This is a genomic window from Enterococcus pallens ATCC BAA-351 (assembly GCF_000407485.1).
GTDB classification, from domain to species: Bacteria; Bacillota; Bacilli; order Lactobacillales; family Enterococcaceae; genus Enterococcus_A; species Enterococcus_A pallens.
Genome location: NZ_ASWD01000006.1, coordinates 115,343 through 224,528, shown reverse-complemented (window position 1 = coordinate 224,528; position 109,186 = coordinate 115,343). Strand labels below are relative to the sequence as shown.

138 protein-coding genes, 1 other RNA gene and 2 pseudogenes (2 of these 141 cut by a window edge) are annotated in these 109,186 nt (G+C 40.5%); 106 read left to right on the top strand and 35 right to left on the bottom strand.

Annotation, left to right across the window (positions count from 1 at the left end; translation table 11 throughout):
- Positions 1 to 105, top strand: partial view of an L-ribulose-5-phosphate 4-epimerase gene (locus I588_RS22810; RefSeq protein ID WP_010756665.1) — the end only. 609 nt of this gene lie to the left of the window's left edge; the window shows 105 of its 714 coding nt (coding positions 610-714); its start codon lies off the left edge, out of view; the stop codon is at positions 103 to 105.
- An 88-nt stretch (positions 106 to 193) separates the two neighbouring features.
- Here I588_RS22810 and I588_RS22805 read toward each other — a convergent pair whose 3' ends face one another.
- Complete coding sequence (locus I588_RS22805; RefSeq protein ID WP_010756666.1) at positions 194 to 943, bottom strand: LytR/AlgR family response regulator transcription factor; 750 nt, start codon at positions 941 to 943, stop codon at positions 194 to 196.
- A 13-nt stretch (positions 944 to 956) separates the two neighbouring features.
- Positions 957 to 1,736: a sensor histidine kinase gene (locus I588_RS22800; RefSeq protein ID WP_211219415.1), complete on the bottom strand. Its 780-nt coding sequence runs from the start codon at positions 1,734 to 1,736 to the stop codon at positions 957 to 959.
- 602 nt (positions 1,737 to 2,338) lie between these two features.
- Between I588_RS22800 and I588_RS22795 the strand changes: the two genes are divergently transcribed.
- Complete coding sequence (locus I588_RS22795) at positions 2,339 to 2,581, top strand: hypothetical protein (protein ID WP_010756668.1); 243 nt, start codon at positions 2,339 to 2,341, stop codon at positions 2,579 to 2,581.
- A gap of 123 nt (positions 2,582 to 2,704) precedes the next feature.
- Here the strand turns inward: I588_RS22795 and I588_RS22790 are convergent, their stop codons facing one another.
- The 3 genes from I588_RS22790 to I588_RS22780 are packed head-to-tail and all read right to left on the bottom strand — an operon-like array spanning position 2,705 to position 4,037.
- A complete protein-coding gene (locus tag I588_RS22790; protein ID WP_034693064.1) occupies positions 2,705 to 2,917 on the bottom strand; it encodes a helix-turn-helix domain-containing protein in 213 nt (70 codons plus the stop codon).
- Positions 2,918 to 2,931: 14 nt separating this feature from the next.
- On the bottom strand, positions 2,932 to 3,465 hold the full coding sequence (locus I588_RS22785; RefSeq protein WP_010756670.1) for a DUF2975 domain-containing protein: 534 nt from the start codon (positions 3,463 to 3,465) through the stop codon (positions 2,932 to 2,934).
- A 26-nt stretch (positions 3,466 to 3,491) separates the two neighbouring features.
- A complete protein-coding gene (locus tag I588_RS22780) occupies positions 3,492 to 4,037 on the bottom strand; it encodes a DUF2975 domain-containing protein (RefSeq protein ID WP_010756671.1) in 546 nt (181 codons plus the stop codon).
- Between the two features lie 655 nt (positions 4,038 to 4,692).
- On the opposite strand from I588_RS22780, the gene I588_RS22775 reads away from it, so the two are divergent.
- From I588_RS22775 to I588_RS22745, 7 genes are all read left to right on the top strand, one after another.
- On the top strand, positions 4,693 to 7,113 hold the full coding sequence (locus I588_RS22775; protein WP_010756672.1) for an HAD-IC family P-type ATPase: 2,421 nt from the start codon (positions 4,693 to 4,695) through the stop codon (positions 7,111 to 7,113).
- Between the two features lie 16 nt (positions 7,114 to 7,129).
- Positions 7,130 to 7,807: an N-acetylmannosamine-6-phosphate 2-epimerase gene (locus I588_RS22770; protein ID WP_051130073.1), complete on the top strand. Its 678-nt coding sequence runs from the start codon at positions 7,130 to 7,132 to the stop codon at positions 7,805 to 7,807.
- Positions 7,808 to 7,884: 77 nt separating this feature from the next.
- Entirely contained in the window at positions 7,885 to 9,381 is a 1,497-nt protein-coding gene (locus I588_RS22765; RefSeq protein ID WP_010756674.1) for a phosphohexomutase domain-containing protein, read from the top strand.
- Between the two features lie 62 nt (positions 9,382 to 9,443).
- The gene (locus I588_RS22760) at positions 9,444 to 9,803 is read left to right on the top strand and encodes an iron-sulfur cluster biosynthesis family protein (protein WP_010756675.1); all 360 of its coding nucleotides are present in this window, start codon (positions 9,444 to 9,446) and stop codon (positions 9,801 to 9,803) included.
- Between the two features lie 66 nt (positions 9,804 to 9,869).
- Positions 9,870 to 10,541 (top strand): two-component system response regulator SapR, encoded by a 672-nt coding sequence (gene sapR, locus I588_RS22755; RefSeq protein ID WP_010756676.1) that lies wholly within the window; start codon positions 9,870 to 9,872, stop codon positions 10,539 to 10,541.
- An 11-nt stretch (positions 10,542 to 10,552) separates the two neighbouring features.
- Positions 10,553 to 11,572, top strand: a complete 1,020-nt coding sequence (gene sapS, locus I588_RS22750) for a two-component system sensor histidine kinase SapS (RefSeq protein WP_010756677.1) — start codon at positions 10,553 to 10,555, stop codon at positions 11,570 to 11,572.
- A gap of 154 nt (positions 11,573 to 11,726) precedes the next feature.
- Entirely contained in the window at positions 11,727 to 12,590 is an 864-nt protein-coding gene (locus I588_RS22745; protein ID WP_010756678.1) for a GRP family sugar transporter, read from the top strand.
- A 48-nt stretch (positions 12,591 to 12,638) separates the two neighbouring features.
- Here I588_RS22745 and I588_RS22740 read toward each other — a convergent pair whose 3' ends face one another.
- The 7 genes from I588_RS22740 to I588_RS22710 form a co-directional block, all read right to left on the bottom strand.
- Positions 12,639 to 13,463 carry a MerR family transcriptional regulator gene (locus I588_RS22740; protein WP_010756679.1) on the bottom strand — a complete coding sequence of 275 codons (825 nt, stop codon included), beginning with the start codon at positions 13,461 to 13,463 and terminating at the stop codon, positions 12,639 to 12,641.
- Between the two features lie 4 nt (positions 13,464 to 13,467).
- Positions 13,468 to 14,208, bottom strand: a complete 741-nt coding sequence (locus I588_RS22735) for an ABC transporter permease (protein WP_010756680.1) — start codon at positions 14,206 to 14,208, stop codon at positions 13,468 to 13,470.
- On the bottom strand, positions 14,205 to 14,918 hold the full coding sequence (locus tag I588_RS22730) for an ABC transporter ATP-binding protein (RefSeq protein ID WP_010756681.1): 714 nt from the start codon (positions 14,916 to 14,918) through the stop codon (positions 14,205 to 14,207). Before I588_RS22730 ends, I588_RS22735 begins: the two co-directional genes overlap by 4 nt.
- 166 nt (positions 14,919 to 15,084) lie before the next feature.
- The gene (locus I588_RS22725) at positions 15,085 to 15,447 is read right to left on the bottom strand and encodes a hypothetical protein (protein WP_010756682.1); all 363 of its coding nucleotides are present in this window, start codon (positions 15,445 to 15,447) and stop codon (positions 15,085 to 15,087) included.
- Complete coding sequence (locus I588_RS22720; RefSeq protein WP_010756683.1) at positions 15,440 to 15,694, bottom strand: hypothetical protein; 255 nt, start codon at positions 15,692 to 15,694, stop codon at positions 15,440 to 15,442. Before I588_RS22720 ends, I588_RS22725 begins: the two co-directional genes overlap by 8 nt.
- Positions 15,695 to 16,496: 802 nt before the next feature.
- Positions 16,497 to 17,684, bottom strand: coding sequence for a toxic anion resistance protein (locus I588_RS22715; protein WP_010756684.1), 1,188 nt, complete (start codon positions 17,682 to 17,684; stop codon positions 16,497 to 16,499).
- A 44-nt stretch (positions 17,685 to 17,728) separates the two neighbouring features.
- Positions 17,729 to 18,388 (bottom strand): 5-bromo-4-chloroindolyl phosphate hydrolysis family protein, encoded by a 660-nt coding sequence (locus I588_RS22710; protein ID WP_010756685.1) that lies wholly within the window; start codon positions 18,386 to 18,388, stop codon positions 17,729 to 17,731.
- A 226-nt stretch (positions 18,389 to 18,614) separates the two neighbouring features.
- On the opposite strand from I588_RS22710, the gene I588_RS22705 reads away from it, so the two are divergent.
- The 4 genes from I588_RS22705 (at position 18,615) to I588_RS22690 (ending at position 20,803) form a co-directional block, all read left to right on the top strand.
- Positions 18,615 to 19,187: an NUDIX hydrolase gene (locus I588_RS22705; RefSeq protein ID WP_010756686.1), complete on the top strand. Its 573-nt coding sequence runs from the start codon at positions 18,615 to 18,617 to the stop codon at positions 19,185 to 19,187.
- Positions 19,188 to 19,189: 2 nt separating this feature from the next.
- Entirely contained in the window at positions 19,190 to 19,474 is a 285-nt protein-coding gene (gene macP / locus I588_RS22700) for a cell wall synthase accessory phosphoprotein MacP (protein ID WP_010756687.1), read from the top strand.
- Positions 19,475 to 19,549: 75 nt separating this feature from the next.
- Entirely contained in the window at positions 19,550 to 20,245 is a 696-nt protein-coding gene (locus I588_RS22695) for a 5'-methylthioadenosine/adenosylhomocysteine nucleosidase (RefSeq protein ID WP_010756688.1), read from the top strand.
- Between the two features lie 12 nt (positions 20,246 to 20,257).
- Entirely contained in the window at positions 20,258 to 20,803 is a 546-nt protein-coding gene (locus I588_RS22690) for a cysteine hydrolase family protein (protein ID WP_010756689.1), read from the top strand.
- A 107-nt stretch (positions 20,804 to 20,910) separates the two neighbouring features.
- Here the strand turns inward: I588_RS22690 and I588_RS27060 are convergent, their stop codons facing one another.
- Together I588_RS27060 and I588_RS22680 are read right to left on the bottom strand one after the other, a co-directional pair.
- On the bottom strand, positions 20,911 to 21,426 hold the full coding sequence (locus I588_RS27060) for a DUF2922 domain-containing protein (protein WP_010756690.1): 516 nt from the start codon (positions 21,424 to 21,426) through the stop codon (positions 20,911 to 20,913).
- 50 nt (positions 21,427 to 21,476) lie between these two features.
- Positions 21,477 to 21,860, bottom strand: coding sequence for a hypothetical protein (locus tag I588_RS22680; RefSeq protein ID WP_010756691.1), 384 nt, complete (start codon positions 21,858 to 21,860; stop codon positions 21,477 to 21,479).
- A gap of 849 nt (positions 21,861 to 22,709) precedes the next feature.
- Here I588_RS22680 and crcB point away from each other — a divergent pair.
- Genes crcB through I588_RS22665 form a run of 3 tightly spaced genes read left to right on the top strand, consistent with a single transcriptional unit; the run spans position 22,710 to position 23,964 of the window.
- Positions 22,710 to 23,093 (top strand): fluoride efflux transporter CrcB, encoded by a 384-nt coding sequence (gene crcB / locus I588_RS22675; RefSeq protein WP_010756692.1) that lies wholly within the window; start codon positions 22,710 to 22,712, stop codon positions 23,091 to 23,093.
- Positions 23,090 to 23,443, top strand: a complete 354-nt coding sequence (locus I588_RS22670; protein ID WP_010756693.1) for a fluoride efflux transporter FluC — start codon at positions 23,090 to 23,092, stop codon at positions 23,441 to 23,443. The genes crcB and I588_RS22670 overlap by 4 nt, the downstream gene beginning before the upstream one ends.
- Positions 23,444 to 23,454: 11 nt before the next feature.
- Positions 23,455 to 23,964, top strand: a complete 510-nt coding sequence (locus tag I588_RS22665; protein WP_010756694.1) for a P-loop NTPase family protein — start codon at positions 23,455 to 23,457, stop codon at positions 23,962 to 23,964.
- 72 nt (positions 23,965 to 24,036) lie between these two features.
- On the opposite strand, the gene srlE is transcribed toward I588_RS22665, so the two are convergent.
- The 3 genes from srlE to I588_RS22650 are packed head-to-tail and all read right to left on the bottom strand — an operon-like array spanning position 24,037 to position 25,955.
- Positions 24,037 to 25,038, bottom strand: coding sequence for a PTS glucitol/sorbitol transporter subunit IIB (gene srlE, locus I588_RS22660; protein WP_010756695.1), 1,002 nt, complete (start codon positions 25,036 to 25,038; stop codon positions 24,037 to 24,039).
- A complete protein-coding gene (gene srlA, locus I588_RS22655; RefSeq protein ID WP_010756696.1) occupies positions 25,039 to 25,575 on the bottom strand; it encodes a PTS glucitol/sorbitol transporter subunit IIC in 537 nt (178 codons plus the stop codon).
- Positions 25,566 to 25,955: a transcriptional regulator GutM gene (locus tag I588_RS22650; protein WP_010756697.1), complete on the bottom strand. Its 390-nt coding sequence runs from the start codon at positions 25,953 to 25,955 to the stop codon at positions 25,566 to 25,568. Before I588_RS22650 ends, srlA begins: the two co-directional genes overlap by 10 nt.
- A gap of 247 nt (positions 25,956 to 26,202) precedes the next feature.
- Here I588_RS22650 and I588_RS22645 point away from each other — a divergent pair, with 247 nt between their 5' ends.
- From I588_RS22645 to I588_RS22630, 4 genes are read left to right on the top strand one after another with little or no spacing between them, the layout of a single operon-like run.
- Positions 26,203 to 27,501, top strand: a complete 1,299-nt coding sequence (locus I588_RS22645; RefSeq protein ID WP_010756698.1) for a zinc-binding dehydrogenase — start codon at positions 26,203 to 26,205, stop codon at positions 27,499 to 27,501.
- Entirely contained in the window at positions 27,494 to 28,378 is an 885-nt protein-coding gene (locus I588_RS22640; protein WP_010756699.1) for a class II fructose-bisphosphate aldolase, read from the top strand. The genes I588_RS22645 and I588_RS22640 overlap by 8 nt, the downstream gene beginning before the upstream one ends.
- Complete coding sequence (locus I588_RS22635; protein WP_010756700.1) at positions 28,375 to 28,743, top strand: PTS glucitol/sorbitol transporter subunit IIA; 369 nt, start codon at positions 28,375 to 28,377, stop codon at positions 28,741 to 28,743. Before I588_RS22640 ends, I588_RS22635 begins: the two co-directional genes overlap by 4 nt.
- Positions 28,744 to 28,761: 18 nt before the next feature.
- Positions 28,762 to 29,700: a sugar-binding transcriptional regulator gene (locus I588_RS22630; RefSeq protein ID WP_010756701.1), complete on the top strand. Its 939-nt coding sequence runs from the start codon at positions 28,762 to 28,764 to the stop codon at positions 29,698 to 29,700.
- Between the two features lie 41 nt (positions 29,701 to 29,741).
- On the opposite strand, the gene I588_RS22625 is transcribed toward I588_RS22630, so the two are convergent.
- From I588_RS22625 to I588_RS22615, 4 genes are all read right to left on the bottom strand, one after another.
- On the bottom strand, positions 29,742 to 30,215 hold the full coding sequence (locus I588_RS22625; RefSeq protein WP_010756702.1) for a universal stress protein: 474 nt from the start codon (positions 30,213 to 30,215) through the stop codon (positions 29,742 to 29,744).
- Between the two features lie 57 nt (positions 30,216 to 30,272).
- Complete coding sequence (locus tag I588_RS22620) at positions 30,273 to 30,554, bottom strand: hypothetical protein (RefSeq protein ID WP_010756703.1); 282 nt, start codon at positions 30,552 to 30,554, stop codon at positions 30,273 to 30,275.
- A 64-nt stretch (positions 30,555 to 30,618) separates the two neighbouring features.
- A non-coding RNA gene (gene ssrS / locus I588_RS27055) (6S RNA) lies at positions 30,619 to 30,812 on the bottom strand.
- 136 nt (positions 30,813 to 30,948) lie between these two features.
- Positions 30,949 to 32,226, bottom strand: coding sequence for a replication-associated recombination protein A (locus tag I588_RS22615; RefSeq protein ID WP_010756704.1), 1,278 nt, complete (start codon positions 32,224 to 32,226; stop codon positions 30,949 to 30,951).
- Between the two features lie 155 nt (positions 32,227 to 32,381).
- Here I588_RS22615 and I588_RS22610 point away from each other — a divergent pair, with 155 nt between their 5' ends.
- The 7 genes from I588_RS22610 to I588_RS22580 all read left to right on the top strand — a co-directional run bounded on the left by I588_RS22610 (position 32,382) and on the right by I588_RS22580 (position 39,194).
- Positions 32,382 to 33,005 (top strand): DNA-3-methyladenine glycosylase, encoded by a 624-nt coding sequence (locus tag I588_RS22610; RefSeq protein WP_010756705.1) that lies wholly within the window; start codon positions 32,382 to 32,384, stop codon positions 33,003 to 33,005.
- Positions 33,006 to 33,041: 36 nt separating this feature from the next.
- On the top strand, positions 33,042 to 33,518 hold the full coding sequence (locus tag I588_RS22605) for a DUF3013 family protein (protein WP_010756706.1): 477 nt from the start codon (positions 33,042 to 33,044) through the stop codon (positions 33,516 to 33,518).
- A gap of 18 nt (positions 33,519 to 33,536) precedes the next feature.
- Positions 33,537 to 34,484: a 50S ribosomal protein L11 methyltransferase gene (gene prmA / locus I588_RS22600; RefSeq protein ID WP_010756707.1), complete on the top strand. Its 948-nt coding sequence runs from the start codon at positions 33,537 to 33,539 to the stop codon at positions 34,482 to 34,484.
- A gap of 1 nt (position 34,485) precedes the next feature.
- Entirely contained in the window at positions 34,486 to 35,235 is a 750-nt protein-coding gene (locus tag I588_RS22595; RefSeq protein WP_010756708.1) for a 16S rRNA (uracil(1498)-N(3))-methyltransferase, read from the top strand.
- A gap of 249 nt (positions 35,236 to 35,484) precedes the next feature.
- The gene (locus I588_RS22590; protein ID WP_425387106.1) at positions 35,485 to 37,641 is read left to right on the top strand and encodes a RelA/SpoT family protein; all 2,157 of its coding nucleotides are present in this window, start codon (positions 35,485 to 35,487) and stop codon (positions 37,639 to 37,641) included.
- An 11-nt stretch (positions 37,642 to 37,652) separates the two neighbouring features.
- On the top strand, positions 37,653 to 38,099 hold the full coding sequence (gene dtd, locus I588_RS22585; protein ID WP_010756710.1) for a D-aminoacyl-tRNA deacylase: 447 nt from the start codon (positions 37,653 to 37,655) through the stop codon (positions 38,097 to 38,099).
- 345 nt (positions 38,100 to 38,444) lie between these two features.
- Positions 38,445 to 39,194 (top strand): metallophosphoesterase, encoded by a 750-nt coding sequence (locus I588_RS22580; RefSeq protein ID WP_010756711.1) that lies wholly within the window; start codon positions 38,445 to 38,447, stop codon positions 39,192 to 39,194.
- Positions 39,195 to 39,208: 14 nt separating this feature from the next.
- On the opposite strand, the gene I588_RS22575 is transcribed toward I588_RS22580, so the two are convergent.
- Together I588_RS22575 and I588_RS22570 are read right to left on the bottom strand one after the other, a co-directional pair.
- On the bottom strand, positions 39,209 to 40,660 hold the full coding sequence (locus I588_RS22575) for a recombinase family protein (protein WP_010756712.1): 1,452 nt from the start codon (positions 40,658 to 40,660) through the stop codon (positions 39,209 to 39,211).
- Positions 40,661 to 40,779: 119 nt separating this feature from the next.
- Positions 40,780 to 41,463, bottom strand: a complete 684-nt coding sequence (locus I588_RS22570) for a helix-turn-helix domain-containing protein (protein ID WP_010756713.1) — start codon at positions 41,461 to 41,463, stop codon at positions 40,780 to 40,782.
- A gap of 180 nt (positions 41,464 to 41,643) precedes the next feature.
- Between I588_RS22570 and I588_RS22565 the strand changes: the two genes are divergently transcribed.
- The 23 genes from I588_RS22565 (at position 41,644) to I588_RS22460 (ending at position 54,092) form a co-directional block, all read left to right on the top strand.
- Entirely contained in the window at positions 41,644 to 41,904 is a 261-nt protein-coding gene (locus I588_RS22565) for a helix-turn-helix transcriptional regulator (protein ID WP_010756714.1), read from the top strand.
- Complete coding sequence (locus tag I588_RS27420) at positions 41,904 to 42,056, top strand: hypothetical protein (RefSeq protein WP_010756715.1); 153 nt, start codon at positions 41,904 to 41,906, stop codon at positions 42,054 to 42,056. The genes I588_RS22565 and I588_RS27420 overlap by 1 nt, the downstream gene beginning before the upstream one ends.
- Entirely contained in the window at positions 42,053 to 42,235 is a 183-nt protein-coding gene (locus tag I588_RS22560; RefSeq protein WP_010756716.1) for a hypothetical protein, read from the top strand. The genes I588_RS27420 and I588_RS22560 overlap by 4 nt, the downstream gene beginning before the upstream one ends.
- A gap of 309 nt (positions 42,236 to 42,544) precedes the next feature.
- Positions 42,545 to 42,673 (top strand): hypothetical protein, encoded by a 129-nt coding sequence (locus I588_RS28110; RefSeq protein WP_010756718.1) that lies wholly within the window; start codon positions 42,545 to 42,547, stop codon positions 42,671 to 42,673.
- A gap of 405 nt (positions 42,674 to 43,078) precedes the next feature.
- Entirely contained in the window at positions 43,079 to 43,396 is a 318-nt protein-coding gene (locus I588_RS22550) for a hypothetical protein (protein WP_010756720.1), read from the top strand.
- On the top strand, positions 43,389 to 45,335 hold the full coding sequence (locus I588_RS22545) for an AAA family ATPase (RefSeq protein WP_010756721.1): 1,947 nt from the start codon (positions 43,389 to 43,391) through the stop codon (positions 45,333 to 45,335). The genes I588_RS22550 and I588_RS22545 overlap by 8 nt, the downstream gene beginning before the upstream one ends.
- A 2-nt stretch (positions 45,336 to 45,337) precedes the next feature.
- Entirely contained in the window at positions 45,338 to 45,646 is a 309-nt protein-coding gene (locus tag I588_RS22540) for a hypothetical protein (RefSeq protein ID WP_010756722.1), read from the top strand.
- Positions 45,646 to 45,843 (top strand): hypothetical protein, encoded by a 198-nt coding sequence (locus I588_RS22535; protein WP_010756723.1) that lies wholly within the window; start codon positions 45,646 to 45,648, stop codon positions 45,841 to 45,843. Before I588_RS22540 ends, I588_RS22535 begins: the two co-directional genes overlap by 1 nt.
- The gene (locus I588_RS22530; RefSeq protein ID WP_010756724.1) at positions 45,843 to 46,712 is read left to right on the top strand and encodes a recombinase RecT; all 870 of its coding nucleotides are present in this window, start codon (positions 45,843 to 45,845) and stop codon (positions 46,710 to 46,712) included. Before I588_RS22535 ends, I588_RS22530 begins: the two co-directional genes overlap by 1 nt.
- The gene (locus I588_RS22525; protein ID WP_010756725.1) at positions 46,705 to 47,433 is read left to right on the top strand and encodes an MBL fold metallo-hydrolase; all 729 of its coding nucleotides are present in this window, start codon (positions 46,705 to 46,707) and stop codon (positions 47,431 to 47,433) included. Before I588_RS22530 ends, I588_RS22525 begins: the two co-directional genes overlap by 8 nt.
- A gap of 12 nt (positions 47,434 to 47,445) precedes the next feature.
- On the top strand, positions 47,446 to 48,312 hold the full coding sequence (locus I588_RS27940) for a Lin1244/Lin1753 domain-containing protein (RefSeq protein WP_010756726.1): 867 nt from the start codon (positions 47,446 to 47,448) through the stop codon (positions 48,310 to 48,312).
- A 68-nt stretch (positions 48,313 to 48,380) separates the two neighbouring features.
- Positions 48,381 to 49,157 (top strand): ATP-binding protein, encoded by a 777-nt coding sequence (locus I588_RS22515; RefSeq protein ID WP_010756727.1) that lies wholly within the window; start codon positions 48,381 to 48,383, stop codon positions 49,155 to 49,157.
- Positions 49,154 to 49,390, top strand: a complete 237-nt coding sequence (locus I588_RS22510) for a DUF3800 domain-containing protein (protein ID WP_010756728.1) — start codon at positions 49,154 to 49,156, stop codon at positions 49,388 to 49,390. The genes I588_RS22515 and I588_RS22510 overlap by 4 nt, the downstream gene beginning before the upstream one ends.
- A gap of 4 nt (positions 49,391 to 49,394) precedes the next feature.
- Positions 49,395 to 49,865, top strand: coding sequence for a DUF1064 domain-containing protein (locus I588_RS22505; RefSeq protein ID WP_010756729.1), 471 nt, complete (start codon positions 49,395 to 49,397; stop codon positions 49,863 to 49,865).
- A gap of 9 nt (positions 49,866 to 49,874) precedes the next feature.
- The gene (locus I588_RS28105; protein ID WP_281169969.1) at positions 49,875 to 49,997 is read left to right on the top strand and encodes a hypothetical protein; all 123 of its coding nucleotides are present in this window, start codon (positions 49,875 to 49,877) and stop codon (positions 49,995 to 49,997) included.
- Between the two features lie 15 nt (positions 49,998 to 50,012).
- Positions 50,013 to 50,216, top strand: a complete 204-nt coding sequence (locus tag I588_RS22500; RefSeq protein WP_034693076.1) for a hypothetical protein — start codon at positions 50,013 to 50,015, stop codon at positions 50,214 to 50,216.
- A gap of 88 nt (positions 50,217 to 50,304) precedes the next feature.
- Positions 50,305 to 51,042: a hypothetical protein gene (locus I588_RS22495; protein ID WP_010756731.1), complete on the top strand. Its 738-nt coding sequence runs from the start codon at positions 50,305 to 50,307 to the stop codon at positions 51,040 to 51,042.
- 194 nt (positions 51,043 to 51,236) lie between these two features.
- Complete coding sequence (locus tag I588_RS22485; protein WP_010756732.1) at positions 51,237 to 51,581, top strand: hypothetical protein; 345 nt, start codon at positions 51,237 to 51,239, stop codon at positions 51,579 to 51,581.
- Between the two features lie 92 nt (positions 51,582 to 51,673).
- Positions 51,674 to 51,940, top strand: coding sequence for a hypothetical protein (locus I588_RS22480; protein WP_010756733.1), 267 nt, complete (start codon positions 51,674 to 51,676; stop codon positions 51,938 to 51,940).
- An 86-nt stretch (positions 51,941 to 52,026) separates the two neighbouring features.
- Entirely contained in the window at positions 52,027 to 52,938 is a 912-nt protein-coding gene (locus I588_RS22475) for a tyrosine-type recombinase/integrase (protein WP_010756734.1), read from the top strand.
- Between the two features lie 76 nt (positions 52,939 to 53,014).
- Positions 53,015 to 53,494, top strand: coding sequence for a hypothetical protein (locus I588_RS22470; RefSeq protein WP_010756066.1), 480 nt, complete (start codon positions 53,015 to 53,017; stop codon positions 53,492 to 53,494).
- Between the two features lie 33 nt (positions 53,495 to 53,527).
- Complete coding sequence (locus I588_RS22465; protein WP_010756067.1) at positions 53,528 to 53,752, top strand: hypothetical protein; 225 nt, start codon at positions 53,528 to 53,530, stop codon at positions 53,750 to 53,752.
- Positions 53,753 to 53,777: 25 nt separating this feature from the next.
- The gene (locus tag I588_RS22460; RefSeq protein ID WP_010756735.1) at positions 53,778 to 54,092 is read left to right on the top strand and encodes a hypothetical protein; all 315 of its coding nucleotides are present in this window, start codon (positions 53,778 to 53,780) and stop codon (positions 54,090 to 54,092) included.
- A gap of 63 nt (positions 54,093 to 54,155) precedes the next feature.
- On the opposite strand, the gene I588_RS22455 is transcribed toward I588_RS22460, so the two are convergent.
- Complete coding sequence (locus I588_RS22455) at positions 54,156 to 54,377, bottom strand: hypothetical protein (protein WP_010756736.1); 222 nt, start codon at positions 54,375 to 54,377, stop codon at positions 54,156 to 54,158.
- Between the two features lie 128 nt (positions 54,378 to 54,505).
- On the opposite strand from I588_RS22455, the gene I588_RS26580 reads away from it, so the two are divergent.
- Positions 54,506 to 55,036 (top strand): hypothetical protein, encoded by a 531-nt coding sequence (locus tag I588_RS26580; RefSeq protein WP_010756071.1) that lies wholly within the window; start codon positions 54,506 to 54,508, stop codon positions 55,034 to 55,036.
- A gap of 104 nt (positions 55,037 to 55,140) precedes the next feature.
- Positions 55,141 to 55,344 carry a hypothetical protein gene (locus tag I588_RS22445; RefSeq protein WP_010756073.1) on the top strand — a complete coding sequence of 68 codons (204 nt, stop codon included), beginning with the start codon at positions 55,141 to 55,143 and terminating at the stop codon, positions 55,342 to 55,344.
- 154 nt (positions 55,345 to 55,498) lie between these two features.
- On the opposite strand, the gene I588_RS22440 is transcribed toward I588_RS22445, so the two are convergent.
- On the bottom strand, positions 55,499 to 55,912 hold the full coding sequence (locus I588_RS22440; RefSeq protein ID WP_010756074.1) for a hypothetical protein: 414 nt from the start codon (positions 55,910 to 55,912) through the stop codon (positions 55,499 to 55,501).
- Positions 55,913 to 55,916: 4 nt separating this feature from the next.
- Positions 55,917 to 56,309, bottom strand: a complete 393-nt coding sequence (locus I588_RS22435) for a hypothetical protein (protein WP_010756075.1) — start codon at positions 56,307 to 56,309, stop codon at positions 55,917 to 55,919.
- Positions 56,310 to 56,501: 192 nt separating this feature from the next.
- Between I588_RS22435 and I588_RS22430 the strand changes: the two genes are divergently transcribed.
- The 13 genes from I588_RS22430 (at position 56,502) to I588_RS22370 (ending at position 64,617) form a co-directional block, all read left to right on the top strand.
- Positions 56,502 to 56,834 (top strand): hypothetical protein, encoded by a 333-nt coding sequence (locus I588_RS22430; RefSeq protein ID WP_010756076.1) that lies wholly within the window; start codon positions 56,502 to 56,504, stop codon positions 56,832 to 56,834.
- A 14-nt stretch (positions 56,835 to 56,848) separates the two neighbouring features.
- Positions 56,849 to 57,112 carry a hypothetical protein gene (locus tag I588_RS22425; protein ID WP_034706231.1) on the top strand — a complete coding sequence of 88 codons (264 nt, stop codon included), beginning with the start codon at positions 56,849 to 56,851 and terminating at the stop codon, positions 57,110 to 57,112.
- A 24-nt stretch (positions 57,113 to 57,136) separates the two neighbouring features.
- Positions 57,137 to 57,334, top strand: coding sequence for a hypothetical protein (locus tag I588_RS22420; protein ID WP_010756737.1), 198 nt, complete (start codon positions 57,137 to 57,139; stop codon positions 57,332 to 57,334).
- Positions 57,335 to 57,494: 160 nt separating this feature from the next.
- Positions 57,495 to 57,998, top strand: a complete 504-nt coding sequence (locus tag I588_RS22415; protein ID WP_010756738.1) for an ArpU family phage packaging/lysis transcriptional regulator — start codon at positions 57,495 to 57,497, stop codon at positions 57,996 to 57,998.
- Between the two features lie 308 nt (positions 57,999 to 58,306).
- The gene (locus I588_RS22410) at positions 58,307 to 58,501 is read left to right on the top strand and encodes a hypothetical protein (RefSeq protein WP_010756739.1); all 195 of its coding nucleotides are present in this window, start codon (positions 58,307 to 58,309) and stop codon (positions 58,499 to 58,501) included.
- A gap of 38 nt (positions 58,502 to 58,539) precedes the next feature.
- Positions 58,540 to 58,788, top strand: a complete 249-nt coding sequence (locus tag I588_RS22405; RefSeq protein ID WP_010756740.1) for a hypothetical protein — start codon at positions 58,540 to 58,542, stop codon at positions 58,786 to 58,788.
- Positions 58,778 to 60,055, top strand: a complete 1,278-nt coding sequence (locus tag I588_RS22400) for a site-specific DNA-methyltransferase (RefSeq protein WP_010756741.1) — start codon at positions 58,778 to 58,780, stop codon at positions 60,053 to 60,055. The genes I588_RS22405 and I588_RS22400 overlap by 11 nt, the downstream gene beginning before the upstream one ends.
- Positions 60,056 to 60,187: 132 nt before the next feature.
- Complete coding sequence (locus tag I588_RS22395) at positions 60,188 to 60,394, top strand: hypothetical protein (protein WP_010756742.1); 207 nt, start codon at positions 60,188 to 60,190, stop codon at positions 60,392 to 60,394.
- Between the two features lie 45 nt (positions 60,395 to 60,439).
- A complete protein-coding gene (gene terS / locus I588_RS22390; RefSeq protein ID WP_010756743.1) occupies positions 60,440 to 61,279 on the top strand; it encodes a phage terminase small subunit in 840 nt (279 codons plus the stop codon).
- 5 nt (positions 61,280 to 61,284) lie between these two features.
- Entirely contained in the window at positions 61,285 to 62,580 is a 1,296-nt protein-coding gene (locus tag I588_RS22385) for a PBSX family phage terminase large subunit (RefSeq protein ID WP_010756744.1), read from the top strand.
- Positions 62,581 to 62,590: 10 nt separating this feature from the next.
- The gene (locus I588_RS22380) at positions 62,591 to 64,012 is read left to right on the top strand and encodes a phage portal protein (protein ID WP_010756745.1); all 1,422 of its coding nucleotides are present in this window, start codon (positions 62,591 to 62,593) and stop codon (positions 64,010 to 64,012) included.
- Positions 64,013 to 64,132: 120 nt separating this feature from the next.
- Complete coding sequence (locus I588_RS22375) at positions 64,133 to 64,435, top strand: ribosomal-processing cysteine protease Prp (protein ID WP_010756747.1); 303 nt, start codon at positions 64,133 to 64,135, stop codon at positions 64,433 to 64,435.
- Complete coding sequence (locus I588_RS22370) at positions 64,432 to 64,617, top strand: hypothetical protein (protein WP_010756748.1); 186 nt, start codon at positions 64,432 to 64,434, stop codon at positions 64,615 to 64,617. The genes I588_RS22375 and I588_RS22370 overlap by 4 nt, the downstream gene beginning before the upstream one ends.
- A 179-nt stretch (positions 64,618 to 64,796) precedes the next feature.
- Here I588_RS22370 and I588_RS22365 read toward each other — a convergent pair whose 3' ends face one another.
- A complete protein-coding gene (locus tag I588_RS22365) occupies positions 64,797 to 65,414 on the bottom strand; it encodes a hypothetical protein (RefSeq protein ID WP_010756750.1) in 618 nt (205 codons plus the stop codon).
- Between the two features lie 67 nt (positions 65,415 to 65,481).
- Here I588_RS22365 and I588_RS22360 point away from each other — a divergent pair.
- The 27 genes and pseudogenes from I588_RS22360 to I588_RS22235 all read left to right on the top strand — a co-directional run.
- Positions 65,482 to 66,714: pseudogene (locus tag I588_RS22360) on the top strand (minor capsid protein); the annotation flags it as partial.
- Between the two features lie 562 nt (positions 66,715 to 67,276).
- Positions 67,277 to 67,549 (top strand): hypothetical protein, encoded by a 273-nt coding sequence (locus I588_RS22355; protein ID WP_010756752.1) that lies wholly within the window; start codon positions 67,277 to 67,279, stop codon positions 67,547 to 67,549.
- A gap of 70 nt (positions 67,550 to 67,619) precedes the next feature.
- On the top strand, positions 67,620 to 67,859 hold the full coding sequence (locus I588_RS22350) for a hypothetical protein (protein WP_010756753.1): 240 nt from the start codon (positions 67,620 to 67,622) through the stop codon (positions 67,857 to 67,859).
- Between the two features lie 54 nt (positions 67,860 to 67,913).
- A complete protein-coding gene (locus tag I588_RS22345) occupies positions 67,914 to 68,114 on the top strand; it encodes a hypothetical protein (protein ID WP_010756754.1) in 201 nt (66 codons plus the stop codon).
- A gap of 163 nt (positions 68,115 to 68,277) precedes the next feature.
- Positions 68,278 to 68,943: a DUF4355 domain-containing protein gene (locus I588_RS22340; RefSeq protein ID WP_010756755.1), complete on the top strand. Its 666-nt coding sequence runs from the start codon at positions 68,278 to 68,280 to the stop codon at positions 68,941 to 68,943.
- Positions 68,944 to 68,955: 12 nt separating this feature from the next.
- A complete protein-coding gene (locus tag I588_RS22335) occupies positions 68,956 to 69,357 on the top strand; it encodes a hypothetical protein (protein WP_010756756.1) in 402 nt (133 codons plus the stop codon).
- Positions 69,358 to 69,369: 12 nt separating this feature from the next.
- Entirely contained in the window at positions 69,370 to 70,455 is a 1,086-nt protein-coding gene (locus tag I588_RS22330) for a major capsid protein (RefSeq protein ID WP_010756757.1), read from the top strand.
- 12 nt (positions 70,456 to 70,467) lie between these two features.
- The gene (locus tag I588_RS22325; protein ID WP_010756758.1) at positions 70,468 to 70,827 is read left to right on the top strand and encodes a hypothetical protein; all 360 of its coding nucleotides are present in this window, start codon (positions 70,468 to 70,470) and stop codon (positions 70,825 to 70,827) included.
- A gap of 10 nt (positions 70,828 to 70,837) precedes the next feature.
- Positions 70,838 to 71,173, top strand: a complete 336-nt coding sequence (locus I588_RS22320) for a phage head-tail connector protein (RefSeq protein ID WP_010756759.1) — start codon at positions 70,838 to 70,840, stop codon at positions 71,171 to 71,173.
- A 12-nt stretch (positions 71,174 to 71,185) separates the two neighbouring features.
- A complete protein-coding gene (locus I588_RS22315; RefSeq protein WP_010756760.1) occupies positions 71,186 to 71,407 on the top strand; it encodes a hypothetical protein in 222 nt (73 codons plus the stop codon).
- A gap of 15 nt (positions 71,408 to 71,422) precedes the next feature.
- Positions 71,423 to 71,761: a hypothetical protein gene (locus I588_RS22310; protein WP_010756761.1), complete on the top strand. Its 339-nt coding sequence runs from the start codon at positions 71,423 to 71,425 to the stop codon at positions 71,759 to 71,761.
- 2 nt (positions 71,762 to 71,763) lie between these two features.
- Entirely contained in the window at positions 71,764 to 72,309 is a 546-nt protein-coding gene (locus I588_RS22305; RefSeq protein ID WP_010756762.1) for a hypothetical protein, read from the top strand.
- Positions 72,299 to 72,667: a hypothetical protein gene (locus tag I588_RS22300; RefSeq protein WP_034693088.1), complete on the top strand. Its 369-nt coding sequence runs from the start codon at positions 72,299 to 72,301 to the stop codon at positions 72,665 to 72,667. The genes I588_RS22305 and I588_RS22300 overlap by 11 nt, the downstream gene beginning before the upstream one ends.
- A gap of 18 nt (positions 72,668 to 72,685) precedes the next feature.
- Entirely contained in the window at positions 72,686 to 73,141 is a 456-nt protein-coding gene (locus tag I588_RS22295) for a phage tail tube protein (protein WP_010756764.1), read from the top strand.
- A gap of 75 nt (positions 73,142 to 73,216) precedes the next feature.
- Positions 73,217 to 73,633 carry a DUF6096 family protein gene (locus I588_RS22290; protein ID WP_010756765.1) on the top strand — a complete coding sequence of 139 codons (417 nt, stop codon included), beginning with the start codon at positions 73,217 to 73,219 and terminating at the stop codon, positions 73,631 to 73,633.
- A 35-nt stretch (positions 73,634 to 73,668) separates the two neighbouring features.
- Positions 73,669 to 74,037 carry a hypothetical protein gene (locus tag I588_RS22285; RefSeq protein ID WP_010756766.1) on the top strand — a complete coding sequence of 123 codons (369 nt, stop codon included), beginning with the start codon at positions 73,669 to 73,671 and terminating at the stop codon, positions 74,035 to 74,037.
- Between the two features lie 3 nt (positions 74,038 to 74,040).
- The gene (locus I588_RS22280) at positions 74,041 to 78,654 is read left to right on the top strand and encodes a hypothetical protein (RefSeq protein WP_010756767.1); all 4,614 of its coding nucleotides are present in this window, start codon (positions 74,041 to 74,043) and stop codon (positions 78,652 to 78,654) included.
- A 12-nt stretch (positions 78,655 to 78,666) separates the two neighbouring features.
- Positions 78,667 to 79,026 carry a DUF6711 family protein gene (locus tag I588_RS22275; protein ID WP_010756768.1) on the top strand — a complete coding sequence of 120 codons (360 nt, stop codon included), beginning with the start codon at positions 78,667 to 78,669 and terminating at the stop codon, positions 79,024 to 79,026.
- An 8-nt stretch (positions 79,027 to 79,034) separates the two neighbouring features.
- Entirely contained in the window at positions 79,035 to 81,878 is a 2,844-nt protein-coding gene (locus tag I588_RS26575; RefSeq protein ID WP_010756769.1) for a hypothetical protein, read from the top strand.
- 19 nt (positions 81,879 to 81,897) lie between these two features.
- Positions 81,898 to 82,320 (top strand): DUF1617 family protein, encoded by a 423-nt coding sequence (locus I588_RS22265; protein ID WP_010756770.1) that lies wholly within the window; start codon positions 81,898 to 81,900, stop codon positions 82,318 to 82,320.
- Positions 82,321 to 82,352: 32 nt separating this feature from the next.
- Positions 82,353 to 82,574: a hypothetical protein gene (locus I588_RS22260; protein WP_010756771.1), complete on the top strand. Its 222-nt coding sequence runs from the start codon at positions 82,353 to 82,355 to the stop codon at positions 82,572 to 82,574.
- Between the two features lie 14 nt (positions 82,575 to 82,588).
- Positions 82,589 to 86,269 (top strand): BppU family phage baseplate upper protein, encoded by a 3,681-nt coding sequence (locus I588_RS22255; RefSeq protein WP_010756772.1) that lies wholly within the window; start codon positions 82,589 to 82,591, stop codon positions 86,267 to 86,269.
- Complete coding sequence (locus tag I588_RS22250; protein WP_010756773.1) at positions 86,269 to 86,622, top strand: hypothetical protein; 354 nt, start codon at positions 86,269 to 86,271, stop codon at positions 86,620 to 86,622. Before I588_RS22255 ends, I588_RS22250 begins: the two co-directional genes overlap by 1 nt.
- A complete protein-coding gene (locus I588_RS28100) occupies positions 86,622 to 86,750 on the top strand; it encodes a hypothetical protein (RefSeq protein WP_010756774.1) in 129 nt (42 codons plus the stop codon). The genes I588_RS22250 and I588_RS28100 overlap by 1 nt, the downstream gene beginning before the upstream one ends.
- Positions 86,751 to 86,819: 69 nt before the next feature.
- A complete protein-coding gene (locus I588_RS22245) occupies positions 86,820 to 87,158 on the top strand; it encodes a hypothetical protein (RefSeq protein WP_010756775.1) in 339 nt (112 codons plus the stop codon).
- Positions 87,159 to 87,160: 2 nt separating this feature from the next.
- Positions 87,161 to 87,436, top strand: coding sequence for a phage holin (locus I588_RS22240; RefSeq protein WP_010756776.1), 276 nt, complete (start codon positions 87,161 to 87,163; stop codon positions 87,434 to 87,436).
- Between the two features lie 11 nt (positions 87,437 to 87,447).
- The gene (locus tag I588_RS22235) at positions 87,448 to 88,239 is read left to right on the top strand and encodes a C40 family peptidase (protein ID WP_010756777.1); all 792 of its coding nucleotides are present in this window, start codon (positions 87,448 to 87,450) and stop codon (positions 88,237 to 88,239) included.
- Between the two features lie 32 nt (positions 88,240 to 88,271).
- Here the strand turns inward: I588_RS22235 and I588_RS27410 are convergent, their stop codons facing one another.
- Genes I588_RS27410 through I588_RS26570 form a run of 4 tightly spaced genes read right to left on the bottom strand, consistent with a single transcriptional unit; the run spans position 88,272 to position 89,512 of the window.
- Complete coding sequence (locus I588_RS27410; protein ID WP_010756778.1) at positions 88,272 to 88,427, bottom strand: hypothetical protein; 156 nt, start codon at positions 88,425 to 88,427, stop codon at positions 88,272 to 88,274.
- A gap of 44 nt (positions 88,428 to 88,471) precedes the next feature.
- The gene (locus tag I588_RS22230) at positions 88,472 to 88,729 is read right to left on the bottom strand and encodes a DUF5960 family protein (protein ID WP_010756779.1); all 258 of its coding nucleotides are present in this window, start codon (positions 88,727 to 88,729) and stop codon (positions 88,472 to 88,474) included.
- A 16-nt stretch (positions 88,730 to 88,745) separates the two neighbouring features.
- Positions 88,746 to 89,021 carry a hypothetical protein gene (locus I588_RS22225; protein WP_010756780.1) on the bottom strand — a complete coding sequence of 92 codons (276 nt, stop codon included), beginning with the start codon at positions 89,019 to 89,021 and terminating at the stop codon, positions 88,746 to 88,748.
- 20 nt (positions 89,022 to 89,041) lie between these two features.
- Entirely contained in the window at positions 89,042 to 89,512 is a 471-nt protein-coding gene (locus I588_RS26570; protein WP_010756781.1) for a hypothetical protein, read from the bottom strand.
- 106 nt (positions 89,513 to 89,618) lie between these two features.
- On the opposite strand from I588_RS26570, the gene I588_RS22215 reads away from it, so the two are divergent.
- Positions 89,619 to 89,804, top strand: a complete 186-nt coding sequence (locus I588_RS22215; protein WP_010756782.1) for a hypothetical protein — start codon at positions 89,619 to 89,621, stop codon at positions 89,802 to 89,804.
- A 142-nt stretch (positions 89,805 to 89,946) separates the two neighbouring features.
- On the opposite strand, the gene I588_RS22210 is transcribed toward I588_RS22215, so the two are convergent.
- Entirely contained in the window at positions 89,947 to 90,426 is a 480-nt protein-coding gene (locus tag I588_RS22210; protein WP_010756783.1) for a helix-turn-helix domain-containing protein, read from the bottom strand.
- A gap of 114 nt (positions 90,427 to 90,540) precedes the next feature.
- On the opposite strand from I588_RS22210, the pseudogene I588_RS22205 reads away from it, so the two are divergent.
- The 9 genes and pseudogenes from I588_RS22205 to I588_RS22170 form a co-directional block, all read left to right on the top strand.
- Positions 90,541 to 93,348 (top strand): annotated as a pseudogene (locus I588_RS22205) (5'-nucleotidase C-terminal domain-containing protein); the annotation flags it as partial.
- Positions 93,349 to 93,378: 30 nt separating this feature from the next.
- Complete coding sequence (locus I588_RS28255; protein WP_428829818.1) at positions 93,379 to 93,720, top strand: LPXTG cell wall anchor domain-containing protein; 342 nt, start codon at positions 93,379 to 93,381, stop codon at positions 93,718 to 93,720.
- Between the two features lie 187 nt (positions 93,721 to 93,907).
- Positions 93,908 to 95,278 (top strand): class II fumarate hydratase, encoded by a 1,371-nt coding sequence (gene fumC, locus I588_RS22200; RefSeq protein WP_010756785.1) that lies wholly within the window; start codon positions 93,908 to 93,910, stop codon positions 95,276 to 95,278.
- The gene (locus I588_RS22195; protein WP_010756786.1) at positions 95,275 to 96,444 is read left to right on the top strand and encodes an NAD(P)-dependent malic enzyme; all 1,170 of its coding nucleotides are present in this window, start codon (positions 95,275 to 95,277) and stop codon (positions 96,442 to 96,444) included. The genes fumC and I588_RS22195 overlap by 4 nt, the downstream gene beginning before the upstream one ends.
- A 109-nt stretch (positions 96,445 to 96,553) precedes the next feature.
- Positions 96,554 to 96,820, top strand: a complete 267-nt coding sequence (locus tag I588_RS22190; RefSeq protein ID WP_034693092.1) for a type II toxin-antitoxin system RelB/DinJ family antitoxin — start codon at positions 96,554 to 96,556, stop codon at positions 96,818 to 96,820.
- Positions 96,807 to 97,145 (top strand): type II toxin-antitoxin system PemK/MazF family toxin, encoded by a 339-nt coding sequence (locus I588_RS22185; protein WP_010756787.1) that lies wholly within the window; start codon positions 96,807 to 96,809, stop codon positions 97,143 to 97,145. The genes I588_RS22190 and I588_RS22185 overlap by 14 nt, the downstream gene beginning before the upstream one ends.
- Before the next feature lie 323 nt (positions 97,146 to 97,468).
- Positions 97,469 to 99,478, top strand: a complete 2,010-nt coding sequence (gene metG, locus I588_RS22180) for a methionine--tRNA ligase (protein ID WP_010756788.1) — start codon at positions 97,469 to 97,471, stop codon at positions 99,476 to 99,478.
- Between the two features lie 407 nt (positions 99,479 to 99,885).
- Positions 99,886 to 100,731, top strand: coding sequence for a BglG family transcription antiterminator LicT (gene licT, locus I588_RS22175; protein ID WP_010756789.1), 846 nt, complete (start codon positions 99,886 to 99,888; stop codon positions 100,729 to 100,731).
- A gap of 14 nt (positions 100,732 to 100,745) precedes the next feature.
- Positions 100,746 to 102,650, top strand: a complete 1,905-nt coding sequence (locus I588_RS22170; RefSeq protein WP_010756790.1) for a beta-glucoside-specific PTS transporter subunit IIABC — start codon at positions 100,746 to 100,748, stop codon at positions 102,648 to 102,650.
- A 25-nt stretch (positions 102,651 to 102,675) separates the two neighbouring features.
- Here the strand turns inward: I588_RS22170 and I588_RS22165 are convergent, their stop codons facing one another.
- Entirely contained in the window at positions 102,676 to 103,593 is a 918-nt protein-coding gene (locus I588_RS22165) for a MurR/RpiR family transcriptional regulator (RefSeq protein WP_010756791.1), read from the bottom strand.
- Positions 103,594 to 103,819: 226 nt separating this feature from the next.
- Between I588_RS22165 and I588_RS22160 the strand changes: the two genes are divergently transcribed.
- Both I588_RS22160 and I588_RS22155 read left to right on the top strand, forming a co-directional pair.
- The gene (locus tag I588_RS22160; RefSeq protein WP_010756792.1) at positions 103,820 to 105,211 is read left to right on the top strand and encodes a 6-phospho-beta-glucosidase; all 1,392 of its coding nucleotides are present in this window, start codon (positions 103,820 to 103,822) and stop codon (positions 105,209 to 105,211) included.
- A gap of 17 nt (positions 105,212 to 105,228) precedes the next feature.
- Positions 105,229 to 106,659 carry a 6-phospho-beta-glucosidase gene (locus I588_RS22155; RefSeq protein WP_010756793.1) on the top strand — a complete coding sequence of 477 codons (1,431 nt, stop codon included), beginning with the start codon at positions 105,229 to 105,231 and terminating at the stop codon, positions 106,657 to 106,659.
- Between the two features lie 47 nt (positions 106,660 to 106,706).
- Here the strand turns inward: I588_RS22155 and I588_RS22150 are convergent, their stop codons facing one another.
- Positions 106,707 to 107,228 (bottom strand): putative immunity protein, encoded by a 522-nt coding sequence (locus I588_RS22150; protein ID WP_010756794.1) that lies wholly within the window; start codon positions 107,226 to 107,228, stop codon positions 106,707 to 106,709.
- Positions 107,229 to 107,491: 263 nt separating this feature from the next.
- Positions 107,492 to 107,779: a hypothetical protein gene (locus I588_RS22145; protein WP_010756795.1), complete on the bottom strand. Its 288-nt coding sequence runs from the start codon at positions 107,777 to 107,779 to the stop codon at positions 107,492 to 107,494.
- A 153-nt stretch (positions 107,780 to 107,932) separates the two neighbouring features.
- Between I588_RS22145 and I588_RS22140 the strand changes: the two genes are divergently transcribed.
- Both I588_RS22140 and I588_RS22135 read left to right on the top strand, forming a co-directional pair.
- Positions 107,933 to 108,379, top strand: a complete 447-nt coding sequence (locus tag I588_RS22140) for a MarR family winged helix-turn-helix transcriptional regulator (protein WP_245569581.1) — start codon at positions 107,933 to 107,935, stop codon at positions 108,377 to 108,379.
- Positions 108,366 to 109,186, top strand: the 5' portion of a protein-coding gene (locus tag I588_RS22135) for an MATE family efflux transporter (protein ID WP_010756797.1). 556 nt of this gene lie beyond the right edge of the window; only the first 821 of its 1,377 coding nucleotides appear in the window; it begins with the start codon at positions 108,366 to 108,368; the stop codon falls past the right edge of the window. The genes I588_RS22140 and I588_RS22135 overlap by 14 nt, the downstream gene beginning before the upstream one ends.

Genomic DNA, 109,186 nt, shown 5'->3' with positions numbered 1-109,186 from the left:
GAAAATGAGCAGATCAATCCTAGAATCCAAGCAATTCCACAATACTTGCTGGATAAGCATTATTTTAGAAAACACGGGGAAAAGGCCTATTATGGTCAAGGTTAAGCGATAGGAAAACCACTTAAGCGAAGCGGCTTAGGTGGTTTTTTTGACGAAAAAACTGCCTGCCGAAACCGGCAGACAGTTGAGTGAATTAACTAAATTGCTTTTTATCCAAAAAATCACGGACGATCCGCATCTTTTTTCGCGAAACCGCACAGCGCTGACCATTGTTCATGGTGACCTCCAGCATTTCTTTATCCAGGGAGCGGACATTATCCAAATTAACGACATAAGACTTGTGAATACGTTCGAAATTTTTGCCTAGATCGACCATATCTTTGATTGCACCATAGAAATGAATTCGACCATTCTTTGTATGAATATAAAGAACATGTGGTTTATGTGTAGTTTCGAAAAACAATACATCTTTATAATTAACGTACCGTTCACTTTTGCCGTTTCGAATCAAAATTTGTTCCCGTTTCTCCGGCTGGACTTGCTGCTTAAGGAAAATAGAATCCAAGCAATCAGTGATGGATTTCATTAGCTGCTCAGGATCGTCTTTAATAATGAAATCCAGGGCTTCAACCTTGTACTTAAAGATTAAGGGAACCGTTTCATCATGCGTGGTAATGAAAACAATTTTTCCTAACGTGTCGTATTCTCGAATTTTCTTAGCTAAGGTAATACCATCCATTTCATTTTTACCAAAATCGATGTCCAGAAAATAAATCCCAGTAGTATCGGGATTTTCCTTCAGATAAGCTAAAACATCAGTTGGTTTGTCTGTCGTAAGGGCAATGTGTGCATCCAACTCTTTAATCATGATCTGCTTATCGATATATTCGTGATAAAATTCTCTTAATGGTGCTTCGTCTTCGCAAATGAAAACCTTCATCATAGTAACGCCCCCCTTAAAAAACAATTTTTTGAATAAAGTAATGATCAACAATTTCAGTTTCCAACAAGAAGTCGGATTCCTCCATGATCTCCTGCAAGTTGCTTAACCCGATCCCCCGATTTGGCCCCTTCGTTGAGTAGCCTTTTTCCTCAAGCTGGTACAACGGCGGCAAATCTTCAGGGCAGCTATTCTTAACGATAACCACATTACTGCCATCATTCTCAAATACTGCAATTTGTAATTCACCATGGTCAAGCTCGCCAAGTGCATCAACGGCATTATCTAAAATGATTCCCAAAGCACGAACCAACGGAATCTCATCCTTTTCTTCTACATAGAAATTCTTGTCGACCTCTAGGATCAGATTTACTTTTTCACTTTCAATTATACTCAATTTTACATAAAAAATACTACGCAATGCCATATTCTGAATTTTTGTCAGCTTGCTAAGCTGTGTATTGGTGCTATTAAGACTTTCCGAACTATTCTTAATTTGAGTATAATAATAGTTTTTCAGCTCATCAAACTTATCCTCTTGGAAATAGGTATCCATACTCAACAGAATGTTTTGATAATCGTGCTTGAACTTACGAACCTCTTCCGCATTCTTTTCAATGGTCTTCAGATAAGCAAGCTGATTTTCAAAGATCGCTTTTTTACTTTCCGCTTCCAGCCGCATCGATTCGCTGCGTTGGGCCATTATTACAACAACAGCTAAGAAGAGGAACAGGGCCAATATAACATCTGAGAGCAATTCAAATACAATACTTTGATTATTATCTGGTATAGACATTTCTACTAAGTACTTATCTTTAATTACATGAAAAAAAGAGAAAAGACTGATCAATAATGCAACAATACTAAAAATAAAAGACTTTTGTTGTACAATTTGTAGTAGCTTCTTTTCAGCTACAGATAATCCACCCGCAATTATGATGGAAATAATGAAATTCATAGACATTGTAAATATTAATGAGGTTGGATCAATAGGATAAAATTGATTCAAGAGAAATACAGTTACTGTCTCATTTACAAATAGTAAAGAACTATATATTCCGGAAAGTAATGGTTTTCGTTCAGAATAATAAAATGAAAAAAATAGTATAAAGAACAACAAAACAACTTTTAGAGTCTCACTAGAAAAGGGTGGAAAGATTCGTATAAGAACAATTAGAACTAATGTAACTAAAAGGTCAATACTTATCCGTGATTCTTTTGATTTAAAAATATACGTAGAAATTATTAGGGGTAAAGATCCTAACAGTAGTATTAAATGTCCAATCAACGAAAAACATCCTTTCTTGAGGTCGATTATGATTGATTTTTGGTCGATTATGATGAATCGGTGTGTTATAGTTGCATTATTCAATAAAATAGTATCTAGGAGGCGATAGAATGAAAAAAATGGTATTCGTATTAATAGGTTTAATCACCTTAACAGTTTTTCCAGCAATGAGTGAAGCTGCTAGTCAAAGTTCTTATGATGATATTCCAGTTGTCCAAAATAACCAGATATCTCCAAGAGCTGTATACACTTATAGATTTTCCTATGTACCACCTCAAAAATTTAATGGTATGACTAGAGTATACTATGAGTACATTGCAAAAGATAAAGTATATATTGGTTACTATATGTGATAATTGCTAATCTGTAAATACGGATATAGCTTTTAGCTGAGTATTTATCTAGTAATTGAATGAACTTAAAAAAGACTAGAGATTGTTTTTCTCTAGTCTTTTTTGTATTACTCAGATTTTCTTTCACTCCTCCTCCACAAACTCCAAAATATCCCCAGGCTGGCACTCAAGTACCGTACAGATTTTCTCCAATGTATTAAAACGAATTCCTTTGGCTTTGCCGGTTTTCAGAATAGACAGGTTTGCTGGGGCGATGCCGATTTTTTTGGCTAATTCATTGGAAGACATTTTTCGATCGAGCATCACTCGGTCTAAATTTATTTTTATCACTGGCAATCTCCCCCTTTCGTTTATACAAAAGCATCGCTTTCTTTTTTTAGACGGATCCCCTGTTTGAATACCATATAAATTACATAAATTCCTAGCACCATTAAGGCACCTTTAGGTAGATAAAAGATATTGTTTGACGGCCCTTGGTTAAGCAGATTTATATGGTAGAGATTGTTGATTATGGATCCCGAGATATCTAACAAGGTTGCTGCGCCATAGTAAATGAAGGTCTTTTTGATGAGGTTAAGATTGCGTTCTTCAAAATAGATATCTTCGTTGATGTTTTGCAGCAGGTTGCGAATGCAATTTAGGTAACTAATCATTAGAATGACACTAACAACACTAAAGACTACTACGTAGAAAATGATGAAGGTAGAAGACAACGGGCTATGAGTGATTTCCATAGAGGATAGTAAGACTTGAGATAACTCTTGACGGGAACCGGAGAACAAGGCGTTAATAAACATAATTGCCAAACTGATTCCAAAAGTAACCTGCAGGATTAAGCAGACAAAGGCCAATAAGCCTAAAATGAATCGTTCATATTTTTTCATGTTCCATTCCTCCTCGCCATGCCGACTTAAATTATCGATTGATTCTCTCTTTTCAGCAGGATGCCTTGCTTGAACACAGTATAGATGACATAGATTCCCATAATAGTTATTAAGCTATCGACTATTTGCAACCAGTTAAGAGACTCTAAATAATAAGCGCGGGGGATCTGAACAACCTGAAATAATTGATCGACAAAGACTCCACTGGAATTCGTTAGAGTATACAGGGTGAAAAAGATCAATGTATGTTTAACCAGCTTAAGATTCTTCTCTTCAAAATAGAACTTTTCGTTGATGTTTTGCAGTAGGTGACGAATGCAGTTAAGGTAAAGGAACATGAATAGGCCGCTTATTGATCCCAAAATGATTACGGCAGCAGTATAAGTACTCCCGTTTAATGAGCTATGGCTGAGGTCAACGGATTTTAAAACAATCTGAATAAATTCTTGACGGTTATCTGCAAAAGAAACTAGTGCCAAAAGAAGGATCAAGAAACATAAAATGAGAGTTGCTTGAACCATCAACGTAAAAAGACTTAACAAACCAACAACAGCTGTAGAATTCTTGTTCATTTTTAAACATCCCCTTTACCATATTATAAAACATAAAACTTTTTATGTAAAACGATATTTCTATAATGCAAAACGATAAATTGTTAAACTTTTCTATAGAATAAACTTTCCGTTAACATTCCAGTTTAAAAACGAAAGATATATCCCGCTTTTGTAGGTTAATAACTTTGAAAACTATAGAAAAGCGATGATTCTGATTAAAAACGGGTCAATTCTGACAAAATTGTTAATTTTCTATAAAAATAGTATAAAATAAATTGTACTTAGGAGACAAGAGAAGTGGCGTCTATTAATGGGTATAGTCAGTGTTTGGCGCTCTCATTATAAAGAACAACTTCCCCAGATTCGTATAATGACATTCAAACTATTCAAACGAACAAAATTATCCCCAGGAGTGTTTGACGTGTAGCTTTCTCCTCTGTCTCCTAAATATTTTTAAACCAAGAATTAGACTACAAATCTTTCTAACCAAGAGTGTTCAAGCTGAAAATGCTTGAACGCTTTTTTATTAGCCCAGCTTTTTGCAGTTCATTCAGTTATGAAAATGAGTCCTTCGATATAGGTTCATGTATTTTAGCTAGCGGCTGCAGGTACAAATGTTCATGCTATGCTGAAAAATTCACCTCGTGGTAAGATAGAAACAGAGGTGAGTCGCATGAAAAAAACAAAGCAAACAGCACCTGACCAAGTAAAAGTTGTTGAATCAGTGAATATTCCGGAGGGACTTCATGGACTGGACGAAAACGAAGTCCGGGAGCGGATCGAAAAGGGTCAGGTGAATCAAAGTGAAGAAAATTTGTTAAAAACGGATGGCCAGATTATCAAGGAAAATACGGTCAATGTTTTTAACCTGTTGAATTTAGGGTTGGCACTTTTTGTTTTGTTGGTTGGTTCACCGAAAAATACGTTGTTCTTTGGTGTTGTCATAATTAATACGTTAATCGGAGTGTTCCAAGAGCTGCGGGCGAAGCATACCATCGATAAGCTTTCAGTTTTGGCAAAGGGTCAGGTAACCGTTCTGCGCAATGGGAAGCTGGAGCGGATTGATCAGGAGGCTGTAGTCTTAGGAGATACACTTTTTTTGAAAAATGGGGACCAAGTACCTGTGGATGGTCAAATTCTCACTGGTGAAGGCATGGAAGTGGATGAATCGCTGCTTACAGGTGAGGCAGATCGGATTTTGAAGCAGCCGGAGGATCGCTTATATAGTGGCAGCTTTGTGACGGCTGGACAGGGATTTTATCAGGCAACCGCAGTGGGGGATGACAATTTCGCTCAGCGTTTATCTAGTGAGGCCAAGAGTGAAACGGGAAATAGTTCTCAGCTGACCAAGGTGTTAAGCCGGATGATTACTGTATTGACAGTGATCATTGTGCCAGTGGGTTTGGCGATGCTTTATTCTCAGTATCAGGCTTCTTCTTCGATTCGTCAGGCCGTTTTGGGGACTGTGGCGGCGTTGGTGAGCATGATTCCGGAAGGGTTAATGCTTTTAACAAGTGTGGCTTTTGCGGTGGGTGCTGCTAATTTGGCACGGAAAAAAGTGCTGGTACAGGCTTTGCCTTCAATAGAAACCTTGGCTCGGGTGGATGTCATTTGTTTAGACAAAACAGGCACAATCACTGATGGAACGTTGCGTTTTGAAGAAAGCTTATTAGGGCAAGTAACGGAAGAACGATTCAAGGTCATCATGGCAGCTTTAATGAAGAATTTGACGGATGATAATGCGACGGCTCAAGCATTGCGGCGAGCATTTCAAGCCGAGAATGACTGGCAGGTTGAGAAGCTGATCCCGTTTTCTTCAGCTCGCAAATGGAGCGGGGTAACCTTTAAGCAGGAAGGTAGTTATGTGGTGGGAGCACCGGAATTTATTTTCTCAACGGTTCCAGAGGAATATCAGCGGGAAATGGAACCCTACATGGCACAAGGTCATCGGGTCTTGGTCTTGGCTTCATACCCAGATGTTTTGGAGGAAACCTTTGCAAGAGAACCCCAGTGGCTGGCAACCTTGATTATTTCTGACAACCTGCGGGAAAATGCCCAAGCAACCTTTGGCTATTTCGAAAAGCAAGATGTCCAGTTAAAAGTAATTTCTGGCGATCATCCCTTAACGGTGTCGAAAATTGCTCAAAAGGCTGGGATTCAGCATGCTGAACACTATGTAGATATGTCTGAAATAGATGATTGGACCAATTACCGAGTACTGGTGAAGTCTAATACTGTTTTTGGCCGAGTCTCGCCTTATCAGAAGCAGCGTTTGATTCAGGCGTTACAAGATGAGGAGCATACGGTTTGTATGACAGGGGATGGTGTGAATGATGTATTAGCGCTGCGCCAGGCAGATATTGGAGTTGCGATGGCTAATGGAAGCAGCGCTGCACGGGCGGCAGCGGATGTGATCCTGTTGGAATCGGATTTTAAACGGATGCAGGATGTATTGAATGAAGGGCGACGCGTGATCAACAATATTGAGCGGGTAGCCTCTATGTATTTAGTGAAGACAATTTATTCGCTGATCTTGGCGATAATCTTTATGTTCTTAGCTAGTCCGTATCCTTTTGCGCCGATTCAGCTGACACCGATTAATGCATTAACAGTGGGAATTCCTTCCTTCTTCCTAGCATTGAAGCCTAGCTATGAACGAATCAAAGGCGACTTTTTGAATAATATTTTGCGGGTGTCCGTTCCAGGTGCAGTAACCGTGGTTTCGGCTGTGATGCTGATTCAACTAGCCGGATATTTGTTCCAGCTACCCTTTAGTGCCACCTCCACGATGTCGGTATTTTTAACCGGCTGTGTGGGATTGCTGGTCCTGTATTTGGTTTCGTTCCCATTAGATAAGAAAAAAATTGCGCTGATTGTGGTTTTAGCGGCCGCTTATTTCAGCTGCTTTATCGTTTTCCGTCCGTTCTTTGATTTTGATGTCTTGTATAATCGCAACTTATTCTTTGTGCTGCCATTGACATTCGGTATTTATTGGCTGTTTAGAGGCTTAGCTGCGGCAATGAACAAGCTAGTGGAGCTGCGAATTCGTTGGCAGGCCTATCGTCGAAAGAAAAAACGGTCACGAGTAATATAAGGAGGAATCGGATGTGTTGGAGAAATTAAAAGGTCAGGTGATTGTTTCCTGTCAGGCGCTGGAGCAGGAACCGCTGCATAGCTCATTTATCATGAGTAAAATGGCGCTGGCTGCAAAAGAAGGTGGGGCAGCTGGTATTCGTGCCAATTCGGTGGCGGACATCCAGGCCATTAAGCAGGAAGTGGATCTGCCGGTGATTGGCATAATCAAACGGGATTATCCAGGCTCGGCGGTGTATATCACACCCACCATGCAGGAGGTAGAAGAATTGTTGACTACCTCAGCCGAAATTATTGCATTGGATGCCACTAAGCAAGAACGGCCTCATCAGGAGCGGCTATCAGATTTAGTGGCCCGAATTCATCAGACTGGACGTTTGGCGATGGCGGATATTTCAACCTTGGAAGAAGCTGTTGCTGCCGAACAAATGGGCTTTGACTTGATTTCAACTACTTTAGCCGGCTATACAGAATATTCTCGCAAGACTGATACACCGGATTTTGAGCTGCTGCAGGAAATCCTTCAACAGGTAAAAACACCGGTAATCATGGAGGGACACACAGATCGTCCTGAGCAGGTAACGCAGGCGCTGGAGCTGGGAAGCTTCGCGGTAGTAGTGGGTTCTATCATTACCCGCCCTCAGATTATTACCCAGAAATATGTAGCGGCAGCCAAGAAATTTCAAACAGAATAAAGAAAAAACACAGAAAAGGCTTTCTTTTCTGTGTTTTTTGGTATAATAGACTAAAAGTAATTGAAGGAGGCTTTTCTATGGCATTAACAGCATTACAAAATGGTTCAGATATTCGCGGTATCGCTATCTCCGCAGAAGGTAAAACAAAAAATCTAGGCACAGAAGAAGTTGTACAGATTGCAAACGGTATCATGAATTGGTTGGAAAACAAAGGGGTCGAAAAACCATTTACTATTGGTTTAGGCTATGACAGCCGTTTGACTGGTCCAGAATTGAAGCAAGCGATGATGGAAACGTTCCAGGCTGCTGGAGTTCATGTATTGGATTTTGAATTGGCAACAACACCGGCTTTATTTATGGCGACGCAATTTGATGAGTTTGATTGTGATGCCGGAATTATGCTGACGGCGAGCCATTTGCCTTATTACTTCAACGGAATTAAAATCTTCAGCAAATCTGGCGGTGCTGAAAAAGCGGACATTGCTTACATCTTGGAGCATACAGAAGCACAACCAGCCGCAGAAGGCAGCCTTAAAAAGGCCGATTTGATTTCAGCTTATGCAGCAGACATGGTAGCTAAGATTCGCAAAGGGATCGGTTCTGACGATGAAAAGCCATTAGCTGGAATGAAGATTGTCGTGGATGCTGGTAACGGTGCAGGAGGTTATTTTGCTAGTAAAGTCCTGGATGTATTAGGGGCTGACACAACAGGCTCGCAGTTTTTAGAGCCAGACGGCAGCTTCCCGAACCATATCCCGAATCCAGATAATAAAGAAGCTATGGCTAGTATCAAAAAAGCGGTACTGGATAATCAGGCTGACTTAGGGGTAATTTTTGATACGGATGTGGACCGTTCAGCGATTGTTTCTAAAGATGGCCAAATCATCAACCGCAACAATTTAATTGCGGTCTTGGCAGCGATTGTTCTTGCCGAGCAGCCAGGCAGTACCATTGTAACTAATTCACCAACCTCAGATCATCTGAAGCGGTTCATTGAAGAAAAAGGCGGGAAACAATACCGCTACATTTCTGGTTACCGGAATGTCATTAATAAAGCCATTGAGTTGAATGAAGAGGGGATTGATTGCCCATTAGCAATTGAAACCAGCAGTCATGCAGCCTTTAAAGAAAACTATTTCTTGGATGATGGCGCTTATGTGATTGCCAAAGTTTTGATGCTGCTGCCGAAGCTGCAGCAGGAAGGCCGCAAGTTAACCGACTTAATGGCTGAATTAGAGCAGCCGGTGGAAACCTTGGAAATTCGCTATGAAATTGCTGGCGACGACTACAAAGAAACCGGCCGCAAGATGATCGAAACCTTCCGCCAACAGCTACCGGAAAAAGACGGCTTTGCGGAAAACCCAGAAAATGATGAAGGGGTTCGTTTCTCTATTACTGACCCTCATGGTAAAGGCTGGATGCTGCTGCGTCTAAGCCTGCATGAGCCATTATTAGTAATGCAGATTGAAAATGATCTGCCAGATCAAATTCAAAAACAATTGCCAATTTATCGTGAGCTGCTGGCTCAAAGCGAGCAAATCAACTTAACCAAATTGGATCAACAAATGCAATAAGCGTTTTGGCTTGCATTTTTCCCTCCTTCGGCCGATGATGGTGCCAGAAGGAGGTTTTTTTGATGAAAATTACCTTGAGTGAAGAAGCAAAAGAACGAATTGCCCAGCATTTGGATGAACACAAATTGGTGCTGTTAACCTTTGAAGATGGCGTAGGACCCTATTCGCAGCATGCGATGATTCATATGCAGACGCAATTCTCGCTTAATATTATCAGCGACACGATGCCTAAAGAGGATTACGATGAAACCATCCCCACCAACTTAGTTGATTTTTGGATTAAGGGCTATTCAAAGGAAGATTTGCAGGAAAATATGCGGATTACGCTAAATCCTCGGTTAAGCACCTTTGCTTTGACTGGTGATGGCGGTACAATTGATGATAATTTAGGCTTTATTGATTTTACGAAAAAGATGTCTTAGCCGACGTCTTTTTTCTTTTTTTAAGATTTGTTTGTTAGTATAAGAGAAAGAAAGGTGGCGGTAGGAATGGCGAAAATCATGATTGTGGAGGATGAAGCAGTCATTCGTCAGCTAATTGGCGAAGAATTAACCAAATGGAAGTTTGACGTGTTTGCATCAACCGACTTTAATGAGGTGTTTGCGGATTTTGAACGGGAGGTACCTCAGCTGGTGCTGCTAGATATTAATCTGCCGGTTTTTGACGGCTATTATTGGTGTCAAAAAATTCGTGAGGTTTCCAAGGTGCCGATTATCTTTATTTCTTCTCGCAATACCAATATGGATCAGATTATGGCGATGAATATGGGGGCCGATGATTATATTACCAAGCCCTTTGAAGTGGATGTGTTAGTGGCGAAAATTAATGCGTTGCTGCGCCGTTCCTACAACTACGCAGAAGGCGGCGAAACCATGACCCATAACGGGATCACGCTAAATCTGGATAACAGCAGTATGGAAATTGGCGATGAAGTGATTGATTTAAGTAAAAACGAATACCGTCTGCTGTATATCTTGATGAAGCAGCATGGCAAAATTCTAAGCCGAGAGAAGCTGCTGCGTGCATTGTGGGATGACGAACGTTTTGTGGATGACAATACCCTAACGGTGAATATTAATCGCCTGCGCCGCAAAATTGAACAGGCGGGCATTCATGAGTACATTCAAACAAAAGTTGGCCAAGGCTATATTGTGCCGTAAAGGAGCAGCAAATGACATTTTTACGTTTTTTAAAAGATAAACTACCGATTTTTTTAGTCTGGGTAGTTTTAAGTGCCTTGATGGTATTTATGGTTTGGCTGACACCGGATTTGCATGGGTTTATGGACAATGTCGGGTATTTGCTGCTGCTTCAGCTGTTTTTTCTGCTGCTGTTTTTTGTGGTTGATTACTATCGCAAGAAGGATTGGTTTCAGCAGTTGGATAAAAAAGAGGCCGCTTTACAGCAGTTTCTTGATGAAGCCGATACCGAAGAGGAAAAGCTGGTGCAGGAATACATCAACCAGCAAGTTCGAGATCATCATCAATTAATGCAGCAGGTTATCAGCAATCAAAAGGACCAAAAGGATTATGTGGATTCTTGGATTCATGAGATCAAGGTGCCGCTGGCGGCGGTGGGATTGATTTTACAATCAATTGAGTATGATATCGCTGACGACAAATACACCCTGCTGCAAAATGAAGTGCAGAAAATTGATGAATACGTGGAGCAGGTATTGTATTATTCACGCTTGGATGAGTTTATCAATGATTATTTAATTCAGGAATATTCCTTGAAGAAAATCATTCAGCCAGTCATTCGCAGCCAAGCCAATTATTTTATTCAGAAAAATTTGCAGCTGGTTATGCCGGAAGAGGATGTTCAGGTACTGACTGATGGGAAATGGATTGCTTTTATTTTCCGCCAATTGTTGAGTAACGCCATCAAATATACGCCAGAAAATGGGAAGATCGAAGTGCTGATTTCTCAGAAAAATGAAGGGACCTATTTGCAGCTGAGGGATACAGGGATCGGCATTCAGTCGGAGGATTTGGGCCGGATTTTCGATAAAGGCTTTACCGGAGAAAATGGCCGCAGTGCCGAGCAGCATTCGACTGGCTTAGGTCTTTATTTGGCTAAGAAATTGGCTGAGAAATTAGGGGTGGAACTAACGGCAGAATCGGAATGGGGCAAAGGCACGACTATGACCCTGTTTTTCCCGCGATTGAATTACTATCAGGAAAGTCGCTAATAGACTTGTCAAACCTTGGTGATTTCTGATAAGCTGTCACAGGAATAGCGGATGCTAGGGCCGTTTTGGATCTATCAGAAAATGAGATAGAAGGGGAACGTGTACTTAGAAAGCAGCCGTGGTGACGACTATTTACAATGAACTAGGAGAAGATATGACAATTTTATTTGCGCTTGTTCCGATGTTTGCTTGGGGAAGTATTGCCCTGGTTAGCGGAAAATTAGGCGGCGATGCCAATCAGCAAACGTTAGGAATGACCATGGGAGCATTTGTATTTGCCTTGGTAACATTTCTGATTGTACGGCCAGCCTTTGAGTTGGAAATCTTGTTGGTCGGCTTTTTATCAGGCGTGTTCTGGTCGGTAGGCCAAAACAAACAATTTCATGGCATGAAATCATTAGGTGTTTCTGTGGGTCTGCCGCTTTCGACGGGATTTCAGCTGATTTTAAACACGATTGCAGGAGCGGTCTTTTTCCATGAATGGACGAAATCAAGAGATTTTATTTTAGGCTTTATTGCTTTAGTTTTATTGGTTTTCGGTGCATATCTAACTGCTCGACAGGATACTGAGGAAGGCGTTAAGACTGACCACATGGTGTTGGATTTTGGCAAGGGGCTGCGGGCGTTGCTGCTGTCAGCTATCGGTTATGGAGCTTATACCATCATCATTACTTGGGCGGGGTTAGACCCGTTGGCGATAATTTTCCCGCAAAGCGTCGGCATGCTTCTAGGTGCCAGCCTCTTCGCATTTAAGCAAACAAGCTTCGACAAATATGTTTGGCGCAATATGCTGTCAGGATTATTGTGGGGGCTAGGGAATGTCTGTATGCTGCTGACGGTACAGTCGGTTGGTTTGGCAATCGGCTTCTCCCTCTCACAAATGGGAATTATCATTTCTACATTAGGGGGAATTTTCCTTTTAGGTGAGTATAAGACCAAAAAGGAAATGGTTTATGTAGTCATCGGCTGTTTGCTGATTATTACTGGTGGCTTGGTACTAGGTTATATGAAAGCATAAGTAAAACCTGCTGCAAGGTTCCAAAATGGAAGGCTTGCAGCAGGTTTTTTATTTTCTACGAACCGGAATTTGAATTTCTGTTAACCATTCCTCCGGCGATTCCTTGTTCCACATACCGTCGATATAAGATTCTCGAGGAAGATCAGCAAGCTCGTAATCATTTTGATCAATGAAGGAAAGAATTGCTTGATAACTCAAAGGAAGTTGTTCATAGGAGCCCTTGTGCAATGTACAGACAGCATTCTCAACTTTAGGAATGATAGAAAACTCAAGAAAGGTTTCCCCCGATTTCATTGCAGTTACCGCCTCACAAATTTCTACTCGGACATCCTCTTCTTTGTACTCGCCATCCAAATAGCGGTTAAAGCAGTATTGAGGATTCGTATAGCTGCAGCCTAAGCGTTCCAGCTCTTGATCCATTTGCGGCATGTAACGAATCAACTCGCCATAGTTATCAATCGTTAAGGTCATGGAGGCGATGGTAATTTCCGGCAAAGCTTTTTCAATAATGTCGTATTCTACCAGCTCCTCTTCATCTGACAGGTAGCTTTCAATCACCGACAGCTCCCGAGTACGTTCGGCTATCTCTTCCAGGATGCGCTTCTTTTTCATTCGCAGCAGCTTGTTTTTGCCCACACCCTGCTGGACTTTACGAATTTCCTCCAGCGAAAAACCGATTTTTCGCAGAGCCATAATTTGATGCAGGTCCGGCAGCTGACTAGCGCTGTAATAGCGATAGCCATTTTCAGGATCAACATAACGCGGCACCAGCAGTCCTTTTTCGTCATAGTGGCGCAGCGCCTTGATGGTCACTTGATTCATTTGGGAAAAAATTCCGACACGATACAGATTTTCTTTCGATTCATCTATCATTTCTTTACTCCCATCTGAAGGTTTTCACTGATACTAGTATACCAAGGATTCCGAAGATTAGCAGATAAAGCAGGGCAAACAGCGGCAGGCTGGAAATTCCTTCCAAGGAAACCAGCTTCAACAATCGAATCCCCTGCGTCAGCGGCAGAACACTAGCGATTTTTTGCATACCTTCTGGAAAAATTTCAAAAGGAATCACGGCACCTGACAAAAAGAGCATCGGAAAATACACCAGATTGCAAACTAAATTCGCTTGCTTAATTGTTTGGCATAAACTAGCCATCATCATCCCAATACTGTACATCGCCAGCATCACTAAAAAGTAGCTGCCAATGAAGCCCAGCCATGAACCTGGCATGCGGTAATCCAACACTAGCATAGCGACCAAGGTGACACCCAAAGCAGAAGCAAGAGCCGTCAGCACGCAAACAGTCACATGTACACCCAAAAGCAGGAATGGACTAGTTGGAGTAGTGAAAAAGTGCTTGAGAATCTTTTTATCACGGTAATCGGAGATGGTTAGCGGCAGACCCATAAAAGCTGTGGCACAAATCCCAACTGTAGCCAATGCTGGATAACTGCTCTGCATAAAAGTATAGCCGCCGTCGCCTGCCGGCTGGTTGCCAGCCAGCATACTGATAAGCAGCAGGACCGCCATTGGCATGCCGATACCAAAGAAGAGCCCATCTGGTGTTCGCAGCGATAATTTTCCTTCTATTCGTAAAACGGTCAAGTATTTGCTCATGCACTTTCCTCCATCTTCTGTAAGTAGTAATCTTCCAACGTCAGGTAGTTTTTCTGCTGCTGCAGCTGTGACAAATTCTGTTGTTCAATGATTTGTCCCTTCTTCAAAAAGACCAGCTCATCGCAGAGCTGTTCCGCTTCTTCTAAATAGTGGGTAGTCAGGAAGATCGTTAAGCCCTGCTTCTTCAAGCTCCGCAGAATGCGCCAAACCTCCCGACGCGCTTCAGTGTCTAATCCAGTGGTCAATTCATCCAAGAAAACCAGCTCAGGCTTCGGCAACAGAGCTAACACTAAGGAGAGTCGCTGTTTTTGTCCCCCAGATAAACTACCAGCTGGCTGCTTCTGAAATTCTTCCAAATCAAACTGTTTCAATAAGTCCAAATAATCCTGCGGCTCATGATAGAGGGCAGACATTTCCTGACAAAGCTCCTCTACCTTGATATTGTTTTGAAAATTTGATGCCTGCAGCTGAACACCGACCTTTTCAAAAACTGTTTTTCGATGCTGTCTGGCCGATTGTCCTAAGATCAACGCTTCACCGTTTTCTGGTTGCTTCAAACCTAATATGCATTCGATCAAGGTCGTTTTACCGGCACCGTTTGGACCAAGCAGACCAAGGACCGTTCCTTTCTTAACCTCCAGACTAACGTCCTTTAGTATTTGTTTGTTTCCAAAGTATTTGGATAAGTGAGTTACTGTGATAATACTCATTTCTTCGCCTCGTTGAAACAAGCATAATGTCTGCTCCAAGGGGAGAGTCAAGAGGTGGATAGTAAGGAGGGAGGGTTAGATGGAAAATTAGGGGATATTTTCTGCAGGTAAATAAACTAAGAAAAACAAAAAAACTCCCATTTTTAGGTGGGAGTGGTGAAACAGGCTAAGTTTTGTATTGGTTATACTTCTCAATTAACCCAAGAATATCTTTTTCAGCAAGACGTCCTAGAGGGATTGGTTCGGCTAAATTCTTTATTTTAGCGAGTGAAAGAATAATCTCAGATGAGACATCAATGTAAGAATCGAACTTAGTATCTAACTGAGCCGATTTTTTATCTTGAATTTTGTACATTCGCTTGAGAAAGTATTCTCTCTCAAACTTTTCTTTATAAGAATATACTTCGAGAAAGCGAACGTAACCAAATTTTTCTGAAACAAGGCCTATATAAGCAGAAGGTCTTCTTTTATTAGGAGTAGGGTCTCCAAAAATTTTAGAGTTTACGATATATAGTTGAAACTCATCCATGACGAATCCAATCTTTCATATGCTCTGGTGCATCTTCGGGAATCACCAACGTACCGTCATCATCAACATCAGCAAGTATAGTTTGAACATTTGGATTTTTCATTTCAGGATATTTTGAAGACATTTCTTTTTCTAACCTAAGATAGATTAAACTCATAAATGCTTCTTCGGGCGTCTGTCCGTCCTTTGCGAGAGTTTCTTTCGCAAGTTTTTCTTCTTCAGGAGTTAAATTTAGCTGCATGGTCATAATTATCAACTCTCTTTCGGCACTAGTAACTTTCAAAAGTTACGTGATCAGAAGCAAAAGGAAACAAAACGATAGATCCAATTCCTATAAGCGCTAAATAAGACTTTAGCATCCTACAGAATTAATTAAGCAGGTGACTGATTAACTAAGAGTGAGGTTCTTTCATCCATAAAAAAATAAAAAGTGAAAATACAATCATCAATTTTTTACATTCAAATTCTTATTGGTATTTCTTTAGTTATTATAGCATCCGAACATTTCTGCATCAATGATTCAACTAGTTGAACTGGCAACTAACTCACAAGTAAGGAATCATTTTTTCAAAGAACGAAAAAATGATTTGATTTTCGCACGCCTACCATCCAGCTAAACATCACGAAGCGATAATTAGTTGAGTCATGAAGAATTATTTTTATAACTATATTACTGAGAAAAGCTGGACTGGCAGCTAACTCACAGGTAAGGAATTATTTTTTTCAAAGGGCGAAAAAAATGACTTAATTTTCGTACGCTTACCATCCAGCTAAACAGTTCTAAAGGTTATTTGGAACAAAATTCCTTTTTCAGTTTCTGAACTATTATTATTGCGAAAAGCTGGACTGGCAGCTAACTCACAGGTAAGGAATTATTTTTTTCAAAGGACGAAAAAAATGATTTAATTTTCGTACGCTTACCATCCAGCTAAACATCATGAAGCGTTAATTGGTTGAAGTATAAAGGGCTAGTTTTTATACCTGATTAAACTGAGAAAAGCTGGACTGGCAAAAAAACTAGCAGAATGTGTTTTCTGCTAGTTCAAAGGTTATTCGGGTTTATTAGTGGTTAATTCCAATAATTTGTTTTTCAGTTCGTTTTCCATGTGGTTGATTTCCAACTCAGCGGCTTGGCGACGTTCTTTGCCTTCTTTTTGGATACGAAGGGTTTCTTCAAGGGTTTCTACCAAGTCGTTTTGGGTTTGCTGCAGGGTTTCGATATCGACGATTCCGCGCTCATTTTCTTTGGCGGTTTCAATAGTAGAAATTTTCAGCATTTCTGAGTTTTTCTTCAGTAAGTCATTAGTTGTTTCTGATACTTGACGTTGCGCCATGGAAGCATCTTTTTGACGTAATAAAGTCAAAGCGATTGCCACTTGGTTTTTCCATAAAGGAATGGCTGTATTGATTGAAGCTTGAATTTTTTCAGCTAACGCTTGGTTGGTGTTTTGAATCAAACGAATCTGTGGTGCTTGTTGGATCGTAATTTGACGAGCCAGTTTCAAGTCATAGGTCCGCTTGTCTAAACGATCCAAGAACTGCGTATAGTCGTTCACGATTTGGACATCCATTTGGTCGCCGCTGGCTTGCGCCTTTTGGCTGGCTTCAGGAATGGTTTCGTGTTTTAATTCTTCCATCTTCAATTCAGCTGCTGCAATATAAATATTCAAGGCATCAAAATAATCTTTGTTTTTCGTATAAAGCTGCTCCAACATTTGATTGTCTTTTAATAGACCATCTTTTTCGGTGTTCAGCTTCATAGCGATCTTATCAATTTGTGCCCCGATTTTTTGGTATTTAGTGGTGATTTCATAAATAGACTGTTTGACTTTTCCGAAAACGCGTTGGAAAAGGTTGCCTTCACCGACACGCAATTCATCAGGGTTTGCTTCTTGCAAACGATACATCAATTGGTTTAAAGAATCTCCAATTGGTCCGATGTCTTGAGCAGATACAGTGTTTAACATTGATTGAGAAAATTCACTCAATTTTGTTTGGGCAGTTGCGCCATACGTGATGACGGCTTGAGAATCATTTACATCAATTTTCTTGGCTAGTTCGCGAGCTTGGGCTTGGCGTTCCTCTGGCAGCTTATCGACTAAGCGATCGGCCTGCTGTTGCTCCTGCAGACTGGAAATTTCTTGCTGCTGGACAGGTGTTAAGCTGTCTGTACCAAAAGGGTTGCTTAACAAATCATCTAAGGTATCATTTACTGCTGGTTTGTTTTCCGGTTCCACCGTGGTTCCTCCTGTTCGAAAAAAATCTAGCTAGGCTAGATTTTTTATTCGCTAAATTGTTTTGACAGATCAGGATCTTTTTCGATGTTTTGTTTGGCAATGGAGATTTCGACATCCATGTCTTCTAAATCATTGGCAACGAATTGTTGATAATCTTTCACTACCAAAGCAGCCATCTGATCAATGATCTTTGCGCTTTCTTCTAGTTTACCATAAACTTCTTTCGACTTGACCTCATGATTGTTAATTTCGATATAATTATCGGTCAAATCACAAATGTTTGGCAAATGAGTGTAAAGAAATTGGCTGGCTTCGGGTAAACGGGTAGGTTCCTTAACCAATTCCTTAAACAAAGCCTTGGCAGCCTTCAGCATATCATGGCGCAAATCAATCGCTTTTAACTTCGCGTTGTTTTTAATGTTGTTTTGCAGACGAACGATTTGGTTTTTAGATTGGTTCATGGTTTCACGGAAAAGGTCAATTTCACTGTCCGTCATACGAGCTTCCCGGTAATACTCTTCCTTTTCAGGACTAAGTATCGGCATTTCTTCTTTTTTCTGAACGTTTCGACCTTTAATTCCTCGGTAAATCAAACGAATACCTGTGATAAGTAGTACTAATGTGATGAAATCGCCAAGATCACCTTCTAAAAAGCAGATGACACCAATGATTATCACAATTATCGGGAATATTTTCTTTCGCATAATGATCCTCCTAATCTAGTAAGTAAAGCGGGTATCTAATGCATTAATTTTTCACGTATTACCTTACACGGACATCATAGCACGAAATTCTATAGAATTAGTATCGGACCAAAGATGGATTTTTTAGATTTAGAAAAAACATAATAATTTTCTGTGATACAATAAGTCCAAAGTCCGTTGTATCATTCAAACCAACGAAGTATCCTTAAAGAAGAAAGGTGAAGAGATGTTAGAATATAAAGATTTTGAAGAAAAGACCATCCAACGCAAAGAAATTTTTAAAGGTAAGATTATTGAGGTTGTCTTGGATGATGTTGCTTTACCTATGGGCGGCGAAGCCAAACGGGAATTAGTCTTTCATCATGGCGGAGTGGGAATTATTCCAATTACAAAAGAAAACAAAATAATCATGGTGAAACAATTCCGCAAGCCTTTAGAAAAAGTAGTCCTAGAAATTCCAGCAGGTAAAATCGATCCGGGTGAAGGACAGCATCCAGAAAAAACTGCGCGTCGTGAATTAGAAGAAGAAACTGGCTACAAGGCTGAAAAGCTGGACTATGTAGCAGAAATGTATTTGTCCCCTGGTTTTTCCAACGAGAAGCTTTACATATACTTGGGACAGCAGTTGGAAAAGGTTGAAAACCCTCGTCCCCAAGATGATGACGAAGTATTGGAACTTTACGAACTGACTTTAGCAGAAGCCCATCAAGCCATTACCGACGGACTAATTTGCGATGCCAAAACCATCTACGCCGTTCAGTATTGGGAATTACTGCAAATTAAACAAGGAGAGGATTAGACATGAGCCAATCGCCTCTGGTAACGCGAACCGAATTGCGAAAACGCAAAGAAGCGCAAGAGCGCTTAGCAGAGCAGCAAAAAGCCGAAGCTGAAAAGGCCTATGCGAAAAAGCAAAAAGAAATCAGCAGCGTTTATCGCAAAGAACTAAAGAAGAATAAACCATTAGAAAAAACTCGCAGCGGCGAAAAAGAACGCCAACGCGAACGCAGCACCTTTTTGAATAAAGCTATTTTGATAGTTGTGGTATTATTAGTAATTGTAATGCTAGCAGTGTTCTTTATATAGAATACATGCAGAGGTCTTAGGTGTTTCTCAAAGAAAATATCTACCTTAATAACGAAATAGCAGGAGGAATTACACATGAAAATTGGTATCATTGGTGCCATGGATCAAGAAGTTAAAATTTTGCGTGAGCAGCTGGAAGCTCCGCTATCTTGGGAGCGAGCAGGTGCCCTGTTTATTTCCGGTACAATTGGCAAGCATGAAGTGATTGTGGTTCGTTCAGGAATCGGTAAAGTCGCTGCATCCTTGACAACTAGCCTGTTGATTCAACAATATGGCGTTAATATGGTCATCAATACAGGTTCCGCTGGCGGAATTGGCACAGGACTACAAGTTGGCGATTTAGTCATTTCGGAAAAATTAGCCTACTTTGACGTAGATGCTACAGGCTTTGGCTATAAACCAGGCCAATTACCTGGCGGGATGCCTTTGTATTTCGAAGCTAGCCGCTATTTAGTCGACAACATGACGAAAGCAGCCGAAAATACTGCACATCATGTGAAGAAGGGCTTGATTGTCACTGGCGATACGTTTGTGGATAGTTCAGCAAAAATCAATGCGATCTTAGCTAACTTCCCCGATGCTTTAGCTTGTGAGATGGAAGGGGCGGCTATCGCTCAAACTGCTCAACAATTTGAAATTCCTTTCTTAGTCGTTCGGGCGATTAGCGACACTGCTGATCATCAAGCGACTCAAAGCTTTGATGAATTTATTGATGAAGCCGGCAAACGTTCTGCCGAAATGGTTGTTGAATTTGTCCGTATTTTAAAATAAGGAGGCTCTTTTATGCGTGCACTGCTTTCGATTGATTATACCTATGATTTTGTTGCAACAGACGGAAAATTAACCACTGGTGAAGCGGGTCAAGCGATTGAACCAGAATTGGTGTCCTTAACCAAAAACTATTTTGACCGGGGTGATTTTGTCGTTTTTGCCATTGATGGACATGATCCAAGTGATCAGTACCATCCAGAAAACAAATTATTCCCACCTCATAATGTCATCGGCACAGAAGGTCGTGCTTTGTATGGTTCCTTGGCTGATTTTTATCAGGCCAATCAAGCAGCGAAGAATGTTTACTGGATCGACAAACGTCATTATTCTGCCTTTAGCGGAACAGATCTGGATATCCGTTTGCGGGAAAGAGGAATCACGGAAATTTGTTTGACCGGAGTATGTACCGACATTTGTGTATTGCATACTGCAGTAGATGCCTACAATTTAGGCTACAAGCTGATCGTTCCTGAAGAAGCAGTTGCCAGCTTTGATCCTGTGGGACATGACTGGGCATTAGGCCACTTCAAAAACACCTTGGGAGCAACCATTATTTAAACAGAAAATAGGGGTCAAAAGAGTGATATCAGACTCTTTTGGCCGCTTTTTTGCTTTTTTTAGCAGCAACCAACATTCGATTGTCAAGGAACGTAGATAGCTTAGTCTCACGACGGATCAGGTGGTGCTTCACGACCTTTAGCTTTAATTTTACGATTTATTCGGTAAAAGAGCTTTTCTTTGGTTCGAGTATAAAAACTGCCTGCTGGTGCTGGTAATTTTTGCTTAGTTTCAATTGTTAGTGCTGCCGGAAGCTCGGTCTGGATTTCTGGCGCCTCCTCCTTAGGCTGCAGATGCTGATTAAGAGCCTTCTGGGATTGGCTGCGGAAAAACAGGGGAGCTGGTTCTGGCAGCTGGATTGCCGTAGCTGGTTCTTGGGCTGCTATTGGCTCACCAAATAATTTTGTTCCTTCAAAAATAGGTCGTTCGATTTTCTCTACGTATTTAGCTTTGACGACTGTTTGGAATAAGCCAACCCCGTCTTTTTCAAACAGGTCCAAGCTGGCTAACAATCCTAGTGATTCTTTGATTTCATCAGCTGATTTAGTCGCATCAGGATTTTTGAACGTAAAAGTGTGTTGGTTTCCTTCACTATTCAGGAAGGTGCCGACTAAACTAATCATCGATTTTCTCCTCTCATTTTTTTCGACTACAGGGACAACAACCGTTCTTCTCAAGGGATAGCTTCTTCCGTTGGGCGAAATTTAGCAATTTGTGAACCAAGTAAGGTCTTGGCTTTTTCAATAAAATTTCTAACCGGAAATAGCTTAAGCTTCAGTTTGTTTAGCTCGCTAGCTTCGAAATAATCCTTGAAGTAGAAAAAGAAATGCTTCATGGTGCGGGTAGCCTTCGTCCGTAAAAATAAGTGACGTACCAAGTCTTTTAGTACTAAGGCAAATTCTTTTGCACCTAGTTGATAGCGTACACGTAAAGCAAGGATCAGTTTTACAGTCATCGTGCTGTCTTGATTTTCCTGATAATGATCTAAAATGCGCGTTTCTAAGGTTTCAAGCTTTAAATTAAAGAGTTGATAAGGTGTAAAGGGTTGTTCTGTCATAGTGATTTCCTCCATTTTCAGTTTAGTAGTATTTAAAGTGTCCAGCCTCTCCAAGACGGTGGGGGCTGAGTTTTTTATTCGCTTCGGCCGATGCTTAGAAGATAAATGAATAACAAAAAAATGTAAAGTGAAGTTATAGGCCACTTTGGGTAGTTATAGACCAGCTTGAATTTTTAGAAATCCCGTTTTAATAGGGTTTTGATTTTTTTCGGGTCTTTTTGGTGCCCTATAAGTGATATAAAATTTTTTTTGAAAAATAGCCTAAAAATTGCCTGTTATTGTGAAATAATATTCTCGTAAATGCTATATTAAAGGTTTTTAACTTGTGAAAAAGTAATCGCTTCTGTTTGGGGAAAATGTTGCTTTCCTAGTTTTTTCACTTTAAAATAACGAGAAATCTAGCATAGATTTCTTTTTTGCCGGCTAAAAGAAATCAGCACTTCTGCGCCTTTCCCACTAGTTGCTTCCCTGGATGACTAAAGCATAGAAGAATAACAAAAAGAATGCAAAAATGCTACTTTGCAAATCCCCCTGCTACTTTGCACACCTGTGAATAGAGAATGCTATAAAAGCAAGCTTCGCAAAAATAGCTTTGCAAAGTAGCGGGGGAGAAAAAAATTTGACTTTGCGGTATTTTATGAGAATGTGGTTTAAGAGAACAGACAAAACCTTGATTTTATAGGTTTTAGGATATCCTATAAAATGAGAAAATTTCAGGTAGTAAAAGTAAGGATAACAAGCGCTTCTGATTAACTAAAGTAAGGCCTAGAGGATTTTGTTTGCTTCATTTGCATAATTTTGATGCAAGGCTTATAGTGAAAAAGACTTTATTATGGAGATGAACGAGCGATGTTGGATTATTTAGTGATTGCGGCGTTTGCCTTTTTTGGGGGCTCACTGCGGTATTGGATTGGACTTATTTTGCCCAAGGTAGACGGTTTTCCGCTGGGAACTTTAGTGGCTAATTTGATTGGTTGCTTCATATTTAGCTGGCTGGTGAAGCATATTTTAGATGATATGGATGTTTCCGGTCGCCTGATTTTAGGCTTGGGCGTTGGATTCTGTGGTGCCTTAACCACCTTTTCTTCTTTTGCTTTAGATACGATGCAGCTAATACAGGCTGGCCGCTGGGGCTTAGCTTTCTTGTATTTAGTACTGTCCTTTATTGGCGGGATTGCCATGACCTATATAGGCGAAGCGATTTATCGTAAAGGAGGGGCGGCAGAGCTATGATCAATACGTTATTAGTTGGCAGTGGCGCAGCTGTTGGAGCGATGCTGCGCTTTACCTTAAATAATTATTTTGAGCCGCAGACAAAGCGGCTGCCTCGCTCTACCTTCTTTATCAATTTAACCGGCAGTTTTTTACTGGGTATCTTTTTCGGCATGCATTTGTCATCCTCCTGGTATCTTTTTTTAGGGACTGGAGTGATGGGGGGCTATACTACTTTTTCCACCTTTAACTTTGAAGTGTTGGTTCTGTGGAAAAATGATCGGCCGATGTTTTATCGCTATTTGATCGGTTCCTATGGCTTAGGATTGCTGTGCAGCTTTCTTGGTTTAATGGTTGGCAGTTTGATCTAGGGAGGAAAGCGATGATTATTTTAATTACTGGAGCTTCTCATACGGGAAAAACGCTTTTGGCCCAACAATTAATGGAAAAATACCAGTATCCCTATTTGTCACTGGATTTATTGAAGATGGGCTTGATCCGCAGTGGACAGACGGAACTGACACCAGAGGATGATCAGGAGTTGAAGGAGTATCTTTGGCCGATTGCGCGAGAAATGATTAAAACGGCAATCGAAAATCAGCAGCATCTAATCGTGGAAGGCTTGTACATTCCCTTTGATTGGAAAAAGGATTTTGCTGAAGAGTATTTAGCTGAGATAAGGTTTTATTGTTTGATTCTGAGTGAAGCGTATATTGAGCAGCATTTTGATGCCATAAAACAGTATGCTAATGCTATTGAACAGCGATTGGATGATTCTGGATTGACGAAGGCTGCTGTTTTAGCGGATAATGCTTATCATTTAGCCATGTGTCAGAAATACGATTGTGAGTATTTACTAGTAGAAGACGGCTACCAATGGAACATTGAATGACAAAAAGGACAGAAGGTGATGTACAGATGTACACGGCTTCTGTCCTTTTTTCAAATGTAAAGAAAGTCTTGTTTAGTACAAGCCAAAGCTCAAAAGCCAACCAACGACTACGGCAATTGGTCCGGTAATTAAGCGCGAGAAGAGCATTGCAGGTACGCCGGATTCAACGGTTAGCTCATCGGCCTCAGCCAAGGTCAAGGCAACTGGAGCGAAGTCACAGCCGACCTGAGAGTTAATGGCGAATAAAGCGGGCAGAGCATAGGAGGCTGGGATGGTTCCTTTACCGATTTCCACCCCGATTAATACTCCGACAACTTGAGCGATAACGGCACCTGGGCCTAGAATTGGTGAAAGAACCGGCAACGCGCAAATAATGGATAAGATGACTAAACCAGCCAAGTTACCAGCCAATGGTTTTACCGCAGTTGCTAGAACATTGCCGATACCAGTATAGTTGATAATCCCTACCATGATACTAATAAAGGTCATAAACGGCAGAATATTTTTTAATACAATGTCGATTGACTCACGTCCGCCTTGGTAAAAGATGTTCACGATTTTCCCGATAGCTTTTCCTAAATTGGTAATCAGATCCATTGGTGAGCTGCTTTTCTGTGGTTCGGCAGCTACAGCTTCCACAACTGGTTTAGCAGCTTTTGGTTCTTCACTAACGGTTTGAGTCAACTCAGGAGCTGTCTGGGCTCCATCCTCCAACAAAACAATATTCTCTTCAGTGATCCCTGAAATGAAGTTGGATTCATTAATAAACTTAGCCAACGGTCCAGAAGGTGAGATAGGGTGCAGGTCAATGGTTTTAACCCCCATTTTCGGATAAACACCGCAGCGCAAGGTTCCACCGCAATCCACTACCGCAATAATCATTTCCTCGGGCGCAATTTTTTCTTTGAATCCATCGCGAGCAGGGACTTCTAGTAGATCAGCAATTTTTTGTGCTACCGGATGAATACCGCCGCCAGTGATTGAGACAACATATTTTTTCTCTTCAGTAGGAGTTACTTCTAAAAAGGTACCCCAGCCGTTGCTTCCTTTGGTAATTCTAACCACTTTTCCCATTTATACCACTTCCTTTTTCGTTTCACTTTTAGCCATAATCATACGTGTTAAGAATTCAGTAACCATGCCGCGGATAAAAATGATGATAATTCCTGCCAAGAAATAGCGAATGGCTAACGGCGAAACTGAATAGCCTAAAGCAGTTATGCCTGAAGAAATTCCGGTCCAGACAAACAGTTCCCCGGCATTGCCGTGAGGGAAAATCCCGGTAATCGGATGAGCAAAGGAGAAACAAGCATCAATAAACGCTGGCTTTTCTTTCTCATCTAAAAAGCGCCCCATCGTGTAACACATTGGATTAGTTAAAAAGAAAAGTGACATGACTGGCAACAGTGTGTAGCGTAAAATCCGAAACTTCGTCATCTTTTGTGAGAAGTGCGTCACGCGATCCTCACCGATAATAGCGATTAAGGCGTTAACAAAGGTTAAAAGTACTAATAAAGTAGGTAAAATCCCGGTGACTAACCCCATTAAGTTTTCGCCGCCAGCTTGGAAAATTCCAGTGAAGCCTTCTGCTAATTTTACTGCTAAATCCATTTGATTCCCTCCTGTTTCTGTTCTTGACTCGAAAAGTTGCTTAAGGCGAGGTTGATTGCCTTTTGCTGTTCGGCAGTGCTTTGGTTCAACAGCTCCTCAATTGTCAGCCCAATCAATGCTTTTGATTGTTTGAATTTGCTGAAGACGGTACGACCAGACAGTTCACGAAAATCGACAACCTGATCATCAGCTGCTGCCAAAATAATGATGCGTCCTTTCTTAAGACTTCGTAGTGAACGAAAGGTTCCCATACCCACTTGAGCCTGTCCATTCACCTGACGCTTCACCGCCAGATATTCTTGCGTGATGTGCTTTGACTGTCTGACTACTAGCAGCATTTGGAGAATTAAAATAACTAAAAATAATAAATAGAACCCCATGAACCATCAAATCCCCTTTCTATCTTGTTCGTTTAACAAAGTGGTGTTCGTACTTAAAATCTAATTGAAAACGCTGACAATAGCAATGCTATCTAGAGCATTTGAACAAATTTTCTGAGAAATTCTATTTATCAGCTGTACAAAATTCACAAAGGAACAATTGTTCAAAGTTATTCGATAACGTTGACAATTGTTTTTAACGGCTCTAGGATAAACGTGTACTTATTAAGATTTAGGAGGAAATGATATGAAAACAAAAGCCGTTCGACTTCATGGAGTTAACGATTTACGAGTTGACGAGTTCGAATTACCTGGACTTAAAGAAGATGAGATTTTAGTCAAGATTATTTCAGATTCCGTGTGTATGTCCACCCATAAGCTGGCCAAACAAGGAGAAGCTCATGCCCGAGTAATGGGTTCGTTGACAGAAGAGCCTGTTATTATCGGACACGAAATTGCTGGCTTAATTGTTGAGGTAGGCAGCAAATGGCAGGAGCGTTTTCAAAAAGGACAAAAATTTACTATTCAGCCATCGTTGAATTACAAAGGATCCATGATTACTCCAGGTTATTCCTATCCTTATTTTGGTGGAGACTGCACCTATGCGATTGTGCCAAAGGAAGTAATTGAACTAGATTGTTTGATTCCTTATGAAGGCGATGCGTTTTTCAGTGCCTCCTTATCCGAACCAGTTTCCTGTGTGATTGCTGGCTTTAATCGTAATTTCCATACCAACAGCTTGAATCATGACTTCGATATGGGCGTTAAAAAGGGCGGAAACTTAGCCATTCTGGGTGCTTGTGGACCGATGGGCTTAGAGGCAATTGATTATGCGATTCAATTGGAGGATGGTCCACAGCTGATTGTGGCAGTGGATGCTTCAGCGGAACGAATTGCTCGAGCGAAACGAGTTCTGCCTCCTGAAAAGGCAGAGGCTTTAAACAAGAAGCTGGTCTACTTAAACCCTGCGGAGGTTGAGGATGTAGTAGCAGAGTTATTGCAGCTGACGGACCAGGCTGGGTATGATGATGTTTTTGTTTATGCGCCGATTCAGGTGTTGATTGAACAAGCTGATCAGATTTTAGGTAAAGACGGCTGTTTGAATTTCTTTGCCGGACCAGTAGACAAGGAATTATCTGCCAATTTGAATATGTATAACCTTCACTATAAATACACCCACATGATCGGCTTCACCGGCAGTACCATGACCGATATGCATGAAGCGATTGATTTAAGCTCCCGCAAAAAAATTGATCCAGCAATTATGATCACGCATATTGGAGGATTAGAAGCAGCAGTCGAAACGACCCTGCAGCTGCCTAGTATCCCTGGTGGTAAAAAATTGATCTATACTCAAATTGACCTGCCGTTAACCGCTATTGAAGACTTCCAGCAATTAGGCCAAACAGAGCCGCTTTTCCAAAAGCTTCATGAAGCCTGCGAGAATCATGCTGGCTGCTGGAACAAGGAAGCCGAGGACATTTTGCTGGCGCATTTTGAAGTAGACATCGTGCTGACAGAAACAGGAGGGAAAATGCATGCTTGAAAATCTTAGTGGATTATTAGCAGAAGCAAAGCAAAAGAAATATGCGATCGGAGCCTTTAATACTACCACCTTTGAAAGTCTGCGAGCAGTCATCAGCGCAGCAGAAGAATGCCAAACGCCAGTGATTATCCAGCACGCGCAAAGTCATGATGGCATCATTGCCTTGGAAGAAATCGGACCACTGATGCTGGAGCATGCCAAAAAAGCCAAAGTACCCGTGGCAGTTCATTTGGACCACGGCGCTACCTTTGAACGTTGTGTTCAAGCCATTCGCTTAGGTTTTACTTCCGTCATGTATGATGCTTCTGGAAAGGATTTTGAAACCAATGTCCGCGAAACTCAAGAAATTGTCAAAATTGCTCATGCGGCAGGCGTGACGGTTGAGGCTGAATTAGGCAGCATTTTTTCTTCTGAAGTTGGCAATAGCGAAGGTGATTGCTTAACCATTACGGAGGATGAAGCTCAACTGGCCGATATTTATACAGATCCGCAGGCGGCGAAGGAATTTGTGGAACGGACGGGGGTGGATTGCTTAGCGATTGCCTTTGGTACAGTTCACGGTATTTACGTGAAGGAGCCGCGGCTGGATCTAGACCGGATTACCAAAATTAAGCAAGCAATTGATATTCCTTTTGTGATGCACGGCGGTTCTGGCGTTTCAGCGGCCGACTACCATCAGGCGATCCAAAACGGCATCTGCAAAATCAATTATTATACCTACATGAATCAGGCTGGCGGCGAAGAAATCCGCCGTTTTGTTCAGGAAACGCCTGCAAATGAGCCAATGTTCTATGATACAATAACTAAAAGAGCTCAAGCAGCAACCAAGGCTGATGTGCTGCAGGCCATGCGCATCTTCAAGGGAGGCAGCGTATGATTCGTTCAACTGTTTTATCAGTGGGAGAGATGGCTTACTTTGAGGATTATCCCATGCTGATTTTGTTTAATGAGACGGCTCCTGACGAGTTAAAGGATGTTTGTATTGTGCATCAGTTTGATGATCCAATTCAAGACACAGACACAATGCTGGTAGAAAACGGCCGGATAATTTTTGGCCAAAAGGAGCTGCATATTGTAGAAGTCGGCAATGTAGCTAATCAGAATTTTGCTCAGCTGGGACATATCACGCTGCAGTTTCCAACTGAGGAGCAAGCAGAGGTATTGCCCGGTGCGGTATTAGTTAAGGAGCCTGAGATTCCACGTATCTCGGCAGGAGAACAGATTGTCATTTTGACTGAATAAGTAAAGGGGGAACGGCTGATGGTGTCTGAAAATGAATTAACTTTACTGGTAGAGATTGCCAAAATGTACCACTACCGCAATGCTTCTCAGGAAGAGGTTTCTAAGCAGTTCAACATGAGCCGTTCGCAGATTTCCAAGTACTTATCCAAAGCCAAACGATTGGGTCTAGTAGAGGTAATTGTTCATGACTCCCTAAAAACCACCCAAAAGCTGCTGGAGGAAGAGGTCAAAAAGAAATATCAGCTGAAGGATGTGGTTTGCTGTGAATCCAAGGACACAATTGTTTTGAAAAGCAATTTAGCCAAAACCACGCTGGAATATCTACTGCGGGAAATGAAATCCAACACAACCATCGCAGTAACAGCGGGGACAACGGTTCACGAAATTGCCAATAATTATCCGTATACTTATCCTATGACCAACTTAACGTTTGTTCCTTTATCAGGTGGTTTAGGCAAAAATCATATGGATATTCAAGCCAATATTATCGCTGAATTGTTTGCTCGTCATAGCGGCGGGAAATATTTGCAGCTGCATGCACCGGTGTTAATGGATACGAAGGAAGCCAAGGAAGTCCTAATGCAGCAAAGCTTTATCAAGAAGGTCTTTGAGACGGCGGAAACGGCGCAGGTCGCACTGATGGGGATTGGCAATGCCCCCATTTACAAGGAAATGAGCCAGACGTATCTGGAGTTTGAAAATACCGATCTCTTTATTGAGGCCAAAAATATCACTGGCGATGTGTCCTACATCTTTTTTGATGACCAAGGAAAAGAAGTGGACTGTTCCTGGAATGATCGGGTAATCACCTTGCCTACTGAAAAAATCCGCCAGATTCCCACTCGAATTGGGGTAGCTGGCGGAGCCAATAAAGCAGCGGCAATTAAAGCGGCTTTATCAGGGAAAATCATCAATACCTTGATTACTGATACGTTAACCGCACAGTTATTGCTCTAAAAAAAGCTCTTGAACTTTTACAGGTTCAAGAGCTTACTTTTTTAATCCTTATCATCATCAGGCAGCTGATTATTTAGGTCCGTACGTACAATTAAGACATCACAGCTGGCGTTGCGGATAACATATTCAGAAACTGAACCGATAAACAAACGTTCCACAGCATTCAGCCCGGTAGCACCCAGCATAATCAAATCAATATCATTTTCCTCGGGAATTTGAGTTGCGATCATTAATTTTGGTGCACCATACTCGATTACTTTAGAAACCTTTTCACAGCCAGCATTCTTGGCATATTTCTCATAATCGTTTAAGGTTTGTTTCGCCATTTCAGTTGCTTGTTCTGCTAAAACATTGTCAAAGGAAGAAACCGTTTGGAAAGCGCGGGTGTCAATGACATGAGCCAGTAAAAGCTCCGCATTATTTCTTTTGGCAACATTGACAGCTTTTTTGAAGGCAAGCTCTGCTTCAGATGAGCCATCGACAGCGGTCATAATTTTTGTATATTGTTGTTCCATTTTCCTCAGCTCCTTTTCTACTTATATTTTAAAACATTTTCGCGTAAAATCCTATCCTTAAGATGATTTCGTTTTTTGAGCCAGCTGAATACTGAAGACAGCGGCAAATAAAATGACCACAATTAGATAAATCATGGAAGGAGTGGAGTGATCAATAATAGCAATAAAAAAACCAATAATTCCTAAAGCAGCGTAAAGAAGTCCATAGTGACGCAAAAACTGTTTGTTGGCCTCTTTTTTTGACAAGAGCATCAGCAGGCCGTCGGATTTTTGAATTAAATAATAGCTGCAAATCAGTAACAAAATCGCCATCGCTACCATCAGCAAACGAATCATCATTTTTTCCTCCTAAATACAATAAAAAGCAATTTGCATATGCAAATTGCTTTCATCCAAAAGAATGGAAAACTCCGTCGATGCCGTTATTTACCCGATAGTATTGATCCCGCAAATTCAAGCAGGTGGGTTCCATGGTCTAAGCCTCGAACTACCAAATGATAAGGCTTGTTACCAGCTTTGACACAAGACAGATCCCAATATATCAATAAAAATGTTCGGTCAACACTGAAATGGGCAACGCGCACATCACAGAATTTTCAACTCAATCATAGCATAGTCATTCGTAAGACGCAATCAAACGAATCAAGAAATTAAATTCTACATGTTTTTCAATACGTCCTTCTTTATGCTCTTATTGTAGTCGATAACTAATAGAATTGTCAAAGTAATTGTTCTATTTTTTCTTTTTCCATTCTTGAATTCGCTGGTATTGCTGACCTAGGGCTTGTTCGTATTTGCCGGTGGCTTTAGGCTCGTAATAATGTGCATTTTTCAGCTTGTCTGGCAAATACTGCTGGTCCACCCAAGCATTCTCGAAGCTGTGAGGGTATTGATAGTCAATTCCTCGACCTAAGTCTTTGGCACCCTTGTAATGACTGTCCCGCAAGTGATCAGGAACATCGCCGGCTTTACCTGCTCGGATATCAGTAATCGCGGCATCCAGCGCTACGTAGGCGGAGTTGGATTTCGGCGATAAGCAGAGATCAACGACTGCATTGGCTAACGGAATCCGGGCTTCCGGAAAGCCCAGCTTTTCTGCCGCTTGAACTGCCTGAACTGTTCGAGCAGCTGCAGGCGGATTAGCCAAGCCAATATCTTCATACCCCATCACCATCAAGCGGCGGCAAATAATCGGCAAGTCACCCGCTTCGACTAATCGCCCTAAATAATGTAAGGCCGCATCTACATCGCTTCCGCGAACTGATTTTTGAAAGGCAGAAATCACATCATAGTGAGCATCGCCATCCTTGTCATGCGTCAGAGCTTTGCGCTGCACACATTCTTCAATAATCGGCAAGGTTAAATGGATTTGGCCCTCGTCGTTTTCCGGTGTTGATTTGGTAGCCAATTCTAAGCCGTTCAAGGCACTTCGTAAATCCCCGTTGGTAGCCTGGGATAAAAAGCGCAAGGCTTCTTCATCTAATTCTACTGGGTAAGAGCCTAGTCCACGTTCATCATCCTTTAAAGCAGAGTTGACGGCCAGTTGAATGTCTTCCTCTGACAAAGGCTTTACTTCAAAAATTTGCGTCCGGCTGCGAATTGCCGGGTTGATAGTAATGTAAGGATTTTCGGTGGTAGCCCCGATCATAATAATGCGGCCGCTTTCTAAATGAGGCAGTAAAAAATCCTGCTTGGTTTTATCTAAACGATGGACTTCATCTAATAGTAGAATGACGGTGCCGCTCATTTTGGCTTCTTCAGCGACAATCTGCAAATCCTTTTTCGTATCGGTTGCGGCATTCAGCATGCGAAAGGCATAATTGGTGGAGCCGGCAATCGCACTGGCAATACTGGTCTTTCCAGTACCCGGCGGTCCATATAGAATCATGGAGGAAAGCATTCGCGCTTCCACCATGCGGCGAATAATTTTTCCTGGTCCCACCAGCTGCTGCTGGCCGACGACTTCGTCTAGGTTGCGGGGGCGCATGCGATAAGCTAATGGTTGCTGCATGTTTTCCCTCCTTTTTTAAGAATCAATTCAGGATTGCTCCTGGATTGGGAATGTATGTTCTATTATACCATTTTTTTCTGATAAATTATAGGAATCTGAAAGGGTGAACGTGGTATCTAGGCTTATTATTGTGTATGATGGAAGAGGTGAATTAGATGAAGAAAACAATCGATTTTTTTAACACACATACAACAGAAGAAGTGGCTGAATTTTTACTGGGCATGTACGTAGAGCATGAGACACCGCAGGGGAAATTAGGCGGCTATATTGTCGATTGCGAAGCTTATCTAGGTCCTGATGATGAGGCGGCTCACAGCTACGGCATGCGGGATACCCCAAGAGTCCGGGCGATGTATCAAGAGCCGGGAACGATTTATCTCTATACAATGCACACGCATTTAATTTTGAATATGATCACTCAACCGAAGGGGATGCCTCAGGGAGTCATGATTCGGGGAATTGAACCGGTGGAAGGTCTAGCACTCATGAGTCAAAACCGCGGCGGACAAACCGGAGCAACTATTAGTGATGGACCAGGGAAATTGGTGCAGGCCATGGGGATTGGCCGAGAGCTGTACGGAGAATCAATTTTTAGCAGCACCCTGCATTTGGTTCCAGAAAAGCGTCGTTATCCGCGCGAGGTGGAACGCTTGCCGCGAATTGGTATTCCTAATAAGGGGATCTGGACGGATTTACCGCTGCGTTTTACTGTCAAAGGCAATCCTTATCTATCTAAACAACGAAAAAGCCAGATCACAAAGGATCATGGCTGGCGTTAGCACATAAATAAATCAAGAACGAATGGAGACGTAAACATGGCAAAAGAAACAATTATCAGCTATTTAGATACTTACTTAGGTAAGAAAATTCCTGATTATGAATTAAATTTGGATTGGGATACTCGCAATCGAACCTTTGAGGTGGCTTTCCGTTTATATGCTGAGAACAAGCAGCAGCTGGAATTAGACGATGTCGATGGGGTTGCTTCTGAGGAAGAAATTATTGAGTTTGAGGATGCTGTAATTTTGGTCGATCCTGAAAAATCCAAGGTTGATCCAGAGGACTATTTGGCAGTAATTCCTTATGAAGGAAAAAAAGGCATGAAAAAGGCTGAATTGACTGCGGTTGTTGATTATTTAAGAGAAGTTATGGAAGAAGGTCAAAGTGATTTGCTGGACTTTTTAGCGGATGACAGTGAAGAGGCCGTTTTTGAATTAACCTGGTCCGATGAAGCCTTTCGTAGACATATTAAGGGCAGCGACGATGTATACCTGCCTTATCCTAAATACTAAAAAACAAGGAGACTGAACATGAAGTGGAATGAAGTAAAAGTCACAACAGCCAGTGAAGCAGTAGAAGCTGTGTCCAACATTTTAATGGAAGCAGGGGCAAGCGGCGTAGCGATTGAAGATGCCTTGGATATCGTCAATTACAAGGAGGATCAATACGGGGAGTTGCTGGATCGTGATACCTTTACGAACTTAGAAGAAGGTGCTGCCGTCAGTGCTTATTTTCCGGAAACGATCTTTTTGCCAGAAATCATGCCCTTCATTAAGGATCGGATTAATCTATTGCCAGAGTTTGGCTTAGCGATTGGTAAAAATGAAATTACAGTCAGCGAAGTAGAGGAAAGCGATTGGGCAACTGCCTGGAAGAAATACTATCACCCAGTGCGTGTGACTCGTTACCTAACGATTGTACCAAGCTGGGAATCCTACGAAGCAGCATCCTCCGAGGAAAAGATTATTACCCTTGATCCGGGCATGGCCTTTGGAACGGGGACTCACCCAACGACTAACCTAACTTTGCAGGCGCTGGAGACGGTGGTTCGCGGCGGCGAAACGGTCTTGGACGTCGGGACTGGATCAGGCGTGTTAAGTATTGCCTGCTCATTGATGGGCGCTAAAGAAATTTACGCTTATGACCTAGATGAAGTAGCAGTACGTTCTGCGCAAGAAAATGTGGACATGAATGCTGGCACGGAAAATATCAAGGTAGCGGCCAACGATTTGCTGAAGGGTGTGGAACATTCAGCCGATATTATTGTTGCCAACATTTTAGCGGATATTATCAAATTGATGATTCCCGATGCGTGGCGCTTGCTGAAAAGTGATGGAACCTTTATTATTTCAGGAATCATTGAGGATAAGAAAGATATGATTTTAGAAGAAATTTACAGCCAAGGCTTTGAAGTGGATCGGATTTTCCAACAAAAAGATTGGTATGCGATGATTTTGAAGAAACCAGAGGAAGAGTAACATGCAGCGCTATTTTATTGATGAAGCTTATCAACCAAACATTCAACTAACTGGCGAACCCCACCATCATATGCTGCGGGTGATGCGAATGACCGCTGGCGATCAGGTTTTCTTAGTATTCAAGGATCAAACATCGGTTAAGGCGGAGATCACTGGGATTGATGCTGACAGCGTTCAGCTAAAGGAAATCGAAAAAGAAACCTTTTCCCGGGAATTGCCGATTGAGGTTACTTTGGCCAGTGGATTACCAAAAGGCGAAAAGCTGGAGCTGATTGCCCAAAAAGCCACTGAATTGGGCGCCCATAGATTTTTGGCTTTCCCGGCGGTTACCTCGGTAGTCAAATGGGACAACAAAAAGCTGCAAAAGAAACAGCAGCGTTTAAACAAAATCATTCAAGAAGCCGCAGAGCAGTCCCATCGCCAATTTTTACCGCAATTGGCCTTTTTAGCCAGTGGAAAAGAGCTGGTTTCAGCATTCAAGGACTATGATGCAGTGTTAATTGCCTATGAAGAATCGGCCAAGCAGGGAGAACAGGCGCAGCTAGTGCAGGCTTTGCAAAAATTAACGCCCGGCAGCAAGCTTTTAGTAATTTTTGGTCCAGAGGGTGGTTTTTCACCGAGAGAGGTAGAAACCTTCCAACAAGCTGGCGCAAAACTTTGCGGGCTGGGACCTAGAATTTTACGCACTGAAACCGCGCCGTTGTACGTGATGAGTGCGGTAGGTTTTTATTACGATTTACTTAACGATTGATTGAAATGACTGAGACAAGTCTGTATAATGAAAACAATTATTTGAAAATAACTATATGAATCACATTAAAGATTCTCAGCACAAAAAGTGGCCTTTGCCAGAACCATCGACAAAGGAAATCAGTTTCTTTAATGGGATTCATATAACGCCAGACACGTAGAAAAAATACGTCCCGTTTAAGGAGGATGTCTAGTGGCAAAAGATGTAGAATTAACTGGGCCAGACGTGATTGAGCTGGTCGCAGGCTATATGAGCGATGAGCATGTGGCATTTGTCAAAAAGGCCTATGAATATGCCTTTGAAGCTCATAAAAAACAAATCAGAAAATCTGGAGAACCGTACATTATTCATCCGATTCAAGTAGCCGGAATTCTAGCGGATTTACATATGGATCCTCATACTGTGGCAACAGGCTTTTTGCATGATGTGGTGGAGGATACCGAGGTTACCTTAGATGATTTAAAAGAAGAATTTGGTTCAGACGTCGCTTCTTTAGTAGACGGTGTGACCAAATTAGGGAAGATTAAATACAAATCCCACGAAGAGCAATTAGCAGAAAATCACCGGAAGATGCTGCTGGCAATGGCTCAGGATTTGCGGGTTATCATGGTGAAGCTGGCGGATAGATTGCATAATATGCGCACGTTACGTTACCTGCGAGATGACAAGCAACGACGAATTGCTCGCGAAACCTTGGAAATCTATGCACCATTGGCAGATCGTTTAGGGATGAGTCGGATCAAGTGGGAGCTGGAAGATACTGCACTGCGCTATTTGAATCCAAAGCAATACTACCGGATCGTCCATTTGATGCAAAGCAAACGGGAAGAACGGGAAAGCTACGTTAAAGAAACCGTTGAAGAAATCAAAGAGGCAACCTTAGAATTAGAAATTGAAGGCGAAATTTATGGCCGTCCGAAGCATATTTATTCGATCTATCGCAAGATGCGAGATCAAAAGAAGCAGTTTGATGAAATTTATGACCTGCTGGCGATTCGCGTAATTGTTGATTCTATCAAGGATTGTTACGCCGTATTAGGTGCCATTCATACCAAATGGAAGCCCATGCCAGGTCGTTTCAAGGATTACATTGCGATGCCTAAGGCCAATATGTATCAGTCTTTGCATACTACAATTATTGGTCCCAGCGGCAACCCGGTCGAAGTCCAAATTCGAACCCACGAAATGCACCAAATTGCTGAGTTCGGGGTCGCGGCTCACTGGGCTTATAAAGAAGGCAAGACCGATAAGCTGGATGAAAACACCGACAGCAAGCAGCTGGACTGGTTCCGGGAAATTTTGGAGCTGCAGGATGAAAGCTATGATGCTTCCGAATTTATGGAAAGTGTTAAAGGTGACATTTTCAGCGACAAAGTGTACGTTTTTACCCCTAAAGGTGATGTAACGGAGCTGCCAAAAGGTTCAGGACCATTGGACTTTGCCTTTAGTATCCATACCGATATCGGAAATAAAACAACCGGTGCTAAAGTAAACGGCAAGATGGTACAGCTAGATTACAAGCTGAAAAACGGCGACATTATAGAAATCATGACCTCACCGAATTCCTTTGGTCCTAGTCGTGACTGGCTAAGCATGGTGAAAACCAGTAAAGCCCGCAACAAGATCAAGCGTTTCTTTAAAACTCAGGACCGGGAAGAAAATATTACTAAAGGCCACGAAGCAGTAATCAAGTGTCTGAACGATATGGGCTTTGTTCCTAAAGAAGTGTTAACCAAGGATAAGCTGCAAAAGGCGATGGACAAGTTCAATTTCCACAGTGAAGACGACTTGTATGCGTCGATTGGTTTTGGTGAACTCAGTGCCTTGACCTTCTCTAACCGTTTAACGGAAAAAGAACGGCGAGAACAAATGAAGCAGAAGAAGCAAGAAGCTGTTGATGAGCTGGTGAATCATCCACCGAAGAAAGAACCAGAAAGAATCAAGGTTCGTCATGAAGGCGGCATTGTGATTCAAGGAATCGATAATCTGCTGATTCGCATCAGTCATTGCTGTAATCCCGTACCTGGTGATGATATTGTTGGCTACATTACCAAAGGCCGCGGGATTTCGATTCACCGTTCGGATTGTCCAAACATTACGAAGCAAAAGGATATTCAAGAACGTTTGATTGAGGTTGAATGGGAAGATACGTCCAACATCAAGCAGGACTACAATGCGGATTTGGAAATTTATGGCTTCAATCGAGATGGCTTATTAAACGATGTATTGAATATTGTCAGCGGGATGACTAAGCAGCTGGTTAGCGTCGAAGCCAAGCCTTCAAAGGACAAGATGGCAATGATCCGCTTAACCATTAAGATTCAAAACTTGAATCATCTCTATTCTATAGTAGATAAAATTAAAACAGTTCCCGATGTATATAGTGTGAAACGTACAAAAGGATAAGGAGGCCCCTGATGCGAGCAGTAATTCAACGAGTAAGTCAGGCGTCAGTTGCCATTGACGAACAAATAATCGGTAAGATCGACAAAGGTTTTATGATTCTATTAGGCATTCATGAAGAGGATACCCAAGAGGATGCAGATTATTTAATTCGAAAGATTCCTTTACTGCGGGTTTTTGAAGATGCAGAAGGAAAAATGAATCAGAATATTCAAGACGTAGCAGGCAGTATTTTGAGTGTTTCTCAATTCACCCTGTATGCTGATACGAAAAAAGGCAACCGCCCTAGCTTTATTAAGGCGGCTCGACCAGAAACGGCGATTCCTCTTTATGAATATTTCAATGAGGGGTTGCGTCAGCAAGGGTTGATTGTAGAAACTGGCGAATTTGGCGGCGACATGGATGTGGCACTGGTTAATGATGGTCCGGTGACAATCATTTTCGATACCAGAGATAAATAGAAGTCTTGAGAAACTCAGAAATGGGTTTCTCAAGGCTTTTTATTATGTTCAAAATCTGCTGAATAAAAAAACGCAGAGGCCATTATTCGAAGAAGCCAATAATTAATAGGCCTGCCTGTAGCTAAATCTAATCCCAAAAGAACCTTTTCTTAATGAATACTTTCTTTTGAATTGGAATAATGTTCAATTTAACGTTAAGAAATGATTTTAAGGTAAGTGAGTTAGTTTCTTGAAGTTAAATCAAAGCATAAAAATGAGTTTTTGCTAAGAAAATCAACAAAAAAACTAGTGCTGTTCCTCATCAACTGATAAACTGAAAGTACATTTCTTTAAAGGAGGAAAAAGATGAAAGAACAAAAATGGAAGCGGTTTATGAAGGTGTGGCATATTACCTTAGTGATGGGGTTGTTGATGGGAACAGCAGCACCAGTGTTGGGCTTAGCGGAAGAAATGTCTTCGCAGGCTTCGTCTCAAATAGAGGAAACGGCAACCAGCTCTACTAGTGAAACGAAAGCAAGTCAAACAGCAAAAGCTACAACAGAGACTACCACTGCTGCGGATGAAAAAAAGACCGCACCCAAAGCAGCAGCTGATGATACAGGAACTAAAAAAATAACCATTTTAGGTACCAGTGACGTTCATGGACAGCTGTGGAACTATTCTTATGAGGACAAGAAAGAAACCCCGGTTGGCTTGGCTCAAGTCAGCAGTGCTGTTCAAGCCGCTCGCAGCCAAAATCAAAACGGAACAGTTCTGATTGATAATGGGGACATGGTTCAAGGAACGATTTTGACGGATGATCTTTATAACACCAAGGAAGGCTACAAAGACAAAGCACATCCGATGATTAAGGCCATGAATTACATGAAATACGATGCAATGGTCTTAGGAAATCACGAGTTCAACTTTGGCTTGCCTCTAATTGAAAAAATTAAGTCGGAAGCAAGCTTCCCGATTTTGTCAGCGAACACTTATAAGAAGGCTGATGGCAGCAATTTTGTCGGCAGTACAACGATTAAGGAATTAGATTTTGATGGCGATAGTACTACCGATTTAAAGGTAGGCGTTATTGGATTAACAATGCCTGTTACCTAATATTGTCAAAATATCTAAAGTGTAAAAGTCCAATGAATATCTATTCGATCAGGGAATAACGTAATTCGTTGGATTAGTTTTCTTACTAATTTTTTTTGTTCCTCATAATCCAAATCGAAAACACTTAACCTTATTTTTCCTAACTCATCAATTATTTCATTCACGTTTTTATCCGGCTTTTTATCGCTTTCTTCACGAATCTTTTTAGTAATCGCATTTTTCTCAGATATGATCTTCTCCTTTTTAGATTCAATTATGTCCCTTGGAAAGTCTTCATCAACGTAAAGAGAAACCAATTTTTTAAGTTGTGAATTAAGTTCATTTATTCTGTTCTCTAAAGAGCTAACATCGATATCACTTGAATCGTCAACGAAAGAGGTTGCGATATCGGGATTAAGCCGAAGTTTCTCTACTTCATTCAAAATGTATTCTTCAATCTCAGGCAAATAGTATTTCGGAGCAGTACATCCGTCTGGATTTTTTTTCATGGTGGTGCAGTGTTTGGACGAGGATTGAGAGTAACATTTATAGTATCGTATTCTACTTCCGTCCGGTCTCGGTTTATACTGAATCAGTTCAAAACGCATACCACATATACCACATTTAAGTAAACCAGAAAGTAAATATTTTGCTTGAAAAGGACGTGGATTGTTAAAAAGAGAATAAGCTTTTTTCTGTCGCTTTTCCATTTCCTTCTGTGTTCGTTCGAATATATCTTTAGAAATAATTGCCTCGTGCTGCCCTTCATAAACTTCTCCTCGGTATCTATTGTATCCCGCGTAAACTGGGTAGTCTAAGATTCGTCGGACAACATGGATAGTCCAAGGTTTCTCTTTTCCAATGTGTCCCTCAGCGTTCAATTCATCTTTTATTTGAGTGATACCTTTCCCGTTTAAGTAATCTCTATAAATTCTTCTAACAATTTCAGCTTGTATTTCTACAATTTCGTATTTTTCCCGTTTCCCTCCTTTTGGAAGTGTATAACCGTATGGAAAATTGGACCAAGCCATCGCTTTCCCTGATTTCGCTCGTCCTACTTTTCCCATCATCAACCTTTCTCGAATCTGTTCCCGTTCCAATTGTGCAAAGACAGCTAATATTCCAACTATTGCCTTACCAAAAGCTGTATTAGTATCAAAGTTTTCACTTAAACTAACGAAAGTTACGCCATATTTACTGAAGACATCTTCAATTAGATATAAAGTATCTTTTTGAGAACGAGACAATCGATCAAGTCGGTAAACTATCACAGTATCAAATTTTCTTTGTTTAGCATCGTCTATCATGTTCAATAAAGCAGGACGTTCGATATTTGATCCACTAAACCCTCCATCTTTGTATACTTTTGCGATTGTCCATTCTTTAATCTCACAATACTTTTTCAGTTTGTCGATCTGTTCATCGATTGAATAACCTTCCTCTGCCTGTTCCATCGTGGATACTCTAACATAAATTGCTGCTTTCATGGCAATTCCTCCTATTTTTTATGTTAAAATAGGGTACAGAAAAGAAGCCTATACCCTAGGTTTCAAAATTTCGATGCATCCTTCTTAGTTTGGCGACCGGGACGGATGCGTTTTTTGTTCTATAAATCATAACTCACTTTCACTGCTTTTCCTATGATCCTCGCTGGCACATCAGGAGTAATTAAGATAGGTGAATATTTTGTATTGTCAGCAATTAACATCACGATACCATTCTGCCTTTTCACTCTTTTTAAGGTAGCTTCCTCGTCACCATTTACTATGACTGCTGCAACCTCACCATCTTCTACATTCGGCTGCTTTTGAATCATCACATAGCTGCCTTCTGGAATACGCGGAGACATAGAATCCCCCTTAGCCCTGAGATAAAAAAGATTATCAGCAGGTGAAGGAAGTGTTTCTGCTATTTCCTCTCTATAGCCATCGAAATTCTGTTCCGCTAAGATAGGCTCCCCACAACTTATAGCTCCCAAAATTGGAATTTTTACGAGCTTTAACTTTTTATTGAGGGCATGATAAGGAGCATTGTCTTCTTCGACCATGTTATAAACATTAAGTTTAGTTTGAGCAGTCTTATCAATCAATAGATCAGTCTTTTGTACTCCGAAGAAATCAGCAATTTTTTGAATAGATCCACTACGGGGCATTTTTTTAGCATTCTCCCAGTCAGAAATTGTTGATTGCGATACCTGAATCTCATGAGCCAATTCAGTAGTGCTAATGTTTTTTAATGTTCGCAACCTTCGCAAATTTTCCCCGAAAATGTCCTTCAAATCATCAACCATCTTCAAAAACTCCTTCTTATTTAAATTTCATAAAACGAGTATATCATCTAAGGTTACTTTTGCATAGCTTAAAGCGATAAAAAAACGTCTTGAGGTGCGTTCTTTATCGCTTTTAGTGTTGACTTATCGCTAATAGCGATATAAGATTAGATTATCAAATCGAAAGGAGGTCACCACAATATGCCTGAACAACAATTACATTTGATGACTCTTAGAGCTCTGAGAAATCGTATGCGAATGACTCAAACCGAGGTCGCTCAAGAATTAGGAGTTACTAAAGAAACAGTGATGAGATGGGAAAAAGATTCTTCGGATATGCCTGCAAGGTTTATGTTTGATTTTGCTGCGATTTACAAATACCCGCTAGATGAAATTTTTTTTGGCGACTCTATCGCTTTTAGCGATAGTTTGAAAAATAACGAAGTAGTGGAGGGGAAGTAATGGAAGTAGTAAATTACGATGCAAAAGGAAACCGCATTGAGGATATTTCTAAAATTACCCTTCCGATAGAAGAAAGTGCATTTGTTCTTCAAATGTTATTAGATTCTAAGAATATTGAGTCTAGTAAATCAAGAGAGGTTGGGATGCAATGAAAATACCTGAAAGAAAAATAGAACAGTTTACAGAATTGTTAGAAGGCTTAACAAGTATGCAGTTCGAGATGCTCATTCAAAAAGCAAATATTTTCTATTCTCGTCAACAGCATAAGGTGCAACTTACAAATGATGATATTAAGAAAATAGAAGATAATTGTCGGCGTGATTTTACTTAATAACTACTTGAATAAAAATTGGATTTATTCGATAGTCTACTGATTTGTAATGAATGTGAACATAGTCGAGTTGGTAAAAGGAATCATACGTTTCTCTATTTTGAGGACTATGGATTATTGCTGACTCTTCCCACCATTGACTAGGTGAGACCCTATTTTCTCCAATATAACAATTTTCATCATCATTCAAGCAACACCAAGTACCAATCAAATTGGCATAAATTTTAGTCAATATATTTTCACCACCTTAAGTCATTTCAGCGAACCAGCCGCTGATAAAGAGATTATAACAGAGAAAGGAGTCCAGCTATGAAAATAATTGTACAACTGATCACTGGAGGTATCGCTATTTATGAGAATAACGAACCAATTACACACGGTAAAACTTTAATACGATGCATTAATCAAGGAGCTAAAAAGATTATGGTGAAAAACTAATGCCTGAGTATGTCTTTGCCTTCATGGTATGGATCGCAGCTTTAGTCTCAATCGGTATAAATGCTCATTACAAAGATCATTTGCGGAGAATATTGATTATGGTGTCTTTTCTCCTAGTTATCATTGTTTCTATTGGAGTGTATCTAGTAATAAAGGGAGTGATTAAGTGAATAAAATGTGTCTTGCCGCATTAGCGAATAGTCCTCGCTTCCGCATTAGACGAGTCCAGGCAGTGTGTTACATGAGTCTAATGTTAAACGGTGTTCTAATCATAAGTATGATTGCGTTGATGATTTTTGGGAGGTGATAAAACTGGAGCTACATGAATGTTTGTTAAAAAAGCCTGCATCGGCGGCAACCGAAGCAAGCAAGAAAAAAATGATTTGTCTAAAAGGAGTATAGAACATGGATGAAAATATTTCAAACAAAATTGAGGAATTAAGAGATTTATGCACCCAAGAAGGCGTGTCGTTAGCACTAGCAGCTGTAAAACCAGGAGTGATTGAACAGACAGTTTTAGCCGGAAGAGGCGCGACGCTAATTCTCGGAATTTTCTCCATAAATGATGCTTTAGAAGAGATGATGGAATCTAGTAGTTGTTCTTGTCCAGTTTGCAAAGCTGCTAAAAATGTTTTCAAAACAAAAAGACGGCCTCCAATTGAAGATGATGATGAGCTTGAAGTGTTTCTAAAATCAATATTTGGAGGTACGACTGATGACTAAAATTCTGATTAACAAAATCGTCTATAAGAATTTCAAAGGAATCGAAAGCTTCGAGTTAGACCTAAATGGCTCAGGTGCTGTTGTCTCAGGACGCAATGGAGCTGGGAAAACGACGTTAGCCGACGGGCTGCAATGGCTCCTGTTTGGCAAGGATTCCGCCGGAGCAAAAATCAATCCCAAGCCGCTGGATAAAAACAACAACGAGCTGCTGGGGTTAGAGCCGACCGTTGAGGCTGAACTGTCAATCAATGGTGAACCACTCGTATTTAAAAGGGTGCAACAAGAACGCTGGACAACAAAGAAAGGCGACCTAGAAAAAAAGAGAGGTAGTGATACAACCAAGTATTTCATTGACACGGTTCCAGTTAAAGAAAAAGAGTGGAAAGATCATATCGATGGTTTGGGTGGAGAAGCTACCTTGCAAATGCTCTCCAATTCTTCTTTCTTTATGTCTCTTAACTGGAAAGATCGTCGTGAAGTATTAATCGGAATGACCGGTTTGACTGACGAGGAAATCATCGCCAGTGATCCAACACTGAAAGAATTACCGCTAGTCTTAAAAAATCACACCATTGACGAAATGAAGAAAATCCTTGCTGGACAAAAAAAAGAAGTCAAAAAAAGCATCGAAGGGATGCCTGCAAGGATTCAAGAAGTCACTGATTTGAAGGCTCAACTAGTTCTACCAGATAGCAAAGAGAGCTTAGAAAAAAACATCGATGAAATGACCCTCCTAATCAAAGAGAAAGAATCGTGGTTAGTTGACACTAAGGCCGGCAATGTCAATAAGGAGCTGAACGATTTAACACAGAAGCAAGCGGATCTACGAGCAAAACTTATTGATGAAAAAACAAAGTTTCAAACGACCGTCTTTGCTGCAACGTCTTCATTGCAGGAAGACTTCAACAAGCAGCATGAAACTGTTAGCTTGTTGCGCACTGAAATTTCTAAGCTAGAAAGTGAAGAGTTCCGGCAGCAGGAAGCATTAAAGGAGAAAAAGGAGTTCCTCAATAAGCACCTTGAAAAATACAAGAGTATCAAGGCTGAAACGTTCGACGATGACCAGACTGTTTGCCCGACGTGTGGTCAAAACTTACCAGTCGAGGACGTTGAGAAAATCAAGTCAGAATTTAAACAGCAGCGATCCGAAAAGTTAGAAAAAAATGTAGCTGTAGGAAAAGCGACTAGGGAGGACGCAGATAAGCTTGAGGTCGAGATCAAAGAGCTTCAGACGAATCTCAGCGAAAAGCGAACAGCGTTTAAGGCAGCAGAATCTCAGCTCGATAAAATCAATAACGATCTGATCTACGAAAAGAACAAGCAAGGCAAATTTGAGGAGTCTCAGGTTTATAAAGACATCATCGCAGAGAATACGCAGTTGGAAGTTGAAATGGAGAAGGCCCAGCAGAAAGATTCCAACTCGGAAGCGGAAAAACTGGAAGCTGACATCGAATCCGACAAATCAATTTTAGCCGGCTTGCAAAAAGACATGCAGAAGTTTGAAACGGCCGAATCGTATGACAAGCGCTTGTCTGAGCTGAAATACATGGATAAGTCGTTCAAAGAACAGAACCAGCAAATTGAGAAGGACCTCTGGCTTTTAGAAGAGTTCACTCGCAAGAAAGTTGAACGAATCGAGGAGTCAATTAATGCCAAGTTTGAGATCGTCAAATGGAAATTGTTCGACATTCAAAAAAACGAGGGCATCAAGGAAATGTGTGAGGCGACATATAACGGGATCGAGTATAGCGGCGGCTTGAACAACGGGGCACGCATCAACTGCTCACTGGATATCGTTAACACGCTTTCCAGTGAGCTTGGTATCACCATGCCACTATTTATTGATAATGCTGAGTCAGTCAATACGCTGATTCCGATTCAATCACAGATGATCGAACTACAAGTAACAGCAGATGAAAAATTAAAAGTAGAGGTGTAGACATGGAAATGCTTAAAAACTTACAAAAAAAATCAACTCGATTAGAAAGACTATGCGCTGAATTAACTGACATTCAGAAAGCCGAAAAGGAATTTGAATATGCTCTTGAGAATATCGATACTGACAACCCATGTTATTTCTTTGGTTTTAAATTTGGTTCAGGGATATGTACTACTTCGTTTGCGCTGAACGGAATAACAAAATACACCGATTTAACAAGAAATATCATCGCACTCACAAAAGTAGAACTAGATCGCCGTAAGTTGGAAATCATGGATGAATTGGAACGAGATTTTGGAGGGATCGAATAATGAAAGCATTTGTTTATGTCGTGGTAAAACACGAAAAGGTATTTATTGGGCTTTTTGAATCATTAGAAACAATTTACGAAGACGTTGAATCGAGGCTGTCTGAACTAGGGCATACCGATTGGACTGATAAGCATCCAATCTATATGGTTGGTGCCCAGAAAGAACCATACAGACTACTTTGGAAGGATGAAGTTTAATGACAAATCAAACACCAGCTTTGTTACAAAAAGATATTACTGATCAAGTTAATGGCAAATTGTCTGCGCTGAAAAATGAAGGGCTGCATTTACCACCAGGCTATGCATCAGCTAATGCTTTAAAAAGTGCTTTCTTTGAACTGCAGGAAGTCCAAGATAGAAATAAAAAACCAGCTCTTGATGTTTGTACAAAGGAATCAATCGCAAATACTTTACTCGATATGGTTGTTCAAGGTCTGAGTCCTGCAAAAAAACAATGCTATTTCATCGTTTATGGTAATAAGTTGCAGTTGAATCGTTCTTACTTTGGAACACAAGCAGTTCTCAAACGACTTTCCAATGTAAAAGATATTTGGGCAAATGTGATCTATGAAGGAGATACCTTCGATATCGAAATTGTTAACGGTAGAGAAACACTAAAGGAACATAAGACAGCTTTTACTAATCGAGATAATAAAATTATCGGAGCCTATTGCATCATTGAGAAAACAGATGGTGAACGAGTACTTACGACTATGACAAAAAAAGAGATTGATAAATCTTGGAGCAAAGCAAAAACAAAAAATGTACAAAATGATTTTCCTCAGGAAATGGCCAAACGTACGGTAATTAATCGAGCGGCGAAAGCATTCGTCAACACCAGCGATGACAGCGACCTGCTTATTGAAGCAATTAACAACACAACAGCTAACGAGTATCAGGACGACGGTGAGCGGAAAGAGGCTGAGATCATCGACGAAATTGACCAAAACGCTAATAGCGAAGTTTTTGATCCAAAGCCTGCTGAGGTAATTGAGCCACCGATTGATCCTGAGCAACAAGATCTGATCCCTGACGAACAGCCGGAAGATGTTGATCCTTATGCTTAAAATTAAATCTTTTGGTTCTGGCAGCAACGGGAATGGTTATCTAATCGACGACGGCCATTCTCAGCTGATGATTGAAGCCGGTATTCAGTTCAAGAAAGTCCAACAAGCAATGCGGTTTGATTTTTCCCGAGTAGTCGGCTGCCTCATCAGTCACGAACACCGAGATCACTGTAAATACGTGCCGCAACTGATTGATATGACATCGGTAGATTTTTACAGCACGCAGGGAACTTTCAAAGGGATGTCTGCCGATCCAGTATTGCATTTAGAAGCCAATGATTACTATCGCTTCAACTTCTTGAAGTACAAAGAGACGATCAAGATCGGCAGCTGGTACGTGACGCCGTTCAAAACAGAACATGATGCTGAAGAGCCATCTGGATTTGTGATTGATAACACAGCAGGTGAGCGGCTTGTGTTTATCACTGACTCTTACTATGTGAAATATAAATTTCCAAGAGTCACTCATATGATGATTGAGGCCAATTACTCCAAAGATGTGATCAACGAGAAGATGATATCTGGCTTTGACCTGAAGCGTAAAACGCGGCTGCTGGAAAGTCACTTCGATTTCAGTGAGACATTAGCTTTTATTCAAACAAACAAATCGGAACGGTTGCAGGAAGTCTGGCTTCTACATCTTTCCGAATCAAACAGCATCGAAAAAAAGTTCAAAGAGGATACTCAAAAGCTTGTGGGTGTTCCTGTTTATATAGCGTAGGAGGGGATAGTAATGGCGAGGCCAACTAAGCAAGGATTAGACTACTACCCTAAAGACGTGAAAGCAAAATATGACACGAAATTTAAGTACGTAGAATCTAAAAATTCTGTTATTGCAAGGTTGGTAATCTACGAACTTTGGGACCTTATTTATGGAGAAGAAGGCTACTTCACAAAATTCGATAGCATTCAAAAAGTTCTTTTCCTGGGTGACTTGCCAATAGATGAAAATCAACTAGATGCAATACTAGAAAGTTGCTTCGAAATAAAGATGTTTAACCGGTCACTTTTTGACAAATATTCGGTACTCACATCAGCCAGTATTCAGACAAGATATCTCGAAGCAACAGCAAGAAGAGCTAAAATTCCTATCATTTCAGAGTACTTTTTATTGGACCAAAATAGTTATCGTAACATTTTTCTAGTTAATGCCAACAATAACCGAGTTAATGATGACATTAACTTAGTAAATGATAGCGAAAAACCCCCAAAGAAAAGGAAAGAAAAGGAAAGTAAAGGAAAGGAAAGTAGAGTAAAGAGCAAAAACCCCACTCAGAAAAAAATCTACCACTACTATGAGTCAAATGGATTTGGAACCATCTCTTCAAAAACTAAACAAGATTTCGATTATTGGGTAGAAGATTTCGTCAAAATTGGTGCAACTGAGGAGAATGCAATTGCTTTGATTATCCATGCACTCGGAATAGCAATTGATCGAAACAAGCGAAGCTATGGATACACAAACGGGATTTTGAAGGATTGGGAACAGAAACGATTTCTGACTGTGGAAGATGTCCTGACTAATGACAAGAAAATAAAGTTTGATAAGAATATAGTTTCTTCAGATCGAGAGTGGAAAGAAACGGGGGATGACTTCTGATAGAGGGAATTACTAAAAGATTTGGTCCATTGGTTGAAGCCGGTCCGTGCCCTAAATGTGGAGGTTCAATGCTCAAGTGGGCAAATAAGAAACAAGATGGCTCAGAACGTTGTGGTCCCGTCTGCACTGCTCCTGGTTGTGGTCACAGAGAAATGCTACAACGTAATTCTGAAAAAGCACAGGTGATCGTTGATAAGGCCGTCCGTGATGCTGCTTATCTGAAGATGGTTAATAATTCGATAGTTACAGATCAAAGCGTGTGGACTTGCAATTTTGACAATTATAAGATCGTTGATCACGAAACCAAGGACGCCAAGTTCAAAGCTCAAAACTGGGCGAATAAAATTCTGAATAAAGAGAACGTTCACGCAATTTTCACAGGAACACCAGGAGCGGGCAAGACTCATCTGGCTGTCGCAATCATGCTGGAAGTTCTTGAGAAGTCCGGTTATCAAAGAACTTGCGGCATTGTTAATTTTCGCGAACTGCTTGAGCAGCTGCGAAACGCAATTGATGATGCAGAGATTCGACGTGAGATCCGCCGGACATTAGTGTCTGAATTAAAAAAAATGGATTTGGTTGTGATTGATGACCTTGGAGCTGAGTTAGGCCGGATGGAAAAACCTAGCGAACCAACAACATTTGTGCTGGAGACATTGCAATCATTAGCTGAATCTCGGCAAGAGAAGTCAACTATATTCACGAGTAATTTAAACTCAAGTCAAATTTATACCTTGTATGGTGAGCGAATATATTCTCGAATGCTGAATGGTGCAACTGTAGATGATCGTTTAAATGCATTTCGCTTCAAAGAAACAACTGATAAAAGGAGGAGTCCTATTTGAGTTATGTAGTGAAAAAAATGTGTTACTTGGATGAATCTGGAAATGGCATGCCATCTTTGAAACATGCAAAAAAGCACGAAAATAAGGAAATGGCTGAACTGGTTGCAGAAACCTGCGGCGGCCGAGTAGTTGAATTGATTGATCAAAAGGATGCAGTGAAGGTCCGAAAGAAAATGCAGTCTAAGAAAGCTCCAACTAAACTGAATCAGTCTTGGATGCGTCAGAAAGGATGATTTGATGGGAAATAGCCCAACAGCAATGAATAAACGAGGATCCAAGGTAAAAATCGATGGTTACACCTTCGATTCGCAAAAAGAAGCATTGTTTTATCAGCGTTTTGTAAGAGATTGTGGCTTACCTTTTGAGGTGCACCCGCGGTTTCAATTGTCCAAGCTCACTGAATTACCTGGTGGTGGGAAGATTTCCGCCATTGCTTATTCACCAGACTTCATCATCTCAGATAATAAAGGGAATTGGCTACACGTCATTGATGTCAAGAATTCCTTCGGTATGTACGGGATTGATCAGTCAAACAAGTTGCGCTTCCGATTATTCGCTAACGAATATGGTCACCCCGTAGAAGCGGTAGTGGTGAGGACTAGAGACTTCAAAGTAATCACACAGGGGGTAACCAAGCCTTTGAATGAAAAGGAGCCTTTTGTTACCGACAATTTCAATTACCACTGGCGGGATGCCACTAACTATTAGGAGGAAATGATGAAAGATTTATTTCATTTGACTGGCGGGTGTCTGATGGTAGCTGCCTATCTCGCAGTAGTCGGAACAATCTTCATGGCACTAATCAAACTGCTAGTAATCATTTGGAGAATTATTTTTTAAGTGAGGAGACTTGTATTGGATAAAAAAATGAGAAATTGGGATGTTCAGGTTTTAGACGAAAAAGGGAATGTGAAATATCAGTCAAATACGACTGGTACTGAAAAGCATGCTAAATCGCTGTTAGAGACGTTTGAAAAGAAGTGGGCACAAGATATCGAGAGAAGTAAAAACGCTGGTTCTACGACAAAAGGGTCTAGGAGCAAGCGAGGTTTTTACTGATTTCATGCAGAAAGAAGACTATGTCGTGTTTTCTTTCCAACTCCAAGTTTTTTCTTACGACAAACTACCATTTGAGGAGGACAAATAGATGTCAATTGAATTTGAAGCAGTATTAAGAGATAAGGGAACTACGAAGGGAACTAAGAAAATATTACTTGAAGTATCGGCACGGGATCTGAAAGGCCACGTCGAAGATTTGCAAAATATGTTTGATCACGACATTACCGTGATTATTCATCCAGGCACATATGTGTATGAGGCTGAGGTTGAAAAAGAGTCTGGAAAGCATGCCGTGAAGTACTGGACTAATCCTGATGGAACTGTTGAAGTAATCCGCGAAGAGCAAACTGCCCTTGATCTTGGCGATGGAGAGAAAAATACTGTAGTCAAACAGATTCCAGTTGATAAAAGTGTTGTTGACACTTACATCAAAACTGCAACAAGCCTGCAGTATCCAGAAACACTTCTTATCAATCCGCGAGATGTTTTAATTCGTTTGGACAACGGTGAGACAGCAGATAAAATCGCTGCTGATTATGAAATGTCTTCATATACACTTTTGAATAACCTAGAGAACGCCCGACAACATTTTGCACCATTTGCAGATACTTGGAATAAGAACAGTAGTGAGATGAACATTGACGGTTCTTCCTCAGATGATATTGACAGAGAAGATGATGCCGATTCTGACGAAAAAGTGGTCGATTCAGATGAATCAGCAACAAAAACCGAAAATCCGGGAACGGAAAAGTCAGATTCAGATGAAAACACTAAAGAAACTGAAACATCCAGCGATGACACTGACGGAGAAGTTGATCCGTATTGATTGTCTTAATGAATGGAAAGTTTGATTGGTCTGATGAGGAAATAGAGCGTGCAATTTCGCTCTTTTCCTTGGGGCTCAAACCTTCACAGGTAGCGGAAATCATGAATCAAAAAGTAATTGACATAGGGATTCTTTACTTGCACTTGCTGGATAAGAAAAAGATTAATTTCCAAAAATAGAAAAGAGGGTCATCAATGAAGTTTAAAAATGATGAAGCAGAAAAAGGGTGGCAAACATTTGTAACCAATAATCAAGATCCATACGGCAACGGTGTTGTTAAGTATTGCGAAAGATGGGCAAGTTTGATGGAAGAAAAGATTGCAAATGGTTTAAGTGTAGCTGTTGCTGCTGACAAGACTCAATATGAAGCCGATAAAGAAGGTATTACGGGTTTTATGTATGGTTGTGCTGTAAATACTCTATCGCATTGTTGGGCTCACGGTGATGCATTAAAAGATTGGCACAATGGCAAGTATAGCTATGGAGGCAAAGGAGTAGTTAACCCGGCAATATTTACTGTTGGATCAGAAGGCGATTAGTAGCTCGATATGAACTATTCGCTTTACTTTAGGTCAACTTCTAAAAGATTTGTAGGATAAACATAACAATGATTTTTAGCGAAAGGAACTGAATGATGGGTAAATATCGCTGGCACGTCAGCCGAGTTAACGAGGAGCCAGAGGTTGTTCGGCATTATAACTGGATCACAAAACTTTATCTTTTCGTTTTGAGAAACCCTACAATGTTTGCCAATAAAGAGCTGACTATTTACGATCACGATCGGCCAGTAATTAACATGCATTTTGATCAAATAAAACGAAGGTACGATTTAAAGAACAAGGAAACAATTGAACGTAAGCAAATTTTAGCTTTAGCGCAGGAGGAACAAAAGAAATAGACATTAAAGAAAAATTTATTAATAAAGTTGTATCAGACCTGGAGTCGGAATTTAACGGCGATCAATTGAGAAAGCTAAAGATAAATATGACCTTCAACCTATCAAAATTACAGTTGGAGGAAGCTAAGAACGAGGTCATCATCTACGATGAAACTTCAGACATAGCAGCATACAAAGCTTTTTTCGTTAGCCTAAAACTGCGCGGATTATCCGACAGATCAATCGAACTCTATATGTACAATATTGACAAGTTTAATCGATTCATACACAAACAGTTCAAGGAAATCTCAACTCACGATATTCGAACGTATCTTGCTCACAGAACTTTGGTGGATCAACTAGCAAACTCAACCCTGAATCACGAATTGGGAGTTATCAAAAGATTTTTCAAATGGCTTTTTGAAGAAGACTATCTCGATAGTGATCCAGGTCGAAAAATCGAAAATATAAAAGTCGAGCAGCGGCTAAAGAAGGCGTACACGCAAACAGAGTTGGAACTCATGAGAGAAGCCTGCACTGGTTCTAAACAGAAAATGGTACTTGAGTTATTGTTCAGCACGGCTTGTCGGGTTTCTGAATTAGTCACTCTTATGATGGAGAACTATGACCGAAACGCTGGCGAAATTGCCGTAGTGGGGAAAGGAAACAAAGAGCGTTTGGTTTTCGTGAACACAAAAACTAAAATCTATATTGATGCATATTTACAAGAATTTCCTCACACTGCTGGACCTATTATTTGCGGAGGTGCTGGCATTGGATCACAAATGTCAACAAGTGGTATCCAAAAGATGATTAAGAAAATCGCTAAAGCTGCAGGTGTAGAGGAAGCCTATCCACATAAATATCGCCGAACATCCGCAACTGATGCCAGTAATAAAGGGATGATGTTAAATGACGTTCGAGATTTTCTAGGCCACGCTAGTGCCGAAACTACTTTGCTTTATATTGACTCAAGTAAGAATGACCTGAAGGCAAAACATGCCAAATACGTGTATTGAATACCTTGTATTAGGACTGAGCGCAAAACTACGCTTAGTTTGATCAAGGAAGAAAGTATGGACTGGAGGTAATTGTATGAAAATTGTACTGAATAAATGTTATGGCGGTTTTGGGCTATCTCATGCAGCTATGATGAAGATTTTTGAGTTAAAAGGAATCACTGTTTTTCCTTATGTTTGTAAAATTAACTATGATTCTGATGGTGAGACTATTTATACCTATTCACGAATGAAGGGTGATTTTGAGCCAATTGGATTGATGGAACATGTTAGTTATTTTCAAATAGATCCGGAGGTAGATAGTTACACTGTTACTTCTGAACAATATTATTCAAGTGATGATAAGTATGATGAGAAGGACTTGGACTATAGTTATGACGATAAAAAGAGAACTGAGCCCGAGTTAGTTAAAGCAGTAGAAACGCTTGGAGCTTTGGCGAGTGGAAAATACTCGAACCTAAAAGTAGTGGAAATACCTGATAACTTCGAATATAGAATTGATGATTATGATGGGATTGAAAAAGTATACTTTGGCTTACAAATGGGGTCAGCGTAGTTCCAGTAATGACCGAAAGAAAGGAGTAAACCAATGAAACATGTTTGGGCCTATGATACAACGCCTAATGATGATTTAGCTTATCCAGATTTGTATAGCTCGGAAAAAAAGGCAATGAGCCAATTCAATTCTGATTATGAAGCAGCAAGAGCAAGAGGCCTTGAAGTGACTGTAACCTATGAGAACGGTGCATCTGCTTCTTGGGAAGATAATGGGTGTCAATACTCTATAAGAGTCGAAAAACTACCAGTTAGTTAAACAAGGATAGTAAGGAGAAAGTTGAATGATTAATAAAACACCTATTTATGTAAATGGAGAGCTAAAAGGCGAATGTTCTTGCGTTAAGCTTTCTCAAGATCAAAATGGGATCGATACGATTTACACCTATCATGTTGATGGCTTTGAAAAAAAGGGAAATGAACTGAGCGTGGAACAACAACATTTTCTAGAGGACATTGAACAGATGTGGTCAGAACTAGACAAGAAAAATCTGTCGTGCAAAACTTCAGCAATATTTGAAGTTTTGGACTCTGGCTTTGACTATGAAGTATATGGTGAGGACATTGACGATGTAGTCAGAATCTTTATGGACAAATGATGCTATTAACCACCAGTCTAATGGAAAACCTCAACCAAAAAATTTGATTGAGGTGCAAATAACTTAGACTCTTTTTTTTATTGCTATTTTGTTGAGTGTTCTACATCCTGGTTTTGTTATGATTCTAAGTTCCTTACTCCATTGCCCTTTTAATGAAATGAACAAATCATAATCGTCATCAGTAAAATTTGAAAAGAATTCTGGAGCTGAGACTGAGTTAAGTTTATTAGTTTCGAGTTTCTCCATTGTTTTGAGAATAAAATCTTTCAAAGTAGCTACATCCATATTAATCCCCTCCTTATCGTATTTTTCAGCAGTCTTGCACTGATAAGGAAATTATACAATATAGAAGTAGCTTAAAACGAGCATAATTACGTCCACTAACTCAGCATTTGAAGGAAAGGAATGATTGAATGAATAAACAGGGATTACTTAACTGGATTGAATCCAATAGAAAAATGATAAGAAAACTTGATTTTACGGATGTCAGCGATGATGATCGAGCGGATTATCTTCAGACTCTAATGTATAAGTTTTTTGGAGAAGTTGAAAAAATGGTTGGTGATTTGACTGAACCAGGGAAAGTAAAAGTACCGCCTTACATGAAGGAATTCTTGGATTTCTGTAATAAAGAAGAACAAAGTGGCGTGGATGCCTATCATGGATTGTTCCATATTTGTTCATCTTGGCCTAAAGAACAAATTCTAGAATGGTCCTTTGAGAATCCATACCGATTCATTAACGCTTTTCAGTATGGCTATGATGTTGAATCTAAGTACCGAGTGAAAGTAGGCAATGGCTATTTTATTGAATTTCATGGTAGAGGTTGTTTGATATCGCCTCATGAAAAAGATGGAATTATGAAATTTGATGCAAAGAGTGAAGCTGATCGGATAGCAAGTATCACAGGCGGCACAGTCGAACCAGTGGAGGTGGCGGAATGAAACTTTTTATCGTTGTACTAATTTTCATAGTGAGTTTCATTGTTTACACAGCCATTGTTGGCGGCAAGATCGATGATATAAGGAATGAAAGGGAATGAGGCGGAATGAGTGAGGTAAAAGTAGAAATATTGAATGAAGCATCAGCCAAAGAACTTCAGTCAATTATTTCTGAGTATCTGAACAAGGGCTTCAGTATACAAGACAGCCAAGTCCAGTGGTATCAAGGACGGATCGAGGGTGTTTATGTATTTGTAAAATATACTGCTGAAGAGCGACCGAAGGGAAAGCAAGATTGGATATATTGCTAGTCCACTAACCGACGCTTGAAAGGAGAAAAAAGTATGAATCTATTAATAATGCTAATAAATACAATTGTTTTAATAAATTTAGTAAAGACTGAGCGAACCATCAAGAAAAATAAAAAGCGTTCAACCATTACGTTGAACGCTGAGGAGTAAGATATCACTTCAAGAAATCTGAAAGAGCATCACTAGGATTATCTAAATCTCCAGAGGATACAGGAGAATTAAGATTCGGGTAAATATTTTCGTTGTTCAACTCAATAAGTTTCCTTAAGGCATATAAATCTGGAGAATTATCATCAATTCTTTCTTCAAGGTTTTCGTTACCAGATTTGAAGAACAAAAGTGCGATTTCTTCGGCAATTCCATCGGGCATAACCATGGCGCGAAAAGAAGCAAGAAAGAAAATGCCTTGTGAAGCATTTAGGACATAAGACAGTGTTGGCATGAAATGCTGAGAATTTTCAAAAAAGGTATGTTTAAACTCATATTCGTTGTTTAAATAGGGTTGCCACGTGTAGTCTTTTGAAGCAGTTTCGTTTATCAATTTTTCAATAATCATTTTCTTATTCATGATGTCATATCCTTTCAATGTATGCTATCAAGTTTGAGATACCACGTTTTATAGAGTACCAATCATCTTTTTCTAAAGATTCGTACAAGCTCTTGAACACTTTTTTCTTTTTTCTTTTTAAAAATGGGTATGTTTCTTCAAGTTCGATAAGAAAACTTTTAAGTGCATGTTTGTTAATGAGTTCGACATTGTTTTTATCAATATAAATCGAGTATCCTTGCAAGTCTCCAATTATCTTAGGCTTGCGGAAAGTAAGAGTTTGTTCATCTCTAGCATTCTCGACATTGTTCTTAATCCTAATTGAGAAAAACAAGGTAACGCCAGAAATAATGAAGGATACCAAGCCGGTTACAGCGTTAATTTTGTCAAGAATATCAAATATAGGTTCCCAATCCATCGTTTAATCACTCCTCAAAGTGATTATAGCAGATTATTGAAAGATATTTAAAAAAATCAAGGCAAAGAAATTATTGGTATTACACTAACAAACTACGTGTGTTCGTAATGGTTCATTGAAATCCCTAAGAGGACACTAATTAAAATATTCCGAACAGTAGCTTGTAGTAAATAAAGGTTTGGAGGAAAACAAATGAATACAATGATTGAAGCACACAATGCCGTTCATGGCTTTGAAATTATAGATGGAAAGATTCAACCACCTAAATACGATTTACCTGATTTCATTAATGAGAGAGTCGAGTATTTTGGTAAGTATTCAGAAGAAGGCATGTCATTTTACGGCTGCTTAAGTGCCATTCTAGCTTATGACGAGGAAGAGTGTAAAAAACAATTTCAGTTAGGAGCTAGTGGCGATTGGATGCCGATTTCAGCCGAAGTAAGGGAATGGTTTGATCATATGGGTACTCCTGGCGAAATGTTGATTACAGTCAAATTGTTGTACGGTTTAAGGCCTACCGAATGAATGGAGATGAAGCAATGAGAACCGAAATTGAAATACAAAAAGAAAATGTCACCCTAGGAGGTACAGCTATGAGTAAAAAAGAAGGGTTTGTAGCTGATAATGTGCGTTTCGTCAGTAAGCACATTGGCGGCGAAGATGTCTTGTATTTTGAAGCAAAGAAAGAAGTGGTCTGCATTCAGACAGTTAGAGAACCGGAAAATACTCAACACGACATAGTGATGACGAAAGACGAGTGGGAAGTTCTGAAGCGGCTTATTGATATTCAATTAGTCCACTAACGTCGGCTTGAAAGGAGGTATTTCATGAATGATCAAGATCTACACGACATTTTGGAAGCAATTAGCGAAAAGAGTAAATATTTACAAGCCTTGGAAGATTTGGGCAATAGCTTGGGAATGCTAAAAGATTCATTACTCAAAAATGGTTTTTCAAGAGAAGAAATGCTATTTCTATCAGCTACCTATATGAATACAATGTTTCAGAATAAACAGGGAGGATAAATTAATGGGAAAGACTAAATCGAAGATAAAGAAAAAGAAGCGGCGCTTGAAGCAAAAGGCTGAAAAAAATGGGACCGCTAAGAAAAAGTAAAAAAGCCGGATTCCTCCGACTTGATTAATGTTTCCGACAATTCATTATATCATAGGAGGAATCGAGCGTATGGCGCTTTTTGATGTTAGTAAGTACCAAGTACCAACGGGTGCTGATGTAGATATGAAATTAACAGAGAAAAATTTTGATATCTTTATCACTCAGTATGAATCAGCAAGAGAGAAAGTTGGTCATTCAAGAGTTCCTAAAATGACTCAATCGTTCAGCCAGATTCCTTCATCAACCACTAAAGAGTTCAGCGGGGATGCGGAAAGATTCTTAATTGAACGAGAAGAGTTTCTGCCAGAGTATAGAGAACTCCATAGTATATTTATCACAGGCTATTATGCCATTTCTCATCCCAAGAAGCCGGATATAACTGACCGACGACGAAATATGTTCATGATGAGATATTTAAATGGAATGTCTGTCACGGACATAAGTAACCGACTTTTCTTTAGCAGAGATGTAGTAATTGAAGAGTCCAGAATCGCTTTCATCCAGTTTTGCCATGCAATAGGACTACTTGTCCAAAATAGCGAAACTAAGCCTTTGGTACCCATAGATGATTGAAAGTCGACTATAAGGCGACGGTTGATCGACTAATTGTCGACCCATCGTCGACGAAAAATGAGTTAATATGATATTATCAAATGATTAGGAGTCAGCCCTGATAGCGTTCTAAAAAAGATACTCACAAAATCTAAAACTTGAAAGGGAGGAACAGCTCCTTTTGTCAATTGAATCACGTGGGATAAGACAGCTTAATTGCTGTCTTTTTTTGACATGAGAACCACACAATAATCTTATCGAACGTACCAGAAAAATTTGCCATCCAGAGTTAATATACTTACAACGAAAGATGAGTAAGGAGAATGAAAATGAGTGATAAGTTGTTGAATGGTTTGGATTTGAATGAGTTAAGGCAGCATATCTTGGGTAGAGATCACCTAGACATTGTTGCTGACTTCACCATCCAGCATATTGATGAGTGGAATTTCTTCAAAGAAAGTTTTGATAGTTTTACAGATCGAATGGAAGAAGAAGTAGTTTTATTGAGTAGAGTTGAATACTAACGGGACCTATTATGGTCCTTTTTTTTGTGGAGGAAGTTATGGAAAATGATTTGAAACAAGGAGATATTGTATCAGTTATTGTAGAGTCAGATTTCTGCGGATTGCCGGCGGGAGTCTTTCAAGGAATTGTAGTTGATTTAAAAGAGTACGGGAAATCAATTGCATTCACAGATACTAGTTTAGCATTAAGGGCAAAGGGACTTGGAGTAGCTCAATTCTTGGATGAAGCTACTTGGGGGAACTTCGACATAGTAAGACTGGTTAGAGGTGAAGCTCATGAAATTTAAAAAAATGAAATTGAATGAATTAACGCCAGCTGACTATAACCCGCGAGTGGAGCTTAAGCCAGGCATGGAGGAGTATGACAAACTTAAGAAATCTATTGAAGAATTCGGCTTTGTCGATCCGCCAATTTTTAACATTCAAACTGGTAACTTAGTCGGCGGCCATCAACGTGTCACAGTAGCCAAGAGTTTGGGCTTTCTGGAAGAAATAGAGGTCTCCATTGTAGATTTACCCTTAGAAAAAGAGAAAGCTCTTAACGTGGCTCTTAATAAGATTTCCGGCAAGTGGGATGAAGAGAAACTGGGAGCTTTATTAAAAGAGTTATCAGAACAAAGTGAGGGAATTGATCTTACAGGTTTTGCTGAAAGCGAGATTGACGATATCATCACTGCCTTTGACTACCAGGAGGATACTGAGAAACCAATTGTTGAAGACGATTTCGATGTGAATCATTTCGTGGAGAACCATCAAGAGCCAACAACAAAACTTGGACAATTATGGCAGTTAGGCGAACACTATCTTATGTGTGGCGATTCGACTAGTGAAGACGATGTGCTTCATCTTATGCAGAGAAACAAAGCTAACCTGATTGTAACCGATCCACCGTACAACGTGGCAGTTCAGTCTGGAAATGAGGAGCTACAGTCCTCAGGTCGCGGTGAGATTATGAATGACAATATGTCCTATGATGATTTTGTTGAATTTCTGTCTAAAGTGTTCGAGAATTACTCAAGTATCATGCATGACGACGCTGGCATTTATGTATTCCATGGATCATCATATCAACGAGAGTTTGAGAATGCAATGAACGCTGCTGGCATCGAAGTACGGGCCCAGTGCATTTGGGTAAAGAATAATGCAACATTCGGGTGGAGTCAGTATCGTTGGCAGCATGAACCAGTTTTTTACGCTCACAAGTCTGGTAAGGCACCACAATGGTATGGTAATCGGAAGCAGACTTCTATTTGGAAAGACGATCTTGTCAATGATTTGCCAGATGTAACTATTTGGCAGATTCCGAAAGATGATGCGAATAAATATTATCATCCAACTCAAAAACCGTTATCTCTAATTGCCATTCCGGTTCGCAATAGTTCTAAACGTGGCGATGTAGTAGCTGACTATTTCGGCGGTTCAGGTAGCACTCTGATGCTGTGTGAAGAGCTTGGCCGTATCTGCTACACGATGGAACTTAATCCCATCTTTTGTGATGTAATCATTGCTCGTTGGGAGAAAGCAACTGGCGGCAAAGCTAAGTTGATCCAATAAAAAGAGGCTGGCGCACCAACGCCAGCCCTTTCTACAGAGCACAAGCTCCGAAGACACAGAAACCACACGCGCGTGCTTTTACCTCAGTTCTGTGCCTTTTAGCATTTTAGCAGATGCGGAGTGTGCAAACAATTGGAAAATGAAAATTTTGACTTAGAGTATGAAATCGAAAAAGCTTTGGAGAGAGCGGAATCGGTTGAGGAATATAAAAAAATCATCAGAGTAGCGCTTGGGAAGTGGCTTAACAACCTGCAAGCCGGAGAAATAAAGCTGAATTCGGTCAGCGATCTTAAGACACTGATTGAAGCTGATTTGATGTTGAAGGATATTGAAAAATAAAAAACAAACTTAACTCAAGAATCGATTGCGAGGTGGTGCAAGTGGATGGCTAGAAAAAGAGACCCTAAACGTGATAAAGCATTTGAGATGTTTAAAAATTCCGATGGAACAATTACTAATCGTGAAATTGCAAAAAAATTATCTGTTCCAGAAAAGACTATTTCCGCTTGGAAGTCACGCGACAAATGGAACGCAGTACTACACCCAGAGATTCGTAGTACTGCAAGTGCCAACTGTAGTACTACGAACAAAGGTGGTGCTCCGAAAGGAAGTAAAAATGCTAAAGGTAACAAAGGAGGAAAAGCTCCTCCAGGAAATAAGAACGCCTTGAAAACTGGTGAGTACGAATCAATATTCGCTGATACATTAACTAAAGAAGAGAGGGAAATCTACTCAAGTTTGAGTGATGACCCTCTTTTTGTTTTGTCTGAAGAAATCCGTCTGCTTAAGATTCGTCAGCACAGGATGATGAACCGGATCAAGGCAGCCGAGGATGGACTTGATCAAAAAGAGATTGAACAACTTCATGAATTACGCGGACGAAAGCAATTCGTTGACTCGGAAAAAGGTGGAAGAAAGGTTTCTGTCGAGGTTCCTACAATGGTGATCACTGAGAAGCGAGAGAAGATTTTTCGCAAGATTGAAGACATCCTTGCTATCGAGGAAGCGTTGACCAGGATCAGTGCCCAGCTCACTAGAGCCGTTAAGCAGCTGAACGACCTCAATTTAACAGAGAAGCGAATGGCCTTAATGGATCGACAGATCACTAGAAACGAAGCTCAGACGGATTACACGAAAGCTCAGACAACTCGGGCACTCATTAATAAAGACAGCGATGAGAGTGATGGCGGCACAGTCATTAATATCATCGACGATATTAGGTGATTGCCATGCCAGCTAAGATGATTACACAAAAGAACGTTAATCTGACCGATGTTTTAGCTCCTTCTTTTTACCCGTTTCATAAAGCTGTGCGGGAAGGATTAAACTCCTCGTATTGGTTGAAAGGTGGGCGGGGCTCTACCAAGTCCTCAGCAATCTCAGTTGAGATTATCTTAGGTATGGAGAAAGACCCGAATGCTAATGCTGTAGTCCTCCGGAAAGTTGCTGAAACGCTACGAGAATCAGTTTATGAGCAGATGCTGTGGGCCATCGATATTCTTGGATTGACTGACGAATATCATGCATCAGTCAAACCGTTACGCATTACTAAAATCAAGACTGGACAGCGGATTATCTTCAAAGGTGCCGAGAAACCTAAAAAGGTGAAGGCGTCTAAATTCCGCCGTGGTTATGCCAAGTTTATCTGGTATGAAGAGGTTGATGAATTTAATTCGATGGCCGAGCTTCGAACGATCACGCAATTCCTTGGTCGTGGTGGTTCAGGTATCACGTTGTTCTATTCTTACAACCCACCAGAAAGTAACACTAACTGGGTAAATATCGAAGTCGAGCAGCAAAAGCTTCGTGATGAGGTTTTCGTCCACCACAGTGATTACCTAACGGTACCGCAGGAGTGGCTAGGGGAATTGTTCATCCAAGAAGCGGAACATCTTAAAAAGGTTAACAAGGACAAATACGATCACGAGTATATGGGCTTAATCACTGGTACTGGCGCAGAAGTCTTCAAGAATATTACTGTGCGTGTTATTACCGATGAAGAGATCGCTTCTTTCGACAAGATTCACCGAGGGATGGACCATGGTTATGCCGGCGACCCAATGCATTTTACAAAAAATTACTTCGATTCTACTCGAAGAAAACTTTATATCTTTGCTGAAGTTCATAAAACAGCTTTGTCTAACTTGCGTATTGTCGAAGAGATTAGGAAAGTTGATCCAGAGAACGGAATCATTACTGCTGATAGCGCCGAGCCAAGAACCAATAATGAATTGAGAGATTTGGGATTAAGGATAACTGGCGCTAAGAAAGGTCCTGGCAGTATCGAGCATGGGATGAAGTTCCTTCAAGATTTGGAAGAAATCATAATCGATCCCTACCGTTGCCCTAATACGAAGCGTGAGTTCACTACTTATGAACTTGAGCGAGATAATAACGGCAATCTGAAAGGAAATTACCCAGATCACAACAATCACTCCATTGATGCATCACGCTACTCGCTAGAAGACGTGTTCACCAATAGAGTCGCTAAAGTTAAAAAGAAACCAAAATATTTAAGAAGATAGAGGTGAGAAAGTGGCTATTGCAATTGACCGTGAGCTTGCTGGTGATATTAATAATCCCAGCTTTGACGTCATCAACTATTGTATTGAAGAGCATGAGAAAGAGATTCCGCGGCTTCAGATGTTGTTTGATTACTATGAAGGGAACCCGCACAAAATCAATGAAACACCAAGAGACCTACCGCATGACCGCGACGAAGTGTTTGTAAACAACGCTAAGTACGTGACGGACATGATGGTAGGTTTTACTGTTGGTGCTCCTGTTTCTTATACGGCTGCTAAGGACAAAGACATTGCGCCGGTGCTGGAAGCTTTGGATGCGATGCGTATTAAGAAGCATGATAAGGAATTGGAAAAAGGTTTGTCATCGATGGGCGTTGGGTACGAATTACATTACCTATCCATCATCCCTGGAACAAAAAATGAGACCATCCCAAAAGCAGCGTGGATCGATCCCAGGGGAATGATTCTGGTTGTCGATGATACTATTGATAGAAATAAATTATTTGCAGTTCGACCAATTGAAAAGCAAGATTTAACACGAACAAAATTTTGGGAAGTCCAAGTTTATACCTCTAAAGGGGTATTTACTTACAAGTCAAAATCGAAAAAACTGGACGACTCTAACATGTTGGCCAAGCCGAAATTCAAGGAACATTTTTATCAAGAAGTTCCTGTCGTCGAGTTTCGCAATAACGAAGAGAAACAAGGCGACTACGAGCAGCAGCTGTCGCAGATTGATAAGTACAATGTATTGCAGACGGACCGGATTAAGGATAAAGAGAACTTCATCAAAGCTATTTTTGTTCTTTACGGTTTCTCATTACCAGAAGACGGAGAGAAAAGTGTAAACGGGAATATCGTTGTTGAGGCACCTTCACAAGATCTGGGAGCTAAAGCAGAATACGTGAGCAATACTTTTCAGGAAGCCGAGGTTCAAACTTTAGCCGATTCGTTACTGAACGACTTTCACAAAACAACTTATGTACCGAATCTTAACGATGAGCAGTTTGCCGGGAATATCAGCGGTGAAGCAATGAAGTATAAACTATTCGGATTGCTACTGATTCTCTCGATTAAGATTGGCTACTTGGAGGACGGAATTATTGAGCGGCTGCGGCTCCTGCAAAACATCTTGAATGTGAAGGGCCACAACGTTGATGTTGAAGGCACGACGATTAAGTTTAAACCCAACCTGCCTATTGATCGTAGCAATATCATTCAGCAAATCCGTGACTCTCAAGAGTTTATACCGCTGCTAATTTCACTCGGTTGGTTGGATGACATTGATGATCCGGAGAGCGTTCTTGATATGCTAGAAGAGCAGAAAGAAAAGAATCTGACTATGCAGGCAAAAGCGCTAGGCATCCAATCAGATGACAGTCATTCGGATTTAGATGAACCTCCGGAAGGAGACGAAGATGACGATGGATAAAAAGATGATTACAGTAATCTTAATTTGGTTGGCTTATAAACTATTTGGATTTGAATCAGCGATAATCTATTTCCTGTTAAGCACTTTTTTATTAACAGACTTTGATTGAGGAGGATGGCAATGATTCAAGCGACATTCAACAAAGAAAACGGCCGATTCGTTGATTATGAGATTACCGGCCATGCCTACTTTGCGGATTTAGGTAACGACATCGTGTGTGCAGCAACATCATCTCTTTTTGTAACTATCACTAATCAGTTGCTGCTAAAAGCTGATGTGAATGTTGAGGCTGAAAAAGCTTATAAAGTTGTTCTGAATAGTCAGGGTATTATCGAAGACATTCTAGTTAACACTTTACTTACAGGACTGAGAGATATCGAATCAGCACATCCGGAAAATATTAAGGTGAAGGTGATCGGATGAAGGTGCAAATTGAAGGAACGCCAGAAGAAATAGCAGAATTGCTCCAAGCTATTAGAAGTAGCGAGGAGCGATCAAAGTGTATAGAAGTAAGTCTTTCAAATAATAGTATTTCTGAATTGATAAAGGTAGTACATGATCCTAAAAGAGTTAATTATCAATCGATACAACCTTTAAATCTATGAGTGTTTGTATGAGAGTTTTCCTCAATCAAAAAAAGGAGGTAACTGAATGAAGAGAATAAAGTTGACCAGACTTGTTGACATGATTCTGAGCGATAGTGATATTTATCTGACCATAATAATTATTTTATTGCTTCTTTTATTACCTATACTTCTTTCATTACTTTTGAAAAATACACTGATCATTCTTGTGACGACTCTGATTCTTGCTCTGACGAATGTGATTGAAGGACTTTAATTTCTTCTTTATCTAGTTTAATTACGACCGATTTCCATTTGGAAAATCTATTAGTTTTACTAAAAAAATTAGGTATAGGGAAAAACTTTGCAAATTTAATGTTTATACGAATTTTATCAGAAATCGGATAAACGATGGTTTCTTTATTTACACATGAATTTGAGGGTATTACCCCATAGTTTGAATACATTGTATTGAGGTGAGCGACTTCGTCTTTATAGGTAATTCCTAGGAGTTCTTCTTTTGCTATATCTGGACGTAATGAGTAGGTGAGAAAGCAAGGCAACAACTCATTCGAATATCCATCTCTAAATACTAGGTCAAAGAATCCCATTGAGTATTTAGAAGTATTAAGGAAACGAAGTGCTATGCCAACACCAAGGCTTTGGTTTGGGAAAGCAGGAACGGCATCGAAACTTTCTACTCTTTTTATTATATCTTTTTTTGAAATGTTAACTGTGATTCTTTTCCAATCCCGTATCCAATTACTTACTGATATAAGTAGCGCTAGTATAGATAACGTTAAGGTTAGTATCTCTTTTGGTTCCATATCCTTAAACATGTGTTGACTCCTTTTTTTGAGTCTATTCTATCAGATAATAACCTAAAAAGTTAGGAGGAGTTTGAATTTGAAAGAGAAACAGCCCGAGGAGAACTCCTACTGGATCAACCGAGGTATCAAACAAGAAAAAAAGATCAATGATGCTGCTCAGCAAGTCGAGCAGAAAGTTATTCAAGCTTACCGCCAGGCACAGGCTTACTTAACTCGGAAAGCTAGGAAACTATTTGATCGAACGAAACAACGCACAGGAATGGACGCTGAGGAAACTAAGCGAGTCCTAAATGAGTTTGTCCCCGTCGATGAACTAGTAGAACTGCGAAAGTTGGCAGCCGATATTACAGATCCTGATTTACAAGAATCAGCCAAGAAGCGACTCACTGCCTTAGCATTTAAAGATAGAATAACCCGTGCCGAAGACTTAAAAGCCAAGTCTTTTTTAGTTTCTAAACAAATAGCTAACGTGCAGCTGGATAAATCGACCGAGTTTTATATTGATGTCATTCATGACTCATACAGAGAAGCGACTGTAGAAGCGGTTGTGCAGCAGATTGAGCAAGCAAAATCTGATTCAATCATCAACGTTTGGGATGGTCAGAAGTACGACTCTAAAATTGAGAACTTTAAGCAGGCAAAAGAACGTGGTGTTCCGATAGAAGTATGGAACGATAAAAATTACCGCGACACTAATTACGAGTTCAAAGAGCTTTCGACTAAGTACACTAAGAATATCTTAGATTCTCATTGGCACGGGTCAAACTATTCTAAGCGGATCTGGAAAGATACTGAGACTTTAGCAAAACGTCTTGAAGAACTATTTACTGTCGAGTCTATGACGGGCATGTCCGAATTTGAGATGGCCAAGACAATCGCTAAGGAATTTGACCGCTCCATCGGCGTTGCACAGCGTTTAATTCGCACCGAGGCCAATTACATGGCTAACCAAGCAAAGCTCAAAGCGTGGCGTGACAGGGGCGTAGAGAAGTACATTCTTGTTGCTGTCTTGGATTTGCGAACTTCAAAGATATGCCAGACTAAAGATGGCAAGATATATCTTGTTGCCGATGCAGTCGTAAATGGCGCTGAGGGCACGTATCCGCCGTTTCATCCATGGTGCCGCACAATTGCCGTTGCATTCCTTGGCAAGCGCTCCTTGCGTGGGAAACGCACAGCAAACGACCCGATTAGCGGAAAAACAATGACTATCCAGCAGCGTGAAACCTACAATGACTGGATGAACAAACTTAAGGAGAAATACTCCGATGACGAGATAGAGAAACAAAAAAAGAGAATACTCAATCTAAAAAAAGATACTCAGCTATTAAAAAGATATCGAAAAGATTACGGAGCTGACGCAACGCCTAACTCTGTGGAAGCTTTTCAAGATTTGAAGTATAATAGACCTAACGAATGGGCTATAGTCCGTAAGAATTTAAGGAAGCAGTCTGGGGCATTAACTGATGCGAACGATCCTTTTGAAATAAAAAGGAATTTACACGCGGAACAGTATTATTCTCAGGTAAAGAAAAGGGATAAGGAAATAGAAATAGCTACCATTGCTAAGAATACTAATTTTAGTAAAAAGGCTATTAGAAATGTTTATGAGCATATGTTTGAAAATGAGTATGAATTGTATGCTGGCCGAAAATCATTCGATCCTGATTTTGATATGAGCCTCAGTTGGCAAAGGCTTAGAGAAGGCAAAAGCATCAAACCGCATGATTTGCTTATGCTTGAGCATGAAATGTATGAAAGTATGTTAATGCAGAATGAAAAATTGGATTATACAGAAGCTCATAAGAGAACTACTGAAATTTATGATTATAAAGCGGCTATTGATAAATATACTATGGAGTTGATGAAAGATGAACGGAATATTTAAACTGAAGGCGAATGAAGGCTCTGTTTATGAGTATTATTTTGCTACTCTTGATTATTCTAATCAGGCTCCAGATAACAATTGGGGAATATTGAAAATTGATTTCTCCAACGAAAAAAAACCAAAAACAATACTAAAAGATTTCCAATCAAAAGAGTGTACTGATGAATTTGGAATAATACACTTTGGTTTCGGTAAATTAGTATCGAAAATTATTGAAGAAGGACCAGTAGCGGATTTCGGTTTTGCAGTCGGTTAACATGATTTATGAGAAAGAAGGAGACCAGCTGCTCAAGAATGGCTAAAGGAGTACAGAGGAGGGGAAAAGAATGGATCTTAAAAAATATGCATTGATGGTATTAAAAGGAAATGATGTAAAAGATGTAGATTATTTTGGGTTTCAATATCTAAGGACCACTCCGAATCGTGTAGCTCTGGTTGTATGGGACGATTTAAAAAAAGAAAAGGCTAGTATACCGATCGTTTCAAAAGAAAAAAGAACACAGGAAAAGCCTTGGGAGAATATTCACCCCAATTATACTTGGGTTCCAATATTAGATATAAAGTAAACGTCTGACTATAAATTGGTTAGGCGTTTTTTGTTGTGGAGGAGGAGATTTCATGTGTATGTATTCAAGGTGACGTTGAAGCAAGTGTGGGGAAGGTGGCATGATTTTACTTTTGTCACTGCGGCAACTACAGAAGAAGCAATCATCAAGGCGTTGAAAGAAATAAGTGTGCCGGATCAACTCAATGACAAAGTGACCATTACTGTCGCTGTTGAAGGACAGGCTTTCAAGAATAAAAAGAAAAGATCGAAATAGCCCATCCGCTACTTGGGGCTCTACAAATTAAGTGAGCAACAAATCGTATGTGGGTTTAAAATGAATAGCAGATTTTGCGGCACTGTGTCTGGGTTAAAGCGTGGATGGGGTGCTTTTTGTTATGCCAATTTTATACGTGCATGGGAGAAGGAGATAATAAACCATGAAAGAATTTATTGCAAAGAAATGTGAACAAAAATTGTTAGAACTTAACCTGCAGATGTTTGCTGGAGAAGGTGGTGGTGATGGTGGATCAGGTGAACCAGGTGGTGCCGGAAATCTTGGAGGTACTCCACCAGTGTGTGCTGAACCTATCTCTTTTGCCAGTCAGTCGGAATTAGACTCCTTTGTGGATAAACGCCTAGCAAAGTCGTTAGAGACAGCACAGGCCAAATGGAAAGCCGAGCAAGAGGAAGCACTCGAAGCCGCTAAAAGCGAAGCTGCTCGCTTGGCTCAAATGACAGCTGAAGAACGCGCGCAGATGGAAGAAAAGAAACGGCAAGAAGCAGAAGCAGAACGCTTAGCTGATATCACCCGTCGCGAACTCCGACTAGAAGCTTTTGAGGAATTGACTGAGCGTAACCTTCCCAAAGAGTTAATCGACGCGGTTGTTCTTACTGATGCTGATGCATGCAAGAAGTCAGTTGACAGTATTGAAAAAGCATTTCGAGCTGCTGTCGAGGAAGGCGTAAAAGATCGTTTAGCCAATTCAGCACAACCACCAGTGTTTGGTGGTGGGTCTGGTGGCGCTCCAGAAGCAGGTTCTATTGGTTCTCGTTTAGGGAAACAAAGCCAACAAAAGCAAGAAAGTAAATTCTTTAAAAATTAGGAGGAACAGACTATGGCCAAAATGGGCACAGTAGTAACAAAAGGTAAAAATACCAAACAGATTTTAGCTAATGCAACTTTATATCAAGCGTTCGGTGCACAAATCAAAGCAGACGGTGTGACAGCTGATTCTAATGGGCGGAAGATCATTCCTGCAGGTACGCCTGTCGGAGGAACTGCAAGCTTCTTAGAAGATGAAATGGCAGAACTAGTGGTGACCAATGCAGATGGCGATGCGGCGAACACTCAAGGGGTTTTACTTTATGAAATTGATGTGACTGCAGGAACTCAGAACGGAACAGTTTTAGTTTTTGGTTTCGTTAACGAGAACCGATTGGATTCTGCCTTAACAGTCAATGCTGCAGCTAAAACTGCTTTAGAAAACAAAGTCACTTTTGTTAAACGAAACGCGTAGGAGGATAATCAAATGAAAATGAAATTACCAATGAATCTTCAGCTTTTTGCTGAGCAATCAATTTATTCTATGGTTACAGCACCAGAAGTAGCTGCGTACTGGACAGAAAAGCAACAAACGTTGCCTCCATTTCTTGGAGAAGAACTTTTCCCAGCCGATAAGCAATTAGGAACCGAAATCAAATGGTTAAAAGGTGAAACGGGTGCTCCTAAGATGTTGAAACCTTCAGCATTCGGTGCTCGTGCAATTGCACGCGGACGTAAAGAGTTCGACCAAGTTCTGACCACCCTTGGTTTCTTCAAAGAGTCGAAATATATCGACGAAAACTTACGTCAACAATTAAACATGGTCATGGCTTCAGGTAACCAGTTGATGATTGACACAATCTTGAAAAAGATTTTTGACGATATTACTGACTTAGTTTATGGAGCTGCTGTAACTCGTGAAGTAGCCCGTATGCAATTGCTAATGACTGGTAAAGCTGAACTGTCTGGTAACGGTCAAAAGTATGAGTTGGATTATGAGTTCAATCCAGACCACATGGGCAACGCCAAGGTTTCTTGGTCCGATGCTGATACCTCAGATCCTTTCTATGACATTCAAAAAGGTATCGAGAAAATTCAATTGGACACTGGCGAAACACCAACACGGGCTGTTACTAACCTTACAACCTTGAATAAAATTGTAGCCAACCGCAAGTTGAACAAGACTATCTCTATTTTCGGCGGTGGCGACATTATTCTAGGTCGTCAAAAGGTAGTTGAATACTTCCGCAATGAGTTGGGGATCGACATTGTTCTTTATGATAAGATGTACGAAAACGAAGCGGGTGTAGCAACCAAATTTATTTCTGATGATAAGTTTGCTTTGTTACCAGGTACTGCTTTAGGGACTACTGCTTTCGCTACGACTCCGGAAGAATCCGACTTGATGACCAGTGGGAAATCAAATGTATCTATCGTTGACACTGGCGTGGCGATCACTACAATGACTGAAGAAGACCCTGTCACAGTCGAAACGAAAGTCTCTATGCTTTCGTTGCCGACATTCGAGAATATGGAAAAAGTATTTATTCTTGATGCAGTAGCTCAACCGTAGGAGGACGTTCGAATGTACAAAGTATTATCTGAATTTATCGAGGGTAATCATCATTACAAGAAAAATGATGATTACCCTTTTTCCGATGAAGTTGAAGTCGATCAAGAACGGGCTGAGTATTTAGCTGATGCTAAAGCTAATGGCAGAGTAGCATTTATTGAGAAGGTAGCCGCCGCAGCTGCTGAGCAATCAGAAGAGCCGGTGATTGCTGAACCGGATGAAGAACCCACAGGTGACTTGAGGGATATTGATTCGTTCAAAGTTGAGGAGTTAAGGGAATTTCTCGACAAAGAGGAGGTCTCCTATGATCCGAAAGCCAAAAAACCTGAGTTGCTGGCTTTAGCAAAAGAAAAGATCGGTCTACCTGAATAGGAGTGATCAAATGAATGAAGCTAACCAAAAATGCTTGGATCAGCTCAAAGAGGAACTCGCTAGAAAGTTTTCTATCACAGATGAAATTAAACTAACTGTCTTGGCTGATGATTTGAAAGATGCTCTGATGGACGCTCTCGATTACTGCAATCGAGAGGTCGTCACTGGGCATATGTCTTCAGCAATTAAGGACCTTTACCATTTTCGAATGAACACAGAAGGCAATGAAGGCGAAATCTCTCGTACTGAAGGCGGCGTTTCTCAGTCCTTTGAGGTTGGAGTTCCTAAAAAGATCCAGGCAAAGCTTAACCGTTACCGCGTAGCAAAAATAAAGAAATTAAGTTAAGGAAGTGATCAAATGGCTTATAAAGTAATCCGTACATTTGCCGATGCAGAAGATGACGGGCGTGTCTATAAAAAAGGGCAAGAGTATCCACACAAAGATTTGAAACCGAAGCCTACTGCAGATCGTATCAAGCAGTTAGCAAGTGCTGATAACAACTCTGGCGCTGCATGCATTGAGAAGATTCAAACTAAATCAGAAGCCCTAGAAGAACTGGCCGCCGATTCTAAAAAATAGAAAGGCGGTCTTTTTATGCGATTAAGGGAGCAAGATTTACAAACCTGCTATCTCAGAAAGCGAATCAATACAACTGATGAGGAAGGTAACTCTATCACTACTTACTCTGAAGAATCTATTGAGCTTAGGATGAACATCCAGTCAGCTGGGGGGAAAGTCGCTGCAGAAATATACGGCGAGCGGCTGCCATACATGAAAGCTTGTAAGTACCAGGGTGATCAGCTCATCGAAGGTGAAAACGAAGGCGACGGGATTTGCGTTAACGTTTCTAAAGATGCAGATCCTGACTACAAGATACTTGCTATCCAGTCTTTTTCTCAGCACCTTAATATTACTTTAGAAAGGCTGGGGTAACTATGGGAGTTGAGATAAAAGGCTGGGATAGTCTTAAGAGAAAGATCAAGGTAACACCGCAAATTATGTCCAATGCCGTTTGGGATGCCACATTCGATATTGTCGAAGAGGTTGATGCAAGAGGAGTCAGCAAAATCCAGTCGTCAACCAAACATAGCTCTGGTGAATTAGCAGGGTCTACAAAACATGAAGTCGTTGTGGATGGTTCTGGTAATATTGTTGGCCGAGTATGGTCTGATAAAGCCCAAGCAATTTTTAGAGAGTTCGGAACCGGGCCTGTCGGCGAAGCATCGAAAAAAGATTTGCCGCCAGGAGTCAATCCAGTTTACTCGCAAGAAAAATGGTTTATCCCGGTTAATCTGGTTGCTGTCGATCTTCAAGCTGTTTATGGAATTCCTAAGATCAAGATTCAAGAGCAAGAGTTCTATATGACGAGCGGTCAACCTGCGCGTCCGTGGCTTTATCCTTCAGTGAAAGAGATCATAGAAGATATACCGGGAATTTATCGGGACCATGTACGAAAGGGGCTGAGGGAGCTTGGCAACTAGGTACAACATTAAACCGGAGATAGTAACTGTGTTGAAGGAAATAGAGGGCTTAAAAAAAATACGCTCAACCATTCCTGCTGAATGGAAAGAGTTTCCTTGTGCAATTTACTCAACGAAAGCTAAAGCGGCTAATCAAGATTTGTCGATGGAAGAAACCTTTACTAAATGGACTGTTAGCATTGATGTTTATGATAATCGTAACCCTGTTACTAACTTAGCTGAGGAAGTAATAAAGCGAATGAACAAATTAGGATTTAAAAACGAAGAGGCTGGTGATAACAATGTCACTGGTCTTTTTCGCGTGCAATTGAAATTTACCGGCACTGTCAATAATAAGACACTGTTGGTCACACATTAGAAATGAGGGATTATACAAATGAAGGATATTAAATTATTCTCTATGGATTTGCAGCTGTTTGCTGGTGAGCGTGGGTTGTTGTCGAAAGGAACCAAGTTAGGTTATAAATCTGGCGGTGGTGCTACTTATACCGATGTTAAGGGACTTCAAACTACACCCGAGCTCGGCGGAGATCCTGAGCAAGTCGAAGTCACTGACTTATCTGATAGTAAGAAGCGTTACATTTCGGGGTTACAAGATGTTGATACGTTAGAATTTACCGTACTGTATGATTCTGCCGTTTTCGGTGCGTTAGAGGCGTTGCAATCAAATGATACGACCGCCGATTGGGAGTTGGCTTTTCCTGACGGCTCCAAGTTTACCTTCAAAGGTCAACTAACAATTAAAATGGGCGGTGCGGAAGTCAATGGAGCTCTGGCCTTCACACTTTCGATCGTCGTTTCTGATGGCCCGGATTTTGTACCATCTGCTTAAAGATCAATCTGAAAGGCTGAGGAGACTCGGTCTTTCTTTTTTTTAATTATGCATTAGAAATAGGAGGAATTATAAATGGCAAAAAGCAATGTTACACAATTACCTACTACAACAGAATTTCAATTTGGAGATTTAACTTTACAGTTGCGGATGGATGGGAAATCTATCCTAACTATTGAAAAACGATTAGATGAAAGCATTATGGGTTTATTCATTAAGAAACAAGGGGAATTCAAACTACCACCGACTAACTCCTTATTGATTATTCTGCAAGGTGCAAATAAAAAGAGCGGTGTCACTGACAAGATGTTGATTTCTGCTTTCGAAAAATATTTAGAGTCGGGCAAGACAACTATGGACTTATTCGAGCAGATTCAAGAGTTTCTGGCTGAAACTGGTTTTTTCGGCAGTACGGAGAAAGAAGTAGAGAAGGAAGACAGCGAGATTTATCTGGATCAGGAGACAACGGCGGAAGAGGACAATCTTCTGTAAAAAAATACGAAACAATGAGCGAGCTGCTGCGTGATATGTATCCTCTTGCAGTAGAAAGCGGCATACCTGCAACAGAGTATTGGGCAATGACCTTTGAGGAGATCATGGTGCAGGTACAAGCGAATAAGAAGGTCCGTGAGCGAGATATGCGAGACAAAGCAATAATGGACTACAAGCTCGCTCAACTAAATGCATACTCTTTCAACGATCCTAAAAAGATGCCGAAGCTTGATGAATTTTATGGATTAGAAAATGATCAAGTTAATGAATCATTGGATGGTAGTGAGAAACCACAATCGGAGTTATCAGCAGAGGAACGCAAGTGGCTTAAACAGAAAGCTGACATGATGCAAGTTGCTGCTGCTATTAAAAGAACTAATGCTAGGAAGCGGGAGGGAGGATAGGCGATGGAATTAGAAACTCTTGAAATAATTTTCGATGCGAATATTGAACGGATCGAGGAGAAGATGGCTCCATTTCTTTCTAAGATGGAAAACACGATGAACAAATTGTCCTCAATAACTGGTAAGGGAACTGGCGCGGTTGAAAAAGATCTATCCTCCACTGCTGGCATGGAAAAGTTCAATAAGAACGTCGAGAAAATGACTGCGATCATGGAGAAGAATCTTTCACGCATGGAGCGGTCTGCGGAAGATTCAGGTAAGAAAACTGGAGTTGCCCTTGTGAAAGGTATGAATAAGGGGACTGTGAAAATGTCGCAAGACGTTCAGACAGCAGTTGATAAAGTTAATCTGAAAATGCAGCAAGCTCGTGCAGCTCAGAAAAAGATTTCTAACCTATCTGGTGACCGAAGAGGAGCTGCAATAAGCGGTGATGGGAAAGCAGTTAGTAAATATGATGAGAAAATAGCTAATGCGCAAATTCAGATGAATCGAGCACAAAGTGATGCGCAGGCTATTGTGCGAAAACTGAAAGCTGAATATGATGCTATTCCTCAATCGATTAAACGCGGAGAGACTCAAATGCAACAGAATGAGGCTCAAATTGAACGTATGCGACAGAAGGTCAAATCATTAAACGACTTAATGAAGCAGCAACAGATTGAAAAAGGAAGCTTCGGCAAAAGTGGTTGGCAGACTAAGGGCTATGAAGATACTAAGTCTTCAGCCAAGACGTCAGGAGAGATCGCCAAGCTGGAAGTCAAGATGCAAAAGCTCATTGATGAAAACGATCGACTCATGCAACAACTAGGAACAATGGATGATAGAGCAGGGATGCTGAAAGGCGCCTTATCCGGATTGAACACAGAGCTTGGCGAAACAGGAACTAAGTCGGCTATGGCCACAAATGGGATGCGGAATCTTGCAGGCTTGAGCAAGAACACTCAGGGGATATTCTCCCGGCTAAAAGGAGTCTTCACTAGCGCGGGAAACTCATTCAAGAATGGTGTAGGTCGAATGGGGTCGATATTCAGTAGGCAATCGAATCAAGTTTCTAGCGGGGCGAATCGTATGTCGAGTTCAATAGGCGGATTTGGTCGTACGATGAAAATGCTTTGGTCCCAGTTATTCATCTTTTCATTCTTGTATCAGGGAATCATGAAACTTGCTGGCGGTCTTTGGTCAGCAATGAAGACAAATGACCAGTTTGCTAGTTCTTTAAATCAGATCAAGGTTAACTTACTTACAGCCTTCTATCCGATTTACACTGCTGTAATGCCAGCTATCAACACACTAATGGCCGGTATTGCAAAGGTTACTGGCTACATTGCAAGCTTTATCGCTACTATGTTTGGCACTACGTATGCTGCGGCCAAACAAGGCGCTGAAGGTCTTCAAGCCAATATGGATGCATTAAAAGATACTGGCAAGGCTTCTGATAAAACGAAGGAGAAAGTCAAAAAGCTTCAACAAGTCTTAATGGGATTTGATGAAATTAACACTCTTAAGTTCGATACGGATGATGACAGTGATGATTCATTAGAAGAGCCATCAACTCCTGGAGGTCTCGATTGGTCAGGTGCTGAGCCGCAAACGCCTGCTTGGCTAGAAAACTTTGCTAACAAGTTCAAAGAAATCATGTCAAAACTATTCGACCCGATTAAGGCGGCTTGGGATGCTCAAGGCCAGAAAGTCATTGATGCATGGAAGTATGCTTTACGTGAGGTTATCGGATTAATTCAAGCTATTGGCCGTTCCTTCATGGAAGTTTGGACTAATGGTACAGGACAGAGGTTTGTTGAGAACCTGCTGATACTACTTGCTGATGTTCTCAGTATCATAGGTGATATTGCTGGAGCCTTTAGGAGAGCCTGGGAAGACGGCGGTCGCGGAACAGCTCTCATTCAATCCATATTCGATATGTTCAATGCTGTCTTGGAATTGTTGCACGAGATCGCGGTAGCTTTCCGGAATGCTTGGAATGATGATGGGCTAGGTCAGCGGATTGCTGCTCACCTGCTAGAAATCTTTACGAACATCAATAACACTGTTGCTAATTTGGCTAATAGATTTACGGAAGCTTGGACACAAGGGGCTGTTGGAGAGTCTATCTTCAAAACGATTCTGCGAATCATTGAAGGTGTTCTTGGCAATATTAACAATATCACTAGAGCCACGGCAGAGTGGGCTAAAACACTCGATTTTACTCCGCTATTGCAATCGATCGATAATTTACTAAAATCTATTGAACCCCTCACTAAAAATATCGGCGCAGGACTTGAATGGTTTTACAAGAATGTACTATTACCGCTAGCTTCTTACACGATACAGGAACTGATTCCTGCATTCTTAAAATTATTAGCCGGCGCTATTGATTTACTAAATGGTGTGATTGAGGGTTTGAAACCAGCTTTCAAATGGTTATGGGATAATTTTCTACAACCAATCGCGAAATGGACCGGCGGGGTTATCGTATCAGTCCTAGAAAAAATAGGAAAAGTTCTTTCTGCCTTGGGTAAATGGATATCAGAGCACAGCGAAGGGTTTTCCAATTTTGTATTACTTATAGGAACCTTTGCTGGAGTGCTTAAAGGTATTAGTATTTTGTCTGGTGTAGTTAGCGTTCTCGGCTCTGTTTTTAAACTCTTGTCTGGAATAACAAGTATCGGGAAATTACTTGGGACAGTTGCTACAGCTATTGGTTCTTTGGTTAGTTTTCTTGGGGGACCATTGACAGTTGCGATCGCTGCAGTTATAGCAATTGGTGTTCTACTTTATAAGAATTGGGACACTATTAAAGAAAAGGCAAGCGAGTTAGTGTCATGGATAGGAGAAAAATGGGAACAACTTAAAACTTTTACATCGGAGACTTGGGAGAATATCAAGACAGCGGTATCCGAGAAGTGGAATGAAATGAAAGAAGCTGTTGTCGAAACAGTTACAAACTTGTGGAACGGAATCACTGAAACGTTCTCTAACATTGCAAACTCAGTAAGCGAAAAGGCCGGACAAGCAAAAGACTGGGTTGGTGAGAAATGGGACGGTATGAAAACAACCGTCTCTGAAACTGCTTCTTCTATTGCTCAGACTACAAGTGAAAAGTTCAGTGAGATTGCCAATACTGTTAGTGAAAAAGCAGGTAATGTCAAAGATTGGGCTTCTGAAAAATTTACATCGATGAAGGACACTTTTGTAGAAGTAAACAAGAAAATGTATGAAGTCACTAAAGAGAAGTTCGAACAAATCGCAAGCACTGCTAGGGATAAGGCAGGTAATGCGAAAGACTGGGCGTCTGGAAAATGGACTGAGTTGAAAAACAATACGTCTACAAAGTTTGAAGAGATTAAATCTGCTGCTTCCACCAAGATGTCTAGTACAGCTGAAGCTGTAAGAAACGGGGCCAACAATGCTCGATCTAGGGCTGTCGAAGCATTCACTTCTCTGAAAGATGGTGTTTCGAATAGATTACAATCTGTTAAGGATGTTGCATCAGATGTATTCGGCAAAATTGGAAATTGGGCTTCAGAATTACCAGGGAAAATCGCTTCAGGACTCCGAAATGGGATTGATGCAATAGGCAATACGATTAAAAGTATTGCCAATACAATTGCACGTCCAATCGCCCACGCAGTAAATAATGTAATAGGGGCAATTAATTGGGTTTTGGGAGCTGTAAATTCAGGTTGGAGTATAAATAAATGGGAAGTGCCTAATTATGCAAAAGGCACGAATTACCATCCGGGAGGTTTGGCTTTAGTAAATGATGGTTCCGGATCTCGTTGGCAAGAGATGTTTAGGCTACCAACTGGCGAGCTAGGTATGTTCCCTAGGAGGAAAAATATGCTTGTTGATCTGCCGCGGGGGACTCAAGTTTTACCTGGAAACGCGGTTCCAGAATATGCTGGCGGGATATTTAGCACATTTAAAAAGTTCTTCAGTGGAGGATTTGATAAAGAAGACTTAGGAGGAATATGGGGAGTTATCTCTAAGCCATCTACATTAGTCAATGAAGCAATGTCGAAATTTGTTAATTTATCAGTAATGGATAATCCAATGTATTCAATCGCTAATGGATTTTTAAAATCAGCTAAAAGTGCTGTGACTAATATGGTCGTTGAGATGATCAATCGATTCACAGGTTTCGAAAACGGAGGCTTGATCACGAAACATGGATTTTTTGAGGGTGCCGAAGGTGATAAACCTGAAATGATCCTACCTCTGACTAACCCTGCACGAGCGTTAGAGTTAATCAATGATTCGTTTGATTTTATGGGTATGGATGGTATTCCAGAGCTAACTATGCCTGAAGTGTTCCGATCAGCCGAACCAACAACTTCTTCAAGCATTGGCGGAAGCAGTAGAAGCGGATCGCTGACAAGCTTTAGAGGAAATGACCTACCAGAGTTAGGTAATCAAATGGCTGCCACAATCGGTAACAAAGTCACTGAAGCAATTATGCAGTTAGTCGGCGTGTTAGGTGTTACTAATACCGGTAACAATACTGAAGACACTTCACTGGAAGTTATTCTTCAAGTCGATAGCACACGACTTGGTGAAGTGGCTGTAAAAGGGATCAACAAGTATCATAAGAAAACTGGAAGAATCGAGTTAATTTATTAGAGGAGTGAGTGAATGAGTTATTTACAATTAAACGGAGTGACTGTCACCGCTCCGAAGTCCTTTCAGTGGGATTTGATGGACGTCGATGGAGAATCAACTCGTACAGCAAGCGGAGAAATGGCGCGAGATAAAATCACAGAGAAAAGAAAGCTGGAACTTGAGTGGGGACCACTAAGCAATGGGCAGATATCTTCAATCCTTGATCCAATCTCTCAAACATTTTTCCAGTGTACTTACCCGGATGCACGATCGGGGATCATGGAAACGAGAACTTTCTATGCTGGGGATAGGACAGCTCCTGCATTTTCTTGGCATCGTGATTTTGCAAAGCAAGAATGGAATGGCCTAAAGGTCAATTTCATTGAAAAGTAGGTGAACGCATGCTAAAAACAACGAAAGAATTCACAGCAGCAATGCGATCTGACACCCGAAGGATACATGCAAAAGTTGAAATTGATGGAGTTAAGTACCCTGAAGATAGAATTAAAACAATGAGCGGCGACTTGGGCATTTTGTCCGGGTCGTCTTTTTTGATTGGTTCCACTTATAGTAACTCAGTGAAAATTGTATTTGACAGCATCATTGAATCAATCGATCACGATCAAGAGGTGAGAGTATATCTCGGTATTGAGGTTGATCACTGGGAAGAACCTGAAACTCCTATTCAATACGTTTCTATGGGCAAATATTATGTTGAAGACTTTTACAGGAATCGAAATAGTTTAGAAACGACTGTCGAGTTGTCCGATGGATTTCTGTATATGGAGAAACCATATATTTCTAAGCTCGGATATCCTGCCGAGATTCGAAAAGTTGCTTTAGAGATATGTAATCAAGCAGGCATTGAAGTAGATGAAGCTAATTTTTCCCGATTATCTAATCAAAGAATCGGTAAAATTGAAGGGGCTACTTGCCGGGAAGCTATTGGGTATATCGCGCAGTTCCATTCTGGCTTTGCTCATTTTAATCGTGATGGGAAATTCGAAATCAGAAATCTATTAACTACTAATTATGAAATTTCAGATTCTGACTATTTGCTTAAAGGATTAGAAGTGAAAGAGAAACCTTATAGCACAGATGGTATTCAGGTTAAGTTAAGACAGAAGGATAACACTGAGGAAAAGATTCTGATTGCTGGCGCTACGGTCGGTAATATTGTGGAACTTGATAATCCAGTAATGACTCAATCTTTATTAGACGAGATTTGGAGACAAATAAGCTCTATCAGTTTCATTCCTTTTGAAATGGAATGGAGAGGCAACCCTCAACTAGAAGCTGGCGATTGGATTACCATAGTTGATACTGAAGGCCGACGTTTTCATGTACCTCAGTTGCTACAGTCCTTTGATTTCAATGGTGGGCTAAAGATGAAGTCCTCAGCTCAAACGACTTCCGGGTCATCTTCTATCTACAAGTACCGTGGGAGTATCAATCAAGTTATCCAATTTCTAGAAGATCAGATCGCTGCTAATGGAGTTAATAGAATTTTTCATGGATCAGCTACTCCTACTGATCCACGTGAAGGAGATATATGGTTTAAACCTAATGGCCCATATACAGAAATGTGGATCTATGAAGAAGATGCAAGCGGTGTTCTAAGATGGGATTTAAAGGTATCTACTGAGCCTAGCAAAGAACTCTTGACTCTAATCGACAATGCTCAAAAAGAAGCTGAGAAAGCTATTACAGATGCAAATAATGCAAGGTCAATTGCTGAGGATGCTGTAGCTAGGGCTGATAATTCAGCACAAGCAGCTGCGGATGCAAAAAAAGTTGGCGAACAAGCCGTGGAGAATGCTCGGGAAGCTCAGTCAACTGCTGATACAGCAGTGAGTAACGCAAATCAAGCACTAGATAATATTGAGGGTGTTGACAGCAAATTAACAACTGAAATTAGCCGTCTTGATGGTTCACTTTCAACAAAAATAGAACAAACCACATTCGATAAATTAAAGGGATTAGTAGATACTCAGGGTACTCAGATCAGTCAGAACACGACAGAGATAGCCACAAAAGCTAGTCATCAAGAGGTTAATACTATTAGTGGGAGAGTTGACACTCACGAAACTAGGCTGACTCAGAATGAAAAAAGCATAGCGTTAAAAGCTAGTCAATCTACTGTTGACACACTCACTGGAAAAGTATCTGTAGTAGAGACTGAAATCTCTACAATTGCGGGTAAGTTTTCTGCGTTAAGCTCCAAAGTTGAAGGAAATACAACTAAACTCGGCACTTTGGAAAGTAGCTACGATGGGTTGAACAGCACGGTTGCCGTCCTACAGGAGGATGTCTTGGGTAAAGTGGATACTATACAGTTTTCTAATTTGAGTCAAAAGGTTGATACGCTGCAGCTCACTGTTGCTGATAAGGCTGATAAATCACAAATTACAGTATTGACCAATCAAATTTCTTCTGTAGTTCAAGATGTCGAAGGGAATAAATCCTCGATCAATATCCTTAAGGAAGACATTAATCTGGCAGTAAAGAAAGGTGATGTGATCAATCAGATCAATATCAGTCCAGAGTCTATCCTAATCTCTGGTAATAAAATCAGAATTACAGGACAAACGTATATTGAGAATGCTGCGATCAAGAGTGCGGCTATAGCTAGTTTGGATGCTGATAGACTAACAGTTGGTTCTACGTTGAATGCTGCTTTTATTAATGTGATCAATTTGAATGCCTCGAATATCTCAACTGGTTATCTTAGTGCTAACAGGATTGCTTCAAAATCTATAAATGCGGATAAAATCAATGTTACAAGTTTATCTGCAATCTCATCAAACATTGGAACTATAACAGCAGGAAGTATAAAATCAGTAAATATCAGTTCCGCAACAATTGAGGGTGGGACGATTATTTCACCTTTATTTAAAGTACCTGAGATGGAAACAGTTGTGGAATCAACTTGGGATAAAGATAACTACCGAACTCAGATGAAATTTACTAAACGTGGAATATTCATGGTTACCTATGTTTGGGAGTACTTTCCATATGTTGGAACAAGTATGCAATATAACATTTTTCAAATTGAACTGGTTGTTATACGATCTCAGGAACTATATAAAGAAAAGTGGACTGGATCTGGGCGAGGAAGTTCTGTCGAAAATGCTAAACCTTCTGGCGGAACAACCAAACGGCAAAATATCGGATATACGGGCACTTCAGATTATAGTGGGCCTCCTCGAGAATGGGAGTATGTGCGAAACATAAATAAAAATTAGTAGAAATGGTGATATATTTATGGAGTTAAGACTAAAAAACATTGAATTAGGACCAGCGATTAACTTTTTACAGAACTTGTCACTTATAGGGAGAGATAGCCGCAGTCGATCAAAATTGGTAAAACTTATTGCAAAAGCATTCGAGGAGTATTCGGCAGATGAAAAATCACTAATGAAAGAATACAACCTTCTTGATGAAAATGGTTATGTTTTAGATGAACAAAAAAGAAATCCTAGAGATGCTGTGATGTTTAAAAAAGAACAAGAGATTCTCTCTAACGATATTGTAGTAATTGAAGGAGGTATGTTTGCTGATAACTTGAAAGAAATTCCGCGCATCCTTAATGAGTACGAGTCAGAGTTATCTGGCCAAGATGCTGAAATCTATGATCGGCTTTTGGATGAATTTGAAGAAAATATGCAAGACGAGGCCGAAGAATAGGTCTTTCATTTTTTAGAAATGGAGTGAAATAGATGTTAAAAATTAGTAAGTCTATTACTGGTGAATCAATGATCGGTGAGGAACGAGTGATTTATATGAATGCAACCGTTAGCGAAGACCATGAAGGTCCAGCCAGTATTTCTCAGCAAATCAATAATCGTCAATTGTACAACGAAAATAAAGAAGAATGCCGAAGAGATATTGATGACTTCCCAAAGCTAGTTAGAGAAACTGAGGATTCATTAATCAATTAAATGGAGGTGCTTTAATGGCAGAGGTAAATTATCAAAGCTTCTCTTTAGACATTGACAAGGCTGCTTCTAAAAATCTGAATCAAGTTATCACTGGCCGGTTAGGGGATAACCTCTTAACTGGCGTTATTGTGTCAACTTTAGAAAATGATAAAAAATTTGATCTGACTGGATACTCAATCCGTTTTGAAGGTACTACCCATGACGGAACGATTGTCGTGGATGCCGACAATGTTGAGATTGTTAGTTTGAAGGAGGGAACTTTTAAATATACTTTCTCAAATAAAGTTTTTTCTGTACTGGATCAATACCAAACTGCGTATTTTGCTTTTGAAAAGGCAGATCGAAGAGCAACAACCGAGAATTTCATTATCAGTGTTATAGAGGACGTGGACGTTACATGGGAAGAAGCGCAGTCATATATTTCAATTCTCAACGCTCTCATTCGTAAATTCAACACTGAGTGGGATGAGTTCAAGGCAGATAAGACAAAAACGTTCGACGACTTTATCAAAACTAAAGAAACGCAGTATCAACAACTTAGCGATACTGCTAAACAGTTAGGAATTGATTTTGCAGAGCTTCAGTCTTTAGTGACCCAATTGCAGAAAGATGTTTCGGCTATGGAGACAAAAGCAACTCAACTTAGTAAAGACCTTACTGCATTAGACAGTAAGAGCAAAGCGGTAAGTACAGCATTTGATACCACTAAGAAAAATGTTGATACATTAGACGTTACCGTTGCGGACTTGGCGAAGCGTTCGACTGATTTGAAAACTGAAACAACTAATCTAGAAAGTAGAGTTTCCACTCTAAAGACTGACACGACTTCTTTAGAGCAACGAACTGAAGATATCCAACAAGTCCAATCAGAATTGGCAGCCGATGTTACAGAAGTAAGCAAGGCAATTGAGGAGAATGATGTCTATCGGAAAGCAGAAACATTCAATCAGCAGCAAGATGGTGTAAACGTCCTTGACACCATCACAGGAACCAAGCCGACACTTTACAGTGAGACGCTTCTAGCTGACGGCGAGCAGGGGACGGGTAGCATTTTTGTGAAGGATTTGCCGTATGGTGCTAACTATGCAATTGGTACTGGTACATCTAAAACTTTGACGGGTGATGGTAGTAAACAGGCAACAAACAATAACCTATACACTTTATCTGACAAACTTCTAGGGAAGAAAGTTACTGTCTCGGTAGAAGTTGAAAAGAGCGCTGGTGCGACAGGTGAAGGCGTGATTATTGCTATCAAGAATACGTGGCAACAGCTGTTTTCGTTCAAAGTTGCGGATATACCTGCTGGTAGTAAAAAGAAGCTGACTACGACAACTACTATTAGGACAGACGACAATATACAAGCTTTGTACATGCAATCCCAACCCAATAACTCTACTAATCACCTGAACGGAACAATCACTGTCTCTAATTTCAAAATTGAATTAGGTGATACTGCTACCCCTTGGTGCCCTGCGAGCGAAGACTACGGCATTGTACACGGGCAGCCGAATATTTTTACAGGCGCAGCTTCAAGTTCAGAATGGCGGACTCTTACTTTTGGCGGATATTATCATAATGATCTCGCTCAAAGATACATTGTCGGTAAAGATATAAATGTTGGCGATACTATTAGTTCTTCAATAGAGATTGATAACTCTTTAGAGAATTCAGTGACTTATCTAACTAGTCAAGCAACGGTGATCAAGAATGACTCTTCAGCGCCTACGTATCCGGAATCGGGGACATATGTAAATGTGGGTGAAAGTAAGACCATCACATTAAGTTACAAAGTTCAAAGTAATGACGCTGAAATAAACATGAAATTAGCAATGAAGAACCCACAGGAATCGACAACTTTTCGCTACAGGAATGCTCAGATAATTAAAGGTGATGTGAGTCTTTTAGCTGAAGGTTGGAAGCCCGCTCAGCAGAATTCAGGTTTAACTCCTCATAACCCTAAAATATTATCTGAATCAAGAAATCTTTTCTCAGCAGAAAATGCTACACTTGGATACTTTCAAGGGTGGAGCTACAAAAGTGATTTAGAAGCTAATGCTAACCGAGCTTGTTCTGTAAAAATTCCTGTAACGGCGAGTAAAGTATATTCCGTGTATTCACCAATTTTAACTGGTAAAGCGAACTTTATTGTACTAGCTTGTTATGATAGCCAAGACAACAAGACACATATGTACAGAACTGATAAATGGATAGTTCCTGACGCAACTCATACTTCTAGTGCTTCATACAGACCAATAGTTGTGACAATTCCTGCAGGTACTGCTTATGTACGTCTAGCTGTTGATTCGAATGGTGGCGCAATGACAAGAGATAAGTTAGTTGGTTACAATTTAAAGCTTATTGAAGGTGATTTCACTAAGAATGCAGGCATGGTTCCTTTTAGTTCTGATCAATACGCTGCGCTTGCTGATCCATTGAAGTATGTACGGGCTGAGACTTTGCAGGTTGGGCGTGGGGCTGAACTTCAGTTTGATTTTCCTGTTATTGCAGAACTAGAAAAGCGGCATCCGCATCTGTTTGAGAATACTAACTCCGCTGAAAAGACTGATAAATATCTGTCAATCTTAAAATCTGTTAAGTTAGTTGCTTCTTCTCGTGGGGGAGGGCTAAATAGTACGAATACTGCTAACTCAATGAGGTATTATCTGTTACATTTAGAAACAGTCTATGCTAATACATGGTTGTTATCGACAGGAGCACCTGATGCCACTCAATTTCAAACTAAAACTGTCACTTTTACTGGTACGTACCCGAGACAGATTGTTGAAGGAGGGTACAAAATATATGTATCTTCTCGGAAAAACGGGAACCCTGATGTTGGCGCAATAACTGACGGGATTATACCTGCATGGGTGGAAGTCAGAGACATTGCATTAACAGTTGAACTTGAAATTAATGGTAAAACAGTAGTCGAAGAAATTGCTGCGGAAGCTGCAAAAAGCCCTATTGCGGATTTTGCGGGAAGTGGCATTACTCAAACAAACACTTTGGACTTTCAAGGGAAGGTTTCAGGGAGTCATGTTGTTAAACCTCATTGGATAGGAGTTCAATATGCTAATGATCTTCAAGTGCCGAGTCTTTTTAAAACTGAAGTAGTGCAATCACGTTATAACGCTGTGAGTAAATTGGATAATGACACGTTATCTTCTTATTCTTCAGCAGGGACAGCTGATCAGTTTCCCGCTGCATTGATTAGATGGAATATTATTGAGGACTTTAAAAGGCGTTATACTAGTGTATTTGAAGCCTATGGCGCTGTTGATCTAGCTAGTCAAATTGCAGTGATGAAGAAAATTATTGCAGGGTGTAAGTATAGTGTTTGGGGGCGTGGTGTGACACCAGCTGGTAATAAGTTGAACACTGCTTATTGGTTGGATGATACAGTTTATTCTACTCAGAAACCATTCAATGCGACAAACGAGATAAGAGAGATAACTTATCCACTTGATCAAGCGAATGCTATAAGAACAATTGATAAAGACGGATTTGTGAATATACTGGTCTATCCTGATAAGTCAACGGCTGTTGTTAGCTCAGCTCTTTACATTGATTATGCGTGTTTGGAATACACAATCAACCTGAAACTATCAGATATCATTGATGCCCGCATTGCCAAGCAGACAGCGTTGCTGAATCAAGCAATTGCCCGCATTGAGCAACTAGAAGGAGGAAACTGATGAAAACAGTTTATAGAGTAGAAAATGCAGTTATCAAAGAATGGGCTGCACCAGATGATGAAGTAATTGTACGCCCGTTTACTGAGGTTGCTCCACCAGTAGCAGATAACCTAATCATAAAAGGGTTTGACTGGAATAACAGTGAATACATTGTTGAACAAGTTGTTCCTGTCGCTCTTTACGAGGCACAACAAGCGGGCTTTGAAGAATTGGCTATGATTGTCGGAGAACTGTGTGAAGAAGTATTTCCTGCAGAGGAGGAACTGCCTGAAGAGGAAGAACCAGATCTTCCAGTGGAGGAGACAGAAGTTCCAGTTGACGAGACTGCAGATAAAAGCGAGGAGGCTGAGTAATGGTTAACTACTACTTGACGATCATACAGCGAGAAGAACTGACAGAGGTTGAAGCTGAAAAGTATATCAAGTCAAAGGTTCCAGCGATTTGGCGAAAAAAGGTTCAGGAAGAATGGAAGAAACTGTAAAATTAAAAAGTAACATTCGAGGATCACTCTTAATAGGGTGATCTATTTTTATGTAGAAGTTGGTGAGGTATGAATTTCCTAGGATATCCAATTGCTGAGTGGTCCATTTTAGTAGGCCTGATTTTGACTTTAGGAGGATTAATTATTCGACATCTAGGGAAAAGAATGAAGAAATTCGTATCAGATATACTAGCTGATTTCGAAAAAAAAACAATATATCCTCTAATAAAGAGTATTAACGGCTTATCAAATTCCTTTGATAAAGAGACTACATGGGTTCATGATCAGCACAAGGAAGTTATCAAACAGTTAGAAGACCATGACAAACAGTTAGACAATCATGATGAAAAATTGACGGCACACGAAGAAAGAATAAAAACACTGTTCAGAAATCAAGGGAGGAAGTAAGAATGAAACAGAGAGTAAATAACCAAACTATTGCTAGAACGGTGATTTTAGCTTTAGCACTTATAAACCAAATTTTAGCTATCGCAGGCAAGGGAACAATTGATATTGCAGAAAGTGATATCTATCAAATTGCTTCACTTGGAGCTACAGTGATCACCACTCTGATTGCATGGTGGAAAAACAATAGTTTCAGTAAGGACGCTATTGAAGCAGATGATTATTTAAATGAGCTGCGTAAGTATCCTGTAAAAGATGACCATGAAAACAATGTGAGATAGGAGGAATCATTATGGCTAGCATAGATGGAGTAATGGATTTTATGTTCAGTAAGCAAGGAAAAGTCAGATACTCTATGGCTGCTCGTATGGGTCCATATTCGTACGACTGTTCCAGTGCAGTTTTCTTTGCTTTGATTGCTGGAGGCTTCTTGAAGCAAGGAACTGGTATTGGCAACACGGAAAGCCTGTATCGCTTAGAAGGCACGCTTTTAACTCCGATTAGTCGATCGCAGGTTCGTCGAGGTGATATATTTGTCGCAGGCAAAAAGGGCGGATCAAGCGGTTCTGCAGGTCACACAGGTATTTTTATCGATAACGACCGTATTATCCATTGCACATATTCAAAAGCGAACGCAAACTTTGCTGTAACGCCCGCAAAGGGATGGATGGGTGACTATAGTGGTCTGCCAGTTTATTACTACAGACTGAAAGGTTCTGGAGTAACGGGACCGACCGAAAGTGTTACACAACAACGTATCTTGGCTATTGATGGCTCCTGGGGGCCTGCTACAACGCGGCGGCTACAGGAAGTATTAGCTTGTAGTATCAGAGATGGTGTGATTAGTGGACAGATTCGGAATAGAGCGAATGCTAACATTCCTTCAGTGCAGTTTGGTTCCGGGGGGTCCGCGGTAATTCGCGCTCTTCAAATTAGGCTTGGGGTTACAGCTGATGGCAACTTCGGACCTGATACCTGCAGAGCATTGCAAGCTAGAATGGGTACTATCCAAGATGGAGAGATCAGCCCGATTTCCGATTGCGTCAAAGAGATGCAGCGTAAGTTGAACGAGAACAAAATTTAATAAAAATAGCCCTCACTATGTGGGGGCTTAAGTTAGATCAACAAAGACATTTGAGCGAAGAGCAACAAGAAGTCAATCATCACTTTTGCGTCATGTTCAGTTAGGTAAGTTACTTCAAAAATACTTCCGCAAATTTCCTCGTGGAATAGTGAAATAGTGCAGCGTGATTCGTCATGAACTATGATCATTGCGTATCCTCCTTTCAATAAGAAGATACGCAATTTATCAACTTCTATTTCACAAAACTAAAACCTTGATAAAAGAATTTCTTATTAGCCTTTTTGAAACTAAAACGCATATCTTTATTGAATGAATTGTTGATCGCAGGATATATGAAATATTCAATTTTTTGGCTCTCCATTAAAAAGATAATATCTTCAATTATGGAGAAAGCTGGCAACAGTCCTTCGTTTAAAATATTGTACTTTTCAAAATCTTCACAGAATTTTTTTCCGGTCTCAAAGTCTAATTCATTATTTATTTGTAACATATGGACACCCCTGATACTAGTTCATTACATTCTGCTTGGGAATTTCAAGATATTCAAATTCCATCATTATTTTGGTTTTTCCAATGACACCGTATTTTCTAATTACAAATTGTTTCTTGCTATTATATTCACCCAGCACAGAAATTCTCATACCATCCTCTACGTCAGCTAAAAAGTTAAGAGAATGACTGGCAATTAAGCAGTTGATACTATCTATTTTGAAATATACTAGCGGTCGTTCTGACATCTTGAGAATTTTAATTCTGCTGACGATTCCTGTTTTCGATTCCATTTGAGCACTCCTAAAATGTCCTAATTAATTTCTTCATCATTGCCTAAAGAATTCATTCTATCGTAGGCAAAAGAGACCAACTTATCTAAACTAAGTTGAAAATCCAAAATTTCATTGAATTGAATATCATTAATCCTTTTATTCGGGTTTTCCTTTAAAAAAGAAGCTTTTGTGATACCATATTTCTCAATCAGATGTTCATGCAACTCTCCATAGGTTCTTGTTTTTGCCATAGAGTCATATTTAGCTTTTGCCTGTTTGTTTGTAATTTTTAGGTCTTGGCCGAAGCCGCTCATCACAAGGATAATTTCAAAAGTGTATTCAGGATACATTTCATTTAATTCATTCTCAATATCTATCTTTTCTTGTTTTCCAAAAATCGGATGTTCATCTAAGCAGATATGACTAGTCCTGTTAGTTTTCGCTTTTTCAAGGTGATCTAATAGTTCTAAATCTTCAATCAGTTTTTTAACAGTTAATTTATCATTCATAGAAACGCTCCTCATCTTTTTTTAATATTATACGAACAAACGTTCTCTGTTGTAAAGCGAACACTTTTTTAAGAATTCTGATATAATCGGTGTCGAGGTGAAGAAAATGGAATCTTATGAAGAACAAATCGTTAAATTAAGAGTAGGAGAAATTAAGGAAATAGAGGTAAGTAAAGATAATTTCTTTTTGTGGAGAGAAACTTGGTTGAAGCAGGAAGATAAAAAATTTTTCAGGGGAATCGCTGCACACAAGGGTAACGTTACTTATGTTTACGATGAAAGTGTAATATAAAAAGCGACGCTCTAACTGAGGTCGCTTTTCGCAATATTCATTAATTATTAGTCTAGATAATTTAGCATAGTTGTTTTATAGCGTTAATATAGCAACAATTTTAAGTAATAGCATGTTTGTAAAATAAAAAATCTAAGAAATACTATTTGTATTTTGGTCTTGCTTGTGGAGCACCATATCTTTTTGCCTCTTTAAGCAACTGTCTCTCATGGTCACGTTTACCAACATCTAACAAACGTTTCCAAACAGGTATCATAACGCCCTCATGTTCATCTAAGTCCAAATACTTGCCAATAGCTACACTTGAAATCGCAAGTTGCAATGGATTCTCTAACTCTTGTACTTTAAAAGCCTGATAAGTTTTGTATAGTTCTTGATAGAAAGACAGTTGCCTTTCTTCCAAACTATTACTGCTATTACGTTGACCTATCCCAATATCGTTTATTGTTACTCCTAATCCATCAGCAAGCTTTGCGAGATTGCCTAGTGTAGGATCTGTATTTTCGATTCCCCATCGTTTAATTTGGCCTGGACTAAAATTTAACTTTCGTTCTAATGAGCCTAGACTTTCTCCGCGTTGTCGGCAAAGAACACCTACTTTGTCCAATGAAACTTGAACCATCTTAATCCTCCTTAATCATTAATCCTTACAAAGTAATTATACAAACGTACGTTCTTGTTTGTAAAGGGATATTTTCAACGTATTTAATACTAAAATGCTCAATTACAATATTAGGTAATAAGCATCACCACTCCCCATATACCGAAGTGGGATGGAGATAAGGTCGCTAGTCTAGAATTTACCGCGTTAAAGGATGGCGCTGAGAAGGCGGTTCAAGAGTTAAAAGGAAAAGGAGCCGATGTTATCGTAGCTTCGATCCACGCGGGAAGACAGGATGCTGATCCAGCTGCAGCTGCAGATACAGTCATCAACAACGTTCAAGGAATCGATGCCTATTTGTTGGGACACGATCATCGGTCATTTGCTGAAACAGTAACAGGAGTAGACGGCAAACAGATTCCAATTGCCGGACCTAAAGATACTGGCACGCAAATGATGCAAATTGATTTAGATGTCGCAAAAGAAGAGGAGCAATGGGTAGTTAAAAACTCGGCTGCTCAAATTGTTGATACCACCAAGTATCCGGCCGATAGTCAATTAAAAGCTGAAACGGAAGAATATCACAACAAGACCAAAGACTTTATTGATGCTGTAATCGGCAAAGCTAGCGGCGATTTCTTGCCAAAAGAAGAAATCAAAGGGATTCCGGAAGCTCAGCTGCAGCCAACGGCAATGATTTCGTTAATCAACAATGTTCAGCGTTCAGTTACAGGTGCTGATCTATCCGCTTCAGCTTTATTTAAAGCAGACAGCAAACTACCAGCAGGAGATCTTACCTATTCCAATGTCTTTGATATTTACAAATATCCTAATACATTAGTAAAAGCTAAAATCACTGGTGAAAATCTGTTGAAGTATATGGAGAATCAGGCTGCTTATTACAATACTCCAAAACCGTCAGATGTTACCTTGAGTTTTAACCCAGAAATTCGGGTATACAATTACGATATGTTCTCAGGTGTTGATTATACAATTGATGTGTCTAAACCAGTAGGTGAACGAGTTACGGCAACTATCGGTGGGCAACCAGTTGATCCAGCCAAAGAATTTACGATTGCGATTAACAATTATCGTTACGAAGGTTTAGTTGAGTCAGGTATTTTGGCACCAGATAGTTTGGTCATGAATACAGATCCGCAAACCTTACGAGGGTTAATTGTCGAATATATCACTAAAAAAGGAACCATTGATCCAGCCAAGGAATTAGAAGACAACTGGGAAGTTGTAGGTACAAACTTTGATCAAAAATGGCGTGATTTAGCGAAACGATTGGTCGATGAAGGCAAACTTACCATTAAGCCATCTGCTGACGGACGTACACCAAATGTCGTACCAATTACTAAAGCAGATATTCGTGCAGCACTGGAAGCAGAGGGTTCTTCTCAACCAGTGACAATCATGCACACCAATGATGTACATGGTCGTCTGGAGGAAAATGCTGGAAACAATACTCTAGGAATGGCGAAGTTGAAAACAGTTAAAGAGGCGCTGGCTCCAACCTTAACGATTGATGTCGGTGACGTGTTCCAAGGGCTGCCGATTTCTAATTATTCGGAAGGTCGTCAGATGGCGAAGGTTCTGAATGAGGTCGGCTATGATGCGATGGTAGTCGGAAACCATGAATTTGATTTTGGTTATGATGTAGCAATGGAATACAAGGATTTGTTGAATTTTCCAATCCTTTCAGCGAACACTTTTAAAGATGGCAAGCCTGCTTTCGAAGCTTCAACAGTGGTTGAAAGAAATGGTCAAAAATTTGCGATTATCGGGTTAACCACTCCAGAGACCGCGGTGAAAACTCACCCGAAAAATGTTGAAGGGGTAACCTTTGAAGATCCGTTAAAAACAGTTAAAGCAGAAATCGAGCGTTTGAAGGATCAACAAATCGATGTTTATGTAGTAGCAGGACATTTAGGGATCGATGAAACTACTCCAACCGAATGGCGGGGCGATTATGTCGCAAAAGAGTTGGACAAGGCCTATACAGATAAAAACATTGTCTTTTTAGACGGCCACTCCCACACCGAAAGTGAGCAACGCTTTGGCAAGGTGCTTTATGCGCAAACTGGGAATTATTTGAACAATGTAGGGGAAGTAACAGTCGATGTAGCAGATCCTGAAGAAAGCACTGCTGTTTTGCATCCTTATGCCAGCTTAAGTGCTTATGAACCAAATGCTGCTATTGCGGCATTAGTCCAAGCAGCTAAAGATGAATTCGATGTCGCAAATAGCGAAGTGTTGATTCCAAATAATACTATTTTCTTTAATGGACAACGGGAAAATGTTCGTACCCGTGAAACCAACTTAGGGAATTTAATTGGTGATGCAATGTGGGCTTACGGCCAAGAAGGCTTTAGCGAACCGACTGATTTTGCCATGATGAACGGCGGCGGAATCCGCGAGAATATTGAAGCCGGTCCAATTACTCGAGGACATATTATTGCCGTTCTACCTTTTGGCAACAGTATTTCTCAAATTAAAGTAAAAGGCTCGCAAATTAAAGAAATGTTTGAATACTCTGTTCGTTCGGAAGCACAAAAGGATGCGGATGGAAATGTTCTCACGGATGAAGAAGGTCAACCATTACTAGGTGCGAATGGCGGCTTCCTGCATATCTCAAAATCAGTGAAGTTCTACTACGATTCCAATAAGCGCGGTTCAACTGAAGATAAAGTTGGTGAACGTGTCTTACAAATTGAAATCTACAACCGCAAAACGCAAGAGTTTGAGAAGCTTGATGCTAATAAGACTTACAATCTGGCAACCAATGATTTCCTTGCGGCAGGTGGGGATGGCTATGACATGTTAGGCGGCTCCCGAGAAGAAGGACCTTCTTTAGATAGTGTCCTAATTGATTATCTGCAAAGTGCAACGAAATTAAGAGCACTGGATGCCAACAATGTTGATCTAAACGATTATCAGGTTGAATTGTCCCAAGACCGGATTATTCCGATGTCTGAAGCCAAATTTAATGAAATGAACAAGCCAGCACCAGAGCCAGGCAAAGACGGTGAAGATGGCAAAGATGGTGAAAACGGCAAGGACGGTCAAAAAGGTGATAAAGGCGACCAGGGAGACAAAGGAAAAGATGGAACCGGGACGGATGGAAAAACCGGAACAGACGGCAAAGGGAATCAAACCGGTGTGATCACTCACACTGCTCAACCAGTCAGCACTAAGAAGCAATACCCAAGTACGGGTGAAAAGGTGGCTACGTATGGATTTGCTGGCCTATTGCTTGTGGCTGGATCAGCAGGTACATGGGTTTGGTACAACCGGAGAAAAGCATCGTAGAAACAAAGTAAAGAGAGAAGATCAATTTTTGGATAAACATGAAGTATTTCTAGCAAAGTAATTCAAAAATATTTTTAAGCAGTCTAGACCCGAACTTTCCCAAAGGTTTCGGGTCTTTTTTTTAAGGAAAACTACCAAAAAGGCCCAAAATAGGTGATAATTGAAAAAAAGTCAAAGGAGCAATGCTATGCAGACGAGAATAGAACGAGACTCGATGGGAGAAATTGAAGTACCAATAGATGCCTTATGGGGAGCTCAAACTGAGCGCAGCCGTCAAAATTTTAAAATTGGGGGCGAAAAGATGCCGCCGGAATTACTAGAGGCGCTGGTATTAGTCAAAAAAACTGCGGCAGCAGCCAACCAAGTAACAGGTAAATTATCCAATGAAAAAGCTGAAGCGATTAAGTCAGCCGCTGATCAGCTATTAAAAGAACAGCGCTGGGATGCTTTTCCGTTAGTTGTTTGGCAGACCGGCAGCGGCACACAAAGCAATATGAATGCCAACGAAGTAATTGCCCATCTAGCTAGTGACAGTACGTTGAAGGTCCATCCTAATGACGATGTCAATATGTCACAAAGCTCCAACGATGTCTTTCCTACCGCAATTCATGTGGCAGGTACCTTAGCGATAGAGAAAAAATTGCTGCCAATGATTGAAAAAACCGTAGCGGCGCTAAAAGAACTAGAAGAAGCCAATCGCGAGGTGATCAAAATAGGCCGCACCCATTTGCAGGATGCGACACCAGTTACCTTTGCCCAGGAAATCAGCGGCTGGCGGGTAGGCTTAGAACGTAACCGCAAGATGCTGATTGAAAGTCTAGCTGAATTAAAGCAGCTGGCGATTGGCGGAACCGCCGTCGGAACTGGGTTAAATGCTTCATCAGCTTATGAAGAAGCTTTTTTAGAAGCATTGCATGGAGAAACGGGGATTCATTTTATCGGTGAAGAAAATAAATTCCATGCTTTAGCGAATCGGGATGCGGTCGTATTTGTCAGTGGTGCATTGAAGGCACTGGCAGCAAATTGCCTGAAGATGGCTAACGATGTTCGCTGGTTGGCTAGCGGTCCTCGCAGCGGGTTAGGTGAGATTTCCATTCCTGCCAACGAACCCGGAAGCTCCATTATGCCAGGTAAAGTAAACCCAACCCAGTGTGAAGCATTGTCAATGGTTGCGGTACAGGTTATGGGCAATGATGCGGCAATTGGGATCGCAGCTTCGCAGGGAAACTTCGAATTAAATGTTTATCTGCCAGTGATTGTTTTTGATCTGCTGCAAAGTATTCGTTTATTAGGAGATGCCCTGGAATCTTTCACCGAGCACTGCTTAGTGGGAATCACCGTCAATAAGGAACGAATGGCTGAATTATTGTCCCGTTCACTTATGCTGGTAACAGCTTTGAACAGTCACATTGGTTACGATAAAGGAGCAGAGATTGCTAAAAAGGCCTTTAACGAAGGAACAACTTTAAAAGAGGCCGCTCTGACTCTTGGTTACGTGACAGAGGAAGAATACGATCAGTGGGTACGCCCGGAAAAAATGATAGGAGAAAACAGATGAACATTTATGAAGAAGCCTTAGAAGTCCATAAAAAATGGCGAGGAAAAATTGGTGTGGCTGCCAAGGCCAAAGTAGTGGATCGTCACGACTTATCTCTAGCGTATACACCTGGTGTGGCTGAGCCTTGTCGGGAGATACAAAAGGATGTCAGTAAAGCCTACGATTATACTTGGAAAGGTAATACAGTCGCAGTAGTTACTGATGGGACAGCTGTTTTAGGCTTAGGAGATATTGGACCAGAGGCCGCCTTGCCAGTAATGGAAGGCAAAGCTTTACTATTTAAGGAATTCGCAGATATTGATGCAGTGCCCATTTGTTTGGACACCAAAGATCCGCAAGAGATTATTCAAATTGTTAAAGCATTGGCACCAACCTTTGGGGGCATTAATTTGGAAGATATTAGCGCACCCCGCTGTGTCGAAATTGAACGGGCACTAATCGAAGCCTTGGATATCCCTGTTTTCCACGATGATCAGCATGGAACAGCAGTAACTGTAACGGCAGCGCTAATTAATGCATTGAAGCTAGTTAAGAAACAACCCGAAAATTTAAAGGTAGTGGTTTCAGGGACTGGGGCTGCGGGCAGTGCAATTATCCATATGCTGGTACACTTCGGGATCAAACACATTACCGCCTTCAATAAATTTGGTGCCTTACATGAAGGAATGACCGATGCCACCTTTGTAGAAGAAGAGATTTTAGCATTGATTCAGCCAAAGAATTTCACCGGAACGATGGCTGAAGCGTTTGAGGGAGCGGATGTTTTTATCGGAGTTTCTGCCCCTAACTTAGTTACGAAAGAAATGGTGGCTTCCATGAATCAAGGCAGCATCATCTTTTCAATGGCTAATCCTGATCCAGAGATTACCTATGATGAGGCCTTAGCTGGCGGAGCAGCCATAGTCGGGACTGGCCGTTCTGATTTTCCAAATCAAATCAACAATGTCCTAGCCTTTCCAGGAATTTTCCGGGGAGCCTTTACAGCCGAGGCGAAAAAGATTACGCCAAACATGCAGTTAGCTGCAGCTCATGCCATTGCTGACTCGATTGATGAGAGTCGTTTAACCAGTGATTTCATCATTCCATCGGTTTTTGACAAACAAGTAGTAGAAGCGATCACGCTTAAGGTAGCAGAGGCGGCTGTTAAAGATGGTGTAATACGGTAAATACAACCACAAGACTCCTAGCTATCAAAATAGCAGGAGTATAAAAATAGTTAATAAATACTAATATGATACTCCTTTTGCGGTATGATAAAGACAATAAAAGGAGTGGATAAAGATCGCTAAGTTACAAATTTCCATTGATGATGATTTGAAGCATGATGCTGAGAAGTTGATTGATGAGTTAGGGTTAACACCTAAAACGGCAATAACGGTATTTTATAAACAGATAGTAGAGCAAGGAAAGATTCCATTTTCGATTGAGCTATCCGAGCGCAATAAACGTGCGCTAAGCGTTCAAAGATTATCTGAAGATTTGCCAGTTAGACGGTTAGATACTGACGAAAAAATCACTGAGTGGTTCAATGAAGATGAATAAAAGTGACATTGCTACCGTTTATGTCGCCTTCACCAATGATGTAAATGGAAAACGGAGACCCGTATACATTATTCAAGAGGATGATCAGACGGTTCACTTTTTCTCAATAGCATCAAAATACCAGACGAAGTCAGAAAAGATAAAGCAACAGTATGTTGAAATCAGAGATTGGGAACAAGCTGGACTTAGAAAGAAATCATGGATCGATATTGACACTGTCAATGAAATTCCTAAAGATAAGAAAGGAATTATTGGGAAGAAAATTGGTGTGTTGAGCGACGATGATTTATGTCGGTTAGAATCAATGCTATTTAGCAGAGGATAAAGGGCAAACGAAATTTTCCTGATATTAGTGAACAAAAACTGTCTTCTCTATATCCGAGATGGGAAGATAGTTTCTTTGTTATTCTGAATGTTCCTTCTTTATACTAGTTTAACGAGTATTTTTCATTTTGTTTAAAATGAATGAGGAAAAGCTGGAATAAGTTCCGAAAATCTTAAGTCCGATTCTATAGCTAATCAAGAGCTTGACAATTTTAAGCCTCAAAGTCTTCCAAAGGTCCATTTTGTAACAGTAAAAACCTCCTACTGTAAATAGAAATTGTGGTATACTAGCAAGGAACGATTTGTGATCAAAGGAGGAGCCTCATGGCAGAAAAAGAAACATTTTATATCACAACGCCGATCTATTATCCAAGCGGCAAGCTGCACATTGGAAATTCGTATACGACGATTGCCTGTGACGCAGTAGCTCGGTACAAGCGTTTGATGGGCTACGACGTATTCTATTTGACGGGTGTAGATGAGCACGGTCAAAAAATCGAGAAGAAAGCCGAAGAATTAGGCGTTGAACCAAAAGAGTACGTAGATAAAATGGCCGGAGATATTACTAAACTATGGAAAACCCTAGATATTAGTTACGATAAATTTATTCGTACCACTGATGAGTATCATCAAGCAGGGGTTAAAAAGATTTTTGACCAGCTGTTAGAGCAAGGAGACATCTATCTTGGTGAGTATGAAGGCTGGTATTCGGTTTCTGATGAAGAGTACTTCACAGAGACTCAGCTGGACGAAGTTTATCGTGATGAAGAAGGCAACGTAATCGGCGGAAAAGCACCAAGCGGACACGAAGTTGAATTGGTTCGTGAGGAGTCTTATTTCTTCCGCATGAGTAAATATGCCGATCGCCTGTTGAAATATTACGAAGACCATCCTGAATTTATTCAGCCGGAATCTCGTAAAAACGAAATGATCAACAATTTCATCAAGCCAGGTTTAGAGGACTTAGCGGTTTCCCGGACAACCTTCTCTTGGGGAATTCCGGTAAATGCGAACCCTGAACACGTGGTTTATGTATGGATTGATGCGTTATCTAACTATATTACTGCATTAGGCTATGGTTCAGATGATGACAGCCTATTCCAAAAATACTGGCCGGCAGATGTTCACATGGTGGGCAAGGAAATCGTGCGTTTCCATACGATTTACTGGCCAATTATGCTGATGGCACTAGATTTGCCGCTTCCTAAGAAAATCTTCGGTCACGGCTGGTTAATGATGAAAGACGGTAAAATGTCTAAATCTAAGGGCAACGTTGTCTATCCAGAAATGTTAGTTGAACGCTATGGCTTAGATGCTTTGCGTTATTATTTGCTGCGAGCAGTACCGTTCGGTTCAGATGGCGTCTTTACTCCAGAAGACTTTGTCTCACGGGTAAATTATGATTTAGCTAACGATCTAGGGAACCTGTTAAACCGGACTGTTGCTATGATTAATAAGTATTGTGATGGTGTTGTGCCGAAGTATAAATCTTTAGTGACGCCATTTGATAGTGAGCTGTCAACAACCGCTGCGAATGTCGTTAGTCGTTATCGTGAAGCCATGGAAAAAATGGAATTCAATACGGCTTTAGCGGAGGTTTGGGTACTGGTTTCTCGTGCCAATAAATACATTGACGAAACAGAGCCTTGGATTTTAGCTAAGGACGAAGAGAAAAAAGAAGAGCTGGACAGCGTAATGGTTCATTTGGCTGAGAGCCTGCGAATCGTGGCCATTCTTTTACAACCAGTTATGACACAAACACCGAAGAAAATTTTCGAGCAGTTAGGTCTAAACCCTGACGGCATGCAATTAGAGAAAATTCACTTTGGCGAATTCCCGGAAGATACCAAAGTTATTCCAAAGGGTAAACCAATCTTCCCACGTTTAGACATGGAAGAAGAAGTGGCTTATATTAAACAAAAAATGTCTGAAGGCAGTCAGCCGGAGGAAGAAGCCATTAAATGGAACCCTGAAGAAACTGAATTGGTGTCAGTCAAAGACAAGGAAATTAAATTTGAGGTGTTTGACAAGGTAGAGCTGAAGGTTGCGGAAGTCATTGACTGTAAAAAAGTCGAAGGAGCAGACAAGCTGCTGCAATTCCGTTTAGATGCCGGCGACAAGCAAGACCGCCAAATTCTTTCAGGCATTGCCGAATTTTATGCCGACCCTGCTTCATTAATTGGTAAAAAACTAATTATTGTTGCGAATCTGAAGCCTCGTAAAATGCGCGGCGAAATCAGTCAAGGCATGATTCTGTCAGCAGAAGCCCCAGATGGCAGCTTAAAAGTAGTGGAAGCACCAAAGGACATGCCAAACGGTTCGATTGTTGGATAATAGAAATCAAGAAGGCTTGAAATCTCTACGATTTTAAGCCTTTTTTCTCTATCTGAAAGGGTTTGAGCGGTATCATTGTTCTTCGTTAGCAAAACATCAGAAAAAAATTTTTTCAAAAAGTTGTTGACAGCGTTTTCTTCCTTTGCTAAGATAAATATGAATTAAATAGACCACTGATGGATAGTGATTGTTTAAATACAAGCTAAACCTGATGACGTAAGACAAAGTTTATTTGTCGTACGCTCATTGGGTTTTTTTGTTGTTCTCCAGGAGGTGAAAAAAGAACACTGGTTATCGGAAATCAGATTGACAGCAATTACTTAAAACTCTATCATTTTAGTGAGAGAAAAATTTAGAAGCTGCTAAATTTCTCTGCAACGTACAGCGTAGAACGGGGGAAGCTTTACATGCAGATCCAGAAGATCTTGAATAACAACGTTGTAATTGCCACAGATTCTAAAAATAACGAAATTGTGGTAATGGGCCGGGGTCTAGCCTTTCAAAAAAAAGTGGGGGATGAGATTTCAGAGGAATGTATTGATAAGAAATATCGTTTAGCGAACAATGAATTATCTCAAAAGCTGCAAGAATTATTGGAAGACGTTCCGGTAACTTATTTAGAATTGGCCAATGACATTATTGAAGATGCAAAAAAGGTTTTAAAAGATCCATTGAGCGATTTACTTTATATTTCGATTACTGATCACTTGTATTCAGCAATTCAACGGGTAAAATCAGGCGTTCGCCTGCGCAACTTGCTGTTGTGGGATATTAAGCGTTTTTTCCCAGAAGAGTTTGCAATTGGTAAGAAAGCGGTTGCTAAGATTGAAAAGAAATATCGGATTGATTTAGGTGAAGACGAAGCCGGCAACATTGCCTTGCACCTAGTGAATGCTCAAACCGAAGCGGACAATGAAAATGTTTATGAACTAACCGAACTGATGCAAGAGATTATCCAAATTACCAGCTATTATTTTAAGGTTCAGTTTGAAGAAGACTCGGTCTACTTTTATCGTTTCACGACGCATTTACGATTCTTTGCTTCGCGAATCATGAGCAACAATCAGTTAAGTGATGAGACCGATGATGAATTGCTGCTGATCATTCAAAAGAAATATAAAAATGCCTACCAATGTGTAGAAAAAATCGCTGAATTCATTCAGAAGAAATACCATTATCCAATGTCAAATGATGAGAAATTGTATCTAACTATTCACATTGCTCGACTAGTTCAGAAGGTCGACACAACATAAGGGAGGAATATCTCATGGGAAAATACCATGATTTAGCAGAAAAAATCGTCGCAAATGTCGGCGGAAAAGAAAACATTAACAGTTTAACCCATTGTATTACAAGATTACGATTTAAATTGAAGGATGAAAGCAAAGCCAACGACGACAACTTAAAAAATATGGACGGCGTAGTGACTGTCATGAAAAGCGGTGGTCAATATCAGGTAGTTATTGGGAACCATGTGCCGCATGTATACGAAGATGTTGTAGAGGTTGCTGGTATTAGCGGTGGAAGCTCTTCAGAGGAAGACGAAGGCTCAACTAATATCTTCAATAAATTAATTGACGTTATCAGCGGCTGTTTCCAACCATTCCTAGGCGCATTGTCTGCCTGCGGTATGCTGAAAGGGTTCAATGCCTTATTCCTATATTTGAAGTTGTATGAAGCTGGATCAGGAACCGATGTTTTCTTAACCGCAGTTGGTGACAGTATTTTCTACTTTATGCCGATCTTAATTGGTTTAACGGCTGCCCGTAAATTTAAAGTTAGTGAATTTACCGGAATTGCTATCGGAGCTGCCCTGGTTTACCCAACCATCCAAGCGAGTGCTTTAGGAACAGGGGAACCACTGATGACCTTATTCCAAGGAACCATCATCGAAAGTCCAGTCTTCATTCGCATATTGGGCTTGCCAATCATTGCTAACAACTATACCAGCAGTGTGGTTCGAGTTATCTTAGTTGTTTGGTTTGCTAAATACATTCAGAAATTTGCTAAGAAAATTATTCCTGAAATTGTTCAAACCTTCTTGGTACCATTCTTTACAATTGTCATTTCAATGTTCTTTGGCTTCTTGTTAATTGGTCCAATCATTACCTTTGCAACAAACATCTTGGGTGCTGGATTTACAGCGTTGTATGACTTCTCACCAGCTTTAATGAGTGTCGTGGTAGGCTTCTTTTGGCAGCCGCTGGTTATCTTCGGCTTGCACTGGAGCTTGATTCCATTGGCAATGATCAATCTGTCTACATTAGGCTTTGATACAATTTTGGCTGCGTCATTCTCTGCCAGCTTCGCTCAAACAGCTGTAGTTATTGCAATGTACTTCAAGCTAAAAGACAAGAAATTAAAAGAACTATGTATTCCAGCCGTTATTTCTGGCTTCTTCGGAGTAACTGAACCGGCTATTTACGGGTTAACTTTACCGAAAAAGAAACCATTTGTGATTTCAATGATTGGTGCAGCTATCGGTGGTTTAATCACTGCATTATTTGGTGCTAAAAGCTATGTTATGGGTGGTTTAGGCGTATTTGGCTTCGTTAACCACATTAATACTGAAACTAATGATGTTAGCCACATGATCGGTCAATTTGTCGCAGTTGGTGTAGCCATGGTATTCAGTTTTGTCGTAACCATGTTCTTCTGGAAAGATGACACTGTAGTTGAAGAAACACCAGAATTGCCAACTGATGGTGTCAACGTTCGTAAGGAAACCATTCAATCTCCAATTGAAGGCCAAATAATGCCTTTATCAACTGCGAAAGATCAAGCATTTGCAGAAGGTATTTTAGGTAAAGGTGTGTTGATTCATCCAACAAAAGGGGAAGTTATTGCACCATTTGATGGAACTGTTATGACCTTGTTCCCATCGAAGCATGCGATTGGGTTAGTATCAGACAACGGATTAGAACTATTGATTCATATTGGATTAGATACGGTTCAGCTAAACGGCGAGGATTTCACCGCTCACGTTAAGCAAGGGGACAAAATTAAACGAGGACAAAAATTAGTTAGCTTTGACAAGGAAGCTATCGAAGCTGCTGGCTACAGTGTGGAAACACCAGTGATTGTCACTAATTCAGCAGATTACCTAGACATCATCGATAGTGACAAAAAGGACGTTTGCAATGACGACGATTTGCTTACCGTTTTAGTTTAGCCATAAAGGAGGGGATTCCCCTCCTTTAATTCGGTCGAAAAGATTCTGTGAAATGCACGCGGGTCTCTGAGGATTCCTCCATAATGGTAGAGCTGGATTTGCGAGTATCGAAGTGTTCACCGATTTTAATCAGGTGATTCAGGTTTAAGGAATAATCTTCGGCAAAGCAGCAGCTATACAGGATATCCAACAGGTAGCAGATGGAGGTATTAATCGTGTAATTGCCAATTTTAGAATACAGACGTTCACGAGTAGTGATTCGCAGGGCAACATCGCTCAGTTTAGCCAATGAGTTGTCACCGATACTAGTTAAGCCGATAATCGGAATCTTCAGTTTCTTCAAAATCTCGGCAGTTTGGATAATCATTGAATTCTCACCAGTATAGGAAATCAGGATACAGCAGTCATTGGATTGACAATTGTATGCTTCATAGGCATTTTCGCCCATGGTTTGAGAAATGATGACATTGCGTTTAATCCGACGCATTTTTAACGAAAAATCCTGAGCAATCAGGGTGTTGGCGTTACTGCCGAAAATCTTGATTTGATTGGCGGATAGTAGGAGCTGCTTGGCTTTCTGCAGGTTATCATGATTTAAAAGACTGAGAGTATCGTCAATGGTCGTCCGCTCTAAAGTCGCAATTTTATTGGCAATGGTCATTACACCATCGTTTGGATCAAAAGGCAGATTGGCATCAACAGTATCAAAATAGGTTTGCATATAGGTTAGTTCTTCTAAAAAGGCGGCTTTCAGCTCCATCCAGCCAGCAAAGCCCAACTTTTTGGAAACGCGGATTAAGGTTGAGGGATGGACAAAGGTTGCCTGAGCAATTGCCTTGATGGTCATTTCTTCAATAGCAATTCCTTGATCTAAAATATAGCTGACTAAGGCGGATTCAGCCGCTGAAAAATCAGTTTGCTTCATTTTTTCACTAATTAACACAGGTTCCACCTCTTTTTACAATGTGATTGGATTTATTGTAAACGAAAAAAGCTTGTTTGAATAGGCTTTTCGCTTTTTACAGTCGGAAAGATAAACGATATTCACAAATTGGCACCTTTTTTCGTGAATGTTTGTAAATGAAGGTGCAATCGAAGCGTTTACTATTGAATGGTGCGTTTACATATCTGATAATGATATTGTAAATAAAAACAAAGGAGACGATTCAATGACTCAAGGTGTGAAAATTGCGACAATCGGTGGAGGAAGCAGCTATACTCCAGAATTAATGGAAGGATTTATTAAACGTTACGACGAATTACCAATCCGTGAGATTTGGTTAGTTGATATTGAAGCTGGAAAAGAAAAATTGGACATTGTTGGTAAAATGGCGCAGCGAATGTGGGATGCTTCCCCCTACGATGTAAAAGTTCACATGACCTTGGATCGTGAAGAAGCGTTGAAGGATGCTGACTTTGTAACCACTCAATTCCGGGTTGGTTTACTAGAAGCGCGCATTAAAGATGAACGTATTCCTGCATACTATGGCATGTTGGGGCAAGAAACCAACGGAGCTGGCGGGATGTTTAAAGCCTTCCGAACAGTACCAATCATCTTAGAAATTGTTGAAGATATGAAACGCTTATGTCCAGATGCCTGGTTGATTAACTTCGCTAACCCAAGCGGCATGGTGACTGAAGCCGTGGTTCGTTATGGAAAATGGGATAAAGTGATTGGTTTATGTAATGTTCCAGTAATGGCACAGATGGTTGAACCGGAAATGTTAGGCAAACAACCGGATGAATTGATTTACAAATTCGCTGGCTTGAATCATTTCCATTGGCATAAGGTGACAGATGCTCACGGAAAAGATGTGACTCAGGATATTATCAATAAAATGTATGAAGGCGACGAAACAGGGATGCCGAAAAACATTCATGATATTCCATTCCCAAGAGAGATTCTAGAACAAATGCAAATGATTCCTTGTGGTTACCATCATTATTATTATCAAGAAGAAGAAACCCTTGCTCATGCATTAGAAGAGTACCAAACGATCGGGACACGTGCCCAACAGGTTAAGAAAACAGAAACCGAATTGTTTGAATTATACAAAGATCCAAACTTAGATTACAAACCAGAGCAATTAAGTCAACGCGGCGGTGCTTACTATTCTGATGCTGCTTGTGAATCCATCGCTTCGATTTATGCGAACAAAAATACCCAGTTGGTTGTTTCAACGAAAAATGATGGTGCAGTGCCAGATCTTCCGGCAGACTGCGTAGTTGAAGTTTCAGCGTATATTGGTGGACAAGGTGCCCGTAATGTTGCCTTTGGCGAATTACCAACCGCCGAACGCGGCTGGCTGCAGGTTATGAAAGCAATGGAGCTGTTAACTATCGAAGCAGCGGTAACGGGTGATTACAACACAGCATTACAAGCATTTACTATCAATCCAATGGTTCGCTCGGGTAAAACAGCTCAACGCATCATGGATGAATTATTTATTGCACACAAAGATCATCTGCCAAACTTCAAGGAAACCATCGAACGACTAGAAAAAGAAGGCATCGAGGTTCAGGATGAAGTGGCACGTGAATTAGACTTAGAAAAAGTATAGAAAGCAGGAATTGATTAATGGGATTTAGAAAAGACTTTTTATGGGGCGGCGCAACAGCTGCCAATCAATGTGAAGGCGGCTATGATAAAGGCGGACGCGGTTTAGCCAATGTTGACGTTGTGCCAATCGGCAAGGATCGTTTTCCAGTCATCTCCGGTCAAAAGAAAATGTTTGATTTTGATGATGAGCATTTTTATCCAGCTAAAGAAGCGATTGACATGTATACTCACTACAAAGAAGACATCGCATTATTTGCGGAAATGGGCTTTAAAACGTATCGTCTATCGATTGCTTGGAGCCGGATCTTCCCTCAAGGCGACGAAGCTGAGCCAAATGAAGAAGGTCTAAAATTCTACGAAGACATGTTCAAGGAATGCAAAAAACATGGGATCGAACCATTGGTAACGATCACTCACTTTGACTGCCCAATGCATTTAGTTGAAAAATATGGCGCATGGCGCAGCCGTGAGCTAGTTGGTTTCTATGAAAACTTATGTAAGGTCATCTTCAATCGTTACAAAGGCTTAGTAAAATATTGGCTAACCTTCAATGAAATCAATATGATTTTGCATGCACCATTTATGGGAGCGGGTCTGTATTTTGAAGAAGGCGACGATGTGGAACAAATCAAGTTCCAAGCAGCTCATCATGAATTGGTAGCTTCAGCAATCGCTACGAAAATCGCCCATGAAGTGGATCCAGAAAACCAGGTTGGCTGTATGCTAGCAGCTGGTGCTTATTATCCATATTCACCAAAACCAGAAGACGTTTGGGCTTCTCGTTCAGATGATCGTGAAAACTACTTCTTTATCGACGTACAATCACGAGGAGAATACCCAGCTTACGCCTTAAAAGAAATGGAACGTAAAGGCATTGAGATCAAAATGGAGGAAGGCGACAAAGAACTACTGAAGGCGCACACCGTGGACTTCATTTCGTTCTCTTACTATTCTTCTCGTGTCTCCACTACAGACCCAGAATTGCTGGAACAAACTGAAGGCAACATCTTTGCCTCAGTGAAAAATCCGTACTTGGAAGCAAGTGAATGGGGCTGGCAAATTGATCCGTTAGGTTTGCGTATTACAATGAACGACATTTATGATCGTTACCAAAAACCATTATTCATTGTAGAAAACGGCTTAGGTGCGGTGGATACACCAGATGAAAATGGTTATGTAGAAGATGATTATCGGATTGAGTATTTAGCAGCACACGTTCAAGCGATGCGTGACGCAGTAGACGAAGACGGTGTAGATTTGTTAGGCTACACTACTTGGGGCTGTATTGACCTAGTTTCTGCTGGAACTGGCGAAATGAAAAAACGCTACGGCTTCATCTATGTTGACCGCGACAATGAAGGCAACGGAACCTTGAAACGCAGCAAGAAAAAATCCTTCGATTGGTATAAAAAAGTCATTGCAACCAATGGCGAAGATTTAAGCAACTAGTTTACCCGAATAGTCTGAGTGCGGCAGCCCCCGTTGTCGTACTCAGGCTATTTTTTGCGGGTTAAATAATGGCGGGCCAGTGCCAGCTGAGCTTCTCGCTGCTGACGAACCTGCAGCAAATCGTTAGGGAAAAGCTCGTTGATCACCTTGATGCCATAATCAGCCGAAACCAAAGCATGCCCCCGCATATGACCGCTGGCAATTGCTTGAGCAAATACCCGAGCAGCGTATTTGCTGAGAAGCGAGGAAGACTCCTGTGCCAATTCATTTGCCATAAAGCCGGCTTGTCTTAGCTCATGAGCAGAACACGCTTCCTTCACTCGCTGCTTGAGTACGTTTATACTTTGAGCGATTCGCTTATCCTTTTGCAATGGGGGATCTAGGTATCGCAAATAAACAAGCGACTGTTCAAGGGCCCATTCAGCCAGTAAAGCATGAGGCAGCTCCTCCAAGGTCAATTCTAGCTGTGCGCGTAATTGTTGGTCATCTACCAGCTTGATCTTTGGTTTAGTTGGCAATTGTCTTTTGGTTTTCAATTCATGTTCATTCCAAGAATACACCTGCTTCATGTCAGCCTCCAAAAAAATCTTTTACAGGCTATTATAGCAAAAAAGACCGGCTAAGCCAGTCTTAAAAAAATTATTTATTCATCCGTCTTCTTTTTCGCAGGGCACTGACAATTAACATTGCTCCCACTGCTACTGCTGCTACTATTGCTTGATCCATTTTTAACCCGCTCCTTTTTTTGTTCTCATTTGTTGTATTTATCATACCAAGGAAAGTACGGGGGAACTACTTACAAAGCAGCTCTGCAAACTTACAATAGTGAAAGTTAGCGGTCAGAGGTAATCCTTTCAAAGCGATTATCATCTATTTGAAAGTATAATTCGAGATTTTTTGCATTTAAATAAGCTGCTGCAATTTGAAGATCTTGCTTTGTCCACATTGTGGCAGGTGTACCGTACATGTATTCAGCTATGTAAAATAAGGAACCATTTGTATTTTGATAGGAAGTAATTAAATGGGTACTCACCATGGTTGAGGCACAATAAAACGATAATTCTTCGGGCTCTTTATAGGGGATGATCGTCTTGAAAAAAGGGGTCCTGGTTGCCATCATCTTGTTTCACTTCCTTTCTATAATCGTTATAAATTAGCTCTTCTTCAGCACTATAGTAACAAATAGTCAATTTTACGACAAAATTAATGCTTGCATGAACAAAAATATAGTTGACAACTCAACTAAATATTTCTAGTATGAAGAGGGAGGGAAATGATGGTACAGAGTTTAGGACGATTAATTTCTATTTTATATCGCAAAAATCAAAGCTATTTAAATGAAGCCTTGGCTCCCTATGGTTTAACAGCCAGTGAGCAGGCTGTATTGATGTATTTGTACAAGCACAATGAAGTTCCGCAAGAAGAGATTGCCCAGTATCTGCAATTAGACAAGGCCGCTGTTACCCGGACACTTCGTACCTTAATTACCAAGGAGTTTGTCACCAAGCAAAAAGATACGGTGGATAAACGTTGTAATTTAGTCTCTATCACCGCGAAGGGCGGAGAGATTAGACAAATCATTATTGAGAAGCTGGAGGAATGGAATCAATTTTTGTTGGAGGATTTCGACGAAGAACAGCAGCAGTTTATTTACGACAGTCTGCTGGAAATTGTTGAAAAAGTAGAAGAATATGAGGGTGAAAAAAATGGACGAAAGTAAAAATCCGTTAGGGACAGAGAAGGTGTCAAGATTAATCATTCAATTTTCTATTCCCGCGATTATTGGGATGATCGTTAATGCGTTGTACAATGTCGTTGATCGCATTTATATTGGTAATGCGCCCAGCTTAGGTCAAAACGGGTTGGCTGGAATTACAATTGGTTTTCCGATTATGATTATTTTGATTGCGATTGGTTTGTTGTTTGGTGTAGGCGGAGCAACCTTGTTCTCCATTCGCTTAGGTGAAAAGAAGGTACAAGAAGCAGAGGAGGCACTGGGAAATGCTTTTAGCCTGTTAATTATCAGCGGGCTGCTGTTTATGCTGCTGGGGCAGCTGTTTTTAACTCGTGTACTAACACTATTTGGTGCTAGCCCTACTGTCTTGCCTTATTCGATTGAGTATATGCGCATCATTTTCTTTGGTGCGATTTTCCAAATTGTCAGTTTGGGCATGAATAACTTTATGCGAGCGGATGGCCAGCCTAAATTGGCCATGATCACGATGTTCATGGGGGCTGGTGTTAATATTGTTTTGGACCCTGTGTTTATTTACGTTTTTGATATGGGGATGGCTGGGGCAGCCTTAGCGACAATTTTGTCTCAGTTTATTTCAATGGTTTGGATTTTAGCTTACTTTTTAGGCAAACGCAGTCATCACAAAATTCATGTTAGAAATATGCGCCTAAAATGGCAGACATCCACTCGACTAACTGCACTTGGCTTGCCATCATTTTTTATTCAGTTAGCTAACAGCCTGCTGAATGTTGTTTTAAATGTTAACCTTACTACTTATGGCGGTGATATTGC

What these genes read in the sequence shown, in the direction of transcription:
- I588_RS22805 (WP_010756666.1), bottom strand. Translation starts at nt 943, where the DNA reads ATGATGAAGGTTTTCATTTGCGAAGACGAAGCACCATTAAGAGAATTT.
- I588_RS22800 (WP_211219415.1), bottom strand. Translation starts at nt 1,736, where the DNA reads ATGTCTATACCAGATAATAATCAAAGTATTGTATTTGAATTGCTCTCA.
- I588_RS22795 (WP_010756668.1), top strand. Translation starts at nt 2,339, where the DNA reads ATGAAAAAAATGGTATTCGTATTAATAGGTTTAATCACCTTAACAGTT.
- I588_RS22785 (WP_010756670.1), bottom strand. Translation starts at nt 3,465, where the DNA reads ATGAAAAAATATGAACGATTCATTTTAGGCTTATTGGCCTTTGTCTGC.
- I588_RS22780 (WP_010756671.1), bottom strand. Translation starts at nt 4,037, where the DNA reads ATGAACAAGAATTCTACAGCTGTTGTTGGTTTGTTAAGTCTTTTTACG.
- I588_RS22775 (WP_010756672.1), top strand. Translation starts at nt 4,693, where the DNA reads ATGAAAAAAACAAAGCAAACAGCACCTGACCAAGTAAAAGTTGTTGAA.
- I588_RS22765 (WP_010756674.1), top strand. Translation starts at nt 7,885, where the DNA reads ATGGCATTAACAGCATTACAAAATGGTTCAGATATTCGCGGTATCGCT.
- I588_RS22760 (WP_010756675.1), top strand. Translation starts at nt 9,444, where the DNA reads ATGAAAATTACCTTGAGTGAAGAAGCAAAAGAACGAATTGCCCAGCAT.
- sapR (WP_010756676.1), top strand. Translation starts at nt 9,870, where the DNA reads ATGGCGAAAATCATGATTGTGGAGGATGAAGCAGTCATTCGTCAGCTA.
- sapS (WP_010756677.1), top strand. Translation starts at nt 10,553, where the DNA reads ATGACATTTTTACGTTTTTTAAAAGATAAACTACCGATTTTTTTAGTC.
- I588_RS22745 (WP_010756678.1), top strand. Translation starts at nt 11,727, where the DNA reads ATGACAATTTTATTTGCGCTTGTTCCGATGTTTGCTTGGGGAAGTATT.
- I588_RS22740 (WP_010756679.1), bottom strand. Translation starts at nt 13,463, where the DNA reads ATGATAGATGAATCGAAAGAAAATCTGTATCGTGTCGGAATTTTTTCC.
- I588_RS22735 (WP_010756680.1), bottom strand. Translation starts at nt 14,208, where the DNA reads ATGAGCAAATACTTGACCGTTTTACGAATAGAAGGAAAATTATCGCTG.
- I588_RS22730 (WP_010756681.1), bottom strand. Translation starts at nt 14,918, where the DNA reads ATGAGTATTATCACAGTAACTCACTTATCCAAATACTTTGGAAACAAA.
- I588_RS22725 (WP_010756682.1), bottom strand. Translation starts at nt 15,447, where the DNA reads ATGGATGAGTTTCAACTATATATCGTAAACTCTAAAATTTTTGGAGAC.
- I588_RS22720 (WP_010756683.1), bottom strand. Translation starts at nt 15,694, where the DNA reads ATGACCATGCAGCTAAATTTAACTCCTGAAGAAGAAAAACTTGCGAAA.
- I588_RS22710 (WP_010756685.1), bottom strand. Translation starts at nt 18,388, where the DNA reads ATGCGAAAGAAAATATTCCCGATAATTGTGATAATCATTGGTGTCATC.
- I588_RS22705 (WP_010756686.1), top strand. Translation starts at nt 18,615, where the DNA reads ATGTTAGAATATAAAGATTTTGAAGAAAAGACCATCCAACGCAAAGAA.
- macP (WP_010756687.1), top strand. Translation starts at nt 19,190, where the DNA reads ATGAGCCAATCGCCTCTGGTAACGCGAACCGAATTGCGAAAACGCAAA.
- I588_RS22695 (WP_010756688.1), top strand. Translation starts at nt 19,550, where the DNA reads ATGAAAATTGGTATCATTGGTGCCATGGATCAAGAAGTTAAAATTTTG.
- I588_RS22690 (WP_010756689.1), top strand. Translation starts at nt 20,258, where the DNA reads ATGCGTGCACTGCTTTCGATTGATTATACCTATGATTTTGTTGCAACA.
- I588_RS27060 (WP_010756690.1), bottom strand. Translation starts at nt 21,426, where the DNA reads ATGATTAGTTTAGTCGGCACCTTCCTGAATAGTGAAGGAAACCAACAC.
- I588_RS22680 (WP_010756691.1), bottom strand. Translation starts at nt 21,860, where the DNA reads ATGACAGAACAACCCTTTACACCTTATCAACTCTTTAATTTAAAGCTT.
- crcB (WP_010756692.1), top strand. Translation starts at nt 22,710, where the DNA reads ATGTTGGATTATTTAGTGATTGCGGCGTTTGCCTTTTTTGGGGGCTCA.
- I588_RS22670 (WP_010756693.1), top strand. Translation starts at nt 23,090, where the DNA reads ATGATCAATACGTTATTAGTTGGCAGTGGCGCAGCTGTTGGAGCGATG.
- I588_RS22665 (WP_010756694.1), top strand. Translation starts at nt 23,455, where the DNA reads ATGATTATTTTAATTACTGGAGCTTCTCATACGGGAAAAACGCTTTTG.
- srlE (WP_010756695.1), bottom strand. Translation starts at nt 25,038, where the DNA reads ATGGGAAAAGTGGTTAGAATTACCAAAGGAAGCAACGGCTGGGGTACC.
- srlA (WP_010756696.1), bottom strand. Translation starts at nt 25,575, where the DNA reads ATGGATTTAGCAGTAAAATTAGCAGAAGGCTTCACTGGAATTTTCCAA.
- I588_RS22650 (WP_010756697.1), bottom strand. Translation starts at nt 25,955, where the DNA reads ATGGGGTTCTATTTATTATTTTTAGTTATTTTAATTCTCCAAATGCTG.
- I588_RS22645 (WP_010756698.1), top strand. Translation starts at nt 26,203, where the DNA reads ATGAAAACAAAAGCCGTTCGACTTCATGGAGTTAACGATTTACGAGTT.
- I588_RS22640 (WP_010756699.1), top strand. Translation starts at nt 27,494, where the DNA reads ATGCTTGAAAATCTTAGTGGATTATTAGCAGAAGCAAAGCAAAAGAAA.
- I588_RS22635 (WP_010756700.1), top strand. Translation starts at nt 28,375, where the DNA reads ATGATTCGTTCAACTGTTTTATCAGTGGGAGAGATGGCTTACTTTGAG.
- I588_RS22630 (WP_010756701.1), top strand. Translation starts at nt 28,762, where the DNA reads ATGGTGTCTGAAAATGAATTAACTTTACTGGTAGAGATTGCCAAAATG.
- I588_RS22625 (WP_010756702.1), bottom strand. Translation starts at nt 30,215, where the DNA reads ATGGAACAACAATATACAAAAATTATGACCGCTGTCGATGGCTCATCT.
- I588_RS22620 (WP_010756703.1), bottom strand. Translation starts at nt 30,554, where the DNA reads ATGATGATTCGTTTGCTGATGGTAGCGATGGCGATTTTGTTACTGATT.
- I588_RS22615 (WP_010756704.1), bottom strand. Translation starts at nt 32,226, where the DNA reads ATGCAGCAACCATTAGCTTATCGCATGCGCCCCCGCAACCTAGACGAA.
- I588_RS22610 (WP_010756705.1), top strand. Translation starts at nt 32,382, where the DNA reads ATGAAGAAAACAATCGATTTTTTTAACACACATACAACAGAAGAAGTG.
- I588_RS22605 (WP_010756706.1), top strand. Translation starts at nt 33,042, where the DNA reads ATGGCAAAAGAAACAATTATCAGCTATTTAGATACTTACTTAGGTAAG.
- prmA (WP_010756707.1), top strand. Translation starts at nt 33,537, where the DNA reads ATGAAGTGGAATGAAGTAAAAGTCACAACAGCCAGTGAAGCAGTAGAA.
- I588_RS22595 (WP_010756708.1), top strand. Translation starts at nt 34,486, where the DNA reads ATGCAGCGCTATTTTATTGATGAAGCTTATCAACCAAACATTCAACTA.
- I588_RS22590 (WP_425387106.1), top strand. Translation starts at nt 35,485, where the DNA reads ATGAGCGATGAGCATGTGGCATTTGTCAAAAAGGCCTATGAATATGCC.
- dtd (WP_010756710.1), top strand. Translation starts at nt 37,653, where the DNA reads ATGCGAGCAGTAATTCAACGAGTAAGTCAGGCGTCAGTTGCCATTGAC.
- I588_RS22580 (WP_010756711.1), top strand. Translation starts at nt 38,445, where the DNA reads ATGAAAGAACAAAAATGGAAGCGGTTTATGAAGGTGTGGCATATTACC.
- I588_RS22575 (WP_010756712.1), bottom strand. Translation starts at nt 40,660, where the DNA reads ATGAAAGCAGCAATTTATGTTAGAGTATCCACGATGGAACAGGCAGAG.
- I588_RS22570 (WP_010756713.1), bottom strand. Translation starts at nt 41,463, where the DNA reads ATGGTTGATGATTTGAAGGACATTTTCGGGGAAAATTTGCGAAGGTTG.
- I588_RS22565 (WP_010756714.1), top strand. Translation starts at nt 41,644, where the DNA reads ATGCCTGAACAACAATTACATTTGATGACTCTTAGAGCTCTGAGAAAT.
- I588_RS27420 (WP_010756715.1), top strand. Translation starts at nt 41,904, where the DNA reads ATGGAAGTAGTAAATTACGATGCAAAAGGAAACCGCATTGAGGATATT.
- I588_RS22560 (WP_010756716.1), top strand. Translation starts at nt 42,053, where the DNA reads ATGAAAATACCTGAAAGAAAAATAGAACAGTTTACAGAATTGTTAGAA.
- I588_RS28110 (WP_010756718.1), top strand. Translation starts at nt 42,545, where the DNA reads ATGAAAATAATTGTACAACTGATCACTGGAGGTATCGCTATTTATGAG.
- I588_RS22550 (WP_010756720.1), top strand. Translation starts at nt 43,079, where the DNA reads ATGGATGAAAATATTTCAAACAAAATTGAGGAATTAAGAGATTTATGC.
- I588_RS22545 (WP_010756721.1), top strand. Translation starts at nt 43,389, where the DNA reads ATGACTAAAATTCTGATTAACAAAATCGTCTATAAGAATTTCAAAGGA.
- I588_RS22540 (WP_010756722.1), top strand. Translation starts at nt 45,338, where the DNA reads ATGGAAATGCTTAAAAACTTACAAAAAAAATCAACTCGATTAGAAAGA.
- I588_RS22535 (WP_010756723.1), top strand. Translation starts at nt 45,646, where the DNA reads ATGAAAGCATTTGTTTATGTCGTGGTAAAACACGAAAAGGTATTTATT.
- I588_RS22530 (WP_010756724.1), top strand. Translation starts at nt 45,843, where the DNA reads ATGACAAATCAAACACCAGCTTTGTTACAAAAAGATATTACTGATCAA.
- I588_RS22525 (WP_010756725.1), top strand. Translation starts at nt 46,705, where the DNA reads ATGCTTAAAATTAAATCTTTTGGTTCTGGCAGCAACGGGAATGGTTAT.
- I588_RS27940 (WP_010756726.1), top strand. Translation starts at nt 47,446, where the DNA reads ATGGCGAGGCCAACTAAGCAAGGATTAGACTACTACCCTAAAGACGTG.
- I588_RS22515 (WP_010756727.1), top strand. Translation starts at nt 48,381, where the DNA reads ATGCTCAAGTGGGCAAATAAGAAACAAGATGGCTCAGAACGTTGTGGT.
- I588_RS22505 (WP_010756729.1), top strand. Translation starts at nt 49,395, where the DNA reads ATGGGAAATAGCCCAACAGCAATGAATAAACGAGGATCCAAGGTAAAA.
- I588_RS28105 (WP_281169969.1), top strand. Translation starts at nt 49,875, where the DNA reads ATGAAAGATTTATTTCATTTGACTGGCGGGTGTCTGATGGTAGCTGCC.
- I588_RS22495 (WP_010756731.1), top strand. Translation starts at nt 50,305, where the DNA reads ATGTCAATTGAATTTGAAGCAGTATTAAGAGATAAGGGAACTACGAAG.
- I588_RS22485 (WP_010756732.1), top strand. Translation starts at nt 51,237, where the DNA reads ATGAAGTTTAAAAATGATGAAGCAGAAAAAGGGTGGCAAACATTTGTA.
- I588_RS22480 (WP_010756733.1), top strand. Translation starts at nt 51,674, where the DNA reads ATGATGGGTAAATATCGCTGGCACGTCAGCCGAGTTAACGAGGAGCCA.
- I588_RS22475 (WP_010756734.1), top strand. Translation starts at nt 52,027, where the DNA reads ATGACCTTCAACCTATCAAAATTACAGTTGGAGGAAGCTAAGAACGAG.
- I588_RS22470 (WP_010756066.1), top strand. Translation starts at nt 53,015, where the DNA reads ATGAAAATTGTACTGAATAAATGTTATGGCGGTTTTGGGCTATCTCAT.
- I588_RS22465 (WP_010756067.1), top strand. Translation starts at nt 53,528, where the DNA reads ATGAAACATGTTTGGGCCTATGATACAACGCCTAATGATGATTTAGCT.
- I588_RS22460 (WP_010756735.1), top strand. Translation starts at nt 53,778, where the DNA reads ATGATTAATAAAACACCTATTTATGTAAATGGAGAGCTAAAAGGCGAA.
- I588_RS22455 (WP_010756736.1), bottom strand. Translation starts at nt 54,377, where the DNA reads ATGGATGTAGCTACTTTGAAAGATTTTATTCTCAAAACAATGGAGAAA.
- I588_RS26580 (WP_010756071.1), top strand. Translation starts at nt 54,506, where the DNA reads ATGAATAAACAGGGATTACTTAACTGGATTGAATCCAATAGAAAAATG.
- I588_RS22445 (WP_010756073.1), top strand. Translation starts at nt 55,141, where the DNA reads ATGAGTGAGGTAAAAGTAGAAATATTGAATGAAGCATCAGCCAAAGAA.
- I588_RS22440 (WP_010756074.1), bottom strand. Translation starts at nt 55,912, where the DNA reads ATGAATAAGAAAATGATTATTGAAAAATTGATAAACGAAACTGCTTCA.
- I588_RS22435 (WP_010756075.1), bottom strand. Translation starts at nt 56,309, where the DNA reads ATGGATTGGGAACCTATATTTGATATTCTTGACAAAATTAACGCTGTA.
- I588_RS22430 (WP_010756076.1), top strand. Translation starts at nt 56,502, where the DNA reads ATGAATACAATGATTGAAGCACACAATGCCGTTCATGGCTTTGAAATT.
- I588_RS22425 (WP_034706231.1), top strand. Translation starts at nt 56,849, where the DNA reads ATGAGAACCGAAATTGAAATACAAAAAGAAAATGTCACCCTAGGAGGT.
- I588_RS22420 (WP_010756737.1), top strand. Translation starts at nt 57,137, where the DNA reads ATGAATGATCAAGATCTACACGACATTTTGGAAGCAATTAGCGAAAAG.
- I588_RS22415 (WP_010756738.1), top strand. Translation starts at nt 57,495, where the DNA reads ATGGCGCTTTTTGATGTTAGTAAGTACCAAGTACCAACGGGTGCTGAT.
- I588_RS22410 (WP_010756739.1), top strand. Translation starts at nt 58,307, where the DNA reads ATGAGTGATAAGTTGTTGAATGGTTTGGATTTGAATGAGTTAAGGCAG.
- I588_RS22405 (WP_010756740.1), top strand. Translation starts at nt 58,540, where the DNA reads ATGGAAAATGATTTGAAACAAGGAGATATTGTATCAGTTATTGTAGAG.
- I588_RS22400 (WP_010756741.1), top strand. Translation starts at nt 58,778, where the DNA reads ATGAAATTTAAAAAAATGAAATTGAATGAATTAACGCCAGCTGACTAT.
- terS (WP_010756743.1), top strand. Translation starts at nt 60,440, where the DNA reads ATGGCTAGAAAAAGAGACCCTAAACGTGATAAAGCATTTGAGATGTTT.
- I588_RS22385 (WP_010756744.1), top strand. Translation starts at nt 61,285, where the DNA reads ATGCCAGCTAAGATGATTACACAAAAGAACGTTAATCTGACCGATGTT.
- I588_RS22375 (WP_010756747.1), top strand. Translation starts at nt 64,133, where the DNA reads ATGATTCAAGCGACATTCAACAAAGAAAACGGCCGATTCGTTGATTAT.
- I588_RS22370 (WP_010756748.1), top strand. Translation starts at nt 64,432, where the DNA reads ATGAAGGTGCAAATTGAAGGAACGCCAGAAGAAATAGCAGAATTGCTC.
- I588_RS22365 (WP_010756750.1), bottom strand. Translation starts at nt 65,414, where the DNA reads ATGTTTAAGGATATGGAACCAAAAGAGATACTAACCTTAACGTTATCT.
- I588_RS22355 (WP_010756752.1), top strand. Translation starts at nt 67,277, where the DNA reads ATGAACGGAATATTTAAACTGAAGGCGAATGAAGGCTCTGTTTATGAG.
- I588_RS22350 (WP_010756753.1), top strand. Translation starts at nt 67,620, where the DNA reads ATGGATCTTAAAAAATATGCATTGATGGTATTAAAAGGAAATGATGTA.
- I588_RS22340 (WP_010756755.1), top strand. Translation starts at nt 68,278, where the DNA reads ATGAAAGAATTTATTGCAAAGAAATGTGAACAAAAATTGTTAGAACTT.
- I588_RS22335 (WP_010756756.1), top strand. Translation starts at nt 68,956, where the DNA reads ATGGCCAAAATGGGCACAGTAGTAACAAAAGGTAAAAATACCAAACAG.
- I588_RS22330 (WP_010756757.1), top strand. Translation starts at nt 69,370, where the DNA reads ATGAAAATGAAATTACCAATGAATCTTCAGCTTTTTGCTGAGCAATCA.
- I588_RS22325 (WP_010756758.1), top strand. Translation starts at nt 70,468, where the DNA reads ATGTACAAAGTATTATCTGAATTTATCGAGGGTAATCATCATTACAAG.
- I588_RS22320 (WP_010756759.1), top strand. Translation starts at nt 70,838, where the DNA reads ATGAATGAAGCTAACCAAAAATGCTTGGATCAGCTCAAAGAGGAACTC.
- I588_RS22315 (WP_010756760.1), top strand. Translation starts at nt 71,186, where the DNA reads ATGGCTTATAAAGTAATCCGTACATTTGCCGATGCAGAAGATGACGGG.
- I588_RS22310 (WP_010756761.1), top strand. Translation starts at nt 71,423, where the DNA reads ATGCGATTAAGGGAGCAAGATTTACAAACCTGCTATCTCAGAAAGCGA.
- I588_RS22305 (WP_010756762.1), top strand. Translation starts at nt 71,764, where the DNA reads ATGGGAGTTGAGATAAAAGGCTGGGATAGTCTTAAGAGAAAGATCAAG.
- I588_RS22295 (WP_010756764.1), top strand. Translation starts at nt 72,686, where the DNA reads ATGAAGGATATTAAATTATTCTCTATGGATTTGCAGCTGTTTGCTGGT.
- I588_RS22290 (WP_010756765.1), top strand. Translation starts at nt 73,217, where the DNA reads ATGGCAAAAAGCAATGTTACACAATTACCTACTACAACAGAATTTCAA.
- I588_RS22285 (WP_010756766.1), top strand. Translation starts at nt 73,669, where the DNA reads ATGTATCCTCTTGCAGTAGAAAGCGGCATACCTGCAACAGAGTATTGG.
- I588_RS22280 (WP_010756767.1), top strand. Translation starts at nt 74,041, where the DNA reads ATGGAATTAGAAACTCTTGAAATAATTTTCGATGCGAATATTGAACGG.
- I588_RS22275 (WP_010756768.1), top strand. Translation starts at nt 78,667, where the DNA reads ATGAGTTATTTACAATTAAACGGAGTGACTGTCACCGCTCCGAAGTCC.
- I588_RS26575 (WP_010756769.1), top strand. Translation starts at nt 79,035, where the DNA reads ATGCTAAAAACAACGAAAGAATTCACAGCAGCAATGCGATCTGACACC.
- I588_RS22265 (WP_010756770.1), top strand. Translation starts at nt 81,898, where the DNA reads ATGGAGTTAAGACTAAAAAACATTGAATTAGGACCAGCGATTAACTTT.
- I588_RS22260 (WP_010756771.1), top strand. Translation starts at nt 82,353, where the DNA reads ATGTTAAAAATTAGTAAGTCTATTACTGGTGAATCAATGATCGGTGAG.
- I588_RS22255 (WP_010756772.1), top strand. Translation starts at nt 82,589, where the DNA reads ATGGCAGAGGTAAATTATCAAAGCTTCTCTTTAGACATTGACAAGGCT.
- I588_RS22250 (WP_010756773.1), top strand. Translation starts at nt 86,269, where the DNA reads ATGAAAACAGTTTATAGAGTAGAAAATGCAGTTATCAAAGAATGGGCT.
- I588_RS28100 (WP_010756774.1), top strand. Translation starts at nt 86,622, where the DNA reads ATGGTTAACTACTACTTGACGATCATACAGCGAGAAGAACTGACAGAG.
- I588_RS22245 (WP_010756775.1), top strand. Translation starts at nt 86,820, where the DNA reads ATGAATTTCCTAGGATATCCAATTGCTGAGTGGTCCATTTTAGTAGGC.
- I588_RS22240 (WP_010756776.1), top strand. Translation starts at nt 87,161, where the DNA reads ATGAAACAGAGAGTAAATAACCAAACTATTGCTAGAACGGTGATTTTA.
- I588_RS22235 (WP_010756777.1), top strand. Translation starts at nt 87,448, where the DNA reads ATGGCTAGCATAGATGGAGTAATGGATTTTATGTTCAGTAAGCAAGGA.
- I588_RS27410 (WP_010756778.1), bottom strand. Translation starts at nt 88,427, where the DNA reads ATGATCATAGTTCATGACGAATCACGCTGCACTATTTCACTATTCCAC.
- I588_RS22230 (WP_010756779.1), bottom strand. Translation starts at nt 88,729, where the DNA reads ATGTTACAAATAAATAATGAATTAGACTTTGAGACCGGAAAAAAATTC.
- I588_RS22225 (WP_010756780.1), bottom strand. Translation starts at nt 89,021, where the DNA reads ATGGAATCGAAAACAGGAATCGTCAGCAGAATTAAAATTCTCAAGATG.
- I588_RS26570 (WP_010756781.1), bottom strand. Translation starts at nt 89,512, where the DNA reads ATGAATGATAAATTAACTGTTAAAAAACTGATTGAAGATTTAGAACTA.
- I588_RS22215 (WP_010756782.1), top strand. Translation starts at nt 89,619, where the DNA reads ATGGAATCTTATGAAGAACAAATCGTTAAATTAAGAGTAGGAGAAATT.
- I588_RS22210 (WP_010756783.1), bottom strand. Translation starts at nt 90,426, where the DNA reads ATGGTTCAAGTTTCATTGGACAAAGTAGGTGTTCTTTGCCGACAACGC.
- I588_RS28255 (WP_428829818.1), top strand. Translation starts at nt 93,379, where the DNA reads ATGTCTGAAGCCAAATTTAATGAAATGAACAAGCCAGCACCAGAGCCA.
- fumC (WP_010756785.1), top strand. Translation starts at nt 93,908, where the DNA reads ATGCAGACGAGAATAGAACGAGACTCGATGGGAGAAATTGAAGTACCA.
- I588_RS22195 (WP_010756786.1), top strand. Translation starts at nt 95,275, where the DNA reads ATGAACATTTATGAAGAAGCCTTAGAAGTCCATAAAAAATGGCGAGGA.
- I588_RS22185 (WP_010756787.1), top strand. Translation starts at nt 96,807, where the DNA reads ATGAAGATGAATAAAAGTGACATTGCTACCGTTTATGTCGCCTTCACC.
- metG (WP_010756788.1), top strand. Translation starts at nt 97,469, where the DNA reads ATGGCAGAAAAAGAAACATTTTATATCACAACGCCGATCTATTATCCA.
- licT (WP_010756789.1), top strand. Translation starts at nt 99,886, where the DNA reads ATGCAGATCCAGAAGATCTTGAATAACAACGTTGTAATTGCCACAGAT.
- I588_RS22170 (WP_010756790.1), top strand. Translation starts at nt 100,746, where the DNA reads ATGGGAAAATACCATGATTTAGCAGAAAAAATCGTCGCAAATGTCGGC.
- I588_RS22160 (WP_010756792.1), top strand. Translation starts at nt 103,820, where the DNA reads ATGACTCAAGGTGTGAAAATTGCGACAATCGGTGGAGGAAGCAGCTAT.
- I588_RS22155 (WP_010756793.1), top strand. Translation starts at nt 105,229, where the DNA reads ATGGGATTTAGAAAAGACTTTTTATGGGGCGGCGCAACAGCTGCCAAT.
- I588_RS22150 (WP_010756794.1), bottom strand. Translation starts at nt 107,228, where the DNA reads ATGAAGCAGGTGTATTCTTGGAATGAACATGAATTGAAAACCAAAAGA.
- I588_RS22145 (WP_010756795.1), bottom strand. Translation starts at nt 107,779, where the DNA reads ATGATGGCAACCAGGACCCCTTTTTTCAAGACGATCATCCCCTATAAA.
- I588_RS22140 (WP_245569581.1), top strand. Translation starts at nt 107,933, where the DNA reads ATGATGGTACAGAGTTTAGGACGATTAATTTCTATTTTATATCGCAAA.